The following is a 114,380-nucleotide window of genomic DNA, read 5'->3' on the forward strand; positions in this document are numbered from 1 at the left end:
CATGCGGTGCTCGCTCGCACGACGATCGCGTGAACCACCGCATCCTCCGTGGTTACGTTGCTGGGCTAACCGCTCGACGCATCGCCTTCCTCCGGCACCGCGGCCGATTCGGCGCGCAGATGCCGATGTTGGTGCACGGGCGCATGGCCGGTGCGCAAGGCGGCGGCCTGCAGTCCTTCGAGGTAGAGGCGCTGAGTCTCCTCCGACGGCTGCGCCCCCAGGCCTTTGCTCAACGCCTCCCAGCAGCGCCGGTACATGCGCACCACCTCCGCCAGTTCGCCTGCTTTCAGATAACAGCTCATCAGCCGGCGATAGAGCGATTCGTTCAACGGATCCTGTTCCAGCGCGGCACGGCAGACGTCCACCGACTGGCCGAAGCGCGCGTGCTCTTCGAGGTGTTCAGACCATGCCGCCACCAGCCGTTCGAACCTCGTTTCCAGGCGCAGGCGCAGCGACAGCATCCAGGATTCTTCCGATTCGCGCGCGAGGAAGTGCCCGCCATAGAGCGCAAGCGCGGCGCGCGCTTTGGGCTCGGCGTCCTTCTTCTGAACATTCTCCTCCAGGCTGTGCAGCGCTTCGTTGGCCAGGCGCTCGAAGTGCCACGTGTCCACCCAGCAGACCCGGTCGTTCAGGCTGAGCTTGCCGTCGTGCTGAAGGATCGCGGCATGACAGCGCAGTTGCCGGCGCAGGCGGTGCACGGTGATGGTGAGATTGCGAACGCCCAGATCGCCTTCGGAATCCGGCCACAGACATTCCCACAAGCGGCTCGCTGCGACTTCCCGGCCACCGAGCGCGATCAGCGCTTTGAGCAAGCCGAACGGCCGCTGCTGACCTTTGCCATTGGAGCAAACCGGCTGCCCGTCGATCGCCACGCTAAAGCGCCCCAGCGTGTAGATGCGGATCGGCAACAGACGGTCCGCCCGCTCCACCTCGCCTTCGGGCGCGGAGCCCGCGCGATCGAATCGGCCGGACTTGTCCGGCGCACTGGAACAACCCTCTCGGCCAACGACCTCTGGCGCCGCGTACATGACCGCACCCTCCGCAATTCGCCCGTTGTTCGCGGAGGCGAGTTCGGGTGCTCACCCGCCAAGAAGGAGAGCCCCGGCCTCCGCGAACTTTAAGCGATTGTCGGAAGGCGGAGCTTGGTCGTCTCTATGCCGAAGGCGGTATAACCAAAGCTATAGCGAGCGGCAGACGGGAATCGGGATTTCAGCCCATCGGCCTGCCAGCGTGTCCGCGACGGAAGCGGCGGTATCCGGTCCACATCAAGCCTTCTGACCTGATGCTTCACCGAGGCGACCAAGTGCAGTCCGAGCGCGATGATCCGTGGTTGGCGAATCCCCCTCCTCCGGCAGACTTCAGGCCATCGCGCCGCGTGCGGGTCCTGCACCGGCGCTCCTGCTTCGATCGGGGTTACGCCACCAGTCTGAATCCAACCACGGAGAAGTGGTGATCGAACGTGAAGGCAAGCCGGATGCGCGCGCGCTTCATGAGGGTGAAGCTGGTTGCGTCAACGGCTGAGAGCTTGTGCAGGTCCTTGCGCCGGAAGTACTCCCAGGACTGCTCGAGGTCGCGAAGCTCGCAGGGAAGAATCCTGACGGTGCCGGGCCCGTAGATCGAATCTTTCCATGCCAGTGCCACGTCCCGGTTGGCGTTACGTTCGAGAAACGTGAATGTCTCGATGACTACGGGAACGGACGTATGCAGCCTGGCGGCAGATCCCTGTAACAGATCCCATTGTTCTCGCGCTTGCGCATGCAGCGGATCTCGTGATAGCGCAAGTGCGATCCATGCTCCGCTATCGACGAAAACCGCCTCTCGCTGGCGCATCAGGGCTCGTCGTGAACGCTGTCGTGCTCGACGGAAGTCCGCTTGGGCTCGCCGTCCCAGATGGCTACGGGGCCTGTAGTCTGCGGCTTGAGCACGACCTTGCGGATTGCTTCGCGAACAAGTTCTGCGATGCTGCGTCCCGACCGCGCCGCCGCTTCGCGCAGGGCAGCGAGCTCTTCCTTTCGCAGGTAAATCTGAGTCTTTTCCATGTATGTTACTTTATCCTCGTGAGTGACATACGTCAAGGATTCCGGTGTTCGAACCCGGGCGCGTAGGCATTACGGGACGTGAGGTCGGAGATGAACGACAAACCGGCGCACTCGCGCGCGCCATGAACCGCTACGGCCCGCCGGGACCTGCGGGGCACAGCAGGCAAAAGGCCTATAAATCGAGTCTGACCCTGAGGTCGCTCTTGACCCTGAGGTCGCTCAATTCGCCCGTTGTTCGCGGAGGCGAGTTCGGGTGCTCAACCGCCAAGAAGGAGAGCCCCGGCCTCCGCGAACTTTAAGCGAATTGTCGGAAGGCGGAGCTTGGTCGTCTCTATGCCGAAGGCGGTATAACCAAAGCTATAGCGAGCGGCAGACGGGAATCGGGATTTCAGCCCATCGGCCTACCAGCGTGTCCGCGACGGAAGCGGCGGCACCCGGTCCACATCAAGCCCTCTGACCTGACGCTTCACCAAGGCGACCAAGTGCAGTCCGAGCGCGATGATCCGTGGTTGGCGAATCCCCCTCCGGCAGACTTCAGGCCATCGCGCCGCGTGCGGGTCCTGCACCGGCGCTCCTGCTTAGATCGGGGTTACGCCAACAGTCTGAATCCGACCACGGAGAAGTGGTGATCGAACGTGAAGGCAAGCCGGATGCACGCGCGCTCCATGAGGGTGAAGCTGGTTGCGGCGCGACTGCGCCACATCGCGAGCACGAAGTGGGGAAAGCGGCGTTTCCTCGCGATGGAAACGTTGCTCGACCCGCTTCCCGAGGAGGCAGCCGTTTGAGATCGGATCAGGCTACCGCCAACAAGAGTGCGAAAGACTCTTGACACAACTCCAGGGCGGGTAGGCATCATGGGACGTGAAGTGCGGGCACGAAGAAACACCGGCGCGCGCCCTGAACGGCTGCGCCCTCTTGCACGCAGGCGGCTAATGGGTGACCTTTCAGTGCTCTGACGAGGAAGATCTTGCACTATGGCCGGCCAGAATCATTGACCACTATGTAAGCAGCTGGCACTGTAAAACGGCCATTTCCAGGGGATGTGGAAAGTCTTTCGTTTGTGTCATCCGCGGCACGCGTTCGTACACGGTAGTAGACTTTCGTATCTCCGTTTACACCGCGTAGCTGATGCCACTCATTGTCACCAGGGGTCCACACACCGAAGCATTCTGGTGCAACCGTTGTCGACACTGTCCGCCAACCACTAGTTACAACGTTTTGCGTGAATGCCTCGTTGCTAGCCAATTCGACTGTGAACTTAACGTTGCACGGAGCAGGGTTGGCGCTTGAAGGGACGTAATTCAATGCCCAACCCTGAGGATCGAAAACATAGCGAGGGCCTGTCCATACTTGGAAAGTTGGTGCTACCCCATCTTCTCGTCGCAGGTAATCCACTTCTGGATGGATTATTCCGTCAATTGTTACATCGTCTGACTCGTCGTTATCGTTGACGTCAATTACGGCGTCGCCGCCGTTTTCACCCCCAGACGTGACCGGACAGAAGTTGGCATTGTCTGTTGCTGGGTCCCCCGTTGTCGGGTCCCCATCGATACACTCCTCTGGCACCAGAAACATGCCGGCTCTAGCCCACGCGCTGAGCAGCTTGTTCGTGGTATGTGCCCCATTGTGGCGAAAGCCGGGCGGCCCCCCGGGTTGACCGGCATTAGCCCACTGCCAAGTCATCTGTAACATAAAGTCCTGAAGAAACCGATAGAGGTCCTTATCGCAGGTGGTGGGCTGAGAATCCACAAATTGCCTGCAGGTTCCGAGGCCAGTCGGCCAGAATTGCCAAAGCGCTCGGTTCAATCTGACCCAGAACTGCGCGGTTCCCGATGGGAGACACTTGCTCCGCATGCCTTGGCGCGCAAGCCACAGCGCTCCGGCAGCGATTTGTCCATCAGCATAGTCGCCCATGGCGCGCAAGCGGTGTTCCGGGAAACGATCTTCCGGCAAGCTTGCCAATCTCGGCATGCCACTGCCCTCGTCATGGAAGTTGACACAGTTTCTGCTATTTTCGCTTTGACCTTGGTTTTTCCAGGACCATCCTCCAACGCATGGCGAAGATGCGTATCCGTTGGCCCACGCATCCGCGAAGTCGTGGAAGTAAACGTCAGCGACATTACTTACCGTAATGTCGCACGAGGGACCACACCAATCTGCTGGTCTCCTGTATTGAAGCCGCCTTGCGGCCAAATGAGCAAACTCGTGCGCGATGATGGTAGCGTCCTGACCATCGTTTAGCCCAAGATTTGGTGCGTCCGGACAAGCCTGGTGCGTGAAACCAGGATAAGTTGCGAAACGGAGCCGTGAGGTATCGTAGTCGGCGAAACTGTACGGGTTCCCCACATCGACACTTACGTTTATCGGAGCCTCAGGAAACGTAGGAAAGGAGCCAGCTGCCACTACAAGTCGCCAGAATCTGTGCAAGTGAGCAAAGACGTTAATCTGCCGGAACGCAGCGTTACCACCATCGGAGCATACCGCTCGTGGAGCGTTATTCAACGGAGCTTGATCAAAGTTCGCGAGTGAGATAGTGCTCCCTCTCGCATCGGCCGATACCGCCACTTCCTGGTCATCGAACGCTCCGTCTTCAAAGCGATCGAGGCGATTGAATACGCCGTCTATATCGTCGTTGAGTTCAAGAGTGTACGTGCCAGAACTTGATGGATCGACCTCGAACCTGGCTGCGTGCGTGCCGGTGCCGGCGTCTCGGCGCCATATGTTTCCGATTGCTGACACTTGCTCAACCTGAGGAAGCAGTTGCAGGAGTTGGCCTGTGTCTGCGTCTACCCACGCCAGCCAGGTGACGCGCTCGGGTTTTGATGCGGCATCCGGAACAAAGTGTGCCGTCAGCAGTGTTCGGTACGCGAAACGCAGTCCCGGAACCAGACTACCGCTGGAAGTTCTTCCTCTCCCGTACGGTAGCAATACCAGTCTGAGATCCTTAGGTGTTGTGACTGGCGCCTGCACACCTGGTAGCCTTAGCAGCACTTCAATACCGCGATCAACGGCCGACTCGGGTGTCAAACTTTGCTTGTTGGTGATACGGAACTGGTTTAGGACCACACCATGAACGACTGTTACGGTCTCGCCTTCCCAAAGCCTAGCGACGATTCCGACTTGGTCAATCGCCACTCCTTTGACGACCTGCAAGAAATAGTATTCGACCAACTGGCGTTCGATATCTGCTTTGAACTGCGCAAAGCTCATTCCATCACCCAGCTGAAACACTCGCTCCGCTTCTGGAGACGCCGCGCCCTTGCGCATGGCATCGCAGACGGCGTGAAAGCGCTTGTACTTGTCCTCGTCTACCTCCATGCAAGTCACATCGGCTAAATCGGAGAGGCTTGCTGGTCGAGGCTTCGCTCCCTTTTTTGTACGCGTGACGATCTCCGAGAGTTCCCGCTGAAAGCCCATGGCTTGAAGAACGGGTGCCACAACGTCTGTGAATACTTGTTCGGACGTGAACTCACCAGCCACTTTGGGCTTGAGCGATACAAAGAAACTGTCTCCGTCAAATGCTGGATAGAAAGCCTTTGCTGCGGCGGGCAGTAGTGCCGGTTTCAAGTTCAGAGTTGTCGACAGGGGAATCGGCTCCGGGAGAATGGTAGGTGGTGTTATACCAGCCGCCTCGAGCGCGCCGTTCTGCAACGTCAGGCCTACTACGATCAGTATCGTGCCCATGATCGGCCTAGTGGACAGAAGACGCCAATGATGTACCTCTCGCTTGATTCTCACGGGCTTGCCTGTTCCAAGATGCTTGAACGTTGAACCGCCACCGTGCTCACTCTGGCAACCGGTACGCGCTCCACGCATTTTGTTTCCTTCTCGTCTGTAAACTGCGCCCGGGTGACAAGTACCGACACGCTATGGGCACGAACAGTAACAAGTGTAGGTAGGACAGACGTGCTTGCAAGGCGCGATGCAGTGAGATGGATCGAGTTCTTCCAGGATCTTTATCAACCGCCACCGTTCGGGTCTGGATCTAACGTTCTCTGCGTAGAGAAGATTTCCGTTCTTATCGACATATATCGCTATGTATGCTTGGCACTGCAGATACCCAATCTCTGCGTATCTTTCACCTTCAGAAGGAGCGCAGGCTGCGGGGGTTTCGACGGGCATGGTGCCGTGGGCATTTACGTCGCTTACTCTTAGAAAGGAGGCGCAGCCGATTGCGGCCAGCAACAATATTGTTCGAGCACACCAAACCCCGACCGAATCTCCAATAAATGCGGGTGCAGACTTCTCGTGGGGAAAGGATGGCGTGCGAAAGATGCCCAGCAAGAGCTTGATCATGTGACTCCTCCTTGTGGTGGTGCGGTATCGGTAATCGGTCATATTTGGCTAGAAGGGTCTAAGACACAAACCGCTCCTTGTACTTCGAGCCTGCCGGCCCTGTAAGTCATGTCACAGTCTCAGTACAAGAGATAGGAACAGCTGCCTTTGGGGTACGAATCGGGGTGCTGCCAAATTGCTTTCTTGGTATCTGGCATTCCGATCGCCCAAGTTGCGGCCGTCTATCGTGATGACGCCTGACCTTCTAGGAAGGTAGTAGGACACCTGAGCGTCTACGGTAGTAAACCGTTCGTCTCCCTGAAATGGGCTACCAAACGAGTCGATGAAGATCCCTTCTTGCTTGTAGTGGGACACATAACCTCTGATTACCACCCTACCGCCTACGAAAATGTTCATTCCGATAGGAATACGAGTGCTGCGCAACTCAAGGAATTCTTCTGCGCCCTGAAATCCGGGAGCTCGCTTATAGTGTTCGCGATAGACTTCTGCGGAGAGGGCAACATGTGGCCCGATCGTGGCGTATGCATAGACTCGGCCCGTTTTCTCAGTCCAGTCGCCGTCTTCAGCTAGGTTTGCAATCGGATCGATGAGGACCCATTGGATGTCTCGTTCTGCCACCTCGCCGCCGAGATAGATTGCATTGCTCAGTTTGTAATCTGTTCCAATTCCCTTTCTGGTCGACGTTGAGCCATTGGGTTCGTCAAAAAACTGATTGAATCCGGCGATCTGTGTGGGCTCTAGAGTCTGATTGGTAGGAAGAATGCGATTCATGGTTTCGAAAACGGCCGCCCGAATCGTCAAGCTGTTCAAGGGACTGAAGATGGCCCCCAGTTTGGGGCTGGTCTTGCTTCGTTCTACTAATGGGTCTTCAAACTGGTCAGCACTGAGTCCAGCGGTCAACAGAAACCCTGGCGAGACATGCACGTTGAAGTAGGCGTAACCGTTGCTTTGTGTCTGCAACGTGTCTGCAGTCAGAAATCCTCCGAAGTTCACGTTGTTGTGACCTCGAACATATCCTCCGCCTAGCGTTGCCCCAATGGGTCCGAACCTGACTATCGACTGTGCCTCCGCGAGCGAGTTGTCGGTATGCTCAAGAATGGTAATCAGCCCGGGGAACTCAAAATCGACCAAGGAGTCGTTATGTATGAACGAAAGAACCACATCGTTTCCTACGCCAAAACCGTAGCGGGCGCTCAACCGATCGATACTGTTCTTAACTTTTGCTCGCTCCGGACGAAAGTTGCTTGGATCGAACCGTAGCACCAGGTCTCCGCGCTCGAAGTCGGAGTTACGAAGTTCGACTTGCAGGTTGAGAGATTGCGAGGGAGAAATCTGCAAAAATGCGTTTGAAATACGTCTTTGATAGTCGTTGTTTGGACGGAAGCCCTCTGTCTCGTAGTAAAACCTCCCGATGCTTAGTGATGCATGGTCTAGCAAAGCGGAGATCCCGGCTTCATCAGCGTAGGTATCTTGTGTTCCGTCAAGAACACGGATTCGAGCGGCCATCCCATGTTGTATAAAGAGATCGGTGAATTCGAAAGTGCCAGGTTCTTGTGAGATTGCACCCCTAGAAATGAACAATCGATCTTCGCTGAGCTGCGGTTGTATAGGCTCTGCGCTCAGTAACTGTCGAACTTGAGCTTGGAGAAGTTCGCTGACGCGGGCAATGTCGTGTCTCGGCAAAGTTGCGTAGGTGTCAGAAAGGAAGCGATGCGCTGAAAAGTTGCCTGGCTCCGCGGTCAACGATCTTGCTGCTTCTGCGATAGCAAGTTGATCAAAGCCTAAGGCCCGGTAAAGTCTTGCCAGACTAAGACTTCGAGTCGCGATGTCTTCTTCCAAGAGTAGTGTCGATCTGTAAATTGCTCGGTGGTCGTTAAGACGGATCGATTGTTGAAGGTTAGAGAGGGCTTGGGTTGGTTGATTCGCGACGAGGGCAAGGATTGCCTGGTAGAACCACGGCGTCGGATCGTTGGGGTCGAGTTGCTTGGCGAGGTCGAACTGCGTCGCGGCGAGCTGATCGCGCTCCCTGGTGTTCTCCTCGTAGTAAGCCTTGCCGACGTAGCTTCTGAGTAGCGAATTGGTCGGATCGAGGGCCACCGCGATCTCGAGCTGTTCGCGGCCGGGGACGAGCTGGCCCTGGCGGATGATCGCGAGTCCCAGCCCCAATCTTGGGAGCGGAGCGGTCGAGTCGCGTTCGATGGCTTTCAGGAAATCGGCTTGCGCCTCCTTGACGTTGATCTGTGCCAGATGCACGAAGCCGAGCACCGTGTGGGCGCGCTCTTCGTTCGAATTGGCTTCGACCGCGCGTCGCGCGGCCTTTTCGGCGTCGCCCGTGCGGCCCAGCGACATGAACATTTCCGCCAGGCGAGCCTGCGTCAGCGAGCTGTCCGGTGAGAGTTCAGCCGCCCGCCGGACGCTCTTCGTTGCGTCCTCCAGCTTGAACTGCGCCTGCTGGGCGTAGGAGAGCGCCAGCCAGGCGCGCGAGGAAGCGGGCGAGATCTGCACGGCGTTCTGCGCCGCCGAGAGCGCGCCGTCCTTGTCGCCCTTGACGACGCTGATCACCGCGCGGATCGCCAGCGCGTCGCCGCTTGCCGGCGTCTCTGCGAGTGCCATTGAAATTTCGCTCTCCGCTTCCTCCACCCGCCCGAGGCGCAGGAGGTGCTCGGCGCGCTGGGCGAAGCACACCTGGCGGATCGCGCCCGCCGGCAGTTGCGCGCACTCTTCGGCGCTCGGCACGGCGATGCCGGCGTCGCTCAGCGGCGGGTAGTAGAGCGCCCATTGCACCGCGTCGGCCGGTCTGACGAGCAGGCGGATCGCCGGCGGCTCGGCCGCGCTGGCGGAGAGCACCTGTCCGCTTGCCAATACCTGCTCTTCGAGCTGGGCGGTCGCCTGCGCGCGGACCTTGCCTTCGAACACCGCCAGCTCGGTCACCTCGCAGCGCAACGCCACCAGAAACTCCGTGCCCTCGACCGCGGCGTTCACGTGCGGCGTGCGGATGCGGAATTTCTTCGGAAAGCGCGTGATGACATAGCCCGCGCCGCAGCCCTGGGTCAGCGCATCCGGCGCGACCGCGGTGTGTTCCTGGAAGAATTCAAGCAGCGTCTCTTCCGCGGTGTGGCTGAAGAGGATCTCGCTGTTCTGGTCGAGCCGGATCAGGTTTTCCGGCTGGAGAAAGACCGCGGCGCGGCTCGCGCGCGCCGCACGCAACCGGTCGCCTTCGCAGACCGGTGTGTCGAGACGGCTGATGCGGGTCCAGGACAGCGCGCCGGCGCGCTGCGCTTCGACCGTGCCTTGCACGGAAACGACGCGGCCGATGACGGGCGTGCAGCCGCCTTCCTCATCTGCTGCCAGACCGGAAGGGCTCTTCGTTATTGTTGTTATGGTTATGACGACAAGCAGCAGGGGGAACTTGCGTTCCCGGGACCTCCCCTGCAGCTCGAACCGCTTCGACCGAACCATTCCTGCCCACCCCCCGAGGGCCGCGGAACACGTCGAGCCGTGTTCGATTGCTCTTTTCATGTATAGACGCGAAATGCTTTCAGCGCAAGTCTTTTCGAATACGCCTGTCATGACCCAGTCGCGCGAAGGTGGTGGAAGTTAAGAAATGTGAACGGAAGTGCCCCCTTCCGTCCTTCCCTCGGTTGAGCGCTTCCCGATCGAGGGGGCAGGAGGTTGAAACATCAGTCAGGGATAATGACGCCGTCGCGCACGGCGCCGGGGCGCGCCAGGACGTCGAGCAGGAATTCGGCGGCTTTGTCGCCCGGAAACTCCGTTCGGACTTCCCGCAACAACGAGCCAGCACGCTGGAGTTCCGAAGCGTGGATCGCCCGGGCGATTTGCGAGAACTGCGCACAAAGGCGCGCCGTCTCCGGCGTGACCTTCAGACTCAGTCCAATCAGTTCGTACACGTGCAGCGCGCGGACCTTGCCGCGCAACCGGAACCAGCCCAGGTCTCGAACCTGGAATCGGTCCAGGCCGTCGATCAGCGGGTGCGAGACCAGAATGCGCGTGCCGAGTTTCTTGTTCAGTTCCTGCAACCGGTTGGACACGTTGACCGCATCGCCCACTGCCCGGTACTCGTAGCGCTCGTGCCCCCCGATGGCGCCGAGGCTGACCGGGCCGAGGTGCGCGCCGAAGCGCGTCTGCAACCCGCCTTTCGCCGCCGTGCGGCTGAACTCGGTGGTCGCCTCCAGCATCTCCAGCAACGCGTGGCAGGCAGCACTCCGGGTGTGCGGCGCGCGCAGAGGCCATAGCGCGAGCATCGCATCGCCGACGATGTCGGAGACGAAGCCGTCGGTCTCGGCGACGGGGCGGAACAGCCGCTCGAAATAGCGGTTGAGCAGTTGCGCCAGCTCGTGCGGCGCCATGCTCTCGGCCAGCGTCGTGAACTGCGCCGCATCGGTCGCCACGCTGATGCACTCCAGGGACTGCCGCTGCGCGAGCGCGTTCTCCGCGTTGCGCTCGAAGGCTTCGACAAACCCGCGCGGCACGAACTTGACGAACAGCGAACGGATGCGCTCCTGTTGCCGGCGTGCTTCGCGGTAGCGGAACGCCAGACCCGATCCCAGACCCAGCACCAGGGTGCTCGCCAGCGGAACCGCGAGCGGAAACCACAGTCTTGCGTGGGCAAAGGCGAGGAACGCGAGCCCCGCATAGGCCGCGGCGGCGGCAAGGGCCAGCGCGAGAGCCAGCGCCGTGCCGGCGGAATAGGCGGCCACGCAGACCAGCAGCGCGAGCGCCAGGGGAGCCCCGATACGCAGCCCATGCGAAGCCACGCGCAGGTCCGACCGCTCCAGCAGGTTGCCGATCGCGGTAGCCAGGATCTCCACCCCGCTGTGACCGACCTGCCCCGGCGCGGTGAACGCGGTCGGGAAGTGCTCGACCTGTTCGACGGCTTCGTCTTCGTGGTATCCCACGACGATGACCTTGTCTCGCGCCCAGGCCGACAGCTCGGGCGCGCTCAGTGCCAGCACGTCCGAGAAATCACGGGTGGGAATACGGCCGGGCCGGCCATAGAAATTGGTGTGACGGGTGGGCGGTCCGGCGTAAATGGCGAGCATGCTGCGCATCAGCTCGGCGGCGTGGTCGGCGCCTGGGTCTGTACGGTCCAGAACGGCATGAAGGTTTGCCTGTGCCGCCGTGTCGCGCGCCAAACCCGCGCGCAACAGCAGGGCGGTGGTCTCCAGATTGCCGCTTTTTATATCCCGGGCGGAGGGGGGCAGGTCCGCGCCCAGCCGCGGCGCGGCCTCCACCAGCAGTCTTCGAAAGCGGTCGTAGGCCGGCAACGCGTAGGCGAGGGCCGCGAGCGCCGGCAGCGTGACGGTGGGCCAGCCGTCGTTCACGAACACGTGAAACCGGTCGTAGCGGTCCACACCGGTCACCGGCAGCGGGGCGGGCGCCATGCCGAGCACGGCTTCCTCGATCAGGGGCGAAAGCGGCGCGGGTGCGAGCGTGTCGCCGTGCCCGGGCTCCAGCTTGCCCGCGATCAGCACCCGTGCGCTCTCGCGCGCCGCGCACGCGAGCCGCCGGTCCTCCTCGGCGAGCACGTCCTCGGTCTCGCCGTGAATCGGGAGCGCACGGCGACTGCGGAACAGGACGTCGAACACGATGACGCGCGCGCCGGCCGCGGAGAGCCGTTCGATCAGGACCGCGTGCAGGCAGCGCGGCCAGCGCGCCGGCAGGGCGGGCAGCGGTGCGTACCCGTACCGTGGCGTGCCGATCGACAGCCCGCGGCAACGATGAAAGCGGGCAGGATCCTCGGGAAGAAAGATCTCGCGCGCGGAACGGCGATTTATCGCCACGATCGCAACGCCCGCCGGTGGCCCGATCTCGCCGCGCGCGCTGAACAGCCAGCGCAGCGCGAACCGTTCCTCGACCCCGCGCCCGGCTTCGAGGTAACCGAGCCCCGCCGCCAGCGCGCCGATCGCGGCGCCTGCGACAAGGCCGGCGCGCCACGGCAGGCCGGGGGAGCGGGACGGCTCGAGCGATGGAACACGCACCGCGTGCGCTCCAGCGGGCAAGAGGTCAGGCCGCGCGCTGACGATCGGCCATCAGGCGGCGTGCGATGAGGTAGATGAGGTAGAGCGCGAACTGCGGGTTCGACGCGTAGATGCGCCGCACCTGCTCGGCGTCGAGCGAGAACACGTCTGCCTCCGTCACGCACTGGGCAGTGCTGGTGCGCCGGTGATCGGGCGAGAAGATCGCCACTTCGCCGAACAGGTCGCCCGCATGCATCTCCCGCTGCAATTCGACTAGGCTCACCGTACCGCGCTGCAGATAGAACAACTGTTCGCCCGGATCGCCTATTCTGAATACGATGCTGTCCTTCTTGAAGTGGCGGTGGTGCATGTGCGGCAGCAGCCAGTCCAGGTTGAATCGGCCGTGTTCCGCGTCGCGCAGTTGCTGCGGCGACACCACTCCGTAGCGCACGGCGATCAGCACCGCCTCGGTGCGCGACTGCACGTCGAGCGCCTTGAAGATGGCGTTGACGTGCAGCTTCACCACGCCCACCGAGATGCCGAGCTGCCTGGCGATCGCTTCGTTCGACTTGCCTTGGGCGAGCAGAGACAGCACTTCGGTCTGCCTGGGAGTGAGTCCAAGGTCGGCGAGCGTGGGCGCTTCGGCCGGGGCGGCGGTTTCCGTCAGCACCGGCCGATAGGCTGCTCCCTCCAGCACCAGTCGGAGCACCGCCTGCATCATGCTGTGGGAGTAGTTTTTCGGCAGGTAGCCGGTGGCGCCGGCGCGCAGTACCTGGTCCATGACCCGCGCGTCGCCGGGGTTGGCCACGGCGACGATCGGAGCCACCCGGAAGGTGGATGCGCACTGGGCGATCGCGGCGGGAGCACGGTCGGCGAGGCTGTCGACGTCGATGAGCACCAGACCCACGTCGACCTGCGGCAGAACCAGGGGATCGGTGCCGTCGATCGCGACGGTGGTGACCTGGGCTTGTGGGACCACCTCGCCGATCATCCGCTCGAGCGCCTCCCCGAGCAGCCCGGGCGGCACCGCCAGCAGCACTCTCATCTGTCATCCCTCATGACAGGAGAAGGGAGTGTGTTAGCACGGCGCCCGGCGCCGCGCAAGCGCAAAAAAACCGGCCCTGGTGACAGGGCCGGCGAACGGCGCGAGCCGCGCCGCCAGGAGAGATCGCGTGCTCTAGCGAGCGCTCAGAGTCTGCGAAGACGCGCCCTTGTAGGTGACCGCCAGATTCGGCGTGCCGCGGCCGTATTCGTTGATCAGCCCATCACCCGAACGGCTGGCGATGCCTTTGGACGTGCCGTGCGCGCCGCCGGACTTGGGGTTGCGGCCGGTCGCCTCCACCGTCAGCCAGCCGGTCTTGACCGGCCCGCCCGGCGCGAACGTCGCGCTCGAGCGCCCGAGGATCTGGTTGACGTCCGGCGCGCCGCCGCGCACGTCTCCGGCGAACACGGCAGCGCTGGACAGACCGGTCAGCAGCAACGCCGCCACGCTCACTGCCCGGACCCGGTGCGAGTAGCGATCCAAACCCAGATTGATCGATTTCATGATTGCCTCCACTCAGTGCGTCCAAGAAAACCGGAAAGAAGCGTTGGCTGTCCATCCGGCCTGGCACAGCGCTCGATGGCGTGCTGCCGACATCTTGCATTGCGTCCCGGCCTGAACCCGAAAACACAACTTCGCTTCGTGCCTGGAACGAACCCTAGGCGCGCACGGGCGAGGATTGAATCAGTCAAAGGGCATATGACCTGGGTTATAGAAGGGTGAGGCGTGAGGACAGAGGGGCGAGGCAATTGGCGGCAGGCGGGAGGGGTACGCGGCGACTACCCCCTTGCGGCGGCCAGGCGCTCGTAGTCGAAGGGCGCGGCGGTTTCGAGCATTACCCGCTCCGGGATGCGCCGGGCTTCGGCCAGCCGACGCTCTGCGGGTGATTTCAACTGCGCTTCCATGTACGCGCCGAGGTAACGCCCGCGCTCGACGATCGCCGCGCCGATGCGCAGGCGCTGTTCTTCGAAGGCGCGCAGGGCGGCGCGGCAATCGTCGTTGCCGGTGAGCGCGTCGACCAGCGCCAGGGCGTCGCCGGCCGCTTTGGGCACGCCCATCGCGACGTGCGGCCGAGCGACGAACGCGGCGTCGCCGAGGATGACCGCGCGTCCGAACACCAGCCGCGGCAGCTCAAGATCGACGATGGGCTGGAAGAACACCACCCGCGCGCGCTCGACCGCTTCGGCGAACTGCGGCGCCAGCACGCGCTGCGCGAGTTGCGTCATCTCCTTGCGTACCTGCACGCGGATCAGCGACGGCGGGATGCCGTTCGGATGGTGGCGGCCGGTATCGTCGGTATGCAGATCGACCAGCGCTTCGTTGTCCGGCACGGGGTGGTACCAGACGACGTTGTACTGCCGCTGGCCGGGCGCGACGCCGTGCTCCGGCCCGGGCACCGGATAGCCGATGCCCTGCTCGCCCGGCGCCACGCAGACTGCATACCGGTCGAAGAGCGTGGCGTGCGTGGCGGGCGACAAGGCGTGTTCGTCGGTGAGGCAGCGCCAGGCGATGTAGCCCGCGTAGTACGGTTTGATGTCGGGGGCGAGCTGCATGCGCACCGCCGAGCGCAGGCCGTCGGCGCCGATCAGCAGATCCGCCTCGATGTGCTGGCCATCGGAAAAGTGTCCGACCACCGTGTCGGCCCTCTGCTCGACGCGCTCGAAGGTCATGCCGGCGTGGTAGCGCTGCGGGGGGAACACTTCCTTGAGCGCTTCGTACAGCCTGCGCCACGACGTCATGACCTGCGGAAACGGGCGCTCGGCGAGGATCCGGCCGGCGCGATCCAGGGCGATGCGCGCGGGCAGCAGCACGCCGAGCGATTCTTCGGTAGCCTCGACGCCGGCGGCGCGAAAGCCTTCGATCAGGCCGGGAAGGATCGTGATGCCGGCACCGCGCCCCTCGAGCACACCGCTGGTGCGCTCGTAGATGTCGACTTGCCATCCGGCGCGGTGCAGAAGGTTGCCCGCGAGCAGTCCGGCGAGCGAGCCGCCGACGATCAACGCTCGGCGGGGCCGTGAGGTATTGGCGGGCATTGAAGGTCCTCAGGCGCCCATCCGGGCCTTTCCCCGCAAAGGGGGCAAGGAGACCCCGAGACACCCGCTTCCTCCCTCCAGCGTGGGGGAGGACCGAGGTGGGGGCGGCTGGAAAGAACTGCTCCCCTCACTCCACACGGTCCGTGCGCAGCCCCGACTGCTTTTCCATCAGCTTGATGGTCGACAGGTAGTCGTCTTCGCCGTAGCCTTCGCCGACTGCAGCCTGCATCATCTGCCGCGTGACGGCGGTGAGCGGCATCGGCACACCGGTCGCCCGCGCAGCGGCGAGAATCAGGTCGAGATCCTTGAGGATCAGCCGCGTGGTCATGGTAGGACTGAAATCGCGCGCCTTCATCAGCGCGACCTTCGCCTTGAGCCAGGGCGAGGCGAGGGTGCTCTGGCCGATGGTGTCGAGCATGACAGACCAGCGGAGTCCCGCCTTGCGTCCCAGCGCAAAGGCTTCCGCCATGCCCTGCGCGAGATTGACGACCAGCGCATTGATCACCAGCTTCATGTAGCGCGCCTCTTCGCCTTCGCCGAGGTAGACCTGCACTTTGCTGAAGGTCTCGACCACCGGCTTGACCGTGTTCCAGGCCGGCGCCGGACCGGAGACCAGTGCGGTCACTTCTCCTTTCTGAGCGGAAGCCGCGTTGCCGGAAATGGGAATGCGCAGATACGCCACGCCGCGACGCTGCGCCTCCTCGGCGACGGCGCTGGAGGCTTCGGGCGAAACGGTGCTGGTGTCCGCGAAAATCCCGCCGCGCCGGAGGCTGGCAAGCACCCCCTGCGGGCCGAGCGCGACTGCGCCGAGCGCGGCATCGTCCGGGATCGAAGAAAAGACGATGTCCGAGGCGGCCGCGCATTGCGCGATGCTGGTCGCTTCCTGCGCGCCTTGCGCCACGAGCTTGCCGCGATTGGTCGCGGTGCGCGAAAACACCGCAACGGGATAGCCGGCCTTCAGAACGAATCCCGCCATCGGTACGCCCATCCGGCCCGCCCCGATCCACCCGATGCGTGGCAACGTCGCCATGTGATTCTTCCTCCTTCAGTCCAGGACGCTTCAGGCCCCGAGATAGTAACTGCGGACCAGATCGCTGCTTTGCAGCTCGGCCAGATTCCGGCCCTCGAATGCGATCTCGCCGTGCACGATGATGTAGCCGCGCTCGGCCACCCGGCTCGCTTCGATGAAGTTCTGTTCCGCCATCAGGACCGTGAGGCCGAAGCGCCGCTTCAGATCGCCGATCATCTCGATGGTCTGTCTGACCAGCATCGGCGACAGGCCCACGGAAGGTTCGTCGACGAGCAGCACGCGCGGCGCCGCCATGATGGCGCGCGCGATCGCCAGCATCTGCTGCTGGCCGCCGCTCAGGCTGCCGGCGGTCTGTCCCGCGCGTTCGCGCAGCACCGGAAAGGCTTCGTAGCACAGCGCCAGATTGCGTGCCATCGCGCCGCGCGCCGCGTGCCGGTAGGCCGCCAGTTGCAGATTCTCCGCGACCGTCAGTTTTGGAAACAGCCGCCGCCCCTCGGGCACCAGGACTACGCCGAGCGCGACGATCTCCTGCGGCTTCTTCCCTGTCAGCTCGATGCGCGTGCCGTCCGATTCGAGGACGATCGAGCCCTCCTGCGCCGGGATCAAACCCATCACGCACTTCATCAGCGTACTCTTGCCGTTGCCATTGGTGCCGAGCAAGGCCACGGTCTCGCCATGGCGCACTTGCAGCGACACGCCGCGCAGCACCCCGACCGCGCCGTATCCGGCGCTGAGCTTGTCGATCGTCAGGCTAGGCACCGAGATAGATCCTTTGCACGTCGGGGTTCCTGACGATCTCCGCGGGGGGCGCCTGCGCCACGATGCGCCCGGCGTCCAGGCACACCACCCGCAGGGAGAAGCGCATGATCGCCCGCATGATGTGCTCGATCATGATCACGGTCATGCCTTGCGCGCTCAGCCCCGAGATCAGATCGAGCATCTCGTCGACTTCCAGCGCCGACAGGCCGGCCATGACCTCATCCAGAATCAGCAGCCGCGGTCGAGTGGCCATCGCGCGTGCCAGCTCCAGCTTGCGCAGCTCGATCTGGCTCAGCGTGCCCGCGGGAACATGGGCCTTCTCGGCGAGCCGCACGCGCTCTAGCGTCTGCAGCGCTTCGTCCGCGACTCTCGCGGGATGCAACGCGTGCCGGTGGCCGGTGTATTCCAGCGCCACCGCCACGTTCTCCGCCACGCTCATGCTGGAGAACGGCCGCGGGATCTGGAAACTGCGCGCGATGCCAAGCCGGGTACGGCGGTGCGCCGGCAGCCGAGTGACGTCCACGCCGTCGAAATGGATCGCGCCGCGGTCGCAGCGCAACGCCCCGGCGATGCAGTTGATGAGCGTGGTCTTACCCGATCCGTTCGGTCCGATGATGCCCAGGCGCTCGTTGCGCCGAACCGTGAGGCTGACCTCGGACAGCGCGACGAAACCACCGAAGCGTTTCGACAGGTCTTGCACCGCCAGCAGCGGCTCGCTCATCGTGCCAGCTTCCCGGAGAACCGCTGCAACAGACCGAGGATGCCGTGTGGCGCGACCACCACGAAAGTCACCAGCAGCGCGCCGACCAGCAGCACGTTCAGCTCCGAAGATACCGTCACGGTGATGATCTGCTGCGCGCTTCCCAGCAGGACCGCGCCGATCACCGGCCCGATCCAGCTCCCCGTGCCGCCGATGATCGGCATGGCGAGCGCGCAGACGGCGTAGTTGAGGCTGAACGCGGAGGTCGGCTCGATGAAGTTCATGTACAGCGGGAACGGCGCGCCGGCTATGCCCATCAGCGCGCCGGAGGTCACCGCCGCGAGCAGCTTGAGCTTGAGCGTCGGCACGCCCACCGACTCCGCCGCTTCTTCGTTGTCGCGAATGGCGCGCAGTCCGCGCCCCAGCCACGAGCGTTCGACGTAGCGCGCGAGGGCGACCGCGAGCAGGGCGAGCAGCGTCATTACGAAGAACAGGAACTGCGTGTACGAACCGAAGAAGCCGGGCGCAGCCGGTTGCAGCACCGTGGCGCCTCTGGCGCCGCCCACAAACGCCCAGTTGAGGACAATGGTCTCGCAGATGAGCGCGAGCGCCACGGTGGCGATCGAGAAGAAGATTCCGCGCAGTCGCATCGTCAGCGCTCCGACCAGCAACCCGAGAAGGCCGCCGCCGAGCGCCCCCGCCGCGATCTGGACAACGAGCGGCGCATCGAGGGTCTTGATGAGCACCAGGGCGGTATACGCTCCCGTGGCGAAGAAGGCGCCGGAGCCGAAGTTCACGTAACCTGCGCAGCCGCCGAGGATGTTCCACGCCGTGGCCAGCACGACGAACTGCAATACCACGTACGCAGCGAAGAAGAAATATTCGTTGCCGATGAGGCGGGTGGCGAGCAGCGCGGCGGACAGGACCGCGGCGGCACCGATCGAAAAACGCATCCAGCCCCTCATCGCGGTTCAGCGCCCGAACAGGCCGGCGGGGCGCACGGCCAGCACCAGCAGGAGGATTCCGAACGCCGCCGCCGGAGCCCACGATGGACCGAGAGAGGTGAGCACGATGCTCTCGGCGATGCCGAGAATCAGCCCCGCCGCGAGCGTGCCTCGCATGCTGCCGAGGCCGGCCAGCACGGCGACGCAGAAGGTGCGGCCGATGTAAAGACGTCCGAGCCCCGGCTCGACCGGCCCCACGACGATCATCAGCGCGCCGGCCGGAGCGCAGGTCGCCATTGCGATGCCGAACGCCCATTGCTTGATGCGCACGGGATCGGCTCCCATCAGGGCGAGCGCGACCTGATCCTGAGCGACAGCCCGGATGGCGCGCCCGGTGAAGGTGCGCGAAAGATAGAGCGAGAGCGCCGCGGTGAGCACCAGCGCAAGGCAGAACGCGACCAGCATGCGCAGTGGAATCCGGTACTCGCCAACGGCCAGGGCCTTGCCGATGTAGGGCGCATCGACCATGCGCTGGTCCACGCCAAAGGTCAGGATCAACGCGACCTCGACGATGAAACCGATCCCGAAGAGAAAGGCGAGGCCGCGCAGCCCTGCGTCGGCGCCGCGCCTTTCGAACGCCGCGTGATAGACGCGGTAGACGACAACGCCCAGCGCAAAGAACAGCGGGATCAGAGCGGCACCCGCGACCAGCGGATCGGCGCCGTAGGTGCCGAGCAGGTAGACGGCATAGGCACCGAGAATCAGAAAGGCGGGATGCGCGATGTGCGGCACGTCGAGCAACCCGAACGCCACCGAAAGGCCGACGCTGACCGCGGCGTAGAAGCAGCCGAGCAGCACGCCTGCGACGATCGCCTCGACCAGCAGTTCGGTCACGGCGCGCGGCCCGCAGTCCGGACTAGCGGCGCGCCTGGGCGAACGGAATGACCTCGCCCGTCTCGAAGGCTTCCGGCGCGACGATGACCTGTTTGCCGGGCCTGCGGAACTGCTCAAGGTCGCGGTCCACGATGCCCCTGAACTGCACGTAGACGATGCGCGGCTTCGCCCATTCGCCGGTAGGTCCGTAGCGGATCGGGCCGACGATGGTCTTGATCTCGTTCTCCCGCAGGTATTTCGCCAGAACCGTATGGTCCAGGCTGCGGGTGGCGGTGACCGCCTGCTCGAGCAACTGCCCGATCGCGTAGTCGTAAGGCGGCAGATAGAAGCCGAGCGGATCGACGTTGACCTGCCTTGCGCGCGCCTGATAGCGCGCGAGGAAGTCGCGCACGCCGGGGAAATCCATCGTCTTCTCCGGCGCCCAGGTGTTGTAGTTCACCACGCCGTTGAGCTGCGAACCCAGCGCTTCCATGATGGAGGCGTATTGCAGGCCGACCATTCCCCCGCCGAAGAGCTTCACGCTGTCGCCCAGGCCCAGCTCGTTGACCGCGCGGATGATGGCGGTGGAGTCCGACGGATAGGACGCGACGAACACGACCTCCGGCTTCTTCGCGCGGATCGCGCGGATCGTCGAGGAGAAATCGATGGTGTTCGGCGGATAGTTCGCGTCGTAGATCGGCTGCAATCCGTAGTCCTTCAGCCCGCGGCGGATGCCGCCGGCGAGGTTCTGGGCGAACTCGGCGTCGGCCGCCAGGATCGCGATCGTTCTGGCGCCGAGTTTGCGGCACAGCTCCAGAAAGGGCGCCGCCGAATCGCGGGCCGACGCCCACGGCTGGTTGTTGAAGTACTTGTCGTGGCGGATCTGCGCGTTGACGTCGAGCGCGAAGTTGCCGATCAGCAGCCGGTCGCGCTGCTTCACGAGCGGCATGATCGGGGCGGTGGGATTGGTGGCGTAGGGCGCGACCAGCAGGTCGACCTTGTCGACGTCGAGCAGCTTGGTATAGATGCCGGGCGTGAGCGCGGGGTTGCTCTGGTCGTCGTAGACCACGAGCTCGACGGGGCGGCCGAGCAGGCCGCCGCGCGCGTTGACGTCGTCGCGCCAGATCTGGAGCGCCAGCAGGCCCGACTTGCCCGCACTGCTGAGCGGGCCGGTCTGGGCGATCGAGAAGCCGACGCGGACGGGCTTCTTGTTCTGCGCCTGGACCGCCGCCGCAACGCAGGCCAGCATCACGCACGCACCGATCGAAGCGGCCCGTGCGAGTGCGCGGCGCACCGACTTCGCTATCTCAAGAAAAGAGCGAACCACAAAGGATGACCGGTGATCTCTTGTTGACTGTTCCTGGCAGTAACGCTTCTGATAAAGGTAGCCAAGGTTCAAAAAGCCGAGAGAACCATCCCGACTTCTTTGTGTTTCTTCGTGCCTTGGTGGTTTCTTCCCGCTCCCTGATGCAACCTCGTTGGTCCGAAAGCGATTGTCAGTCGAGCCTGGCCCAGCCGGGTTCGTCGCGGTCCAGCAGTCGCTTGAGCGCCTCGAAGTGCAGGATGGACTGCCGGCGTTCGCCGCCGATCTGCTTCGACACGGTTGCCGCCATCTGCTCCGAGACCCGCTTGAATTTTCCTCCGGTCGACTGGGCGAGCACCTGCACCATGCAGGAGCGCTCCAGGTAGTACAGATCGTCGAAAGCGTAGGCGACGTTGTCGCCGCACACGATGACGCCGTGGTGCTGCATGAGCACGACGTCCTTGTCGCCGAGCGCCTGGCAGATCCGGTCGCCCTCCTCGTTGGTGAGCGCGATGCCGCCGTATCCGCGGTCGTAGCCGATGCGTCCGTGGAAGCGCATCGCGTTCTGGTTGGCGTGGACGTCGAGCTCCATGTCCTCCAGCAGCGTGAGCGCGGTCGCGAACGGCATGTGGGTGTGCAGCACGCATTTCCTGCGCTTGCCCAGATGGATGCGGCCGTGGATGAAGAACGCCGTGGGCTCGACGCCATGGCGGCCCTCGACGGCGGCGCCCTTCTCGTCGACGACCACGAGATCGCCCGGCGTGATCTCGGACCAGTGCAATCCCTGCGGGTTGATGAGAAAGAGGTGCGGCTCGCCCGGCACCTCCAGGCTGAAATGGTTGCACACGCCTTCGTTGAGCCCCATCCGCGCGGCCGAGCGCAGCGCAGCAGTGAGATCGATGCGAGCCTGCACGACCGGGTCGAAGCGTTTCATCGGAGTGGGCCTCCAGGCAATGGGGAATGCGCGAGCCGCTATGGTAATGGTCCGCACGCGAGTCGCCAAACGCTACCGCGCCCGGGAGCCGGCCCGCGGCCGGCACCAAACGCTCACCGCGGAAGAGGCGGTGAGCCTTTGATCTAGCCGGGGCGCAGCCGCAGGGCGGCGTTGATCTTTTCCGCCGCCAGCTTGAGGACCGGCAGGACGTTGCGGGTCATTTCGGTCGGGGTGGTGCGCGATGCGTGCCCGCTGACGTTCATGGCGGCGATTACGCGCCCGTTGCGCCCGAGCAAGGGCACAGAAATCGAGATCAGTCCGTCCTCCAGCTCCTGATTCACCAGGGACCAGCCCTTGCGATGCTCGTCACGGATGATCTGTTCCAGTTTCTTGCGGTCAGTGACGGTTCGGCTGGTATAGGCCTTGATCTGGCTGCGGTCCAGCACATCGCGCAGCGTCTCGGGCGGGAGGTCGCCGAGCAGTACGCGGCCCATCGAGGTGCACCATGCCGGCAGGCGGCTGCCGATCGACAGGCTGATCGTCATGATCTTCTTCGTCGGCACGCGCAGGATGTAGACGATTTCGGTGCCGTCGAGCACGGAGGCAGAACACGACTCGTGTACTTGGTTGACGACCTCTTCCATGAAGGGTTCGGCCAGGTGCCACAGCGGCGTGGTCGACAGATAGGAGTAGCCGAGGTCCAGAATCTTCGGCGTCAGGAAGAACCGGCGCTCGTCGCAACCGACGTAGCCGAGTGCTTGCAGGGTCAGCAGAATGCGCCGCGCGCCGGCGCGCGTGAGGTTCGCGCGCGCGGCCACTTCGGTCAGCGTCAGGCGCCCCGAGTCTTCTCCGAACGCACGGATGACCGAGAGGCCACGGGCGAAGGATGCAACGAACTGGTCCGTCTGCCGGCCGCCGTCGCGCTCGCCCGCTTTGCGTCGTGCCACAGAGTCCTGTTGTGTCCGTCTCACTGCAGCTCCCGATTACGCCAGTTGCCGGGCGCTCGAATCCGCGCTCTGGCCCGTGTTCCCCGACTTGCGGAACCTTCGACTGGCCGCCGCCGCGCGGGTATTGACAGGGCCGGACGGGCGGGAGTAGTTTGTTCGCTATAAAAACAAATGTTCGCTATGCGAACATTGTTCCAGTTTCAGCCCAGCAATGCAATGGGTTGAACGGCGGGTTCCCCTCGGGTCCGTTGCGCCGCGGCAAGCAAATTCTCGCCGCCGGCCCGCCATTCTCCATTGCGCGCGGCCGAAATCCAGTCCAGCGAGGAGGAAACAAGATGACCGCCTATCACACGGTGTTCGGTTCCCTGAACAACTACGAGAAAGGGACCATCGAGATCATCAACGACAACCCCAAGTATTACGTCTTTTCCAATGTCTTCGAGGTCGCGTCGAAGGCCAGGCCCTACGAGAAGATCGCGGTGGCCAGGAACCTCGAGTACGTGATCGAGGCGATCCGGGCCGAGGGCACTTCGCCGTGGATGGCCTGCGCGCACGACGAGTTCTGTGTGGTGATGGACGGCGAGGTCAGGGTCGAGTACGTTAAGCTCGACGACCCCGACTCGGTCGCTCCCGCCAACAAGGACGGGACGGTGCTGGTCGAGGGCGAGCCCAAGGGTCGAAAGATGGGCACGATCAAGCTGAAGCGGGGTCACCAGGCGCTCCTTCCGAAAGGCGCCGCCTATCGCTTCGTCGCCAGCCGCCCGAGCGTGATGATTCAGCAGACGATCAAGGGCGACCTCACGGTCGAGAAGTGGGCGGAGATCTGCTACCACTGAGAGCGAGGCTGAAGGCGTGGCGATCGAGGCAGTGAAGGCGCCTTTCCAGACGCCAGCCAGCCGTCGTCAGACAAGAGCCTGGAGAACGAACATGAACGCACCTGCAGAGATCAGACTTCCCGAGAAGATCGCGGGATACAAGACTTTCACCCTCGGCCAGTTCACCTTTGCGCGCGACGAGTACTTCGTCACCATCACCTGGCCCGCGAAAGGGCAGCGCATGTCGCACACCATCAGTGCCGACGCGTTCCTTCGCGCCATCATGCGCGACGTGGCTTGGGGCTTCTTCTATGGCCTGGTGAACTTCGACGCCGTATTCGGCACGCGCAACCTGTATGGAAAGGTCGAGCTGTTCGCCGGCCGCTACAACGAGGCGATGCACAAGAACGGCCTGTCCTACGTCGAGACTTTCGACTCTCCGGTGGCGATGGCCAAGTTCAAGGAGATCCTGGCCGACTGGGTCAACGCCGGCTTCGACCCCTTCGCCGCACCGGCGGAAACCGGCAACACCGCGTTCGGCGAAAAGAACGGCAACAACCTCGATGCCATCAACCGCTTTCGCGTCGCCACCAAGCGCATGCCGGGCCTGGAGGGCGACTCGCCGCTGCGCGACGACGCCAACGGCTTTCCGGTCAACCGCGCCTTTGCCGACGTCCCGCAGGACGAGCCGGAGATTCGCGCAGAACCCGGATTCGAGAAGGAACTGCACGCCTTCAATCTGTTCAAGTATCTGTCCCGCTCGGATGTGACCTGGAATCCCTCGGTGACGTCGGTATGCCGCAACAGCCTGTTCTGCCCGACTACCGAGGAATACATCCTGCCCATCATTCACGGCAACGACCGGGTCGAGTGGTTCGTGCAGCTCTCCGACGAGATCACATGGGAGATCAGTGATCGTGAAACCGGGCGTCCGCGCGCTCGATTGGTGATGAAACCGGGCGACGTGGCGGCGATGCCGGCCGACATCCGGCATCAGGGCTTTTCCAAGAAGCGCTCCATGCTGCTGGTGTGGGAGAACGCCACCCCGGATCTGCCCAAGCGCTACGAGCGCGGCGAGCTCAAGCCGTACCCGGTGGACTTCTGAGGTGCGTTCACCACCAAGGCGCCAGGGCACCAAGAAAGCAGACGACTTGAACCACGGAGGACACGGGGAACACGGAGGAAAACCACGGCCGGATAGGCCTGCATCTTCTTCGTGTCTTCGTGCGTTGTCTTTCGCTCTTCGGTTCCGACCTTCTTGGTGCCTTGGTGTCGCGGCGGTGCGCACGGCCCTCTGAGTTTCCATGAACGCAGTTCAGAACAAGCTGTTCATCGACGGCGAGTTCGTCGAGTCGGAATCGCGCGCACGCATTCCGGTGCTCAATCCGCACGATAACTCGCTGATCACCGAGGTCGCCGAAGCGCGGCAGGCGGACATCGACCGTGCGGTTGACGCGGCGCGCAAGGCGTTCCCGGCGTGGGCCCGGCTGGCGGCGGCGGACCGCGGCCGCTTGTTGCTCAAGCTGGCCGACGCGATCGAAGCCAACGCCGACGAGCTGGCACGGCTGGAATCGATCGACACCGGGCATCCGCTGCGCGACACGCGCGGGCTCGACGTGGTGCGCACCGCGGTCACCTTCCGCTACTTCGGCGGCATGGCCGACAAGTTTCAGGGCAGCGTGGTGCCGGTCGAGCAGGGGTTCCTCAATTACGTGCTGCGCCAGCCCGTGGGCGTAGTCGGCCAGATCGTGCCGTGGAACTTTCCGCTGATGTTCACCAGCTGGAAGATGGGACCGGCACTGGCAGCCGGCAACACCGTCGTGCTCAAGCCGGCCGAGCTGACCCCGCTGTCGACCCTGAGGGTCGCACAACTGGCCAGAGAAGTCGGCTTTCCGAAAGGCGTGATCAACATCGTGCCCGGATACGGCGCCACGGCGGGGCAGTATCTCGCCGAGCATCCGGGCGTGGACAAGATCTCGTTTACCGGTTCCACGGCGACCGGACGCAAGATCGTCCAGGCTTCCGCCGGAAACCTCAAACGGGTTCAGCTCGAGCTGGGCGGCAAAGGCGCCAACATCGTCTTCGACGACGCCAATCTCGTCGCCGCGGTCAACGGGTCGGCTTTCGCCATCTTCCACAACCAGGGCCAGGCCTGCATCGCCGGGTCGCGCCTGATCCTGCACGACAAGATCGCGGACGCCTTCCTCGATCGGTTCCTCGCGCTGGCGCGCTCGATCAGGCTGGGTAACCCCCTGGAGCCCGATACGGAGATGGGTCCGCTTACCTCCCAGCAGCACCGCGATCGCGTGCTTTCGTACGTCCAGGTCGCAAAGGAACAGGGCGGCGAGATCCTGCTTGGCGGAAAACCGCCGGAGCGCGCTGACCTCTCGCGCGGCTGCTACGTGGAACCGACGGTGGTCCGGGCCAAACCGAGCGATCGGGTTTCGCAGGAAGAGGTGTTCGGACCCTTCGTGACCGTCACGACGTTCCGCGACGAGGACGAGATGATGGCGATCGCCAACGGCACCGAATACGGGCTCGGCGGCGGGCTGTGGACCAGCAACCTGCAGCGCGCGCACCGTGTGGCGGCCGCGATGCGCACCGGGATGGTGTGGATCAACTGCTACAAGCGCGTGAATCCGGGCTCGCCTTTCGGCGGGGTGGGGCAGTCCGGCTACGGACGTGAAATGGGCTTCGAGGCGATGCACGAGTACACCGAGGCCAAGTCCGTGTGGGTCAACGTGGACGCGCAGATCCCGCCGTATTACCCGCGGGGTTGAGATGCGGCTTCACACGGAGGCATGCGTAGAGCCTTCGAGCGCGAAGCGTGAAGACGCGACGAGTAGCTGTCCTGACTTCGGAAGGAGAGGCGAACGATGGCTTTGACACGCGAAACCATGACCGACGAGCAGCGCAAGTCGGTCGCCCTGGAATATCTGAAGGCCTTCGACAACGGCGGCGTGACTTCCACCGGCGGCAGTATCCTGGATCTCTTCGCCGACGATGCGCAGGTGTATTTCCCGAAGTGGGGTCTGGCGACCGGCAAGGATCAGATCGGGAAGCTGTTCGGCGACGTCGGGGGCACGATCAAGTCGATCGTGCACCACTATGCGAGCTTCAACTGGATCTTCTCCGGATCGGACGTGATCGTCTGCGAGGGCGAAAGCCACGGCGAGCACCGCGACGGCCCATGGCGTGCCGGCGTGCCCGAATGGGGTGCGGGCAGATGGTGCGACGTATTCGAGATCCGCGACTGGAAGATCCAGCGCGTGTTCATCTATCTGGACCCCGACTACGCCGGGAAGGACACTGCGCGCTATCCCTGGCTGGCGGGCCGCTGATCCAATGCGCTAGCGCGAACCGGTGCCATGATCAACAAGATCGTCGAATCGGTGCAGGCGGCGGTGGCCGGCATCCACGATGGCGCGACCGTCATGATCGGCGGTTTCGGGCCGGCCGGGCAGCCGGCGGAGCTGATCGACGCATTGATCGCACAAGGCGCGCGAGACCTGACCATCGTCAACAACAACGCCGGTAACGGCGAGACGGGGGTCGCGGCGCTGCTCAAGGCACGGCGGGTGCGCAAGATCATCTGTTCCTTCCCGCGCCAGAGCGACTCCTACGTGTTCGATGCCCTTTACCGAGCCGGAGAGATCGAGCTGGAGCTCGTCCCGCAGGGCAATCTCGCCGAGCGCATTCGCGCGGCGGGCGCGGGTATCGGCGCGTTCTACACGCCCACCGCCTACGGCACCGATCTGGCCAAGGGCAAGGAAACGCGCCAGATCGAAGGCCGCTGGTACGTCCTGGAGCATCCCATCCATGCCGATTTCGCGCTGGTGAAGGCCGCCCGCGCCGATCGCTGGGGCAACCTCGTCTACCGCAAGACGGCGCGCAACTTCGGCCCGATCATGGCCGCGGCGGCCAGATGCACGATCGTGCAGGTCGACGAAATCGTCGAGCTGGGCGACCTCGACCCCGAAGCCATTGTCACGCCAGGTATCTTCGTCAAGCGGGTGGTTTGCATCCCGCGCCGGGCGAGCGCCAGCCCAGTGCAGGCGGCCGCCTAGGAGGAGAGGAAGGGCGATCATGAACCGATTGAACCGGGATCAGATGGCGGCGCGCGTGGCGCAGGACATTCCCGACGGCGCGGTGGTCAACCTCGGCATCGGCCTGCCGACCCTGGTCGCCAACCACTTGCCCGACGACCGCGAGATCGTGCTGCACAGCGAGAACGGCGTGCTCGGGATGGGACCGGCCCCCCCTCCCGGCGAAGAGGACTACGATCTGATCAACGCGGGCAAGCAGCCGGTGACCTTGCTCAAGGGCGGATCGTTCTTTCACCACGCCGATTCGTTCGCGATGATGCGCGGCGGCCATCTCGACATCTGCGTGCTGGGCGCGTTCCAGGTCTCGGTGCGCGGCGACCTTGCCAACTGGCACACCGGTGGGCCGGACGCCATTCCTGCGGTCGGCGGCGCGATGGATCTGGCGATCGGTGCCAAGCAGGTCTACGTGATGATGGAGCACCACACCAAGAGCGGGGCCTCCAAGATCGTCGAGCGCTGCACGTATCCAGTGACCGGCCTGGCATGCGTCAACCGGATCTACACGGACCTGGCCGTACTCGACGTCACGGCCGACGGCCTGCTGGTGCGCGAAATCGTGCCGGGACTGTCTTTCGAAGAACTGGTGCGGCTGAGCGGCGTTGCGCTGCTTCGCGCCGCAGAGCGGGCCTGCGCGTGAAACCCTTCGTCTACCAGGGGCAGCCTTCGCGCGTGGTGTTCGGCGCCGGCGCGCTCGATCGCCTGGCCGAGGAAGTCGCGCGCCTCGGGGCGCGGCGCGCGCTCGTGCTCTCGACGCCCGAGCAACGGGCTTCGGCCGAGGACGTGGTCGTGCGCCTCGGCGGCCGTGCGGCTGGCGTGTTCGACCGGGCAGTCATGCACGTGCCGATCGAGACCGCCGAGGCGGCGCGCGCGGCAGCGGCCGAGCTCGGCGCTGACTGCTGCGTGGCGATCGGCGGCGGCTCGACGATCGGACTCGGCAAAGCGATCGCGCTGACTTCCTCGCTGCCGATTGTCGCGGTACCGACCACCTTCGCCGGTTCCGAGATGACGCCGATCTACGGCATCACGGCGCAGGGGCAGAAAAGAACCGGTCGCGATCCGCGCGTGCTGCCGCGAGTGGTCATCTACGACCCGGCGCTCACGCTCACCCTTCCGGCCGCGATCGCGGGTCCGAGCGGCCTGAACGCAATCGCTCACTGTGTCGAGGCGCTCTACGCGCAGGACGCGAACCCCGTTGCGTCGTTGATGGCGGAAGAGGGCATCCGTGCGCTGGCGGTGAGCCTGCCGGCGGTTGTGCGCGAGGCCGGCAACCTCGAAGCGAGAAGCGACGCCCTGTACGGCGCTTGGCTCGCCGGCACCTGTCTGGGCCAGGTCGGCATGGCGCTGCATCACAAGCTGTGCCACACGCTCGGCGGAACGTTCGACCTGCCGCACGCGCAGACGCATACCGTCATCCTGCCCCACGCGGTTCACTACAACCGCGACGCCGCGCCCGAAGCGATGGCGCGTATAGCCCGGGCGCTGGGCGCGGAGGATCCGGCCGGAGCGCTGTGGGAGCTGGCGAGAGCGATCGGCGCGCCACTCGCCCTCAAGGACATCGGCATGCCGCGCGCAGGACTGGAGAAGGCGGCGCGGCTCGCGACGCAGAACCCGTACTACAACCCGCGCCCGATCCGCTACGAAGACATTCTCGCGCTGCTCGAGAACGCTTTCGACGGCGTCAAACCGGGCGCGCGGTCGATGGCTGCAACAGCTTGAACAATCGCAGGACAACAACGACAGAGGAGGACAGCAATGGCTCGCAATAGCACGAACATCAGGTTCGAATCCGCGGCCGCCGGCCGTCGCGATTTTCTGCGGTTCGCCGGAGGTGCCGCGCTCGCCGCGGGCGCCCTGAGTTTCGGCGTCAGCGGCTGCGCCAGGAAGGGGCAGACGATCAAGATCGGCTACGTGTCGCCGCAAACCGGCCCGCTCGCGGCGTTCGGTGAAGCCGACAATTACGTGATCGGCGGCGTGCGCGAGGCGATCAAGGAGGGGATCCGGATCGCGGACACGAGCTATCCGATCGAGATCCTGGTCAAGGACAGCCAGTCCAATCCCAATCGCGCGGCCGAAGTGGCAGGCGACCTGATTCTGAAAGACAAGGTCGACCTGATGGTGGTGGCCTCCACTCCGGAGACGACCAACCCGGTTTCCGATCAATGCGAGCTGAACGAAGTTCCCTGCATCTCGACGGTGGCGCCGTGGCAGCCTTGGTTCTTCACCCGCGGCGGCAAGCCCGATCAGGGGTTCAACTGGACCTACCACTTCTTCTGGGGGCTGGAAGACATCATCGCTGTATTCACCAACATGTGGCTGTCCATCCCGACCAACAAGAAGGTGGGCGGTCTGTTCCCCAACGACGGCGACGGCAACGCCTGGGGCGACCCCAACATCGGGTTCCCGAAACCGCTCAAGGACAAAGGCTTCACGCTGCTCGATCCGGGCCGTTATCAGAACTTGACCGCCGACTTCAGCGCGCAGATCTCGGCGTTCAAGAACGGCAACTGCGAGATCATCACCGGCGTGGTCATCCCCCCCGACTTCAAGACCTTCTGGACGCAGGCACGCCAGCAGGGCTTCAAGCCCAAGATCGCCTCGGTCGGCAAGGCCCTGCTGTTTCCCGCCGCGGTGGAGGCGATCGGAGAGATCGCGGACGGATTGTCCACCGAAGTGTGGTGGAGTCCATCGCATCCGTTCAAATCTTCGCTCACCGGTATGAGCGCGCAGCAGCTCGCCGAAGGTTACGAGACCTCGACCAACAAACAGTGGACGCAGCCGATCGGCTTCATCCACGCGCTCTTCGAGGTGGCGGTCGACACGCTCAAGCGTACCCAGGACGTCAAGAGCAAGGCGTCCATTCGCGACGCGCTGGTTGCAACCAGGCTCGACACGATCGTCGGCCCGATCTCCTGGAGCGGCGGTCCGGTCAGGAACGTGGCCAAGACGCCGCTGGTCGGCGGCCAGTGGGTCAAGGGGCAGAAACACATGTTCGATCTGGTGATCGTCAACAACCAGACCGCGCCTTCCATTCCCACCGGCGGGCAACTGAAGCCGATCGTCTAGCCGACTCGACGACCCTCTCCTGCGCGCCCGGAGGAGAGGGCGTCACGAACCCGAACGCAGAGATTCGCAGCATGGGGCCCCTGCTCGCGCTCGAAAACGTGTCGAAGAGCTTCGGCGCACTCAAGGTGACGGACAAAGTGAGCTTTTCGCTCGGGGAACGCGAGGCGCTGGGCATTCTCGGTCCGAACGGCGCCGGCAAGACCACGCTGTTCAATCTGATCAGCGGGGACCTCAAGCCCGATGCCGGCCGCATCTGGCTCGATGAACGCGACATCACGGCGCTGCCGCCGCACCGTCGTTGCCGCTCCGGCATCGGTCGTTCCTACCAGATTCCGCACCCGTTCTCGGGAATGACGGTGTTCGAGAATCTGCTGGTCGCGGCGGTGTTCGGGGGAAAGAGCGACGAGGATCGGGCGAGCGGCTGGTGCGTCGAAATCCTGCGCCGCACCGGTCTGGCGAAGAAGGCGAACCAGCTGGCAGGCTCGCTTACTTTGCTCGATCGCAAGCGCCTGGAACTGGCACGCGCACTGGCGACCAGGCCGCGCGTGCTGCTGCTGGACGAGATCGCCGGCGGCCTGACCGAGCACGAGGCGAAGGCACTGGTCGAAACCATCCTGGAGATCCGGAGCCGGGGCGTGGCGATCATCTGGATCGAGCACGTGGTGCACGCTTTGCTCGCCTGCGTCTCGCGGCTGATCGTGATCAACTTCGGCCAGCTGATCGCACAGGGCGACCCCAGGGAAGTCATGGCCAGTTCCGAAGTGCAGCGCGTCTACATGGGAATCGAAGCTTGATTCAGCCCCGGAAAACCCGGAAAAGCGAGACACGAAGGCACGAAGAAAGACGAGGCACGACAAGGCGGAACATTTCGTTAAGGTCAGAAATCGTTTCCATCAGCCGTACACTCATGGCATGTGTGTGACGAGTTTCACTCGAATCTCTTCGTGTCTTCGCGCCAACGTGTTTCGCTCTTGTCTTTTCGCGAAGCCGTGATGCTCACGACACACAACCTGGCGGCGTACTACGGCGACTTCCAGGCGCTGTTCGGTGTCGACGTCGAGGTCCGGCAGGGCGAGGTCGTCGCGATCATCGGTGCCAATGGCGCGGGCAAGTCGACCTTGCTCAAGGCCATCACCGGGCTGATCGGCACCGAAGCCGAAGCGGTGCGATTCGAAGGGCGGCCGATCGGTGGAATGCCCGCGCACCGCATCGTGCAACTGGGCATTGCCATGGTGCCGGAAGGCCGCCGCCTGTTTCCCAGCCTGTCGGTGGAGGAGAACCTGCTGCTCGGCGCGTATCGCGCCCGCCCGGGGCCATGGAATCTGGCGCGAGTCTACGAGCTGTTTCCGATGCTCGCAGAGCGGCGGCACATGCCGAGCACCGCCTTGTCGGGAGGGCAGCAGCAGATGGTCGCGATCGGACGCGCACTGATGTCCAACCCGCGGCTGCTCATCTGCGACGAGATGTCGCTGGGCCTGGCGCCGATCGTGATCAAGGACATCTACGATGCGTTGCCGGCGCTCACCGCGCAGGGCATCACGCTCATCATCGTCGAGCAGGACGTGGGGCTCGCGATGCGCGTGTCGGACCGACTCTATTGCATGCAGGAAGGACGCGTGTCGCTGTCGGGCCGTTCGAGCGAAGTGACCCGCGATCAGGTGTCCGCAGCGTATTTCGGGGTCTAGCCGGCCGCCGCCGGCGGTGAGAGCGTAGATGCGAAGGTCGCAGAGGAAAAGCAAGAGAAGACGCGGAGAAAACATGAAACCGGAAAGTATTTCTCCTGCCAGCGGGTCACGACATTCTCGATAGTCGCGGAATTTCATGCTCGGCTGGGTTGACACGATCATTCAAGGCATCCTGCTCGGTGGGCTCTACGCGCTGTTCGCCATGGGACTGTCGCTGATCTTCGGCGTCATGCGCCTGGTGAACATCGCGCACGGCGACCTGATCGTGCTGGCGGCCTATCTCGCGCTGGTGACCGCGGACAGCACCGGACTTTCGCCCCTTGCCGCCCTCGCGGTGTGCGTGCCGGCCATGTTCATGCTCGGCTATGTCCTGCAGCGCGGGTTGCTCAACTTCACGCTCGGCACGGACATCTTGCCGCCGCTGCTGGTGACCTTCGGCCTGTCGATCATCATCCAGAACGCGCTGCTCGAAACCTTTTCCGCCGATCCGCGCTCGCTCAAGCTCGGCGGCTTCGAAACCGGAAGCTTTCATCTGGGCGCGGACATCGCCGTGGGCTATTTCCCGCTGCTCGTACTGGCGGTCGCCATTGTCCTGACGGCGCTGCTGGAGCTGGCGTTCGGCCGCACCGCCCTGGGGCGCGCGTTTCGCGCGACTTCCGATGACCCTGAAGCGGTGCAGCTCATGGGGGTGAACGACCGTCACGTCTACGCGCTCGCTACCGGAATCGCGCTGGCGATCGTTGCAGTGGCGGCGGTCTTCTATGGAATCCGCACGACATTCGCTCCGACCGACGGACCGGACCGGCTGCTCTTCGCGTTCGAAGCGGTGATCATCGGCGGGCTTGGATCCTTCTGGGGAACGCTGGTCGGCGGCATCGTGCTGGGCATGGCGCAGGCGATCGGCTTCCGCATCGATCCCGGCTGGGGGGTGCTGGCCGGGCATCTGGCGTTTCTGGCGGTGCTGCTGTTCAAGCCCGGCGGCTTGTTTCCCAAGACCCGCTGACGCGAACGTAAAAGCACGTACAGGCAGAGGTATCCATTGCACGCCGTGACATACAGGGTGGAGCGGGCGACAAAGGCGAGCCGGGTCGGCGCGATCGCCGCCGGCATCGGCCTGCTGGTTCTGATCTCGCTGCCGGGCTGGGGCGAATCGAGCTGGATGCGGGTCATCGTCGAGTTCGCCTGTCTGCTCACGCTCGCGCAAATGTGGAATCTGCTTGCCGGCTATGGCGGCGTGGTGTCGATCGGCCAGCAGGGCTTCTTCGGGCTCGGTGCTTACGCGCTGTTCGTGCTGGCCGACGATCTCGGCATCAACCCTTTCCTTTGCGTGCCGCTCGCGGGAGCCTTCGCCGCGCTCATGGCCGTGCCGACGGCAAAGATCGTGTTCCGCCTCTCGGGGGGGTATTTCGCGGTGGGAACCTGGGTGGTGGCTGAAGTGTATCGACTGTTGATCGCCAACGCGTCATGGCTTGGCGGCGGCTCGGGGAAAAGCCTCGCCGCGGTGCGGGAGTTCTCGAAGGCGCTGCGCGAGTCCACGACGTATTGGATCGCGCTCGCCGTGGCCGCGGGTTCGGTGGGGCTGGTCTATCTGCTGCTGCGTTCGCGCCACGGCCTCGCGCTGACTTCGATTCGCGACAGCGAGCGGGCTTCGGAAAGCCAGGGCATCGACGTCGCCGGTACCAAGTTCTGGGTGTACATCGCCTCCGCAGCCGGTTGTGGACTGGCAGGGGCGCTGTATTTTTTGAACATCGTGCGCATTTCGCCGGACGCGGCCTTCAACGTCGGCTGGACTGCCTACATCATCTTCATCGTGGTGATCGGCGGGATCGGTACGATCGAAGGGCCGATCCTGGGCACGCTGATCTTTTTTCTCCTGCGTGGCGCGCTCGCCGACTACGGCAGCGTGTACCTCATCGTTCTCGGGGTAGTGGCCGTCGTGGTGATGGTCAGGTTTCCGCGCGGGCTGTGGGGCTACGTGCAGGAGCGTTTCGATCTGCGCTTCTTCCCGGTGCAGAGACGGGTGAAGTTCGACTGACATTCGAGCAACGGAAGAAAACCGATGAGCGATGTGTTCATTTGCGATGCGGTACGTACGCCCTTCGGGCGTTACGGAGGTGCGCTCTCCGGCGTGCGCACCGACGACCTGGCGGCAATGCCAATCCGGGCCCTGATGGAGCGCAATGCGCGCGTGGATTGGAGCGCGCTGGACGACGTGGTCTACGGGTGTGCCAATCAGGCCGGCGAGGACAATCGCAACGTGGCCAGGATGGCGGCCCTGCTGGCCGGGCTGCCACTGGAAGTGCCGGGGATGACGGTGAACCGCCTGTGCGGCTCGAGCATGGAGGCGGTGGGCACCGCAGCGCGTGCAATCCGCTGCGGGGAAGCGGAACTGATGATCGCGGGCGGGGTGGAGAGCATGTCGCGCGCGCCGTTCGTCATGCCCAAGGCCGAAACCGCGTTCTCGCGCAGCAACGCGGTTTATGACACCACGATCGGCTGGCGTTTCGTCAACCCGGAAATGAAGAAACGCTACGGCGTGGACAGCATGCCGGAGACCGCCGAGAACGTGGCGGCCGAGTTCAAGATCTCGCGCGCCGATCAGGACGCATTCGCGCTGCGCAGCCAGCAGCGCTACGCCGCCGCACGCAAGGCCGGGTTCTTCGCTTCCGAGATCGTGCCCGTGACCATCCCCCAGAAGAAGGGCGATCCGGTGGTGGTGCGCGAGGACGAGCATCCGAGAGAAACGTCCCTCGAAGCGCTCGCAAGGCTCAAGGGCGTGGTCAAGGAGGACGGGACCGTCACCGCGGGCAATGCGTCGGGCGTGAACGACGGGGCCTGCGCGCTGCTGCTGGCCTCCGAGAGGGCGGCCAATGCCCACGGGTTGAAGCCGAAGGCCAGGGTCCTGGCCATGACCGCCGCGGGGGTCGCGCCGCGCATCATGGGCATCGGTCCCGCGCCGGCAGCAAGAAAGCTGCTCGAACGCACCGGCATCGCCTTGGAGGCAGTGGACGTGATCGAGCTGAACGAGGCCTTCGCCGCACAGGTGCTGGCGGTGCTTCGTCAACTGGGCATAGCCGACGACGCGCCGCGCGTCAACCCCAACGGCGGCGCGATCGCGATCGGTCATCCGCTGGGCGCGAGCGGCGCCCGGCTGATCGCCACCGCGACGTATCAGCTCGCGCGCACCGGCGGTCGCTACGCGCTGTGCACGATGTGCATCGGCGTCGGACAGGGGATCGCCGTGATGATCGAGCGGGTGTAAGTGGTCAATCAACGTGTGACGCAAGGAGGAGAAATCATGTCTCGAAAACAGAGGACCAAGAAGACAGCGGTCGAAGCGCGCCGCAAGTTCCTGAAGGTCGCCGGCGCCGGCGGCGCGGCCGCGGCGTTCGGTGTGGTGACGTTGTCCGGCCGGCAGGTACAGGCGGCCTCGTTCGACGGCGAATACGACATCGTGGTCTGCGGTGGTGGCGGGGGAGGGCTGCCCTCCGCGCTGTTCTCCCGCTGGCTCGGCAACAAGGTGCTGGTGCTTGAAAAGGCCGGGACCCTCGGCGGTACGTCGTTCAAGGCGGCCTATTGGTACTGGGTGCCGAACAACATGGCCATGCGCAAGGCGGGAATGGAGGACTCCAAAACCGATTTTCTCAGGTACGTGGCACGATTGAGCGCTCCACAGACCTTCAATCCCGATGCGCCCCGTTACGGATTGTCGGAATGGGAATACTCGATGTGCGAAGCGATCTGGGACAGTGCCGCGGACGCCGCCGAGCTGCTGGCGGAGAAGGGTGCGCTGCCCTACCGGCATGTTGCGCCCGTGCCCGACTACTTCGCGGAAATGGGCTACAAGGGCAATACGGGGCGCGTGCTGTTTCCGAAAGACGGCTCGGCTTCGATGTCCGACGGCGGACGCGTGGCTACGCGCACGCTCAGCGCGGCCTGCCGGCGTGACGGTGTGGACATCAAGACCGGTCATCGCGTGCAGCGCGTGATCCGCAACGACAAGGGCGAGGTCATCGGCGTCGAGGCGGGCGTCGAGGGCGGTGGCGTATTTCGGGCGCGCGCCCGCAAGGCCGTCATCTTTGCCACTGGCGGCTTCACCCACGATCCGGAGCTGCGCAAGAACTTCCTGAGCATCCCCGTCTACGGCGGTTGCGCCGCAATGACCAATGAAGGGGATTTCGTGCGGATCTCGAGCACGCTCGGCGTGCAGCTGCGCAACATGAACTACGCCTGGATGTGCCCGATCTCGCTCGACAAGGCGATCGCGCGCGACCCATCCCTCAGCGGCATGTTCTCGGTTGCGGGCGATTCGATGATCTTCGTCGACAAGCGCGGCAGGCGCGTTGTCAATGAAAAGCTGCAGTACAACGAGCTGGCCCAGAAATTCTTCGAATGGGACGGAGCCAAAGCGGAATTTCCCTACTTGGTCCTGATCTCCATCTGGGATCAGCGCTCACAGGACCACTCCGCCAGTCCGGAATACGGGCGGCTGATCGTGCCGCCGGGCACCGACGACCGCCACGTGATCAAGGGCAACACGCTCGAGGAGCTGAGCGCCGGAATCGATGCGCGAATGCAAAGGTATGCCCCGTACATCGGCGGCATGCGCATCAGCGCGGATTTCGTGTCCAACCTGAAAGCGAGCATCGCGCGCTTCAACGAGTTCGCCAGGACCGGCAAGGATCTCGACTTCGGGCGGGGCGACCGGCCGGTCGAGCAGCTGTTCAATGGCCCGGTCAAGGAAGAGCCGGGTCGCAAGAATCCCACGATGTGGCCGATCAGCGATCAGGGACCGTATTACGCGGCGCTGTGCACGGGCGGCACCCTGGACACCAAGGGTGGACCGAAAACCAATGCCAATGGGCAGGTGCTCGATGTCAACGACAAACCCATTCCCGGCTTGTATGGCGTGGGTAACTGCGTGGCATCGGCATCGGGCCGCGCCTACTGGGCGGGGGGCGCGACGCTGGGACCGATCATTGCCTTCGCCTACCGCGCCGCCAGCACCGCGAACAAGGAACCGCTCAAGGTCTGACAGGGCGGAAATCCGGAGGCGCGGGCGAATGCCCGCGCCTTTAGTGGGGCGTGGCGACACCATCAACGCAGGGAACGAAAGGCACTATGTTTATGAGGTACAAGTCTGTGCGATGCGCTGGAGTGGCCGCGACGCTGGTTTGCAGCGTCACCCTCGGCACACCTTCGTTTTCCGCCGAAGATCTGGCTGCGGGACGCGATCTGGCGATCAGCCACTGCAGCCAGTGCCACACATTCGGCAAGGGAGAGCCCCACGGGCAGGGGCCCAGTTTGTTCGGGTTGATCGGGCGTGAGGCTGCGGCGATACCGGGATATCGGTTTTCGGAGGGCTATGTGGCAGCGATGAAGGGCAAAGTGTGGGACGCCGCCTTGCTCGACCTCTGGCTCGCGGACACCCTGGCGCTCGCGCCGGGCACCCAGATGATTTACTGGCAGGACGATCCGGAAAAGCGCCATGCGATGATTCGCTATCTCGAATCGCTTCGCTGAGGGGGTGCGTCGATGAGCCCGCGCGCTCTGGATATCATCCGAACCGAACACCGCTCGCTGGCGGCGGTGCTGCACGCACTGCAGTATCTGGCGCGCGGCATCGAGGAGCACGGCGCCGCCCCGGACTACGCCCTCCTGCGCTTGATGGTGGACTACATCGAGTCCTTCCATCAGCGCTTTCATCACCCCAAGGAAGACGAGCATCTGTTCAAGGCCATCCGCAGCCGAACGCACGACGGCGATACGCTTCTGGCGGAGCTCGAAGCCCAGCACGCGGAGGGCGACGGCTGGCTGCAGAACCTGCGCGAGGCGGTGAACCAGTTGCAGGCCTCGGGAGGCCGGGCCACCGCGGAGTTCGCACGTGCCGTCGACGTGTACGCCGACTTCCATTGGAGGCACATGCGCCGGGAGGAGGACGAAGTCATGCCGCTGGCCGAACGCGTGCTGAGTGCCGCGGACTGGACGCAGATCGACGCCGCATTCACCAGCAACGACGATCCGATGTTCGGAGCCGCGCCGCAGGAAAAGTACGCGGCACTGTTCAAACTGATCCTCAGCCAGGCGCCACCGCCGGTGGGTTATGGCGGCAAGGGCTGACGCGACGTCAGTGAAGGTCGAGACACGAAATATCACCACGAAGCACCAAGGCACAAAGGAGCACGAAGAAATCTTGTTCGGGTGTTCCGGTGGCGTAACGGCCTCCAAAGTCCTGCCGATACAGATGAACCGCATCGGAAAGACACGACGTTCAAGTTCTCTTTTCGTTTGTGCCGTGGTGTCTTCGTGGTGAATTCTTGTGGTTGATTGGGAGTGATCAATGAGCGACATGACCGAAGCCAATCTCACCGATGCCGTGCTCGCCAGGCTCGAAGGGGCGGGCGATGCGCGCTTCAAGCAGATCATGACGAGCCTCATCAGGCATCTGCACGCCTTCGTGCGCGAAGTCGAGCTGACCGAAGCGGAGTGGGTCGCCGGCATCCAGTTCCTCACGGCCACCGGGCAGAAGTGCGACGACAAGCGTCAGGAGTACATCCTGCTCTCGGACACACTGGGCGTATCGATGCTGGTGGATGCGATCAATCATCGCAAACCCGGCGGCGCCACGGAATCCACTGTGCTGGGCCCGTTCTATGTCCCGGGTGCCCCGGAGATGCCGCTGGGTGCCGACATCGCACGGGGCGTGGAAGGCGAGCCGACCTATTTTTCCGGCTGCGTGCGCAGTCCCGACGGAAGGCCGATCGCCGGCGCGATGCTGGACATCTGGTCGACCGACGGCGAGGGATGGTACGACGTGCAGAAACCCGGCGCGGCGCTGCGCGCGCGGGCCCGCATCCGGAGCGATCCGCAGGGGCGGTATGCGTTCTGGACCGTCAAGCCGGTGAGCTATCCCATTCCGACCGACGGCCCGGTGGGCAGGATGCTGCTGAAGATGGGGCGCCATCCCTACCGGCCGGCGCACACGCACATGATCGTGTCCGCACCCGGCTACGAGCCGGTGACCACGCATGTGTTTGTCGAAGGCGACCCCTATCTGCAATCCGACGCCGTGTTCGCGGTGAAGGAGTCGCTCGTCGTACCTTTCGTGCGGCATGAGCCCGGCGTGGCGCCGGACGGCAGGCGCATGGACAGGACCTATTACACGGTGAGCTACGACTTCGGCCTCGCGCCGGTCTAATGATGGAAGACAGGATCCGATCCGGGCTTATTCTTAGTCCAGTCCGATGAACGATTGGCGCGAAGCGGCCCATGCGCCCGCAACAGGCACGCCGCTATGCCGTCTGGAAGAGGTGCCCGACGGCGGTGGCCACGAGGTCAGCTTCGGAGGAGGGCCGGAGCCCTTCCGCATCCTGCTGCTGCGGCTCGGCGAAGATGTGTTCGCCTATCACAATCGCTGCCCGCACTTCTCGCTGCCGCTGAACTACGAGCCGCAGGTGTTTCATGTCTACGACCGCGAATACCTGATGTGCGCCCACCACACGGCGTTGTTCAAGGTCGCGAGCGGGGAGTGCTTCGACGGCCCGTGCGCCGGTCAGCGGCTGACCGCCATTCCGGTGCGTATCGAGGAAGGAATGGTCAGCGTCGCCTGACTTCAACCTGAAGAAGCTCCTCTGCCTCGTCGCCTGGCTTTGCAGCAGGCGCCTCGGCATCCGCTCCGTCTTATGGCTTCGGCACACTCGCTGCGCGAATGTGAGTCTCCACCCAAAGAAGGCGCGGATGCTCGTAATTCTGAGGAATCAATTCTCCAAGAGACTTCTGAGCATCCACGCCGTCTTTTCATGGACCTGCATGCGCTGGGTGAGCAGATCGGCGGTGGGTTCGTCGGAGGCCTTTTCCACGATCGGGAAGATCTCGCGCGCGGTGCGAACGACTGCCTCCTGGCCCTTGACCAGCGTGCGGATCATTTCCTCCGCCGAGGGCACGCCTTCGACTTCCTTGATCGAGCTGAGCTTCGAGTAGGCGGCATACGAACCCGGCGCGGGGAAACCCAACGCACGGATCCGCTCCGCGATCAGGTCGACCGCCGCCGCCAGCTCGGTGTACTGCTGCTCGAACATCAGGTGCAGCGTGTTGAACATCGGGCCGGTGACGTTCCAGTGGAAGTTGTGCGTCTGCAGGTAAAGCGTGTAGGTGTCGGCCAGCAGCTTGGACAGACCCTGCGCGATCTGCGCGCGGTCCTTCTCGCCGATACCGATGTCGATGTTCTGCGAAACACCGCGCGAAGCATTTGCCTTGGTGTCCATTCTCGGTTCTCCTTTCTTCGAGACATCTACGGATTCAATCCAGTACCGTGTCCAGAATCATCATCAATACGAAGCCACAGATCAAGCCGATGGAGGACTCGCGCTCGTGGCCCATGCGGTGCGACTCCGGAATGACCTCGTGGCTGACGACGAAGATCATCGCGCCGGCGGCGAATCCAAGCCCCCAGGGCAGGATCGCTTCCGAGGCGCCGAGCATGCCCGCGCCGAGCGCACCGCCGAGCGGTTCCAGCACTCCGGTGGCGGCCGCCGCCGCCGCGGCGAACGGGGCCGGGTAACCGACGCTGGCCAGCGCAAGCGCCACCACGAGCCCTTCCGGAATGTTCTGTGCCGCGATGCCGAGCGCGAGCGCGACCCCGTTGGCAACGTTGCCGCCGCCGAACCCCACCCCGACGGCCAGGCCCTCGGGAAAGTTATGCAGCGCGACAGCCGCTACGAACAGCCAGATGCGCTTGAGTTCCGTCGCCCTCGCCCTTTCTGCACCTTTCAGGAAGTGTTCGTGCGGCAAGAAGCGGTCGAGCAGGAGCATCGCCAGTGCGCCGAGCAGGATACCGCCCGCCACCAAGCCGACGCCCGCACCGCGGCTTCCGGCCAGCTCCGTTCCGGCCTCGATGCCGGGCAGGATCAGGGAAAAGGCCGAGGCAGCGAGCATCACGCCGGCGCCGAACCCGAGCATCGTGTCCTGCGCGCGGCTCGACACCCGGCGTACCAACAGCACCGGAACCGCGCCCAGCGCAGTGGTCGCGGCCGTCACCGCTGTGGCGACCAGCGCCGGCACGAGCGCCGGATTCGCGGCAATCCAGCGCAGCAGCGCCGAGATCGCCTCGGCAGTCAGCGCGACGAGTCCAGCCGCCAGGATCAGGAAGCCCGCGATGCGCCGCGCACCCGGCGTCGGCCGCCCGGCGAGCCGGCGTCCCGCGTGGATCAAGGCTGCAGTCATGTGCGGTCCTCCATTCGGCCCGACCTGTGCCGGGCCACGCGGACAAGATAGGGGCGCAAGCCCAATCGATCCAATGAGAAAAATCTGACATACCGATCGCAATCGGCGATCAAAGGCCCACGTTGCTCGCCGAGTCCGTGCGCGGCCCGAAGCGGCTGCGGGAGATGCGGAGGCGGCCCAGGGCCGAGCGGGATTCAGCGCCGGCGCTGTGCGGCGAAGTCCGCCGGGCGGCAGACCGCGTCAGTCGTAGCGGATGTATCGGTAGCGCTCGTCTTCGTTCGGCGTGCCTTCGAGCGGTCCGCCTTCCTGGCCGGGCTGCCACTGGATCACTTCCTCGATCTTCGTGGCCAGCGCGAAGTCCTTGTCGGTCACGCCTTTGGCACTGTGCGTGGACAGTTTCACGACGACGGAGGAGTAGGACACCTCGAGGTCCGGATGGTGCCAAGCCGCCTCGGCCAGATGACCGATGGCGTTGACCACCATCAACGTTGCCTTCCAGCCGGCCGTGTGAAATCTTCTGCAGATGCAGCCTTCGGCGTGCGTCCAGTGCCGCAGGCTGCCCGTGAGGCGTTGCCTGATTTCCTGTTCGCCGTAAACCCTTTCCATCGCATCCCTCCGCCGCCGGCGTTTGATCGGTGTCTCGCCGCAGGCATTGTAGCTGCGCGGCGAACGGCGGGTGGGTTTCGCGTTCCGCTTCGGAGGGTGGAGGAAGCTGGAGCGTCTGGCGCCAGAAGGCGCCGGCTACGCTCGAGCAGATCGCCACCGCGGCCCGGCCCGTTTTCTTCCTTGCGCAAGCCGGGGTCAAGCGCGATTTCAAGCAACGCCGCCCGTGCGCGAGGCTTGGCGCGCGCCTTCGATTTGAGTCTGCATATCGTCAAGCGGCACGTGGCGAACATCCTCAACAAACTCGACCTGTCCTCGCGCGCAGGCGGCGGCCTGGCTGCACGCGCGTCGCTGATCGCAGCGTGCTTGCCTTACGAACCCGGTTCCACGCGCAGCCAGATTGTCACCGGGCCGTCGTTGGTCAGCGTAACCTGCATAGGGGCGCCAAATTGGCCGCCGGCAACCGGCGAGTGCAGCTTGCGCGCCCGCGCCAGCAGATAGTCGAACAGCACCCGGCCTTCCTCGGGCGGTGCGGCCGCAGTGAAGCTCGGGCGATTGCCCTTGCGGGTGTCGGCGGCCAGGGTGAACTGCGGTACCAGGAGCAGTGCGCCGCCGACCTGCACGAGGCTCAAGTTCATCTTTCCTTGCGCGTCGCCGAACACGCGGAGGTTAAGCAGCCGTTCCAGCAACCGGTCGGCCTGCGCGCGAGCGTCGCCGCGCTCGGCACACACGAGGACCATGAGTCCCGGCCCGATTTCGCCTACGGTTCGCCCATCGACTTCCACGCGCGCCTGCGTGACACGCTGTAGCAGTCCGATCACCTGGCTCGACCTCCCTGCTGTGGCTCATGATGCCATTGTGACTGTCCGTGCCGTTGCTCCCAGGATCGGCGGCCGAAGCCGGGCAGAACCGGCCGCGGCGCGCGATCGCCGCGCATCCGCGCTTTACCACATCGCGGGACCCACGATGCTCGCAAGGCTGATGCCGACCGCAGGCCGGTTTGTCCAGCTCGGTGCAAAAGCTCTCGGCGGTGCGCCGGACGCGGCGGGCCCATTTCGACTGGACGTGGGTCCCGACGATTCCTTGCGCCGCGGCCATTGCGGCGCTCACTTACTTCGTCGGCGGCTTCGTTCCCTGACGACTGCCCGCGCGCGCCTCGCGCACGGGGTCGGGGGCTTCGCTGGTGTGTCGGGGCTCCTGTGCCCAGAACCGCTCCATCGCAACGAAGGTGTAGGAAGCCGACCAGCCGATCAGCAGCAGGCCGATCAAGGTCTCGGAGCCGGCGATCAACTGCAACGGGCCGGCCGGCGTGATGTCGCCGAACCCGAGCGACGTGAAGGTCTCCGCCGAGAAATAGAGGCTGTCGAGAAAGCCCACTTGGGCCACGCCCTTGAACGCGCCGATCGACAGCCCGTTCACGAACCCGAGGTAGGTGAGCGCATACAACAGCACCTGCGCCGCGTGCGAGAAGAACGTTGCGACGATCACCAGAATGAGTTTCGCTCGTGGCGCGATGCGCACAGCCGGAAGCGCAGTGGACAGCGCGCGCAATACCTCGTAGTGGACGACGGTAGCAACCAGGAGAAGAATCACACAGGCGGCGGCGGCAAGAAACATGGGTCCTCCTCATAGAATACGCATCGGGCGCGGGCTCGAGGTATGGGCCCGAAGAAACTGATGGCCGTCAGTTCGGGTGGACGTCAGCGACCAATTGTGCACGATCGGTGCGCGCCGACGGGAGGAACTCATGGCAAAGCAATCGGACAGGACCGCGGTGGCTACGCTCGCGGGAGGCTGCTTCTGGTGCCTCGAAGCGGTGTACGACCGGCTCGAAGGCGTGATCAGCGTGGAATCGGGATACATGGGTGGTCACACCCCAAACCCTACTTACAAGACGGTGTGCGACGGGGACACCGGGCACGCCGAAGTCGTGCGCATTACCTATGATCCGGCAGTGATCCCGTATCGGGCTTTGCTGGAAGTGTTCTTCTCCATCCACGACCCGACCACCCTCAACCGCCAAGGCAACGACGTGGGCACCCAGTATCGCTCCGCCATTTTCTATCATTCGCCCGAACAGAAGGCCGAAGCCGAGCGGATGATCCGTCAGCTCGCCGAACAAAAGGCCTTTCCCGACCCGATCGTGACCGAAGTCGTGCCCGCGACCGAGTTCTACATGGCCGAGGGTTATCACCAGGAATATTTCGAGAACAACCCGAACCAGCCCTATTGCCAGTTCGTGGTCGCGCCCAAGGTCGCCAAGTTCCGCCAGAAATGGGCGAGCCGGCTGAAGCGCAACGCCTGAACGCTGGCGCGCCGTGGCCTTGATTCCCGGCGCAGGCGGCATCCGGTTCATAATGGAGCCACTCGGCCGAGCCCGGCCGGGTCTACCTGGAGTCAAGTCTTGAAGCGGGATCCATCTGCCGCGGGCGATCGATCTGCCGCGCTCGAAGCCTCCGGCGGTATCGAGGGGCGGCTGCGCCGCTTGGAAGAGATCAACCGCAGCCTGGAGCATGAGGTCGTGCAGCACCGCAAGGCGGCGGAACTGGCGCGCGGCCAGTCGGAGATGCTCATCCAGTCGCTGAATTTTCTGGCGGCCGAATCCAATCTCGACAAGTTTCTGGGCCACGTGCTGAAGGTCACGGTGCAGCAACTGCGCGGGGTGGGCGGCACGCTCTGGTTCCCGGATCCTGTCACCGGTACCACCCGACTGCACCTCGAATATGTCGACTCGCGCATCATTCCGGCCTCCGAATCCCATCATCCCGCGGTTTCGCATCCGCTACCCGTTGGTGGCCGTCCGGTGTCGACCTTTCCCACCGATCGCGCGGAAACCTATGTGCTCTGGCGGGAAGTGTCGGGCATGCCGGAGGAGAACCGCGCCTACATCCAGTCGCTTGGCGTGCGGACACTGCTGACCGTGCCGATGCTGCTGGGGATGGAGACGGTCGGCTGGATCTGCGTGCGCAGCAGCGATCCCGATCCCACCGAGCTTGAGCGCAAGACCTATCTGGCCGAGGCGCTCGCGGGTCAGGCCACGCTCGCGGTGCAGATGGCGCGGCTGCACGAGCAGGCGCGCCAGGCCGCGGTGCTGGAGGAGCGCAACCGCATCGCCCGCGACATCCACGACACGCTCGCCCAAGGATTAACCGGCGTCATCGTGAACCTGGAGGCCGCCAGCCGCAATCTGAAGAAGCACAACATGGATGTCGCGCTCGAGCATATCGAGCACGCGCGCAGCCTGGCCCAAGCCGGTCTGGGCGAAGCCCGTCTTTCTGTCAGGGCGTTGCGCCCGGACGCGCTGCAACAAGCCGATCTCGCGCATGCGCTGCAGTCGCTGACGCGCGACGTCCAGACCAGCGGAACGCTGAGCGCACGCTTCGCGATGATCGGCGAGAAGGCATCCCTGCCGGGAGACGTGGAGAGCGAACTGCTCAGGATCGCGCAGGAAGCCGTGACAAACGTGCTCAAGCATGCGCGTGCACGACAGGTCGAGCTGAAGCTGTCGTTCGGCGCGGATGCGGTGAGCCTGACCATCGCCGACGACGGCGTCGGTTTCAATGCGACGGCCCATCACGACGGCTTCGGCCTGCTGGGCATGCGCGAGCGGGCGGAACGCATTGGCGCGCGATTGCTGGTCGGCAGCCGCAGCGGGCAGGGCACGCGCGTGGAAGCCGTGTGGTCGAGGAGCAACCTGCGCGATGCGTGAACCCGAACGATCGGGCACGCCCCTGATGGAGCGCAAGTCGGATCCGCGCAAGATCAGGGTCTTGATCGCCGACGATCATGCCCTGGTACGGCGCGGGTTCGCCGCGATCATCAATATGGAAGACGACGTGGCTGTCGTGGGCGAGGCGGCCGACGGCGAGGAGGTGGTGGAACTTTGGCGGCAGTTGCAGCCGGACGTCGTGCTGATGGACCTGCGCATGCCGAAGCTGGAGGGCGTCGAGGCCATCAAGCGCATCCGCGCGCAGGATCCCGCCGCGGCGATCATCGTGCTGACCACTTTCGACCACGACGAGGACATCTACGCCGGGCTGCGGGCCGGCGCGAAGGCCTATCTGCTGAAGGATGCCCAGCCCGAAGAGCTGTTCCGCTGTATCCGGGCGGTCCGGGCCGGCGAGGCATACCTCCAGCCCAAGGTGGCGGCGAAACTGGCGCAGCGCGTCCAGGAGGAGCCGTTGACCGAGCGGGAAGTCCAGATTCTGAAGCTGCTGGCGGAGGGAAAGAGCAATCGCGCCATCGGGCAGGCGCTGTTCATCACCGAAAGCACCGTAAAAAGCCATCTCAAGAGTCTGTTCGTCAAGCTCGACGTCACGAGCCGCGCCGAGGCGATCGCGCTCGCCGCCAAGCGCGGATTGGTCAAGTTCTAGGACTCAACGCATCGCCGCCTTTCGACTCACCCGAAAGGGGCAGACGCAGCTCCCACGAAGGGAGCCGGGGAATTCGTTCGTCCGCCGGATGTACCGCTCGCGCGGCGGAATCAAAATCGGGGCCAGCATCGAGGTCCTTCCGCCAAAGAGCGAGACCGCAGGCCCGCGCCCTTGCGGCGCATGTTCAAGCGTCATGACCAAAAAAGTCGCGTATTCCGTGCCGAGACGGACCCGCCGCCGAAGCATCGCTTGTGCCGGGGGCGTGGACTGCCCATGTCGGTGACTTCCTGGTTGCGACTGTCCGCGGCGGTCGATGCGCTCAATCGCCGCGTGGGCCGCTACGTGAGCTGGCTGATCCTGGGCATGACGGCGATCAGCGCCCTGAACGCGCTGTCCCGAAAGTTGCTGAACTACAGCTCGAACGCGTTCCTGGAAGTCCAGTGGTACTTGTTCGCGGCGGTGTTCATGCTGGCCGCCGGCTACACGCTGCTCAGCAACGAGCACGTGCGGGTGGACATCCTGAACACCCGGTTGCGCCTTCGCGCGCGACTGTGGATCGAAATCATCGGAACGGTCTTCTTTCTCTGGCCGTTCACGCTCCTGATCCTGTGGTACGGATGGCCCTACTTCGTGCTCTCCTACAGAACCGGCGAGTGGTCCCTCAACGCCGGTGGCCTCATCATTTGGCCGGTGAAGCTGCTCATTCCGCTCGGCTTCCTGCTGCTCTTCCTGCAGGGCGTTTCCCAGTTCATCAAGCTGGCCGCTGCCCTGCGCGGCCGGTCCGATCCGCGGCCGCTGCTGGAGCGGCACAGCCCGCTCGACGACGAGGTCAGGGCGATGTTTGGCGATCAGCGAGATGGCGGGAGCGCTCGGTGACCGGCTGGCTCGTGGAGAACATCGGGCCGCTGATGTTCGCCGGCCTGGTGGTGTTCCTGCTGCTTGGGTATCCCGTGGCATTCGCGCTGTCCGCGGTCGGCTTGCTGTTCGGGTTCATCGGCGTAGAGCTCGGCCTGCTGCACGCGGAGCTTTTGCAGGCGCTGCCACAGCGCATATACGGGATCATGCAGAACGATACGCTGCTCGCGATCCCGTTCTTCACCTTCATGGGGCTGATTCTGGAACGCAGCCGGATGGCCGAGGATCTGCTCGACACGCTCGGCCAGCTCTTCGGCCCCATGCGCGGCGGTCTGGCGTACGCGGTGGTCTTCGTCGGCGGCCTGCTCGCGGCCACCACCGGCGTGGTTGCGGCTTCGGTGATCGCCATGGGCCTGATTTCTCTGCCGATCATGCTGCGCTACGGCTACGACAAGCGCCTGGCCACAGGGGCGATCGCCGCGTCTGGGACGCTGGCGCAGATCATTCCTCCTTCGCTGGTGCTGATCGTCATGGCGGACCAGCTTGGCAGGTCGATCGGCGATCTGTACCGGGGCGCACTGGTTCCGGGGCTGACGCTGATGGGCCTGTACGCGGTCTATGTATTCTTCGTGAGCCTGTTTCGTCCCGCTCACGCACCGGCTCTGCCGGCAGCCGCGCGAACGCTGCGCGGAGCACAGCTTGGTCGCCGAATCGCAGTTTCGCTTGTGCCTCCCGTCGTGCTGATCTTTCTGGTGCTGGGGACGATCTTCATCGGGGTGGCAACGCCGACCGAGGGCGGGGCCATGGGCGCCTGCGGCGCGCTTGCGCTGGCCGCCGCCAAAAGGCGGCTGACGTTGAGTGTCCTGCGCCAGTCGATGGACACCACTGCCAAGCTGTCCTGCTTCGTGATGTTCATCCTGATCGGCTCGACCGTGTTCGGCCTGGTGTTTCGCGGCGTCGACGGCGACCTGTGGGTGGAACACCTGCTCACCGGCTTGCCCGGCGGTGTGGTCGGGTTTCTGGTCGCGGTCAACGTGCTGGTATTCCTGCTGGCCTTCTTCCTCGACTACTTCGAGCTTGCGTTCATCGTCGTGCCCCTGCTCGCGCCGGTAGCGGAGAAACTGGGCATCGATCTGGTCTGGTTCGGGGTGCTGCTCAGCGTGAACATGCAGACCTCGTTTCTGCACCCGCCGTTCGGCTTCGCCCTCTTCTACTTGCGCAGCGTGGCTCCGCAGGAGGTGCGCACCGGGCACATCTATTGGGGCGCCGTGCCGTTCGTGTGCATCCAGCTCTTCATGGTGGGGCTGTTGATCGCGTTTCCGCACCTCGCGACCGTCGGGCACCGCGAGCTCGATGCGAGCACGCAGATCAGACTGGAGGCACCGGTGAGCAACGAATTCGATTCGGCCCCAATGATCTTCGAGGTGCGCCCCGAGGACCTGGAGAACTATTGGGGCACCCCCAATGACGGGCCACGACGGTGATGGATAGGCGATCGTTCGTGAACCGAGCTTGCGCTGGGCTTGCCGTGGCAGGCGCCTGCCCTGCGGCGCCGGTGGCCGCACAGACGGAGCCGGCGGTGCGCTGGCGCATGGCGTCGAGCTTCCCGAAGAGCCTGGACAACATCTTCGGAGCTGCCGAAACCCTGACCGAGCGGGTACGGCTGCTCACCAACGGGCGTTTCGAGATCCGGGTGTTCGCTGCGGGCGAGCTGGTTCCCGGGTTCCAGGTGCTCGATGCCTGCCAGCAGGGGACGGTCGAATGCGGGCAAACTCAGGGCTTCTATTACATCGGCAAGAACAGGGCGTTCGCCTTCGACAGTGCGCTGCCCTTCGGGCTGAACTCGCGCATGCAGAACGCCTGGCTCTACTACGGCGGAGGGCTCGAGCTGGTGCGCGAACTGTATCGCGAGCACAACACCATGATCTTCCCAGCCGGCAATACCGGAGTGCAGATGGGCGGGTGGTGGCGCGAGCAGCTCGGCAGCGTGGCGGATTTGCGCGGCAGGAAGGTGCGCATTCCGGGTATCGCTGGAGAAATCATGGCACGCCTCGACGCCGTCCCGCAGACCATTCCTGGCAGCGACATCTATCCGGCGCTCGAGAAGGGCGCCATCGACGCTGCGGAGTGGGTGGGCCCCTACGACGACGAGAAGCTCGGTTTCTATCGCGTCGCGCCGCATTACTACTTTCCCGGCTGGTGGGAAGGGTGCTCGTGCATCTCCTTCATCGTGAACCTGTCCGAGTGGAACAAGCTGCCGCCCGCCTATCGCGAGGCATTCGCCACCGCCGCCGCCGAGGCCAACGTACGCATGGTCGCGGCCTACGACGCAAGAAATCCGCCAGCGCTCGCGCGACTGGTGCAGCGCGGCGTGAAGCTGCACCCCTATCCGAAAGACGTGATGGCCGCCGCGTTCAAGGCGGCAAGCGACCTGTACGAGGAAGAGGCCGCGGCCAATCCGGTGTTCCGCCGTTTCTATCAGTCATGGAAGACGTTTCGTTATGCGCAGTACCAGTGGTACCGGATCGCGGAAGCGCCCTTCAGCAATTTCATGGCGGGGCAGCGGCTGCCGTTCAGGTGAGGAGGTTCGGTGCGATGTCCGCCATCGGGAATTCCGGCTCGTTCGAACGGGTGTGCAGCCGTGTGCACGAGTGCGCGGGCAAGGATGGGTGAACGCACAGCAGCGCTGTCCGGGTCACGGGCAGCGGACGCACGTTCCGCTCTGGATTGGCCCATGCAGGACCACGGGCCGTTTTGAAAGTGCAACTCGAAAGGGGGTTCAACAGCCATGCCTAAACTGAGCATCAATGGACAAAGCCACTTCACCGATTCGCCGCCGGACACGCCGCTGCTCTGGGTGCTGCGCGAAGACCTGGGGCTGACGGGAACCAAGTACGGCTGTGGAATCGCCGTTTGCGGGGCCTGCACGGTCCACGTCAACGGCCAGGCAGTGCGCTCCTGCGTGGTCAAGGTCGGCGACGTCGAGGGCGCGGTCATCACCACGATAGAAGGCTTGCACCCCGCGGACCAGCATCCCGTGCAGCAGGCCTGGATCGAACACCAGGTCCCGCAGTGCGGTTATTGCCAGTCCGGGCAGATCATGCAGGCGGCCGCGCTGCTGGCGGTCAATCCCAACCCCACGAACGAGGAGATCGTGGCGCACATGAACGGCAACCTGTGCCGCTGCGCGACCTATCCGCGCATCGTGGGCGCCGTGCGCCGCGCCGCAGAGATCATGAAGGAGGGCCGGAAGAATGTCTGACGTCAATACTCAGAACAACCACGAAATCACCCGCAGGGAATTTCTGGTCCGCTCCGCGGTGATCGCGGGCAGCGGTTTCCTCAGCATCGGCCTGCCCGGTTTCCTCGCTCCGAGGGACGCCGAGGCCGCGATCGCCACGCAGTCGTTTACGCCGTCGATCTGGTTCACCATCACACCGGACGGCAAGACCACGATGCACATCATCAAGGCCGAGATGGGTCAGCACATCGGCACCGCGCTGGCGCAGATCATCGCCGAGGAACTGGAAGTGAAGTGGGAGGACGTGCGGCTGGACACGCCGCTGGAAAGCGTCGAGAACTTCGCGGTCTTTGGCCTCGCGTACACGGTCAACAGCGGCAGCGTGACCACGGAGTTCGACCGCCTGTCGCGCGCCGGCGCTGCAGGGCGCATCGCGCTGGTCGAGGCCGGTGCGAGATTGCTCGGCGTGCCGCCGTCCGGATGCTACGCGGCGATGAGCCGGGTCTTCGACAAGGCGAGCGGGCGATCGGTCGGATACGGAGAGATCCTGCAGAAGGTCAAAATCGATCGCAAATTCTCCTACCCGGAAGAGTTCAAGAAGATTGCCCTGAAGCCGCGCGGACAGTACAAGGTGATCGGCAAGTCCATCCCCGCGCTCGACATCCCGGCCAAGACCAACGGGCAAGCGAAGTATGGCATCGACGTGCGCCTGCCGGGCATGTGCTACGGCGCGCTGATGATCCCTCGCACCCGCTATGCGTCCAAGGTGCTCAGCATCGACGAGCGCGAAGCGAAGAAGATCCCGGGCTTCATCAAGGCGGTCAGGATTGACGACTCGATGGGCAAGTGCACCGGATGGACGGTCGCGCTGGCCGAATCCTTCCCGGCCGCGGTGAAGGCGACCAAGGCGCTCAAGGTCAACGTCGATCCTGGGCCTTACGGCAACTTGAGTCTGTCCGACATCATGGAAGAGTTCTCGGAGATGTCGAAGAACAACGAGGCTTCTGCGGCCTGGGTGCTGGAGGGCGACGTGGACAAGGCGCTCGCTCAGGCGCAAAAGGTGCTGGAGATGGAATACAGCACCGACATGGTATGTCACGCGACGATGGAGCCGATCAGCGCCACGGTGCACCAGTCCGCCGATGGGGCGTGGCACGTCTACACCGGTACGCAGAGCACTTCGTTCGCGCGCATGACTTTGACCGCGTATCTGTCGAAAGTGCTGAACAAGAAGGCGGAGGAGATCAAGGTCTACGTTCACCAGTACGTGCTCGGCGGCGGGTTCGGAGGAAAACAGGATTACGACGACATTCTCGCCGCGGCGTACTGCGCAAAAGAGGTCGGACGGCCCGTGAAGCTCATCCAGACGCGCGAGTCGCAGTTCGCCACCAGTTTCCCGCGCACGCCGACTTACCACCGGCTGCGGGCCGGCCTCAGGGACGGCCAGCTCGTTGCGATGAACCACGACATCGTGTGCGGATGGATGGGGCCGCGCTTTGCAGTCGGCAAGAAATACGGGTCCGACTGGCTGCAACTCGATTCCTGGGACGAGAAGAAACAGGACATCGATCAGTGGTCCATCGGTGGCAGCGATCACTGGTACTACGTGCCCAATCACCGCGTGCGTGCTTGGAACAGCGATCGCACCACGTGGGCGGTACAAGCCTCGGCGCTGCGCACCGTTTCCAACTCGTACAACATGTTCGTGGTCGAGTCGTTCATGGACGAAGTGGCGCACGCACTCGGGCGCGATCCGCTCGAGTTCCGCCTGTCGCTGTTGAACGGCAAGGGCGGCAATCGCGGTATCCCCAACGCGGGCTATCCGACGGGCACCGGATCCGACTATTACATGGATCAGTTGTGGATCTCGTTACCCTGGACCAAGGAGGGCAGCTGGATTCCGTACGAGTCCGCTACGGTCGGCGGGGCGCTGCGGCTGGCGAACTGCCTGCGGGTCGCGGCGGGCAAGGTCGGCTGGGGCCGGCGCCTGCCGCCCAACACGGGGCTGGGCCTCGCGGTGTCCTCCGCCGAAGAGCGGCAAAGCCCGACCTGGGTGGCCGGCGCGGCCGAGGTCGCGGTCGATCCAAAAACCGGCAAGTACCGCATCAACAAGCTCAGCATCGCAATGGACATGGGCACGTGCATCAATCCGCTCAACGCCACCGCCCAGATCCAGGGCGCGGCACTATGGGGTGCGAGTCAGGTCATGTCGGAGCGTCTGACCTACAAGAACGGCGCGATCGAGCAGACCAACTTCCACGAGTACCAGACGATCCGCCTCGCGGATGTGCCCGAGATCGATGTCGAGATCATCCAGAGCGGGCATCATCCGAGCGGGGTGGGCGAGCCGGCCTCGACGGTCGTGGCGCCCGCGGTGGCCAATGCCATCTTCAATGCCGTGGGAGCGCGCGTGCGCCATATGCCGATCACGCCTGCCGCGGTGCTGGAGGCGATGAAGCGCAAAGCCTGATTCGGCGCAACGGCGGACAGGGTCTCGCGACCGAAAGGTCGCCAGACCCTGTCAATGACGATTGAGAATCGCGGATGGCATGGCGGGGCTCGCGCGTGCGATTGCCGTCTGCCTTCCGGGAGCGGGACATGTCTGACGACATTCTGAGCCTGACGGCCGCCGAACTCGTAGAGCATTACCGCCAGCGGCGCCTGTCTCCGGTGGAAGTCGTGCGAGCGGCGCTGCAGCGCATTGCCGCTCTGAATCCGATCTACAACGCGTTCGTGCTGGTGGACGAAGCGCGGGCCCTGAAGGATGCACGTGAATCGGAAGCGCGCTGGATGCGCGGCGCGCCGGCCGGTCTGGTGGACGGCGTGCCGGCCACGGTCAAGGACCTGATCGTCACGCAGGGCTGGCCGACCTTGCGCGGTTCGCGCACCATCGATCCGAAGCAAGAATGGAACGAGGATGGCCCGCCGGTGGCGCGAATGCGGGAGCAGGGGGCGGTTTTCCTGGGCAAGACCACGACGCCCGAGTTCGGATGGAAGGGCGTGACCGACAGCCCGCTTACCGGGGTCACCCTCAACCCCTGGGATGCCAGACTCACCCCGGGAGGAAGCAGCGGAGGCGCGGCGGTCGCCGCGGCTTTCGGAATGGGTGTTCTGCATATTGCCACCGACGGAGGCGGCTCGATCCGGATCCCGGCCGGATTCTGCGGATTGTTCGGATTCAAGCCGACCTTCGGGATCGTGCCAGTGCATCCACACTCGCCAGCGCTGACGCTTTGGCATCAGGGGCCGATCTCGCGCACGGTGGCCGACGCCGCGCTGATGCTCACCGTTATCGCGCGTCCTGATCCGCGCGACTGGTACCAGGCGCCGGCGCTCGATATCGACTACCGCAAGGATCCGGACGCCGGTGTCAGGGGCCGCCTGCGAATCGCGTACAGCCGGGCTCTCGGTTACGCCCGGGTCGATCCGGAGGTCGCAATGCTGGTCGAGCGGGGCGTGCGCGTTTTCGAGTCACTGGGCGCGATCGTGGAAGAAATCGACCTTGCGCTCCAGGACCCGATTTCGATCATGCGCCCGCTGTGGTCGGTGGCTCTGGCCATGGCCGTTGCGCCAATGACACCCGAGCAGCGTGCGCTGGTTGATCCGCCGCTGCTGGAACTGGCCGAGCCGGGGATGCGCCTGAGCGCGCTGGAGTACCGGCAGCTGGAGCGCGAGCGCGAGACATTTGCGCGCCGCATGTGCATGCTGCACCAAACCCACGACCTGCTGATCACGCCGCAACTCGCCGTCACCGCCTTCGAGGCCGGTCACGAAGTGCCGCCGGGCTCGGGCTGCAAACGCTGGTGGGAGTGGTCGCCATTTACCTATCCATTCAATCTGTCGCAGCAGCCGGCGGCGACCGTTCCGTGCGGGTTCACCCGTGCTGGCCTGCCGGTGGCGATGCAACTGATCGGCAACAAGTTTTCCGATGCAGTCGTCCTGCACGCCGCCCGCGCCTTCGAGGCGGTGCAGCCTTTCGTCATGCCGAAGATCGACGCCGCGCCCAATAGCCAGCAACTCGCGGCCGCGTCCAGCGTGCACATTCGCTAAAACACAGGCTAAGAGAAGGACGGCTTGCGGTTCAGACCCGACCGCTCAGGAGTGCGGCGAGCTGAGATTATGTCTGCGCATTTTCTCCCACAGGCTCTTGCGGGAGATTCCGAGCGCCTTCGCCGTATCGGCGATCCGTCCGTGATGTTCCTGCAGGGCCGAACTGATGAACGCCCGTTCGCAGCTCGCCAGGAAGCCGTCGAGCGCAGTTTGCCGGTGTGGGTCGGCCTGAGCAGCCTTGTCCTCGATCAGTTCGACCGACAGGATCGGGGTCGAGCTGATGATGCAGGCGCGCTCGATGACGTTTTTCAGTTCGCGGACATTGCCCGGCCATCTGCGACGCAGCAGTTCGGCCTGCGCCAGCGGGTGAATGAGCTTTCGCGGCTCTTTCTGCTGATCGCAGCTTTCCGCGACGAAGCGCGCAGCGAGCCACAGGATATCCTCCGGCCTTTCGCGCAGCGGCGGGATGTTCAGATGAACCAGATTGATGCGGTAGAAGAGATCTTCGCGGAACCGGCCGCGTTGGACTTCAGAAGGCAGATCCTTGTTGGTCGCGCAGATTACCCGGAATTTCGTTTCGACTTCGCTCTCGCCTCCAAGGCGCTTGATTCGCCGTTCCTGAAGAGCTCGTAGCAACTTGACCTGCATTGTGGCCGGTAGGTCGCCGATCTCGTCGAGAAACAACGTTCCGCCGTCGGCCTGCTCGAAAAACCCGCGCTTCATCCTGTCGGCGCCGGTGAAGGCGCCGCGCTCGAAACCGAAGAATTCCGACTCGACCAGGGTTTCCGGCAGCGCGCCGCAGTTGACCGCGATGAACGGCCTGTTTTCTCTTCCTTCGACCACGCAGGCCACCGAGTGGATGTGACGCGCGAGCACTTCCTTGCCGACGCCCGACTCCCCGGTGATCAGAATGCTCGGAGCGCGCGTGGCGATGCGATCGAGCTTTTCGCAGACCTTGCGGGCGGCAGCGGAAACGCCCAGCACGGTTTCGTGGGCAACAGGCGATACTTCCGCCCGCGCGCCGGTGATTGCGCGCACCTTTTCCACCAGCGCGCCGATGTCGAACGGCTTGGTCACGAAGTCGGCGGCGCCGAGCTTCAACAGCTCCACGGCCCTTTCCACTGTCGCGAATGCGGTGATGAAAACGAAAGGCGGCACCAGCGGCTGGTCGCGAATCACTTGGCGGAACACGTCTTCCCCGGGAATGTCCGGAAGGCGCAGGTCGCTGATGACCGCGGCGTAGCGATTGAGCGAGATCGAGCGCAGGGCTGCGGCTCCGGTCGAACACCAGTCGACTTCGAAGCCCTCCAGCCCGAAGCGATCCGACAGGGACTCGCCCATGATCGGATCGTCTTCAATCAGACAAAGCCGGGCTCCTGGCATCGGTTTGAGTCTTGACCGGCAACAGCACCTCAAAAAGCGTATACCCCGGCGCGCTCGAAGTCGATATCGTTCCGCCCAGCTGCGTCACGATCTGATAGCTGACCCACAGCCCCAGGCCGAATGTTCTCCCCGAACCGGTCTTTGCGTCTGGCTGGTAAGGTTCGAACAGCCGCCCGAGCGCGTCCATGGGAATGTGCTGTCCCGAGTTGCAAATCCGGATCGACAGGCGCGCCTCGTCCAACGAAACCTCCACACCGACCTTCCCTTCGTGTTCCACTGCCTTGGCTGCATTGAGCAGGAGATTCAGGCCGAGCTGGCGCACCAGATGCGCGGGAAGCGGAACGGATTCGTTCACCCGCACTTCCCAGGAGAGATGGACTTGCTTGGCGGCGAGTTGAGGCGCAATCAGTGTCTTCAGGTCCTGCCAATCGGCGCCATGCATGGCCGGCGAGTCGATTTTCGCCTCCAGCAGAAGGGCGCCGACCGTAGCTCGAATCTGCGCCAGCCCCCTTCTCAGCAGGCCGAGGGTTTTTTCGGTGAAGGCGTCGACGTTGCCATGCCGCGACAACGTGTCTACCGCGTTGAGCATCCCGCCAAGGGGGTTGTTGATCTCATGTGCAATTCCAGCCGATACCCGTCCCACCGCCGCGAGTCGCTCGGCGACCACTACTTGATGTTCGAGCGCCTCCTTTTCCGCCAGTTGGTTGAGCATGTCGCGGAACTGTCCGGCAAGCTGGCCGATTTCGTCGGAGCCTTTGGGCTCGACGTTGGCCGCGAGCGCTTGCGGAGGTTCGCGCCCCACTTTTGCCATCACGTCGGCCAGTCGCGACAGCGGTTTCGCCATGCGATTGCCCCATATCCACCCGAGCGGCACAAGGATGAGCAAACCCGGCACGCTGATCGCCGCGACTTCCAGAAGCACAAGCGCGACACGGTCATAGAGCCGCTGCGCGTCGTAGGACAGCAGCACGAAACCCAGTGCGCTGCCGTCCTCAGAGATCACCCGCATCGCGCCGGTGGCGTCCTCATCGGAGAAGTACCCCGGAAAATCGAACTGGAACTCCGATTCGTTGCCGGACACGCCTTGCAAAGCGAGCACCATCTCCCTTGGGAGCGAAGCTCGGTCCATGCCGAAGGGGAACTTTTTGGGGCTCGATGAAGCGTAAACCCGTTGCCGCGTATCCAGGACGACAATGTCGCGCAGCGGACTGGACAGGTCCTTCGTGGCAACCGGCGCCCGTACGATCTCGAAGGCTCTCCATAGATCATCCTTGACCAGCGGTTCGCGCACGGTCCAGCTCAGCGTTTTGGCCAGACTGTTGGCGCTGGACTGCATGTCGCGCTTCGCGTCCGCCAGGGCGCGGGTGAGCAATGCCGCGGTCAGCACAATTTCCGTCATCAAAATGACAGCGGTCAGGGCGAGCGGGATCTTGAACCGGTAGCTGAGGTTGGCGAACAATTTCGCTCCTAGAGCAGGTCCCCGACCAGTCTCAGATTGGCTTCGACGCTGGCGAAAAGTTTGTGGGTGCCTCTTTCGAAACCATCGAGGTTCAGCTGCTGTAGCAGGGCGCTCCCGGCCGGGTCATCGTGCATCGACACGAAAGCCCCTTGCAGCGACTGGAAGTCCCTTTCCGGCAGGCTGCGTCGCGCCACGATCGGAGGGAATCCATACTCCCTCGACTTCCATGCGACACGCGTTCCTTCCGTGGTTTTCGGAATCTGTTTGCGCATCGTGTCCCACACATACCCGTCGACCGACCCTCCGTGCGCCAAGCCCAGCGCCACCGCATCCACCACCCGGCGATGCGAGAAGGTAAAGAAACTCTTCAGGAAGAAACGATTGGGAGTCTCCTTGGCGTGGTGCAATTCGACCCTTGGTACGAGGCACCCCGAGTTCGATTGCGGATCGCTGAAGGCGTAGATATGTCCCCGCAAATCGCTAATGTGCCGCGTGCGGGTGTCTTCGCTCTGGACGATGAGGTAGGAGCGGTACAGCGGCTTGCCTTCGTACACCGGCACACACAGCAGGCGCAAATGGGACAGGTTCATCAAGTACGGCGGGCTGCACACCCAGGCGGCATCCAACTGGCCGGAAAGCAGAAGATCGGTGATTTCCTGGTAGGAACGGCGCCGGGCGAAACCGACCTTGCGTTCCAGCCGTTCCTCGAGGTACTTCTGCCAGACAGACAGAAGCGAGAGGTGGTCGTCCAGAAAGACCGGCGTGGTGCCGATCCTGATTTCCTCGCGTGGCGCCGACTGGCGATCGGCCAAGGCCGTGCCTGGCGCTGATACCAGAGCAAGCGCACCGGCGAGAAATTTTCTGCGGCCGGTAGCGTTACCATTCGGGAACATTACGCTGCTCCTCCTTTCCGGCGCAGTTACCGCCCGGTAATCAATCTGTCCTGCTCGGCGCGCCGACGCGCCGCACCAAACGCTTCTAAACAAACACGTACGCGACTGGCACGTGATTTGCCCACGCGAGCGCGAAGCCCCGCCCCAACAAGATTAGCGATTTTCCTGCCGAGGAGGAGTCATGTCCGCACAACTCAGCCGCCGCAGTTTCCTCAAGCTTGGAGCCGGCGCCGTCGCCTCAGGCACGGTTGCCACGGTCGCCACTGGCGCAAACGCCGCGCCGACCGATACCAGCAAGACCATCCTTCCCTATCCTCGAAAAGTCGTGGGAGTGGCGAACAGGATGGCGGTAAACACGCCGGTCGCGTTCAGCTATCCCGACGCGGCCTCGCCCTGCGCCGTGGTCAAACTCGGCAAATCCGTTCCGGGCGGCGTGGGCCCGGAGGCCGACATCGTTGCCTACAGCACGCTGTGCACACACATGGGCTGCCCGGTCAGCTATGACGCTGCGAATCGGGTTTTCAAATGCGGGTGCCATTACAGCATCTTCGACGCCGAGAAGGATGGGCAGATGGTCTGCGGGCAGGCGACCGAGAATCTTCCGCGCGTCGCGCTCGAGTACGACGAAACGACCGGGCGCATCAGTGCGGTGGGAATGGAAGGACTGATCTACGGACGGCAGGCAAACGTGCTCTGACGGATTACAGGAGGAAACGATGGCTCTTCGCAAGGACCGTATCGCACTGCCGCCAATCAACGCGCGGCGTACGAACATGACCTGCCACTTCTGTATCGTGGGCTGCGGTTATCACGTCTACAAGTGGCCCGAGGGACAAGAGGGTGGGAGGGCGCCGAACCAGAATGCGCTCGCGCTGGACTTTCGCCGACAGCTCCCGCCGCTGCAGGTGGTCATGACCCCCGCCATGACCAATGTCATCACCGACGAGGACGGCCGCCGCTACAACATCATGATCATCCCCGACCGGAACTGCGCGGTGAACCAGGGCCTTCCGTCGACGCGCGGCGGCATGCTCGCTCACTACATGTATACACCGACCGGAGTGGGTCAGCACCGCCTCAAGGAGCCGCGTATCTTCACAGGCGACCAGTGGCTCGATACCACTTGGGACAAGGCGCTCGCCATCTACGCCGGCGTCACGAAGAAGATACTGGACAACGACGGCCCCGATGGCCTGGTGTTCAACTGTTTCGACCACGGCGGCGCGGGCGGCGGCTTCGAGAACACCTGGGGCACGGGCAAGCTCATGTTCACCGCGCTCCAGACACCCATGGTGCGCATCCACAACCGCCCGGCCTACAACTCCGAATGTCACGCCACGCGCGACATGGGCATTGGCGAGTTGAACAACGCCTACGAGGACGCCGAAGTCGCAGACGTCCTGTTCGGCATCGGCGCGAACCAGTACGAGACCCAGACCAATTACTTCCTAGCCCACTGGCTGCCGAACCTACAGGGCGCCACGGTCGACAAGAAGAAGAACTGGTTTCCGGGCGAGAGCGTCGGTCCGGGGAAGATTGTCTTCGTCGATCCCCGTCGCACGCCGACTGTCGCGGTGGCCGAGCAGGCCGCCGGCAAGGAGAACGTGCTGCACCTGGACATCCAGCCCGGTACGGATATCGCGCTTTTCAACGGCTTGTTCACGCACGTCGTCGAACAGGGCTGGATCGACAAGGACTTTATCACCAAACACACCGTTGGCTTCGACGAAGCAGTGAAAGCCAACCGTATGAGCCTCGATGAATGCTCGCGGATCACCGGTGTTCCCGTCGCCAAACTCAGGCAAGCGGCCGAGTGGGCATACAAGCCCAAGGGGCCCGGGCAGATGAAGCGCACCATGCACGGCTACGAGAAGGGGATCATCTGGGGCAACGACAACTACTTGATCCAGTCGTCACTGGTCGATCTGGTCCTTGCCACCCACAATGTTGGACGGCGTGGCACCGGCGTCGTGCGCATGGGCGGCCATCAGGAGGGCTATGCGCGTCCACCCTATCCTGGGGACAGGAAGATCTACGTCGATCAGGAGATCATCCAGGGCCGCGGGCAGATGCTCACCAGCTGGGGCTGCAACAATTTCCAGACTACGCTCAACGCCGAGGAATACCGCGAGGTGATCCACCGCCGTAGCAACATCGTGAAAGAGGCGATGGCAAAGGCGCGCGGCGCGACCACGGAGCAACTGGTGGATGCGATCTACGAAGCGACCAGGAACGGCGGCCTCTACGTCGTGCAGATCGATCTCTACCCGGTGATGTTCGGGGACGCGGCACACATGCAGCTTCCGGCCGCGCATCCGGGCGAAATGAACCTCACCTCGATGAACGGCGAGCGGCGCCTGCGTTTGTCGGAGCGTTTCATGGATCCGCCCGGCAGTGCGAGGCCCGATTGCCTCATTGCCGCCGACATCGCCAACAGCCTGAAGCGTCTCTATGAGGCGGAGGGAAACGCCGAAATGGCGAAGCGCTTTTCCGGATTCGAGTGGAAAACGGAAGAGGACGTCTTCAACGACGGCTTCCGGCGTGCCGGTCGGCCAGGGGCTGGACCGATCGACAGCCAAGGCGGGAATACGGGCTATCTGGCCACCTACGAGTTGCTGCGTAAGGCGGGCAACAACGGCGTCCAGCTCCCCATCAAAGAGTTTAGAGAGGGCAGGCTCATCGGCACCGAGATGCTCTATACCGACAACAAGTTCGACACGGCCGATGGCAAGGCAAAGTTCCTGCCCGCTCCCTGGCCGGGGCTGCCCAAGCCGGTGCAGGCGCAGAAGGACAAGCATCGCTTCTGGATCAACAACGGACGGGTCAACGAGGTGTGGCAGACCGGTTACCACAACAAGTACGACCACTTCGTGCGCGATCGCTACCCAATGGCGATCATCGAGATGAACCCGAAGGATGCGCAATCGCTCGGGATCAGTTCCGGCGATATCGTCGAGGTGTACAACGACTACGGTTCGACGTATGCCATGGCCTATCTCGAGCGCGACATCAAGACCGATCAGACCTTTATGCAGTTCGGCTGGTACAACGGGGTGGTGGGCGACGTTGTGACCGAGTGGACCGACCGCAACATCGTTCCCTATTACAAGGGTACATGGGCGAGCATCCGCCGGATCGGCGCGATGGAAGACTACGAGCGCACGGTGAGTTTCAAGAGCCGGCGTTACGGCTGAACAGCCGCGCGGTCCCCGGCTTCGGGCGTGGCACCGCAGGCTCGTGGCAGTCTTCCCCGAGCCTGCGTTGACCCTCTGAACCGAGACTGTCCGAAAGCGTCCCGTGAAAATCGACGAACTGCCGCTCGAAACGCTGCCTCTGTCGCGAGGGCGGAATCTTGTGTCGCCGCGCGACGCGGGAAGACGGGCTTTCGGCTTTACCGGGCAATCGGGCAATGGAAAGACGAGCTTGCTCGAAAAGGTCATTGAGCACCTCATCCTGGATGGCTTCACCATTTCCGCCATAAAGCACGCCCATCATGGCTTCGATATCGACAAGCCGGGCAAGGACTCCTATCGAATGCGGGAGGCCGGATGTAACGAAGTCATGCTGGTGGGTGACCAGCGCTGGGTGCTGATGCGCGAATTTCGCCGGCAACCGGAGCCCGATCTCGGCATGCTGCTTTCGCGCATGGAACCGGTCGATCTCGTTCTGGTGGAGGGGTTTCGCGACTCTCCGATCCCCAAGATCGAGGTATTCCGTTCGAGTCTCGGCAAAGCGCCGCTTTGGCCGAACAATGCGACGATCGTCGCGGTGGCAAGCGACGAAAGCCTGGATATCGACCTGCCGCTTCTGGATCTGAACGACCCGCGCCAGATCGCCGACTTCGTCAGAAGGTACGTCCTGGCCTGATCGCACGTGGGCGCCGCGCTACGCCCGCGCCTGCCCTCTTGCCAGATTTCAACGTTTCAAGTATCGTTGAAACGTGGACAGCATGGAAGCGGCCCGCGCCTTGTCCGCGCTCGGGCATGAAACCCGTCTCGCTATCTTTCGGATCCTGGTTCAGGCCGGGCCGTCGGGCGTGGCTGCGGGCGACATCGCGCGCGAACTGGACCTTGCGCCCAACGCGTTGTCCTTCCACCTCAAGGACCTCGCGCACGCCGGGCTGATCGCGGCGCGCCAGGAGGGGCGCTACCTGATCTACTCGGCGAACTTCCAGTCGATGAACGCCGTGGTGTCCTATCTGATGGAGAACTGTTGCGGCGGAACCTCGTGCGACAAGCCGGCCGCCGCCGCACAACCAAAGAATCGAAGGAGCAAACGATGAAACGCATGCACGTGCACGTCGCAGTGTCGGATCTGGATGCCAGCGTCGGGTTCTACTCGAAGCTGTTCGGCGCGCAGCCCTCGGTACTCAAGCCCGACTACGCCAAGTGGACGCTGGAGGACCCGCGGGTCAACTTCGCGATCTCCTCCCGCGGTCTCAAGCCCGGTCTCGACCACCTCGGCATCCAGGTCGAGTCCGACAACGAACTGACCGAACTGCACGACCGGCTCGAGGCGGCGGGCCAGGCGATCTTCTCGCAGGAAAACACCACTTGCTGCTATGCGCGCTCGGACAAGCACTGGGTAACCGACCCGCAAGGCATTGCCTGGGAGGCTTTCCACACGCTGGAGGGCGCCCCGACTTACGGAGCCGAGCGCAAGCCGGGCGCGGAGCAGGGTGCGTGCTGCGCCCCAGCGCCGCAGACGGTGAGGGTCGCGGGGCGGCGCGAGCCCGCGGCTGCGCTTGCAGGCGCAGCGGACAGTCGCTGTTGCTGAAGGGAGCCGTGGCCGACCGCACGTTCAACGTCCTGTTTCTGTGCACGGGCAACTCGGCGCGCAGCATCATGGCGGAGGCGCTGTTGAACCGCTCCGGCCAGGGCCGGTTTCGCGCGTTCAGTGCCGGCAGCCATCCTGCGGGGCGGGTGAACCCCCTGGTGGCCGAGTTCCTTCGACTGCAGCACCTCCCGGTAGAGGGCGCGCGCAGCAAATCGTGGGATGAATTCGCGGTGCCCGGTGCCCCGATGCTCCACTGCGTGATCACAGTGTGCGACGAGGCGGCCGGGGAAGCGTGTCCGGTATGGCCAGGGCAGCCCGTTACCGCGCATTGGAGTGTGCCCGACCCGGCTCGTTTCATGGAGCAACCGGAGCAGGCGCGCAAGGTGATCCGGGAAGCATTCGACACGCTGCAGCGCCGCGTTCAGCTCTTGGTCGCCCTGCCGGTGGAAAGCCTGGACCGGCTCGCCCTCCAAGGCGCGTTGCGCGAGATCGGGCGCGCGCGCTGAGCTGCCACCTCGCTGGCTGGATCCCTCGGCCGGTCATGCCCCGGGTGGTCAGCACCGGTCCCGGACCTCGGGCAGCACCGCGATGCAGGAGGTCATCCCGGGGATCCGGCGGGCGCACCCCGAAGCCGGCTTCCGAGCCGCATGGAGCCATGCGCTTGCCGCACCGATGCGGCGTTTCAAGGAACCAGCCGCGGCACCTCCGGTTCTAAGGGCCACGGCGCCGGACGCACAAGGTTCGCTCGAAGTAAGCGCTTGTTCGAAGCGCCGAGTCCCGGGCGGAAGGTGAGGGGTCCCCCGGCCCTGTGCGATTTCGTATCTGGACAGCGGCAGCCGACGGACTATGCTTGTCGATCTCGTCCTGCGCTCGCCGGTCCGCGCGCCGGGATCGTCTGAACAATCCGTTGATACAACAGGAGCCAACCGTGCCAACTCTCAACGTGAACGGAAAGCAGGTCAATGTCGACGTCGAACCCGAGATGCCGCTGTTGTGGGTGTTGCGGGACGAGCTGGGATTGACCGGAACGAAATACGGGTGCGGGATCGCGTTGTGCGGTGCCTGTACTGTGCACCTCGATGGGCAGCCCGTGCGCTCGTGCGTCATACCGGTGTCCGCGGCCGCCGGCAAGAAGGTGACGACCATCGAAGGGCTGTCCAAAGACGGGTCCCACCCGGTTCAGAGGGCCTGGGTACAGCTTCAGGTGCCGCAATGCGGCTATTGCCAGAGCGGCATGATCATGGCGGCGGCGGCGCTGCTCAAGGAGAAGAAGAAACCGACCGACGCGGACATCGCGGCCGCGGTGACCAATATCTGCCGGTGCGGAACCTACCCGCGCGTGCGTGACGCCATTCACCTTGCCGCCCGCTCGGCGTAACAGGAGGTTGCCATGACGACTCGACAAGCTTTCGCGCAAGGCCGTCGCGAGTTTCTCATCAAGAGCGCCGCGTTCACCGGAGCGCTCACGATCGGATTCAGGCTGCCAGGCGCAGCCATGGCCGCCGACGGCGCGGCGCCCGAGGTCACCCACTGGATCGTGATCCAGCCCGATGACACCGTGATCATCCGCATCGCCCGCTCCGAGCTGGGGCAGGGCACCTTCACCGGGCTTGCGCAACTGGTCGCCGAAGAACTCGAATGCGACTGGAGCAAGGTGCGTCCCGAGTATGCGGACGTGAACGAGCACGTGCGCCGCAACCGCATCTTCAAGGACATGTCCACCGGCGGCAGCCGCGGCATCCGCGACTCGCAGGAGTACGTGCGCAAGGCCGGCGCGGCCGCGCGCGAGATGCTGGTGGCGGCGGCCGCCCAGCAGTGGGGCGTGGCGGCTTCCGAGTGCAAGGTGGCCAACAGCGTCATCACGCATCCCTCGGGCAAGCGCACCACCTTCGGCAAGGTCGCCGCGGTGGCTTCGAAGCTCGAAGTTCCGGCCGATCCGAAGCTGAAGGACCCGAAAGACTGGAAGGTGATCGGCACCTCCCCGGCGCGTTTCGACATCCCCGACAAGACCACCGGCAAACAGGTCTATGCGGCAGACGTGCGCCTGCCAGGCCTGTTGCACGCGGCCATCGTTCAATGTCCGGTGTTCGGCGGCAAGCTCAAAAGCTACGACGAATCCAAGGTCACAGGCATGCGCGGCGTCAAGCGCGTGGTGGCCGGCGATGACTGGGTGGCGGTGGTGGCGGACAACTGGTGGCGCGCCGACCGTGCGCTCAAGGCGTTGCCGGTGCAATGGGACGTGGGTGAAAACGCCAACGTCTCCAGCGAATCGATCAAGGCATTCCTGCGCACCGGTATCGACGCCGAGGACGTGCCGGTGGCGCGCAAGGACGGCGACGTGGCCGGCGCATTCGCCGGCGCGGCCAAGGTGCTCGAAGCGGAGTACTACACGCCGTATCTGAACCACGCGACGATGGAGCCGCAGACCGCCACCGCGCTGTACCGGGAAGACCGGCTGGACGTGTGGGTCGGCACGCAAAACGGTGAAGCGAGTATTGCGGCGGCATCCGAGACCGCCGGCATTCCGCTGGAAAACGTCTACGTGCACAAGATGCACGCGGGCGGCGGCTTCGGCCGGCGTGGACCGCACCAAGAATACACCAAGCAGGCGGTCAAGATCGCGATGGCGCTGCCGGGTACGCCGGTGCGCCTGCAGTGGTCGCGCGAGGAGGACATGCGCCAAGGACGCTACCGTCCGGTGGGCATCATCAAGCTGCGTGGGGCGCTGGACACACGCGGCAACTGGATCGCCTGGCATGTGCGGCAGGCCGACCAGTCGATCATCGTCACCGTACGGCCGGCCATGATCAAGGACGGCGTGGATCCGATCAATACTCGCTGTTTCGCGGACAACCCCTACGCGGTGCCCAACTTCCTCAACGAGTACGCGATGCGCAATCCTCACGTGCCGCCGGGGTTCTGGCGTGCGGTGGCGCATACCAACAATCCGTTGGCACGCGAGTGCTTCATCGACGAGCTGGCGGTGGCAGCGGGCAAGGATCCGTACCAGTTCCGGCGGCCTTTGCTGCAAGGCACGAAGGACCTGGCCGTGCTGGATGCGGTAGCCAAGGCCGCCAACTGGGACCGGCCGCCCGCGAAGGGCGTGCATCGCGGCATCGCGGTGGTCGATTCCTACGGCAGCTTCACCGCCTCGGTGGTCGAGATCGCGATGAACGGCAACGCCATCGACGTGCAGCGCGTGATCGTGGCGATCGACTGCGGCTATGTGTGCCACCGCGACGCGGTGATCGCGCAGGTCGAGGGGGGCGTGGTCTGGGGCTTGAGCTCCGCGATGTACGAGGAAATCACGATCCAGGACGGGCGGGTGGTGCAGAGCAATTTCTCGGACTATCCGGTGCTGCGGCTGGCCGAAACTCCGCCGAAGATCGAGGCCGTGCTCGTGCCTTCGGGCGGCTTCTGGGGCGGGGTGGGCGAACCGCCGATCGGCGCCGTCATCCCCGCGTTGTGCAACGCGATCCATGCCGCCACCGGCAAGCGCGTGCGCTCGCTGCCGCTCAGGCATCACGGGTTCAGCTACGCCACGTAAGACACTGAGTGCGTGAAGTGGTGACTGTGCAGGGCCTTGAGAGGTGAAAGCGAAGGGTACTTTCGGCAGTCACGACTCTCACGGTTTTACCCGCCGGCGCGCCTTGGGCGCGCTGGCGGCTGGCGCTACTGTGCTGTTGGTGCGCCCGCTGGCTGCCACACCCGAGGCTTTGCAGACCGCGCTGCGCGAAACGTTCGGCGACCGCGCCATTCTTCCGGGCAAGGTGACGCTGGAGCTGCCCAAGCTGGCCGAGAGCGGAAACGTGGTACCGGTCACGATCAGCGTGGACAGTCCGATGACCGAGCGCGACCACGTGAAGAGCATTCACCTCTTTGCCGAAAGGAACCATCTGCCCCGGATCTTCGAGGCCCGGCTGGGTCCTTCCAACGGCCGGGCCCGCGTGGCCTCCCGTATCCGCCTCGTGACCTCCCAGCGTGTCGTCGCGGCGGCCGTCATGAGCGACGAGAGCGTCTGGTCGGCGGCGTTCGACATTGAAGTGACCGTGTCGAGCTGCGGATGAGCAAGCTGGGAGCGGCGCGCGTGCGCGTGCCGGAACGCGCGAGCCGGGGCGAGGTCATCGAGATCCGCGCCATGGTCGAGCATCCGATGGAGTCGGGCTTTCGCGTCGACAATGTCGGACGCACGATCCCGCGGCACATCGTGGAGTCGTTCACCTGCACTTACAACGGTCGGGAAATCTTCCGGGTGCGACTGCATCCGGCGGTGTCGACCAATCCCTATTTCCTTTTCCACGCGGTCGCGACCGAGTCGGGGCAACTGGTATTCACCTGGACCGACGATCAGGGCGGCCGGGTGACGCATGCGGTGGACATCGAGGTCGCGTAGCTGTCACCGGCTGCGCGAGAAAAAAAGTCCGCGTCATCGCGGACTTTTTTCAGGCGCTGAAGACCTGCGGCTCAGTCGTGCTTCTTCCAGCCCTTCTTCTTGCCTCGGGCATGGCCCGGAGGGCCACCCGCCGGCTCGCGCACGACCACTGTCTCCTTGACGACGACGGTCTGGGTCTTGGCGGACTTGTCGGTGGTGCTCGAGCCGATGGCCGCGCCGGTTGCGCCGCCAATCGCACCGCCGATGATCGCCCCGTCCCGCCCGCCGATCGCAGAGCCGACCGCCGCGCCGGCGCCGCCGCCGATGGCGCCTCCGACCACCGCTCCCTTGTCGATCTCTCCCGCGAGGACAGAGGCCGACAGACCCAGTCCGAGCACTGCGCTTACCAGCAATTGCCGTTTCATCGTTGTCCTCTCTAACGTGACTGACCGCGCAGGATGTCGATGCAAGAGATGTGCCGGTGATCGGTGCGCACCAAGTCACCGGGCAGGCGTGAAGAATTCCCGATTGTCGCCCGGAGGCGACGCGAAGAACACGACGCAGTACGCCTTCTGCCGTCCGATCTTCAGGCATTGGCAAAGGTCTCCCGGCCGGGGTGGGAGGGGCGACTCAGGGCTTGATGAAGAACGAGCCGGTCTCCGAAGCATCGCGGTTCACGGCCTCGACCTTCGTTGAGGCAAATGCCCAGAGATCATCGCTCTGGATCCCCAGGTAGATGGGCTCGGCGTTGTCGCGATGGATATTGATCTTGGCGTTGTAGACGACGCGGGTCGTGCCGTGCTTGTCCCGGATGTGATAGCGGTTCACCAGATAGCGCCCGCCCCCCAGGCTCTTGCCGGTCAGGTAACAGCGAATCTGCTCGATGTGCCCGCCGGACACCGCCAGGCCCTTCAGTTGTTCGAGCGTTGCCGCGGTTCTCTCGACGAAATCCAGCGTGTCGTGGCGGCCCGGCCCGGGCTTGCCGTGGTCACCGGTTTCGAAGTCGCCCAGCAGAATCTGACCCGGCAGCGCCTTCTCGATCATGCGTGAAAGGTCGATGGTCACCTGCCCGACGATGTAGCTGAATGTGGTCGGGTTCAGCCCGTCCACTTGATGGAACTCGTAGTGCTCGCCGATGTGGAACGCCGCGCGCAGGCGCGGCACCCAGGCGCTGCTCGCCTTGCGCTGCGCGATCGCGTTATCGGCCAGGATCATCATCATGAGCTTGTATAACGCCACGTTGCCGGCCGGACCCGGTTCCCGGTTCCAGATGTAGAATCCGTCGCCGGTAGTGGTGCGAGCGAAGTTCACGTGAATGTCCTTCGACAGCAGCTGCTGGTAGGCGGAATTCACCGAGTAGGACAGACTGTTCAGCATCGCCATCTGATCGAGCGGCGGTTGCAGCGAGAACTCCACCGCGTCGAGCAGCATGACCGCTCTGCCGCGCACCAGCGACGCACTGTAGCGCCGTACCAGCTCGCTGATCAGCGCAGGCGGCACGTCGACGCCGATGCGAAAACCGACCGGCACTGAACGCGGCTGCGCGCCGAGCGCCTTGCAGGCGCGGTCGAAGCGATCGGGTTCCAGATACTTCGAGCCCGACAGCAGGTCGTTGACGAACGCAACCGCATTTTCCACGCCGGCGGGGTTGTGCCCCGTGCCGTGAATCGCTTCCGGAATGGCGTAGTGGCGCACCGCCAGGAACTGCAGCGCGCGATCGCCCTGAGTCCAGGCCAGCACCAGGTTGTCTCCCAGACCCCACATCGCGAACAGGGCGTCGTCGATGTCCGAGAGCGCGCTGCGCAGCCCCGGTGCCAGAACCGACAGGCCGCCTCCCGTGTCGCTCATAGCGCTGAGCCAGCTTGCTCTTCTCATCGTTCGTCCTCGAAGGCCGTGGAATAGCCGGGCGCGAGAGCGCACCGCTTCCTGGAGCATGCGCACCGGCAAAGAACCCGGTTCGCATGCCGCCGGTCAGCCATCCACAGCAAGTCGAATGCCGGATGGGAGTGCGCGCGCGAAAGCCACGTCGCCGGTGTTCGACGACAGCACCGGCCAACGGGCGCTGTTCAGGACTCGAGTCTTGCCTCGAGCGTGATCCTGGCGTTCAGCAGCTTGGAGACCGGGCATCCCGTTTTGGCCCTGTCAGCGGCCGTCTCGAACGCCTGGCGGTCCGCGCCGGGTACCTTTGCCGTCAGAGCCAGGTGAACGGCGGTGATGGAGAACCCGCCGTCGCTCTTCTCCAGCGTCACGGCTGCGGTCGTGCGAATGCTCTGCGCCACCAGGCCCGCTTCGCCGAGCTGGGCGGAAAGCGCCATCGAGAAGCAACCGGCATGCGCCGCCGCGATCAGCTCTTCCGGGTTCGTTCCGCGTTCGTTCTCGAAGCGCGTCCCGAATCCATACGGCGCGTTCGACAGCACGCCGCTTTCGGTCGATAGAGTTCCCTTGCCGTCTTTCAGGCCGCCTTGCCAGACGGCCGACCCAGTCCTTTTCATGATCGCTCCTTCGGTCGTGAGGCCACGCGATGCCGCGGCTGCGCGCATGCCGGCCCTCCCCCCGATTATGCACGGACCGTTGCCAGCGCACTGCGCGAGGCGCAAGATTAGCGGGCGGATTGTGGGCGAGCACGCCGCAGCGGCCGTGTCGGTTGCTGCGCCGCGCTAACCGCGCTGCGACAGGGTGAATGCAAGAAGAGGCGAGCGCGGCGGCCGCACGATGAATCGGGGCCGCCGGCGGATCTCGGTCTCGACGAACCATTTCGCGCGCGGCCAAGTCCAAAATTCACGGGGAAACGGAACGGGTTCATGCGGGTGCGTGCCGGGTGCTCGTCGAACTTTCCGTCGGCAACGCGAACCACTGTCTGCGCGATCGATTTGCCAAGATCGTCCATGGTCCGATGTGCCGGGGTGCGTCAGTTGCTCTCTCCGGATTGGCAACCGCTCGGCGTGATGTACTGAGGAGGAAAGACAATGAAAGTGCTTCGTTTTTTGGATTCTTCGGGCGATCGATCGATCTACTTCGACGACAGCGAGGCGATGGCCCAGGCTCGCGCCGAGGCGCAACGCCTGTTCGAGACGAGCCTTGCGGCGGGCGCGGTGGCGTTCAGCGTGAACCGCGGCGAGGGCAAACCCGATCGCAAGCTGACCCAGTTTTCGCAGGTCGAAGACGAGACCGTCCTCGTTCCGCGGATCGTCGGTGGGTAAGTACACGCCTTTCGCCGCCGCCGGGGTTCCGCGCGACGTGCGACCCGGTGTGAACACAGTGCTGGGCAGCGGTGCTGGATAGCTCGATGGAAGCACTCGCACCCCGTCTTTCCGCCGAGGTTCGCGCAAGGCAGTTGCTGCTGCGTTGTCTCACGCCCGAGCAGCGGGACGAATTCGAGCGTCAAGGCTGCTTCACGGTTCAGGTGCCTGGGTGGGGCCGCTTTCGCGTGTTGCCCCGGACGATGTTCAACGTCCAGGATACGGAGAGCGGCATTCTCTACTGCGCGGCACCGGAAGGCTTGCTGCCGCTTTCCGATCAGCTGCTGGCTCAGAAGCTCGTGCTGGAGAACGATCCGGAGCGGTTCTTCCGCGTGGCGCGGCGCAGGCGCGAAGAAGACTAGGCGCAAGGGCGGCGGAGGGAGCGGCCTGGCCGCCGTGCGTTGTGCAGGGGAGCTGAACTTGCAGCTCGCCGCGGTGGGGCTGTTGCCATCGAAAGTTCGACCGGCCACCCGTGCAGGCCGGGTGGCGGCTCTATCTATCTCAGGAAACTGTCAGGATTCCCGAGGATCGTGGTAGCACTCGCGCAGCATGAGCGCTAGCGGGTGTACACTTTTTTGGTATCGATCCGAAGCGCATCGAAATGACTGTGCGAGTGCTTTCGACTTCTTTCGTTTCCGCCCTCGTTGCGGTGGGCGTCTGGCTCGCCGCTACGATCGCGGCCGCCTGTGTGGAAGGAGATCTTCGGGGCGAGGCTGTCACCCTCGAACGCGAGGTCGGAGCGACCGCCCCGGGGCAAACGGCCTCCATGAACATTCTCGGCATGGGTTATTTCCACGCAGCGGAGATCGTCAAGCGTGGGGGCAGCAGCGACGATACCCTGGTGACGCTGGAGCTGGACGGCCAACCGATGATTACCGCTTCCTTCGCCACGCTGAAGAACCAATGGAACCAGCTCAGCAACCGCTACATGGTGGTCGACGTCCGGGCCACGGGCGACGGCGAGGCGATGACCATCTGGTACTCGCCTGAGCTGCGGTTCAGGACTTTCGCGTCTTTGCGAGTCGAGGTGAACGAGAAGGGGGTCGATTCGCTGCGCATGCGCGCGGTCATGAACAAGCCCGCGCCGCATGAACACCCGTCCGGGCAGCTGACCCTCGCACTGCCCGCCTTCGAGTAACGGCGAGCCAAGGCGAAGGGCGCCTGGCGGCGGGGAAGCGATCAGCCCAGGGCAGCGAGGCGGCCTTTTTGCTGCTGCCGTCGCGCGCGATGCGCGCTCCCTGTTGCCCGCCATCGGTTGCCGCCTCGCTCATTGCTTGTAGGGCTCGACGGAAGTCGCCTGCATCGAGTAAGCGATACTGACGTCGGATGATCCGTCCACCAGATAGAGCGATTTCTTGATGGCGCCGGTGGCCATGCGGCCGGTGACCCAGATTGGCGCGAACAGGGAGACGTTGGCCACGGGCTTGTCCGATTTCACGTGCACGATCTGATTGGGCGGGGGAGGCGGGGTATGGATGCAGGCGCCGACCCAGGGCACCAGAAGGAACTCGGTAATCTCCTTTCCGGAGAATTCCAGGGGCAGAAGATAGCCCGGCAGCCGCACGAGCTGGCCGTTGAGCGATGGTTCCGGCGACTGCGCCCGCAGTTGCGATTCCGCGGCGAGCTGCGCGCGTTTGGCCAGCAGCCCTTCCACGTCGATTCCGGCTTCCTTGAGCTTGCGCGTGGCCGCTTCCGCGTCCTGCTGCTCGATCGCTCCGACCTTTTCGCCGCGCGCCAGCCGGTCGCGGACCTCGGCGATGTCGTGCAGCTGCAGCACCTGATGACGCGTGAGTCGTGCGAACGGATGATCGGGCGAGATCTTCGGCACCAGATCCTTCCATTGCAGCTCGCGGGGCGCGCCCGCGAGGACGGAACAGGCGATCAGGGAGAGAAGCACGGTCAGGAAAACGCGCGCGTGGTCGTTCATGGACATCGCGTGTGCTGGGCTAGATCCGAATGGTCATTCCGTCGGCGAGCGAGTAACGGTAGATCCGGTAGGCGGGAAGCAGACCGATCACCAGTCCCGCCATCGCGACGACAATCATAAGACCGAACTCATGGGTCGAGGGTGGGCCCACGGTGAGGAACAGGCCCAGCCGCGACTCCAGCCAGGGGCGGCCGGCGAGCAGTGCGAGATACAGGGCCGCCAGGCCGACCGCGATCCCCAGCAAAGTCAGGAAGGCGGCTTCCCCCAGCATCAGGCCGAAGACGTGCGCCGGTCGAGCGCCCACCGAGCGCAGGATCGCCATCTCGCGCCGACGCTCAGCAAGGCTGGTGAGCAGCGCGACCAGCATCCCGGCAAGCCCCACGACCAGGACCAGCGCAGAGACCGCGAACAGCGTCTTCTCGATGGCGCCCGCAATCTCCCAAATCTCCTGCAGCGTGACGCCGGGCAGAATGGCGGTGAGCGGCTCACCGGGATATTCGTTGATCACCCGCTGCATCGCCAGCGCGGCCGGCCGCGACTTCAACCCCACCAGGAACGCGCTGATCGTGTGCGCGCTGCCGACGCCGGCCCGATGCTCGTTTGGCGCGCCCTGCAACAGCTCGGCGAGCGCATCGGCGGCCTCTTGCTCCTTTGCGTGCAAGGCATCGAGCCCATCGAGCGTGACGTGAACGGTGCGGTCGACCGGCGTACCGGTGCGCGCGAGCACCCCCACGATCTCGAAGGGCTGTTCCTCGTGCAGCGAGAAGCTGACCTCGCCCGCGCCATGGGCGATCACGAGCCTGTCGCCCACCTTGTAGTTCAGCTTCTCGGCCACCTCGGCGCCCAGCACGGCGTCGTGCGTCTTCTCGAAAACCCGTCCACTGGCCAGTTCCAGGCGCCTGCCGCGCGAGAAGCGGTAGTGCGCGAAATAGTCCGCGGTCGTTCCCAGTACGCGGAATCCCCGGTGCGAGTCGCCCAGGGACAGTGGAATGGTCCAGGCGACTTCCCGCCGCTGCGCGATGGCGCGGTAACTCGCCCAGCGCAGGTTGTTGGTGGGATTGCCAATGCGAAACACCGAGTACAGCAGCAGATGCGCGGGACTCGTGCGCGCTCCTACGATCAGGTCGGTGCCCGAGATCGTGGCGGCGAAGCCCTCCCTGGACTCGGTGCGGATGCGCTCCACGCCGAGTAGCAGCATCACGGCCAGGGCGATCGACAACACAGTCAGCCCCGCAGTCGCCGTGCGGTTGCGCAGGCTTTTCAGGGCGAGTGCAAAGATCATGGGGACGACCGGCTGCTATGCCGCCAGGCGTCCAGCGGCGCGGTTGATCTGGGCGAACTCGATCACGCGGTCGAAGCGCGGCGCGAGCGCCGCGTCGTGGCTGACGAAAATCAGTGCAGCCCGCTCGCGGGCGCACTCGCCGAACAGCAGGTCCAGAAACGCCGCACGCCGGTCCGCATCGAGCGAAGAAGTCGGCTCGTCGGCGATCACCAGCTCGGGCGCTCCGATCAGCGCCCTGGCGGCGGCTACTCGCTGCTGTTGACCGACGCTGAGTTTGGTGACCGGCCGCCGCAACAGCTCCGTCCCCATGTCCAGGCGATCGAGCAGGCGCAGCGCTTCGGCGCGCACGCTGCCGGCCTCCCCGATCGCGCGCGCCGCTCGCCTCCGCGAGAAGCCGCACGGAAGGCACACGTTCTCGATGACGGACAGATAGGGGATCAGGTTGAAGAGCTGGAAAATGAAGCCGATGTGGTCGGCGCGGAACCGGTCGCGCGCGGGCCCGGAAAGACGTCCGATGTCCTGCCCGAGCACGCGCACGCTGCCTTCGCGCGGCGTCGCGACTCCGGCGATCAGGCTGAGCAGCGTGGATTTGCCGCTGCCGCTGGGCCCGCGCAGGAACACCCGTTCTCCCGCCGCCACCCTCAGCCGCTCGATGTCCACGACCGGCGGCGCATCACCCGACCAGGCGAAGCGCAGGTCCGCGATGTCGACCACGGTTTCGGCCCCGACCCTCGCGACGGACATCTCAATATTCCCGATGCGTCATGCTGTATCGGCGAAGCGCCCTGCGGTTTCGTTCCGGGCCTGGGTGCGAAGTCAGCGAGCGGAGACCGCGAAGTCGAGCTTTGCCCGCACACGGTTGCCGTCGGAGACGAGATCCGTGACTGACAGCCGGTTGACCACCACGTCGTAACCCTGGCCCGCCAGCACCTTCTGAACCCCTTCGCGCAGATTGATGTCGATGGCCCGCGGCAGCGCCTGGGTCAGGAGCGCTTGCAGCATCGGCTTGTAGAGCGGATTGGACACTTCGTCGATGCGCAAGTCTTTCAGGCCCAGGCGTTCGCCCGAAAAGTAGGGCTGCCCGGAGAGCGTCACGTCGAAGGCATCGCTCACTCCGGAGCACTGACCGCCGACCTCGATCCCGAGACGACCCGTAAGCCGGCTGGTCAGACTGATCCGACCGCGCGAGATCGCGATGCTGGGCGCGGTCAGGTAGGCGTATTGGCACCGCGTGCCGGCCACGAGATGATAGCGGCCCGCGTCCACGAACAACTGCTGCATCAGCGTCTTCTCGATAGCGGTGTTCTCGATGACGATTTCGGCTGCGGCTCCTGTTCCCGACACCCAGAACAACGCGCCCAACAAGCCGCGCAACCGATCCGGCCCCCGCCCGCGCCTGTGCATCGTTCAGACGTCAACCTTCGTACTTGAACGACAGCAACACCCGGGTACGGTAGGCAACGACGCGCCCGCCGTCGACTTTCATGTCCATCTTGACCACTTCCGCGATGCGCAGGTCGCGCAGCGACTTGGCGGCGGTGTCCACGGCGTTCATCGCCGCGTCTTCCCAGGACTTGGTGCTCGTGCCCACGACTTCGATGATTCGATAGACCGCTTCGCCCGACTTGTCTTTTGCCATGACGCTCTCCTCCTCGCTTTCGGTGAGTCCTGCCGTTTCAGAAAGGCCCGCTTCCGTCACCCAGTCGGTCAATGGTACGCCGAGGCGGGCGGACTTGTATGCGCCCGGACCGTGTCGACGATTCGAGGCGATTTCACTCGAACGGCGGCGGGGCGACGAAGCCCTGATGTTCGCGCTCGAGGAATTTGGCCGCCGCAATGCAGCTCAGGTCTGCATACTGCGGCCCGACGATCTGGACCCCGACCGGCAGGCCATCCGCGGTGAACCCTGCGGGCGCGACCGTAGAGGGCAAATACGCCAGCCCGGAATAACCGGCCCAGAACATCTGGGTCGTCGAAGGCTGCGGCTTGCCGTTCACCGTGATCATCCGCTCCCAGCGCTCGCCCTTCTGGTTGTGCGGGAAGGCGGCGCTGGCCGCCGCGGGACACAGCAGCAAGTCCCACTCGCGGAAGAACTCCGCCCATTTTTGCCGCAGCAGCGCGCGCTTCTCGTTCCAGTGATGCCATTCGCGATGCGTCATGGTGTTCGCGCGGGCCATCCACGCTGGATAGCTGTCGTCGTCCGGCGCGAGGGTCGCGGCCAACGTCTTGTGACGATCGAACTGCTCTTCGGTCAGCGCGGCGCAGGTTGCGCTGCGCAGCAGGTAGATGAACACCCGATGCGCTTCCTCCAGGTCGATGTCTGGCCGGGCCCTTTCGCTCACTTTGGCGCCGGCCCGCGCGAAGCAGTCCGCCGCAGCCGCCACCTGTGCCTGCACCGAATCGTCGACCTCGGCGGTGGCGGCGTTGGTGAGCAGCGCGATCCTGAGCTGTCGGATCGCGGCCTTCGGCTTGGCGAGCGCGACGCGGATGCCGCGCGCCTCCAGCTCGTCCGGCTGGGCCAGGATACGAAGGGCGATTTCCAGGTCCTGCGCGCTGCGCGCGAGCGGCCCGATGACCATCATGTCGCGCGTGGCGAGGTTCGGCGGGAGGTTGTGTCCGCGGATCGGGCACAGCTCGAACGTGGGCTTGTGGCCGAACACCCCGCAATAGTGCGCCGGATTGCGGATCGAGGCGGCGATGTCGCTGCCCAGCTCGAGGCCGGTCAGTCCGGCGGCCAGCGCCGCCGCGGCGCCGCCGGAAGAACCACCCGGCGTGCGCGCGGGATCCCACGGGTTGCTCGTCGTGCCGTAGACCGGATTGAAGCTTTGCCAGTCGGCCAGCATCAACGGCACGTTGGTCTTGCCGAAGATCACCGCGCCCGCGCCCAGCAGCCGGTGCACCGCGAGCGCGTGGCGCTTTGCCACGTTGCCGGTCATGTCCGGGCGGCCCCAGCAGGTGACCAGGCCCTCGACGTCGAAGGATTCCTTGACCGTCATGGGCACGCCGTGCAATGGCCCCCACCAGTCGTTCCTGGCGGCCGCGCGATCGGCTTTGCGCGCGCGTTCGCGAGCGCGCTTTTCGTCGAGCACCACGATGGCGTTGATCTTCGGATTGAGCCGCGCGACGCGTTCCAGATAGCGCTCGAGCAGCTCCACGCAACCGATCTTCTTGCGGCGAATCAGCGCCGCCAGTCTGGTCGCCGGCAGGAATGGAATCGACGCATTCATGAGCAGACCCTGAAGAACTTTGAACCACGGACACGGAGGGCGCGTAGGAGAAGCGGGAGCAAACGAGACAATGATGACCTGGCGATGAGGCTTCGTCGGCACGGCCTGCTTGCTGTACTCGCTGTATACGTTTCCTTCCTGCTCTTGTCCGTGTCCTCCGTGCTTCGATTCAAGTTGCGTTCACTTCGCGATGGGGGCGCTGCCGCCGGCCTTCAACGGCAAGGCGAGCGGGCCGAACGGTGTACCGGTTTCGAGCGAGCCGGACAGGCTGTAGGGCGTCTTATCGCCGCGCAGCAGCGCCAGCACGCCCGTGCCGAGCACGCGTGGCGAGAAGGTAAGCGGAAGGTAGATGGTCGCCGACTGCCCGGGGGCGAGCTTCATGTTGTTGGAGAAGCTGCTTCGTCCCACTTCGGCTTCGCCCAGCGAGACGCTGAGGGCAACCTTGGAAAGGTCGATCGCGAACTGGTTCGTGTTCCTCAGCGTGATTCTGGCGTTGGCCTTGACCTGATCGAGGCTCATGCGGGTCACGTCGAAGGAGACCAGGGAAATGTCTGGCACCGCCGGGATCGGCAGCTCGCCGCTCTCGGACAGCGGCAGATCGATGCGTCCCAGCACCGGGGCGTTCACGGAGAGCGTGAGGTCGGCGCGGTAGGGAATGACCGAGCCGGGGCGCACCCCGCCAAGCGTTCTCGCGAGCGAGGCGAACTGCAGGGAGGCAGGCAGCGCGATCACTTGTGATCGGCGCGCCGGAACCGATTCACGCGGCTGGGCGCTGCCTTGAACGACGGTGCGCCCGCCACTGCTGATCGAATAGGACAGACCGGCGAGCGGCAGGCCCACGGCATAGGGATTCGATACCTCGACGTCGAAAACGAAGTCCACCTTCTCCAGAGTCAGATCGCGCAGGTTCGCGCCCACCACGCGGGCGCTCGGCTTGGGGGCGGTTTCGACCGCGGTCTGAATGGTCTCGCAGCCCGGGATCAGGACCGCGAGGAGGGCCAACAGGTTCGCTCCGGCAAGACGGTTCATGGCGGCGGGGCCAGGATGGAGGATGCCTGCATCGTAGCGCAACGGTGCATTTGCCCTTTCAGGTCAGTGCGCCCGTACCAGTTTGCGGATGCTGCGCAGGGGACGCGGGCGCTCCAGTTCCGGATAGAGCTGCGGCCAGGCGGTGTAAGAGACTTCGCCCACGTACAGGTCGCCGCGTGAATCGATGGCCAGGCCGTGGGGGGCGATAAACTGGTCGGCGCGCAGGCCGGCGACCGGAGTACCGAGGCGGGCCAGCAGTTTCCCTTCGTGCGTCACGATGCTGATGCGCGGACCGAGATTGGGCACATCCCGGTTGACCGCAAGGCCCGGCCCCAGCTCGCCGATGTAACACAGCGGGCGGCGCTGCGCTTCGACGTACAGCGCGCACGGCCGGTGCAGGTTGTTCCATTGCGCCTCGTATTTTCCGTCGCCGTTGAATACCTGCACGCGGTGGTTCTCGCGGTCGGCGACGTAGACCCAGCCGTCGGCGTCGCAACCGATGTTGTGCGGAAGGTTGAACTGGCCGGGGTCCGTGCCCGGTTCGCCCCAGGAGAGCAGCAGCTTGCCGTCGGGAGAGAACTTGTGGACCCGCGCGTTACCGTAGCCGTCCGAGATGTAGATATCTCCGCGCGGCGAAAGCGCGGTATGCGTGCAGCGATGGAACGGCTCGCCGCTCATGTAGGCCGACGGCTTGCCGGGAATGCCGATCTGCAGCAACACCTTGCCTTCCGGCGTGCACTTGCGCACGGTGTGATCGCCGTCGTCGGTGCAGTACAGCGTCTCGTCCGGTCCGATGTGCAGGCCATGCGCGCGGCTGAACAAGCCTTCGCCCCATGAGCGAAGGAAGTTGCCGTCGCGGTCCAGGACGATCATCGGGTGCTCCCCGCGGTTGAAGAGATAGACCCGGTCCCTGGAGTCCACCGCTACGGCGGCGACGTCGGGCATGCTCCAGCCGTCGGGGAGTTTTGCCCAGTCTTCCACCACCCGATAGCGGAATTCGCCGCTGCCAAGAATGGTATGCATGGTTCCCGTCTGCTCCTCTGGTCTGCTCCGGGCCGGCAAGACCGATGCTTTCATGTGCATCGGGTGGCATTCATGTTGCGCAGTCCCACACGGTTCTGCACTGCAAAACCGCTGGCTCGGGGCAGTTGCATTATTGCCCCGATTGCGAGGCAAGTTGCAGTTCCTTGAAATTCCAACGAATAGAACCTGTGCTTGACAAGGCCTCAGGCACGCTCGGATGATGCCACTCCCCGCCAGCACAAAGGCAGTCAAAGACAAGGGTTGAAGCTTGGGGGGAGGAGACGTGCCGGCCGGCGATGAGTCGCCGGCCGGCACATGCTTTTTGGGGAGAGCAAAACAACATGACCGCGCAGCGCTGGCGCCGCAGGCCGGAGGGCTCCACGTGGGGCGACTTCGGCCCCGACGACCAACTCGGACGGCTGAACCTGCTGACGCCGGAAAAGGTGCGCCAGGGGATCGCGGAAGTCCGGGAAGGGCTGACCTTCTGCCTCAGCCTGCCGCTTGACTATCCAGGCGGCAACGTCCTCAATCCTCGCCGCTTCCCGCCCGTGCTCCGGCCGACGCTGCGCAACGGCAGGCCGAACATGGTCTACATCGTGCAGCGCGACAACCCGGACGCGACGGACGTGATCAATGACGACGCCGCGATCCTTCACCTGCAGTATTCGACCCAATGGGACAGTCTTGCCCACGTTGGGCAACTGTTCGATGCCGACGGCGACGGAACGCCCGAGCCGGTGTTCTACAACGGCTTTCGCGCCGGCAGGGACATCGTCGGACCCAGCAACCCGGATGACGCGGGTGCGATCGGCAACGTGCCCGCCAAGCAGACCACTGCGGTGCATGCGCTGGGCGTGGAGAACATGGCGGTGAAGTGCGTGCAGGGACGCGCCGTCATGATCGACCTGTACGCCCATTTCGGCCGCGCGCGGGTCGCCGTGGGCTACGACCAGCTCGTGCGTATCCTCGAGCAGGACAAAGTCGTCGTCGAACCAGGCGACATGGTTTGTCTGCATACCGGCTTCGGTCAGCTCATCCTGGAGATGAACCGCCAGCCCGACGCGCGGGTGCTGGAGGACTCCTGCGCCGCGCTGGACGGCCGCGACGGAAGGCTATTGCAGTGGATCACCGATTGCGGACTGTGCGCGCTCATCGCGGACAACTACGCGGTCGAAGCGCACCCCGCGACCAGTCACCCGGGTCGCTGTGCAACCTTGCCGCTGCACGAGCACTGCTTGTTCAAGCTCGGCGTCAATCTGGGCGAGTTGTGGTACCTCACCGAGCTTGCGAACTGGTTGCGGCCGCGCGGGCGCTCGCGCTTTTTGCTCACCGCACCGCCGCTGCGTCTCCCCGGGGCGGTCGGTTCGCCCGCAACGCCGGTTGCCACCGTGTAGCCGAGCAGAAACCAGGCGCTCGCAGCGCCTTCTTGATCGAAAGGGGATTTCGATGCCCGGACGCGCTTCACCTCTGAGTTCAGTGCAGAAAGCCTGCCGGATTCTCAGTGTGCTCGCGGATACTCCGCGCCGCAGGCTGACCGAGATCGCCACTCACGCCTCGTTGAACAAGGTCACCACGCTGCGCATCCTCGACGTTCTGGTGAAGGAGAGCTTCGTGCGGCGCGACGAAGTGACCAAGACCTACTCGCTCGGGGATCAGGCGCTGGTTCTCGCCGCCGCGGCCCGCGACAGCGACGACGTACGCGCCAGGGCACGTCCCGCCCTGGTGCGGCTCGCGCGCCTGTCGGAGGACACGGTCATCCTCTCGGTGCGTCACGCCGCGGAATCGGTGTGCATCGACCGCGAGACCGGGAGCTTTCCGATCCGCGCGGCGTACATCGACGTCGGCGCACGCCGTCCGCTCGGCGTGGGGGCGGGCGCGCTGGCGCTGCTGGCCTGGCTCTCGGACGAGGAAATCGATGCCCTGCTACCGCAGGTGGCGCCGCGGCTCGCCGCCTATCCGAGGTTTTCGCTCGCTTCGATCCGCGCGTCGATCGAGCGCGCGCGTGCGCAGGGCTATACGCTGGTGCTCGACCAGATCGTGGACCGGATGGGTGCCGTCGGCGTGCCGGTCCTCGGGCTGGACGGCCGACCCATCGCCGCCCTCTCGATCGCAGCCCTGTCCGAGCGGATCTCTTCACGCGTGCCGGAGCTGGTCGCGGCCCTGAAGGAAGAGGCCGCGCGCATCGCCGACCCGCGCCTGCCGGTCCCGCGCGGGGAAGTGATGGCGGCATAGATGCTCCGAGCGGTTCGCCGCTGGTGACTCGTACAGGGCACCGGCTGCTCCTCGCCGAATCATGGGCTGGATCACTGGGGTCGGCGCGACTCCTTTCGGCAAGCACCCGGGGCGTTCGACGCTCGACCTGATGAGCGAGGCGGCGAGCCTTGCACTGGATGACGCGGGGCTCGAACGCGGCGACATCGACGGCCTGATCTGCGGCTATTCCACCACGCTGCCCCATCTGATGCTCTCCACGCTGTTCGCCGAGCACTTCGGGCTCTCGCCGCGCTACGCGCACGCCGTGCAGCTCGGTGGGGCCACGGGATTTGCGATGGCGATGGCCGCTCATCTCTTGACGCAGAGCGGTGCCGCCAAGCGCATCCTGGTGGTGGCCGGGGAGAATCGCCTGACCGGCCAGAGTCGCGAGGCGGCGGTCCAGGCCCTGGCGCAGGTCGGGCACGCGAGCTACGAGGTGCCGCTGGGAGCGACCGTTCCCGCCTACTACGCGCTGGTGGCTTCGCGCTACATGCACGAATACGGTCTCGGGGAAGACGATCTCGCCGAGCTGGCGGTGCTGATGCGCGCGCACGCGGCCACGCATCCGGGCGCACATTTTCGCGAGCCGATCACCGTCGGCGACGTGCTCCGATCCAGGCCGGTGGCAAGCCCGCTCAAGCTGCTGGACTGCTGTCCGGTCTCCGACGGCGGCGCCGCTTTCGTGATCTGCGCGCAGCGCGCCCCTCACGCCGTGAAGATCATCGGCGCCGCCCAGGCGCACACCCATCAGCACGTGAGCGCCTTGGCCAGCGTCACGCGGTTCGGTGCGGCGGAGTCGGCCGGCAGGGCGCTGCGCGAGGCCGGCGCCACGCTCGGCCAGATCGACTATGCCGCGATCTACGACAGCTTCACCATCACTCTGGCAATACTGCTGGAAGAGATCGGGCTCGCGCCGCGAGGGCAATCCGGACGGCTCGCGCGCGAAGGCCATTTCTCGCGCGCGGGCCAGGTACCGCTCAATACCCACGGCGGGCTGCTGTCCTACGGACACTGCGGCGTGGGCGGAGCGATGGCGCATCTGGTGGAGGCGCACCGACAGCTCACCGGCAGGGCGGGCGAGCGTCAGTGCGGCGAGCGGCGGCTCGCGCTGCTCCACGGCGACGGTGGGGTGCTGTCTTCGCATGTCAGCTTGGTGTTGAGCGCCGAATGAACGCGCAGCCCGGAGTGCTCGACTGGATCCGCGGCGAGTCCGGCATCGCCTACCAGCGCTGCGCACGTTGCCGCGCCGTCTGGTATTTCCAGAGAGATTTCTGCCCGCGCTGCGGTGCCCGTGAAACGGCGCGCCTTCAGGCGTCCGGCCGCGGCGTGGTGTACACGATCACGCTCGTGCACCGGGCGCCGCGCGAAGCGCTGCGCGCGCGCACGCCCTATGCGATCGTGCTGGTCGACGCGGAAGAAGGCTTCCGCATGATGGCGCTGGGCGACGCTTCGCTCGCCATCGGCCGGCGGGTGCATGCGCGCTTCCGGCAATTCGGTGACGCACTGGTCCCGTACTTCGAGGCACTCGAGGAATGACCCCGGGGAGAAAGATCGACTTTCGTGCCGGCGGTGCTCGGTATTGCGGGCCATGCCCGAGCGGGAGGCCATGCGCGTGACTTTGCCCGACAAACTGCGTGCTGCGCTGGATCCGAAGTCGGTGGCGATCGTTGGCGCCTCGGACAACGAGAACAAGATCGGCGGGGCGCGCGGACTCGTTAGCGGCGCAGCCGCCCGGCTGCGGGGAGCGCGCCCGCGCCCGCCGCAACAGTACGGCGCTGGCGCCCGCGATCCGCAGGGGAGCCCATGACCTCTTCCGACAAACTGCGTGCTGCGCTGGATCCGAAGTCGGTGGCGATCGTTGGCGCCTCGGACAACGAGAACAAGATCGGCGGGCGCCCGCTTCTCTATCTGCGCAAGCAGGGCTTTCGCGGCCGGCTGTATCCCATCAATCCCAACCGCAAGGAAGTGCAGGGGTTGAAAGCCTATCCGGACCTGTGGGCCGTGCCGCAGACGCCGGAGGTGGCCATCATCGCGGTGGCGGACGAAGCGGCGGTCGACGCCGTCGAGACCTGCGCGCAAGCGGGCGTCTCGGTGGCCATCGTCATGAGTTCCGGGTTCGGCGAGACCGGTACGCCCGATGGCAAGGCGAAGGAGGCGCGCATGCGCGAGGCCGCGCGCGCCGCCGGAATGCGGTTGATCGGCCCCAATACCCAAGGACTGGCCAACTTCGGCACCAGCGCGATCCTGTCCTTTTCGACCATGTTCATCGAGCTGCCGCCACAGGACGGCCCGATCGCGATCGTCAGCCAGTCGGGCGCGATGAGCGTGGTGCCCTACGGCCTGCTCCGCGCGCGAGGGCTCGGCGTGAGACACGCCCACGCCACCGGCAACGACGCGGAGGTCAGCGCCGGAGAGCTGGCCGCGCTGGTAGCGGAAGACTCGGAAGTCAAGCTGCTGTTGCTGTACCTGGAAAGCGTCGCGGACAGCGCGCCGCTCGTTCGGCTGGCACACGTGGCCAGGTCCCGTTCGCTGCCAGTGGTTGCCCTGAAGGCCGGACGCACGGCCGCGGGGCAGGAAGCGGCGCGCTCTCATACGGGTGCGCTGGCCAACGAGGATCGCATCGTCGACGCCTTTCTGGAGCGCCATGGGATCTGGCGTGCGCAGAACACCCAGGACCTCGTGCGTGCGGCGGAGGTCTATCTCAAGGGCTGGCGGCCGCGCGGCAAGAAAGTGGTGGTGATCAGCAATTCGGGCGCGGTGTGCGTGATGGGAGCGGATGCGGCGACCCAGACCGGGCTACAGATCGCCGCGCTGTCGGACGACACGCGCGCGCAGCTGAAGAAGATACTTCCCGGCTTCGCGACGGTCGCCAATCCGATCGACATCACCGCGGCCCTGCTGACCAACAGCCGCCTGTTCTCCGACATCCTGCCGGTCGTTGCCAAGGACCCGTCTGCCGACGCGGTGGTGATCGGCATTCCGGTGGCGGGGCAAGGTTACGACATCGATGCCTTCGCGCGCGATACCGGCGCGTTTGCGCGCGAGACGGGCAAGCCGGTGGTCGCCGCCATCACCCAGGCCTCGATTGCCAGGCGTTTCCGCGAGGAGAAGGTGCCGGTTTTCGAGACCGAGGCCGAAGCGATCGCCGCGCTCGCCCAGTTTCTGAATCACGCGGAACTCATGCGCAACGCGCCCCGCGCCGACAGCGCGCCCGCGCACCGGACCCTGCCCGCGGCTTCGATCATGCTCGATGAAGCGCAAAGCCTGGCGCTCGCCGGGCGCTTCGGAATCCCTGTCGTGGAGCACCGGCTGTGCGCGACTGCGCAGCAAGCGCTGCATGCCTTCGCTAGGCTCGGCGCACCCGTCGCGGTCAAGGGTTGCTCGAGGGACGTGGTGCACAAGTCGGAAATGGGTCTCGTGCACCTGGGGCTGACCAACCAGAAGGGGGTCAGGCGCGCCTTCGAAGCGGTCAGGCACGCACTCCTGCAGCGCGGTTGCGCCTTCGACGGCGTTATCGTGGCGCGCATGGCACGCGGGCGTCGCGAGCTGATGGTCGGCGCGCGGCGCGATCCGGCCTTTGGGCCGGTCGTGATCGTCGGGGACGGCGGAAAGTACGTGGAAGTCATGCCCGACGCGCGGGTGTTGCTGTGGCCGTTCGACGAGGAAGCGGTGCTCAGGGCGCTGACCCGGCTGCGCATCGCGCCACTGTTCGCCGGGGTGCGCGGCGAGCCCGCGCTCGACGCGGCGGCCGTGGTGCAGGTGGTCATGGCGGCGGGACGCTTGATCGCGGACCCTGCGGTGGGTGTTGCCAGCATGGACCTCAATCCGCTGATCGTGGGCGCACAAGGCGAGGGATGCCGGGTGGCGGACGCGGTGGTCTACGTGGACGAGAGGCGGAGGCGCGAGGCCGGAGGGGGGCAGTGAGGTGGAGCCTTCGGCGGCAATGCAAGCGACCCGTCAGGAAACGACCAGCGCTTCGCTTCCGGCCGCGAATCGCAGCCAAAGAACACGTCGCCGATCGGCGACGGTAGTGCTGCGCGCCTCGGCTTGCGGGCGGCTGCAGCCAGCCTGGCGTCGGTGCGAACGCAGCTCGGATTGCCCGCGCACCTCGCTTGCTTGGCTGCGCCCGATCGCGCTTCGAGCAGTGCTTGGCTGAAGCGGCCGGCCACGCCCGCCGCGAGCGCGGTTCGAGCTCGCAGGCCGGAGCCGTCAGAGCGCTTGCGCCAGCCCATAGATTCCGAAGCCCGCGATCGCGGCCGCCGAGGCGAGATTCGCGGCTCGTATCGCCGCGGGCTGCAGCAGCAGGTGCAGGCCCGCCCCGAGGAAGGCATAGGCGAGCTGGGCGGGCAGGCTGCCGAGGAAGATGAAAACGGCATAGCGCGGCACGTCTTCCCAGTGGTGCGTCAGGGGCAACTGCCCGGCGAACGACAGGAAGAGCAGGATGGTGAGGGGGTTGGCGAGGGTCAAAGCGTAGGTCGTGGAGAATCCGACCGCGCGCGAGGCGTAACGGGCCTTGTCGTGGCGCGCGGGGGGACGTGTCCAGGCGGTCCAGGCGAGCCGTGCTCCGAGCGCGAGCAGCAAAACCGAGCCGGTGCCGGCCAGCATGCCGCGATGGGCCGATAGCCACCCTTCGAGGCGCGCACCAAACGCGAGCGCAATCACCGCGTAGGTGAAGTCGGCGATGGCCACACCGAGCGCGCAATCCGCGGCCTTGCGCCAGCCGTGTTTCAGCCCGACGTGCATGACGTAGAGCGCGAGCGGGCCGACGGCCGCGCCCACGGCCAGCCCGAACAGAAAGGCGCGAATCTCTGCCAGTTCGCTCATCACGATTCCGTGGTGCTCATTGTGCCCGCGCGCAGGCGCAAAGCATCGATTTTCCCTCTACAAAGTGGTTGACAACGTTCTATGTGCTGTGCATTCTCTGCACCGCATGCGTAGCATGACAGCACGACGAGCCATATATCGCGACCTTTCATGGGAGATTTGAAGATGGCAACTGCCAAGAAGAAAGCGAAGAAGCCTGCGAAGAAGGCGGCGAAGAAGGCCCCGAAGAAGACCAAGAAACCCGCCAAGAAAGCCCCGGCAAAGAAAACCGCGAAGAAAGCGGCCAAGAAGAAATCCGGTGCGAAGCGCAAGCCCAACGCGGCCTTCATGAAGCCGATGACACCCGACGCGACGCTCGGCGCAGTGATCGGCAACAGCCCCATGCCTCGCACCGAGGTGACCAAGAAGCTGTGGGCTTACATCAAGCGTAACGGCCTGCAGGACACCAAGAACAAGCGCATGATCAACGCCGACGACAAGCTGCAGGAAGTCTTCGGCGGCAAGAAGCAGGTCTCGATGTTCGAGATGACCAAGCTGGTCGCCAGGCACTTGAAGTAGACGACAGCACGAGCATTCCCGCGGCCGGCGGCGAGCGCGTCGCTGCCGGCCCCATCCCTCCAGGGCCAGCTCCCGGCCCCGCGTTATCTGGCGCCGCCTCACGGTGCATACCGCGCGTCGAATCCCTCCCCGCGCCCGCAGCTAGGGTTCTTTTCGCATCCCCTGCGCCTGCCACACCGAACGTGTTGACACGACTTCGTTCGCGCGCGTGTAATGAGGCCCGACCGATCTGGATTCACCCGTTTCGAGGCGAACGCAGAGGTCTTCACGGCGGGCGAGGCATGCCGTGAAAGCACGGACGCATCTCAAAGGAGGAGGCCATGATCCGTAATGCTCATTGGGCGGCGACGATCGTCGCCGCCACACTCGGCATCTGCGCGAGTTCCGCCCACGCGCAAGCCGCAGCCGAGTGGACTACGTACGGCGGGGACAGCGCGCAGACCCGCTACAGCGCGCTGTCGCAGATCAATGTGGGCAACGTTCACAAGCTCAAGGTCGCCTGGGTCATGCAGCTCGGTACGCTGGAGGCCCAGGAATCCACGCCGCTGGTTATCGGCGACACGATGTATGTCACCACGTCTCACGGGCCGCGCTACGTCTATGCGCTGGACGTGAGGACCGGTGCGATCCGCTGGAAATACGAACCCGAGATCCCGGGCGACTATCAGCAGTTCGCTTGCTGTGGCGTGGTGAACCGCGGTGCCGCCTATGCCGGCGGGCGCTTGTTCGTCACACGTCTCGACGGGCACCTCGTCGCGCTCGACGCCCGGACCGGCAGGGAATTATGGGACGTGAAGGTGGTGGACTATACCCAGGGCTCGGCGATCACCTCGCCGCCGACCCTCGCGAAGGATCTGGTGATCACCGGTTTCGCCGGCGGAGAGTACGGAGTCCGCGGTGCGATCACGGCGTACCGGCAGGCGACCGGCGAACTGGTCTGGCGTACGTATACCGTGCCCGGACCGGGCGAGCCGGGAAACGAGACCTGGAAGGACGATTCGTGGAAGCGTGGAGGCGGCTCGGTCTGGCTGCCGGGTTCTTATGATCCGAAGCTCGATCTGCTCTACTTCGGCACCAGCAATCCCGGGCCGTGGGGTGCGTCGGTGCGCGGGCCGGACTCCAGCGACTATGGCCAGTACACCAACCTCTACACCGCAGCCACCCTGGCGCTCGATGCGGACACGGGGAGGATCGTCTGGTATTACCAGACCACGCCCTACGACGCCTGGGACTACGACGGCGTGAACGAAGCGGTGCTGGCGGACGTGACGATCGGGGGACGGAAGATCGCCGCGGCACTGAAGGCGGATCGCAACGGCTTCTTCTACGTGCTGGAGCGCGCCACCGGCAAGCTCGTTTCCGCCGAGCCTTTCGTCCACGTCAATTGGGCCAGAGGCATCGACAAGGCGACCGGACGGCCGATCGAAAACCCGGAAATGCGGCCCAAGCTCGACCAATGGGCGCGCGGCATCTGTCCGAATCTGTTCGGAGGAAAGAACTGGGAGCCGATGTCCTACAGTCTTCAGACGGGCCTGGTCTACATCCCGACCTTCAACCTGTGTATGGACATGGTGGGCAAGACCGAGGAATACCAGCGCGGGAGGTTCTATCTCGCTTCCGAGTTCGAACTGGGCAAGGCCGGGCCCGGAGGATTCCTCTCCGAAATGATCGCCTGGGACCCGGCCAATCAGAAGAAGGTCTGGGGCATCAAGGAAGAGCTGCCTTACATGGGCGGAGCGCTGTCGACCGCCGGGGGTCTGGTCTTCTACGGCAACATCAACGGCTGGTTCAAGGCGGTGGACGCGAAGAGCGGCAAGGAACTCTGGAAATTCAACTGCGGTTCGGGCATCAGCCAGGGACCCGTCACCTTTCAAGTTGGCGGCAAGCAGTACGTGGCGGTCGTATCCGGGCGGCTGAAGACGCCGCCGTCCTTCCTGGGTCCGATCGGAGAAAAGGTCTTCGCGGCGAGCCCGGAAGGCGGCGCGGTGTTCGTCTTCGAGCTGGGAAGCTGACGGTTCCGAACGCAATCGCAGCGGCCGGGATGGCGCGCAAGCCCCATCCCCTGTCGCGTGCCATCGCTCCATGAGCGTGCGGCCCGCGAAACCGGCCGTTGCCGCCGCACTGTTGTCGGTCGCCCTCGGCGCGCCCTGCGCCGCGCCAACGGCGCTGAAGAATCCGTTCGAGGGCGACGAGCAACGCGTCGAGGAAGGCAGGAGCCTGTTCAACCAGTATTGTTCGCACTGTCACGCGCCCAACGCGCAGACCGGCGAACGCGTGCGCGACGTGCGCCGCATGAAGATCCGCTACGGCGAGCGGATGACCGAAGTATTCTGGAAGACGGTGCAGGAAGGACGGGTTGACCGCGGCATGCCGGCCTGGCAGGGTGCGCTCCCCGAAGAAACGTTGTGGAGCATTTACACGTTTATCCAGTCGGTGCAGAAAGAACGCTGAGAGCGATGCCCGGAATGAAGGGAGGGCGCACATGGTGAACTGGATCCGCGACCTGTCGGCGAAGGAGCGCAAGACGCTGCTGGCCGCCTATGGCGGGTGGTCGGTCGATGCCTTCGACTTCATGATCTACACCTTCGTCATTCCCACGCTGATCGCGGCGTGGGGCATGACGAGAGGCGAGGCGGGCATGATCGCCACCTCGGCGCTGCTCGCTTCCGCGGTCGGCGGCTGGGCCGCGGGGGCGCTGGCGGACCGCGTCGGGCGCGTGCGCATGCTGCAGATCACGATCGCCTGGTTCGCGCTGTTCACGTTTCTGTGCGGTTTCACGCACTCGTTCGAGCAGCTGCTGATCGTGCGCACGCTGCAGGGCCTGGGCTTCGGTGGCGAATGGGCGGTCGGCTCGGTCATCATCGGCGAAATCATTCGCGCCGAGCACCGCGGCAAGGCGGTGGGCACCGTGCAGAGCGGCTGGGCGATCGGCTGGGGTGGAGCCGCTTTGCTGTTCACCGTCTTCTTCTCGGTTCTGCCCGAGGAGTTGGCGTGGCGCGTGCTGTTCTGGGTCGGACTGCTTCCGGCGCTGCTGATCCTCTATATCCGCCGCAACGTCGCCGAGCCCGAGGTGTTCGAAGCCACGCGCAGCCACAGGGAGGCGCGGGGCGGCAGCTTCCTCGAGATTTTTTCCGCGCGCCTGCTGCCGACGACTGTGCTTGCCAGCCTGGTGGCCACCGGGATGCAGGGCGGCTACTACGCGATTACGACCTGGTTGCCGACCTATCTCAAGACGGTACGCGGACTCTCGGTGCTCGACACGGGCGGCTATCTCATCGTGGTCATCGCCGGCGCGCTGGCCGGTTACCTGGTCGCGGCCTGGCTGTCCGATCGCATCGGACGGCGCAACACGTTTTTCCTGTTCGCCGTGTGCTCGGCCGCCAGCGCGGTGATCTACACCCTGCTGCCGATCAGCGACGCGCTGATGCTCGTGCTGGGATTTCCGCTGGGCTTCTTCGTGTCCGGCAATTTCAGCGGTGTGGGTGCCTTTTTCACCGAGCTCTTCCCCAGCCGCTGCCGCGGGTCGGGGCAGGGGTTCTGCTACAACTTCGGGCGCGGCATCGGGGCGCTGTTCCCGGCCCTGGTCGGTTTCCTCAGCGCGAAACTGGGTCTGGGTGCGGCGATCGGGCTTTTCGCGGGGGCGGCCTACGTGCTCGTGATCCTGGCGGTGGCTCTGCTGCCGGAGACCCGGGGGAAGACCCTGGCGGTGTACGACTGAGAAACCCGTCATTGACGCTGCGGGCGATCCCAGCATAATCCCGCCTGCGCGGCGAACATCCCTCTCGACTGCGCCACTGACTTGACCGACGCCAACGATCATCGCCCCGCGCCTCCGGTGAGCCTCGTCAGCGAGGCCGCGGCGGCGGAGGCCGCCCGGTTGCCGGCCATTCGCCGCGCGGCGTTCGCTGTGACCCTGGCGGCCGCCAGCTTGCTGCTGGCGGTTGCGAGCGGCCTGGATTTCCGCTGGGCGCTGGCGGACTGGCTCATCGTCCACGGCGTGCTCGAATGCCTGATTCTGATCGTCGCCGGGCACATCGTCAGCGCCAGCTTCGGCCTGTGGCTGACCAGCCGCGAGCCCAAATGGTTGCTGCTCGCCTGCGGGTTCGCACTCGCGATCGTGCTCAACTTCGGGCACGTGCTGCTCTACAGCGGCATCGTCGTTCCCGATCCGGATCCGTTCAGCAACCGCTTCATCTGGGTGCACGAAGCGATGGCGTGCCTGGCGATGCTCAGCGCCGCGTGGGTGGTTTCGGAACAGAAGATCTCGGCCCGGGTGACCGCGCTGCTGGCGGCGCTGCTGGTGCTGGCGTTTGCGGGGCTCGTCCTGTTGCACGAGCAAACTTCGAGATTGATCGAAGCCTCGTGGATGCAGCGCGGCAACAACTTCGTGAACATGCTGTTGTGCCTGGTGGCCGTGCTGCACATCGGCTCGCGCGTGCTTTCCGGGGATCGCACCCCGGGCCTGGTCGTGGTGGGTGCCGCCATCGCGCTCGAGGCGATCGCCCAGGGTTCGTTCGTGTTCACCCGGCAGGTGTCCGACGCCTACACGACGCTGGGACATCTGTACAAGCTCGTCGCCTTCGGGTTGCTCTATTACGGGCTCTTCTTCACCAACTTCCTGCGGCCCTACGAGCTGATCCGCAAGACCGAAACGCTGTTTCGCACGCTGGTCGAGCGTTCACCGGCGGGGATCACGCTGAGCAGAAAGGGCAGGATCGTGCATGCGAACCGCGCCTTCCTGCGCATGTTCGGCTTTCCGGACCTCGACGCGGCGAAACAGGTGCGCCTCTGGGAGCTGGACAGCGACGAAGCGAATCCGGCGGCCAGGGACGGGCCGCCGGCCGTGCCCGAGGCGGGATCGTTCATGCGGCGCGCGCTGCGCTACGATGGCAGCGTGATCCACGTGCGGGTCGAGCACGAAATCGTCGACCTGCCGGGCGGGCGCGCGACGCTGGGCTATTTCGTCGACCTCTCCGACGCCGTCAACGCCCAGCACCAGTTGCAGCGTCTGGCCAACTACGATCCGCTCACCGGGCTGCCCAACAGAGCGCTGCTGCTCGACCGTCTCGAGCAGGCGATTCGCATCGGCATGCGCTCCGGGGAGCTGGTCGCCGTGCTCTTCATCGACCTGGACCAGTTCAAGGAAGTCAACGACACCCTCGGCCACGCCACGGGCGACGAACTGCTCAAACTGGTCGCGCAGCGGCTGAAGGACGCCTGCCGGAGGGAGGACACGCTAGGGCGGCTGGGGGGGGACGAGTTCCTGGTGATCGCGCAACGCGTGCCTGCGCCCGAGTCGATCTCGGTGCTGGCCAACAAGCTGATCAGCGCGCTGGACAGGCCCTTCGAACTGCAGGGGCGGGAGATCTACGTGGGCGGCAGCATCGGGATCTCGCTGTTTCCGCGCGATGCGACCGATGCGGGCACGATGATCAAGAACGCCGATGTCGCGATGTATCAGGCCAAGCGTGGCCGCGAGACGCGCGTGTGCTTCTATTCGGAACAGATGAACGCGCGCGCGATGGAGCGGCTGGAGATCGGCGCGGAGCTGCGGCGCGCGCTCGAGCGCGAGGAATTCGAGCTGTTCTATCAGCCCAAGATCGACCTGGCGGCGGGCCGCGTGGTGGGCGTGGAGGCGCTCCTGCGCTGGCGCAGCCCGACGCGCGGCCTGGTGGCGCCGGAGAGCTTCGTTCCCGTACTGGAGGAAACCGGCCTGATCGCCCCGGTCGGCCGCTTCGTGCTGGCCAGGGCCTGCCATCAGGGCATGGAGTGGCGCTCGGCCGGGCTCGGGCGCATCGCCGTGGCCGTCAATCTGTCGCCGGCGCAGTTTCGCGGGGGCAAGCTCGCCGAGGACATCGAGTTCGCACTGCAGGCCTCGGGCCTGCCCTACGAGGACCTGGAGGTCGAGATCACCGAAAGCCTGCTGTTCGAGGACCTCGAGCAGGCGCGAAGCATTCTGCAACGACTCACCGGCAAGGGCGTGCGCGTCGCGCTGGACGATTTCGGCACCGGCTACTCTTCGCTCTCCTCGCTGGATTCGCTGCCGGTGCAGTGCATCAAGGTGGATCGCGCCTTCACGCAGGCGCTCAGACCCGACAAGATCACCATCGTCGCGGCGATCATCAACGTGGCCCACACGCTCGGCATGCGGGTCGTCGCCGAAGGCGTGGAAACCGAATCCCAGCGCGAGCTTCTCCGCGCCCTGGGATGCAACGAGATCCAGGGCAGCCTGGTCGCCGGGCCGATGTCGAACGTGGAACTCGTCGCGTGGCTCAAGAGCCATCGCACCCCGCACCTGGTGGCCCTCAGGGACGAGAAGGGCTGAGCATCCAGGCGAATCCGCCGCACCGAAGCTTCGCTGGTGCGCCGCTCAAGGCAGCTTCAGGTACTTCACCCGATATCCGGTCCGTTTCTCCAGAGCCTCGAGGTCCATTCGCGCGTAGTCCTCGGGGGCGCTGACCTCGCGGATGCCGAAGCGCGCCATGTCCTCCACCGAGAGGTAATAGAAGCCCGCCACGCCGTAGATCTCGTTGCCGATGCGGGTGATGTATTCGTCAACATCGATGCGGTCGAAGAAGGCCTCCTGCCTGAAGATGGCGCCGGTGAGGTAATCGACGTTGACCTGGCGCGCGCGCACGAGCTCCTCCGCCTCGCGCCCCGCAGGCAGCTTGCGCGCCTTTATCGCCCGCTCGCTGATCGCGTGCAACTCGTCGAGCAGCCCGGGCTGCTTCGCGCTGCCGTGCCAGGCCACCACCGAGCCGGGAAGGATGGTCTTGCGCCTGCCCGCCGGAAAGACGTAATTGGCGCACGACGACAGGCACACGCCGTCGACCGTGACGTCGAGTTGACGTTCCAGCACGAAGTCGCCGACGTCCATTCCGGCGACGATCTCGCCGCCCGCGGAATCGACGATCAGCGTGTCGACGGACCTGCCGGCCGTCAGCTTTTTGAGCGCCTGCAGCCCGCCTTCGGTCAGCTCGCCTCGATAGATTGCGGCGTTGCCGTTCAGCTCGACGCGGACCTCGCCGGCTACATGAACGCGCTGCGCCAGACCGGTTTCGGCCCCACGCGGCGGGGCGCCGCAGCCCGCGATCGCGATCAGCGCCAGCCAGCAGAACCTGCGCATCGCAGAAGACCTTTGGAAGACCGTCGCGATGGTAAGCGGCGCCGCGCGTGATCGGCAAGCGACCCGCTACAATCACCCCTTTTGCGATGGAAGTCGAAGTGCCTCTCGTGCGTCCCTTTGCCGGCTTGCGCCCCGCGCCGGCGTACGCGGCCGAAGTCGCGGCACCGCCCTACGACGTCTTGACGAGCGAAGAGGCGCGAGTGAGGGCGTCCGGCAAGCCGTGGAGCTTTCTGCGCGTGTCCCGGGCCGAGATCGATCTCGCGCCGGGTACCGACCCGCACGCACCCGAGGTCTACGCCAAGGCGGCAGAGAACTTCCAGCGCATGCTCAGCGCCGGGGTGCTTCAGCGTGATCCGGTGCCGTGCTTCTATGCCTACCGCCTGATCATGGGTTCTCACTCGCAGACCGGGATCGTCGTCGCCGCGTCGATCGCCGCGTACGCGGCCGACCGCATCCGCAAGCACGAGTTGACCCGGCCCGACAAGGAAGACGACCGGGTGCGCCAGATCGAGGCACTGAATGCCCAGACCGGTCCGGTGCTGCTGGCACACCCGCCGCGCCCCGAGCTGGAGCGCACGCTGACGCAGGTCAGCGCGCAGGCCCCGGTGATCGACGTGGCCGCGGACACGGGCGTGCGCCACAGCCTGTGGGTGATCGACGACCACGACGCGATAGCCGAAATCGTCCGCATCTTCGAGGCCATGCCGGCGCTCTATATCGCCGACGGGCACCACCGCTCGGCGGCTGCAGCCAGGGTCGCGGCTGCGCGGCGTCGCGCCAACCCCGGACACACCGGAGAAGAGAGCTACAACTTCTTTCTGGCGGTCGCGTTTGCGCACCATCGGATGCGGATTCTTCCCTATCACCGCGTGGTGAGGGATCTGAACGGCATGGGCCATGAGGCGTTCCTCGCGCGCCTGCGGGAGCGTTTCGAAGTGCAGCCCAGTGGCGAGCCGGTCGCGCCGCAACGGCGCGGCGAGTTCGGTCTGTATCTCGCACGATCCTGGCATCGGCTGTCCATGAGGCCCCAATGGATGCCGGCGGATGATCCGGTCGCCCGCCTGGACGTGAGCCTGCTCGCGGATCATGTGCTCGGCCCGCTGCTGGGCATCCACGATGCGCGCCGGGACGAGCGCATCGACTTCGTCGGCGGCATCCGCGGCCTGCAGGAGCTGGAGCGGCGGGTGGACAGCGGCGAGATGGCCTGCGCCTTCTCCCTGAATGCCACGCGCATGGAAGACCTGATGGCGGTGGCGGATGCCCACCGCATCATGCCGCCGAAATCCACGTGGTTCGAGCCCAAGCTCGCCGACGGGCTGGTTTCCCACCTGCTCGATTGAACGCAACCGCGTAGCGGCGGCTAGCCGGCCGGCGGGCACGGCCTGTGCCGCGCAGTAAACTGGCTCCGATGATGGGTGCGCCCAAAGCCCGGATCTGTGAGCGGAAGGTGAACTATGTCGCGATCCGATCTCTCCAACAGTGCAAACGTCCGCGATGCCGATGTCGCGCTCTCGCGCGAGCAGGTCGCAGAAGTGCTGGTCTATCTCAAGCGGCGCGACAAGACGACTTCTACGTAAGCTAGCCGGAAACGACGATGGATTCGATCGCCGAGCGCCAATACAGCCTGAGCGCTTCCGAAGTCGAGGCGTTTCGTCGCGATGGGTTCCTGATCGCGCGCCGGCTCGCGTCGCGCCAGACCTGCGAGGCGCTGCTGGCGGTGGCGCGCGAGCAGCTCGAGCAGGGCGTCCAGCCCCTGGAGTACGAAGCTGACCTGGGCTACCCGGGCGCCCCCGCGTCGCGCGAAGCCGAGGGCGGCCGCACGGTGCGGCGGCTCCTGCAGGCGTATTCGCGCGATCCACTGTTTCGCCAGTGGGCCACTTCGCCGCCGCTTTCGGGGCGTCTGATGCAACTGCTCGGAGCACGAGTGATGCTGGTCCCGGCGCATCACAATTGCGTCATGACCAAGCACCCGCGATTCGGCAGCCTCACCGGCTGGCACCAGGACATCCGCTACTGGTCCTTCGAGCGTCCGGAGCTGGTCTCGGTCTGGCTCGCGCTCGGCGAGGAGCACGAAGCCAACGGCTGTCTCTGGGTGGTGCCCGGCTCGCATGCGCTGCAGCTGCCGCGCAGTCGCTTCGACGACGCGCTCTTCCTGCGCGAGAATCTGGCGGAGAACCGCGCGCTCATCGCCGGGCGCACACCGGTCGAGCTGCAGGCGGGCGACGTGCTCTTCTTTCACTGCCGTTTGCTTCACTGCGCCGGGCGCAACGAGACCGAACAGGTCAAGTTCTCGGTTGTCTTCACCTACCGGACTGCGGGCAATCTGCCGCTGAGCGGCACGCGCTCGGCGTCGCTGCCGTCCATTCCGGTCGGCTGATTCGGAACGCAGGAAGCCCCCTGAGCATGGAGGCGGATTGCGGCGCGTGATGGCCGGATCCATCGTTACGAGCGGGAGCGCTGAAATTGCGCCAATCAGTCATCGGCTTGTCTGCGGCCGCGTGCAGACCGGGTCGCGCGCGCCCATGGCGTATCCGGGGCGCGCGGGTTCTCGCCGCGCTGCTCGCAGCGGCGGCGATCCGGGCGGCGGCACAAAGCGTGGAGTACCGCGTCGAGATCGACGCACCCGAGCCGCTCGCCGAGCTGTTGCGTGCGAACCTGGACCTCGTGCGCTGGAGCGGGCGCGCGGATGTCAGCGAAGATCAGCTCAAGCTGCTCGTCAAGTCCGCCCCGCGGCAAGCGCGCGACCTGCTTGCCACTGAAGGGTACTTCTCGCCGCTGGTGTCGGTAGAACTGGCGCGGCAGCAAGCGGCCTGGGTCGCGCGCCTGAAGGTGGAACCCGGTGAACCCGCACGCGTGATTTCGGTGGACTTTAGGGTGAGCGGAGCGATCGATTCCGACCCGCATCGCGAGGAGCGAATTGCAGCCGCGCGCCAGGCGTTCGGCATTGAGCGCGGCCGGATCTTCCGGCAGGCGCACTGGGAGGCAGGCAAGGAGCGTGCGCTGCACAGCCTGCAGCGGCGCCTGTACGCGGCGGCCGCCATGGCGCACAGTCGCGCCGACATCGACCCACGCACGCGCGAAGCCCGCCTGCAGGTCGCGATCGACAGCGGCCCGCCGTTCGCGTTCGGAGCCCTGGAAATCCGCGGCCTGCAGCGCTATGCGCCGTCGATCGTGCATAACCTGAGTCCGATCCGCGCCGGCGATCCCTACGACGAGGAAGAACTGCTGAAGTTCCAGCGGCGTTTGCTCGGCAGCGGCTATTTCGCGAGCGCTGTGGTCAGCGCGGGCAACGATCCTGCGCAAGCGGCCGCGGCGCCGGTGTACGTCACCCTCGTGGAATCGGCGGCGCGGCGGCTGGAACTGGGCGCGGGATTCAGCACCGACCGCGGCGCGCGCTTTCAGGCCGGGTATACCGATCACAACGCGCTGGGCCGGGCCTGGCGTTTCAATTCGGTGCTGAAGCTCGATCGGGTCAGTCAGCAGGCGGCGGGCGGCCTGACCCTTCCGCGGGACGAGAAGGGCTGGCGCAACGGCTTCGAGGGCAAGGTCAACCATCAGGACATCCAGGGCGAGGAACGGCTCGACTGGAGCGTGGCTGCGGCCCGTACCTATTCGATCGAGACCCGCGAGTCGCAGCTCGCGCTGGAGTATCTGAGCGAAAAGCAGGTACTGGAGAGCGGCGAAGAAGACTATCGGAAGGCGCTGTACCTGAGCCGGAGCTGGAGCTGGAGCGCGCTGGACGATGCGCTCGCGCCCCGGCAGGGCTACACGCTGCGGCTTGCCGGCGGCGCCGCCGGGCAAGCCGCGCTTTCCGACCAGAACTTCGCCCGCCTGCAGGTCAAGGGCACCTACCTTCAACCGGTGCGCGGCTTCGGTACGCTCTTGGTGCGGCTCGAACTCGGTTATGTCGCGGCCGATTCCCGCGCCGGCATCCCGTCGGCCTATCTGTTCCGCACCGGCGGCGATACGACGGTGCGCGGCTACGCCTTCGAAAGCCTGGGGGTGCAGGAGAACGGGGCGGTCACCGGGGGCCGCTACCTGGGCGTGGGCAGCGTTGAATACATCCAGTGGATCGCGCCCCGCTGGGGACTGGCCGCGTTCTACGACGCGGGCAACGCGACCGACGAGCTTTCCGGGTTCCGCGCGGCCGCGGGCTACGGCGCGGGCGTGCGCTGGAGCAGCCCGGTTGGCACGCTGAGCCTGGACCTCGCCTACGGCGAGCGCAGCGAGCAGTATCGGGTGCACTTCAACGTCGGGCTGGTGTTCTGATGGGTTTGCGCCGACTGGCCTGGTGGACGTTGGGCGGCCTCGCGCTGCTCGCGGCGCTCGCGCTCGCGGCGCTGTTCTACGCGAGCCACAGCGAAACAATGCTGCGCTGGGGGATCGCACGCTACGCATCCCGGTTGCCGTGCGCACTTTCGCTGGAAGGCTTGCGCGGCACGCTGAACGGACCGCTGCGTGCGCAGCGCGTGGCCTGCGAAAGCGCCGACTTGCGCGTGGAAGCCCGTGACGTGCTGCTGCAATGGGCGCCATGGCAGCTCGCGCGCCATCGACTGGAGATCTCGCGCCTGCAAGCGGCCTCGGTCGTCTATACCGACAAGAAGCCCGGCGGAGGGCTCGATCCCCCGACGCGCCTCGCGCTGCCGCTGGCCGTGCGCCTGGACTCTCTGGAAGTCGACCGCTTCGCGATCGCGCGCGGCGCCAAACCGATCGAGGTCGGAAGCGTTGCCGTTTCGGTTGAAAGCGACACGACGGGGCTGCGCGTGCGGCGGCTTCGGCTGGCCGGTGCCTGGGGCAGCGGAGAGGGCGAGGCGACCCTCGGCGCCCAGGCCCCGCTGCCGCTGCAGGCGCGCATGCGCGTTGAAGGCGTCCTCGCCGAGGGTTGGCCGATCGAAGCGCACCTGCAGCTTTCCGGACCGCTTGCGCAGCCGGTCGCCAGAATTGAGGGTTTCGTTCGGGGGATGCCCTTATCGGCGCGCATGCAGCTCGAGCCGTTCACCGAGGATCCCGTACGCTCGATCGGCGTGCGCAGCACGGCGTTCGACCTGGCCGCATTCGACCCGCGGTTGCCGGTCACCGCGCTGCGGGTCGAACTCGACGCCGCGGCGCAGCGCCTCGAAGCGCTGGAAGGTGAACTGAGGGTGGTCAACCCAGAACCGGGACCGCTCGACCGCAAGCGCCTGCCGCTCGAGCGCCTGCATTCGCGCCTGCGCCTCACCGCGCACTCGTTCGAGTTGCAGGAAGCGAGTTTCGGTTTCGGGGCCGGCGGCGAGGCGGTGGGATACGCGGGGCTTTACGATGGCGTGTTGCGGCTCGACGTGGGCGTGCGGCGGCTGGATTTGAGACGCTTGCACAGCAGTCTGCGTGCGACGCGGCTCGAAGGCAGGCTGCGCGCGCAGGGCGGGCGCGAATGGCAGCAAGTCAGCGGCCGGCTGCGCGAGAAAGGCGTGGCAATGGAGGGCGAGGCGCGGATCGCGAACGATCGCGTCGAGATCGCCCGGCTGCTGGTTCGCGCTGGCGGGGCACAGGCCGCCGTCTCCGGGCAGGTGGAACTCGACACCCGGCTCGCGTTCTCGCTGCGCGGGGCGCTGCGCCGTTTCGATCCTGGCCGTTTCGGCGACTTTCCGAAGGCCGACCTCAACGGTTTTCTGCAGGCACGCGGTGCACTGCGCCCGCAATGGCAGGCACAGGTGCAGTACCGGCTGGCGCGCAGCCGGTACCTGGGCCAGGCGCTCGGCGGCGAAGGCACGCTGAACTTGACGCCTCGCCGGATCAGCAACGCCGAGCTGCGCTTCGCGCTCGGCCCGAATGTCCTCGTGCTGCGCGGCAGCTTCGGCGCACCCGCAGACGCGCTGCGCTTCGACGTTCGGGCGCCTCGGCTCGAGGCGCTCGGCCTGGGCTTCGCGGGTGCGCTGAGCGCAGCCGGCACGGTGGCGGGCACCGCGTCGCGGCCCTCGCTCGAGGCCCGTGTCGAGGCCAGCAACATCGTCTACAACGGCTATCGTGTCGCGCGTTGGAGCGCGCAGGGGCGCCTCGAACAGGGCGAGGATCCTCGCCTCGAGCTGCGCTCCCGGCTGGCGCGGGCCGCGCGCGGCGACTTGAAACTCGCCACGCTGGAACTGACAGCCGATGGAACGCTGTCATCCCACGCCATCGAACTGAAGGTCGAAGGCCACGCGCTGGAAGCGTTTGCGCGACTCCAAGGCGCCTGGAGCCAGGAGCACAGCCGGTGGAGCGGGGTGCTGGAGCGCCTGGAGAACGCCGGCGACTACGCGTTGCGCATGAGGCGGCCGGCGCCTTTGCGCGTCGCGCGGCACTTCTTGGAGCTGGGCGCGACCCAGATGCAATTCCAGCAGACCGAGATCGCGCTGGGCGAGACCGTGTACCGCAATGGCGAGCTGTCCACCAGCGGCTCGGTGGCCGGCGTAAGGCTTTCTCGCCTGCTCGCGCTGCTCCCGCACCCGCCCGCGGTGCAGTCCACGCTCACCCTGGGTGCGCGCTGGTCGCTGCGGGCTGGGGAGAAAGTCGACGCGACGCTGGAGATCGCGCGCGAAGGCGGCGACCTCCTCGTGCCCGGAGAGGAGCCGCTCGCGCTCGGCCTTGAGGAGGCGCGGCTCGTGCTGCGTGCCGTGGCGAATCGTCTGGACGCGGATCTGACGTTGCGGGGCGCTGCCGTCCAGGCGCGGGCACAGGCGCAGACCATGCTCGAGCGCCGCGGCGCACGCTGGGGCGTGCCGGGCAGCGCGCCGCTCAAGCTGAACGCGAGCGCGCAATTGCGCTCGATCGGCACACTGGCCCCCCTGGTCGGCGCAGCGGTGAGCGCGGCCGGTTCGCTCTCCGTGCGGCTCGAAGCCGACGGCACGGTGGCGCAACCCGGCTTGCGCGGCACGGTCGCCGGCGAAGATCTCGCGGTCGAGCACGTCGCGGGCGGGATCTTTCTGCGCGACGGCGTGTTGCGCGCGCACCTGGCTGACGGAGTCCTGACGCTGGGCGAGCTGCGCCTGCGCGGCGGCGAGGGAACGTTCTCCGCGCGGGGAGAGCTGGCCGCGCGCGGCGACGCGACGCAGATCGGCGTGGAGTGGTCGGCCCGCAAGCTCGCGATCGTGCAGCATCCCGATTTGCGGCTCACCGTCTCCGGCGCCGGCACGCTCAAGGCGGACGAAGGGCGCATCGCGCTGGCGGGCGCGCTCACCGCGGACCGGGGGCGGGTCGAGCTGCGCAGCGAAGCCGCTCCGGGTCTCGGGGGCGATGTTGTCGTGGCCGGGCGCGAGCAACCCGAGTCGGTGACCGCGCGGCTGCTCCCGTCGGAACTCGATCTGGCGCTCGACCTGGGTCCGGATTTCAGGGTAGCGGGCCGCGGCCTTGACGCACAGCTCGCGGGCACTGTGCGCTTGACCGGCGCGAGCGGCGCTGCGCTTGCCGCGCGCGGCGAGATACGGACCGTGCGCGGCACTTACGCCGCTTACGGCCAGAAGCTCAGCATCGAACAGGGCCTGTTCCACTTCTCCGGGCCGGTCGGCAATCCCGCGCTGCAGATCCGGGCGCTGCGCAAGGACCAGCCGGTGCAGGCCGGTGTCGAGGTGACCGGTACGGCGCGCACTCCGCTCGTGCGCCTGATCTCCAATCCGGAAGTGCCGGATCCGGAAAAGCTTGCCTGGCTGGTGCTCGGTCGTCGGGTCGAGTCCGGCAACACCGCCGACGCCCAGACCCTTCAGGCCTCGGCCGTGGCGCTGGCGGCCGGGCTGGGAACGGCGCCGTTGCAGCGGCAACTGGCGCGCGTGGTCGGGCTCGACGAGCTGCGGCTCGCTGCGGGCAGCGAGGGCACACAGGGCGGAGTGGTTGCGGTGGGCAAACGCATCACCGAACGCGTCTACATGAGCTATGAGCGCAGCCTGGGCACGGCGCTCGGCACTCTGCGCACCAGCTATCAGCTCTCCAAGCGCTGGTCGCTGCGCGCCGAGAGCGGCCAGACCGACGCCGTGGACCTCTTCTTCACGATTTCCTTCCACTGACCGGCCGCCGGCGTGGTGTCATGCGGTCGCGATCAAGCTCGCGAGCCTGGGCAATGGCCGGGCTGCGAAAAGCACCGAAGCCCGCGTCCTCAACGGACGCAGGATCGACGCCCTCCCGGAGCGGTTCCGCGTCGTCTTCGTTCAGCGCGCGGTCGAGGAGCTGAGGGTCGGGGAGACGGCCTCCTCCGGCCTCGGCATCCCCGAGGCGACGGTGCGCACGCGCTTGTTTCGCGCCGGAAGCCGGCGCAACACGGCGCGCACCTCGACAAGCCGCATTGAAACCGAAGAGGATGTGGTTGGCAGGCGGTGTCTGGCACCGGGATAGAATGTTTTCAGCACCGACTTGGAGGCAGGCATGCCCCTCATCGAATGGAGCGACAGCCTGGCGGTCGATCGAGGGGTGATCGACGACACGCACCGGGAATTCGTCGCGCTGCTCAACGCGCTCGCGGAAGCCGACGAGAACGGTGCCTTGGAGGCGCTCGACGCGTTTCTGGCGCACTCCGAGGCGCACTTCGGACAGGAGAGCCGCTGGATGGAAGAACTGGCCTACGGCGCGGCCCAGTGCCATCGCGACGAACACGAAACCGTGCTGGTGATCGCGCGCGAAGTGCGGCGGCGCGTCGCGGCCGGCGAAGGCGGCACGGACCTGGTCCGGTTTCTGGCTGCGGCGGTCGCCCAGTGGTTCGAGAACCACGCCGCCTCGATGGATACCGTGCTCGCCCTGTACATGAAGGAGCACGGCTACACGCCGCTTCCCGGATAAGACGCTGCCGCCGGCAGTCGCGCGTTGTGCGGGCCGCGCCGGGGTCCCCGACTTCCACGAGCCCTCAGACCTGATCGGGCGTGGGAAGTGCGATGCGATCTAGAGCAGCTCGATCACTCTTTCAGGCGGGCGAGCCAGTACCGCCTTGTCGCCTTTGACGACGATCGGCCGCTCGATGAGGATGGGGTCCCTGACCAGGGCATCGAGCCATTGCTCATCGCTTAACTGCTTGCCGGCATACTTCCGCTTGTAGACGTCCTCGCCTTTGCGCACGATCTGCTCGGGTTTCAGACCGAGCTTGTTCAGAACGCTCTTCAGCTCCGCCTTGGTCGGTGGGGTCTGCAGGTATTCGATGATTTCCGGTTCGATGCCTCTGTCGCGCAGCAAGGCGAGCGCGCCGCGGCTCTTCCCGCAACGCGGGTTGTGGAAGATGGTGATCTGTGCCTTCGGCATAAGTCGGACTGCGTCATGACAGCGCGCGGCTCACGACCTCGGTCGTGTCCCTGGACAGAGCGGGCGCATTCAGGATGCGCTCGAGCGCTGCGCGGGCGTGCCGTTGCCGTCCGAGGTCGAATTTTCTCCAGCGGTCGAACGCGCGGGCAAGACGGGCCGCCACCTGCGGATTGATCGGATCGAGCGCGATCACCTGCTCGGCCATGAACGCGTAGCCGGCGCCGTCGGCCGCGTGGAAACGCACGTGGTTGGTGCCGAACGAGCGGATCAGCGCGTAGACCTTGTTGGGGTTCTTCCGGTCGAACGCCGGATGCTCTGTGAGGCGGCGGACTCTGTCCAGCGTCTCGGGAAGCCGCGAGCCGGCCTGCACCGCCAGCCACTTGTCGACCACCAGCGGCTCCTCCTTCCACTTCGCGTAGAAGCGCTCCAGCGCGCCCTCGCGTTCTTCGCATTCGGTGTTGGCGAGCGCGGCGAGCGCGGCCATCACGTCGGTCATGTTGTCCGAGTGGTCGAACTGCCTGAGGCACAGCGCGCGGACCGCCTGGTCGGGCTCTTCCATGAGATAGGAGAGGCAAAGGTTGCGCAAGGCACGCAGTCCGGCGCTTTTCGGATCCGGACTGTAGGGCCCGGCCACCGCGAACGCCTCGTAGGCGAGAAGCAGCTCGCCTTTCAGGCGCCGAGCGATGGCCCGGCGCAGCGCATTGCGCGCCCGATGCAGGGTGTCGGGATCGACCTCGTCCATCTGCTCGGCGAGATAGCCTTCCGAGGGCAATGCGAGGGCCTCGGCGGCAAAGGCCGGATCGCGCCCGGCCTCGGCCAGCACGCGCTCGAATGCCTGGAAGAATCCGTCCGGAAACTGCGGCTCGATTCCGCCATGCAGGCTGGCGCAGGCGCGCAGGATGATGTTGGCCGCGAGACGCTGTCCAGCTTCCCAGCGGTTGAAGGCGTCGGAGTCGTGCGCCATCAGGTGCGTGAGCGCGCGCTCGTCGTAGTCGTACTTCACGATCACCGGGGCGGAAAAGCCACGCAGCAGGGAAGGAACCGGCGCCTGCGGCATGTCGAGGAAAACGAAGCGCTGTTCGCTCTCTCTCAGCGAAAGCACCCGGGTCGTTCCCGCCGGCTTGCTCTCCCCCTCCAGGCGCAGCGGGAGGTCGTTGCCGTCCTCACCGACCAGTCCCAGCGCAAACGGAATGTGAAACGGCAGATCGGGCGCCGTCGCCGTCGGTCTGGACTGCTTGACGGTCAGCACGTAGCGCCGAGCGAGCGGGTCGTGGCTCGAGGTCACGTCGAGCACCGGCGTGCCGGCGTAGTCGTACCAGCGCTTGAATTGCGTGAGATCCACGCCGGAGGCGTCCTGCATCGCCTGGACGAAGTCGTCGGTAGTGACCGCCTGGCCGTCGTGCCGCTGAAAATACAGATCCATGCCCTTGCGGAAGTTCCCCGGTCCCAGCAGCGTGTGGATCATGCGCACGACTTCCGCACCCTTTTCGTAGACGGTCGCGGTGTAGAAGTTGCTGATCTCCATGTAGGACTGCGGGCGCACCGGATGGGCCATCGGACCCGCGTCCTCGGGAAACTGCACCGCGCGCAGCGAGCGCACCTCCTGGATGCGCTGTACCGGCCGCGAGTAGCGATCAGCGCCATATTCCTGGTCGCGAAACACGGTGAGACCCTCCTTCAGCGACAGCTGAAACCAGTCGCGGCAGGTCACCCGGTTGCCGGTCCAGTTGTGGAAGTACTCGTGCGCGACCACGCGGTCCAGGAACATGAAGTCGGCGTCGGTGGCGATGTCCGGCCGCGCCAGCACGTACTTCGTGTTGAAGATGTTCAGCCCCTTGTTCTCCATCGCACCCATGTTGAAGTCGCCGACGGCGACGATCATGTAGTGATCGAGATCCACCTCCAGGCCGAACACGTCTTCGTCCCATTTCATGGCGCTCTTGAGCGCCTGCATCGCGAAACCGCACTGATCGAGCTTGCCCGGCTCGACGAAGATGTAGAGCCTGACCTTGCGCCCGGACGCAGTGGTGAAGCTGTCCTCGAGCTTGTCCAGCCGGGCCGCCACCATGGCGAACAGATAGCAGGGCTTGGGGAAGGGATCTTCCCAGCGTGCCCAGTGCCGGCCTGAGCGCTCTTCGCCACGCGCGACCGGGTTGCCGTTCGACAGCAGCACCGGATAGCGTGCCTTGTCGGCGTGGATCGTGGTGCGGTAGCGCGTCATCACGTCCGGCCGGTCCACAAAGTAGGTGATGCGCCTGAACCCTTGCGCTTCGCACTGCGTGAAATAGCCGTCCTTCGACGCGTACAAGCCCATCAACCGCGTGTTGTCCTTCGGCCGGATGCGCACCGTGGTGGAAAGGGTGAAGCGATCGGGGACGTCGCCAATCGTCAGGTGCTCGGCATTCAACTCGAAGCGGCCGGCTTCCAGCGCCCGGCCGTCGATCGCGATCGACTCGAGCACCAGGTCCTCCCCGTCGAGCACGAGCGCTCCTGCGCGAGCCGCCGCTCTTGGATTTCTCTCCACGGCGAGCGTGGCCGACACCCGCGCGAAATCTTCGCGCAGGTCGATGTCCAGGTCGATCGAGGGAATCAGGAACGCCGGCGGCGTGTAGTCCTTGAGATAGACGATACGGGCGGAAGGCGTGAGCATGTCCATCGCGTCAACTTGCGTTTGTCCGCATTTTGACGCGATTTTACCCAAGCGGTTCGGGCCAGCCGATCGCTGCAAGCGGAAGGTGAGGCGAGAAGCGAGGTAAAAGGAGGGACAAAGCGCAAGACCGGCAACGAGCAACCGGCAACCAAACGCACCCCGGGATGCGGCGCGTCCCGGGGTGCAGACGGTCCCGGTCAGGCGCGGCCGAAGCGACCGAGATCCAGCACCGCGCTGAGCGGCGCGGGTCCGGCTTTGCCGATCTGGCTCGAGCGACCCTGAACGTTCGAGACGTCGGAGATCGCCCGCAGCGAAATGGTCTTGCCCGCAACCGCGGTCGCCGAAGCACGGCCCTGCACATTCGACACTTCGTCGATTGCACCGCTGGTCACCGATTGCGCCGCATGCCCGGCGGAGGCGAAAGCCGCGAACGCCGCGGCAGCGATGATGGAAGAAAACCTCGTCGTCATGTCAGATCTCCTTGTGGTCAGGTGATGCGCCGCGAAATACGGCGACGGGAGTTGGTCGGATTCACCGGTCGGTCATTACACGCGGGGCGAGGACCCTAAAGGATCCGATCGTGAATCCGGTCGCGCACGTTGCACGTACGCGCGCGCGGACCTGTACTGCGAGGAGGGACATTTCGATCGGCGGAGCAATGTTGAAAGGTCTTGGGCCGGTTCTCCGACCAAGCGGCCGGAGGCCGGGTGCGTTTGCGCGCGGCTCTTCGCCCGCATGGCATAGGGATGGGCAGGAACGGCCGGAGCGGTTCGCACACTCCCCAAGGAAGCGCGGCAGGACTACACTTCATCGCGGGGCCCTGGTAGAGCCAGACAACACGGACCGGGAAGGCGCCATGAATCAATCCACGCTCGCCGAGCAGAAGCGCTCCGATGAACACGCCGCTCTGCGGCACATCGTCGAAGGCACTTCCGCCGTGACGGGCGAGCAGTTCTTCACCGAGCTGGTGCGCAACCTCGCGGCCGCACTCGGCGTGTGCGGCGCCTGGGTCACCGAATATCTTGCGCGCGAGCGCCGTCTGCGCGCCTTTGCTTTCCTCATCAACGGCCAGTGGCGTCCCGGCTACGAGTATCCGCTGGACGGTACGCCATGCGCCCCGGTGATCGAGGGGGGCGAACTGGTGCACTTTCCCGACCGGATCGTCGAGCTGTTTCCAGAAGACCATGGCCTGGCCAGGATCGGCGCCGTGAGCTACATGGCCATGCCACTGTTCGACACCAACGGGACCGTGATGGGACACCTCGGCGTGCTGGACAACAAGCCCATGCCCCGCAGCACGTTGAACGAAGGCCTGCTGCGGATTTTCGCCGCGCGCGCCACCGCCGAGGTGCGACGCATGCGCGCCGAAGCCAGCCTTCGCGAAAGCAGGGACAAGCTGAGCCGGCTGGTCGCGAGCGCCATGGACGCCATCATCGAGATCGATCAGGATCTCGTCATCACCCTGGCCAATCCGGCCGCGGAGAAGATCTTCCGCTGTAAGGCGCAGGAGATGGCAGGCCGGCCGCTCGCCGAATTCCTCTCCGATGCCGGCCGCGAGAAGCTCAAGACCCTGGTGCACGAGCTCGCATTGCACGCGCAGGGCCGCCGCTACCTCTGGATCCCCGGTGGGCTGAGCATGCACCCCTGCGACGGTGGCGAAGAGTTCCCCGCGGAAGCCACGCTTTCCTGCTCCGAGGCGCAGGGCAGGCTCTTCTACACGCTCATCCTGAGGGACGTCAACGAGCGCATTGCCGCCGAGCACAAGATCCGCAGCCTGACCGACGAAGCGGCCTATCTGCGCGAGGAACTGCGTTCGCTGAAGGGCTTCGAGGAGATCGTCGGCCGCAGCGAGGCGCTGCTGCGCGCGCTGCACGATGTGCAGCAGGTGGCGCCCACGGATTCGACCGTGCTCATCCTGGGCGAGACCGGAACCGGAAAGGAGCTCTTCGCGCGCGCCGTTCACGCAGCCAGTCCTCGCGCCGAGCATGCGCTGATCACCGTGAACTGTGCCGCGATTCCGGCGCAGCTGATGGAGAGCGAATTCTTCGGGCACGAGCGCGGAGCCTTTACCGGCGCGACCGCGCGGCGCGAGGGCCGCTTTGCGCTCGCGGACCGGGGAACGATCTTCCTCGACGAGATCGGTGAGCTGTCGCTCGAACTGCAGGCCAAGCTGCTCAGGGTGCTGCAAGAAGGCGAGTTCGAGCCGGTTGGCAGTTCGCGGACCCGAAAGGTCGACGTGCGGGTGCTCGCGGCCACGAACCGGGATCTGCTGCAACTGGTCAAGGAAGGCAGGTTCCGCGAAGACCTGTACTACCGGCTCAATGTCTTTCCGATCCGCATCCCGCCGTTGCGCGAGCGCGCTGAGGACATTGTCCTGCTCGCCAGCGCATTCGCGGCCCGCTTCGCCAAACGCATGGGGCGGGCGATTCTGCCGCTGACGCCGGATCAGGCGCGGCGGCTGTGCGCCTACCAGTGGCCCGGCAACGTGCGCGAGCTGCACAACGTCATCGAGCGTGCGGTCATCACGTCGCGCGACGGAAGTCTGAACCTCGACCGTGCCTTGCCGGAGGTCGCTGCGGTCGTTGCCCGCCCGGGCGAATCGCCGACCGAAGATGGCCGCGTCTACACGATGCAGGAACTGGAGGCGCTCGAGCGCGAGAACATCCGGCGCGCCCTGGAAACCTGCGATTGGCGCATCGCTGGAGACCGCGGCGCCGCCCGGTTGCTCGGCATCAATCCCTCCACGCTCGCCTCGAGAGTCAAGGCGCTCGGCATCGAGCGGCCGCGCTGACTGCATCGCCTCGCGAGATCTCACGGGTGGACTCGCGAGATCTCGCAATCCACGAAGTTTCGCGACGCGTTCGAAGCGCCCCGCATACCTTCAAGTATCTGTCCACAAAGCACAAGTCTCTCTCGCCGGGCTCTGGCCCGACTGCTGCTAACCCGCCTCGCATCGCCGCCGCGGCGCCCGCTGCAATTCATTAATTCATTTCGCGGGTCAGTGTGCCGGCTCGACGCGGCTTCGTCCGCGCGCCGTAGCCACTCCGGCTACGCAGCACGGCGAGAAGAAAGGGGGTGACGCAATGAGTGCAGCCAACGCCATGCAGACGTTTCTCGACGAGCACGAGATCCAGCCCGAGTTCGCCTCGGCCGCTGTGGTCTACGTGCCCGAGTCTCACGAGCCTCAGGCCCGGGAGATCGAAGCCTGGGCCCGCCACGCTTCCCGCTCGAGCGGCTTCGGCGCGCCCGAAGCCTTAGACGATGCGCTGGAGGGTGGTGCGGACGAGTCGCTGGTCGAGATTCTGTATCGGGTCGCGGCAAACCTCGTGCGCTGAGTGCACGGGCGGTCGCCAGCGGTTCTCTTTCTTTTTCCTTGCAGAGAAGGGACAAAGACATGAAGCGAGTATTGGTGTTTGGCTACGGCGTGGCCAGCTACGCCGTGTTCTTTCTGACGTTCCTGTACGCCTGCGGATGGGTCGGCAACCTGTTCGTCCCGAAGGCGCTGGATGGCGAGCCGACTGTGTCGTTCGTTCAGGCGTTGCTGACCAACGTAATGCTGCTTGGCGTGTTCGCGCTCCAGCACAGCGTCATGGCGCGGCCGGCGTTCAAACGCTGGTGGACGAAGGTGATCCCCGAAGCGGCCGAACGGAGCACATACGTGCTGTTCTCGAGCCTCGCGCTGATCCTTCTGTTCTGGGGATGGCAGCCGATGGGCGGCGTGGTGTGGGACCTCCAGGATCCGCTCTGGCGCGCGATCGCGTATTCGCTGTTTGGCTTCGGCTGGGGTCTCGTCCTGGTGACCACGTTCCTCATCAATCACTTCGACCTGTTCGGGCTGCGCCAGGCGTGGCTCTACCTGCGCGGCCGGCAGTACACGCCGCTGCGCTTCGTCACACCGGGTCCGTACCGACTGGTCCGGCATCCCCTCTACGTGGGCTGGCTGTTCGCCTTCTGGGCTACGCCCACGATGACGGCGGCGCACTTGCTGTTCGCGATCGGCACCACGGCCTACATCCTGATCGCGATCCAGCTTGAAGAGCGGGATCTGGTCGCGGCCCACGGCGAGGATTACGAGAACTACCGCCGGCGCGTGCCGATGCTCCTGCCGCGCCTGTTCGGAAGGGGCGGGCGAAGCCCTGCGCAAGCGTAGGGCTCCTTCGGCTCGCGCGGCGCAACGGCCGCACAGGCGCAGGATGTTCCGACGTCGCGCGTGACCGAATTGCTCACAACACGATCGAGGAGCACAGACATGAGAGAAGCCATTCGTCACGCGTTGTACCTCAACACCGGCAGCGTTCTCAAGGTGTGCAACGGCAACAGACTGCGCGTCGAGGTCACGGAAGGGCAGGCCTGGATTACCCAGGAGGGCGACCTGCGCGATCACGTGCTTCAGGCAGGGCAGAGTTGGCGCATCGACCGCGACGGTTTGACGCTGATCCAGGCGTTGATGCCGTCGCGTCTGGCACTGCTCGCGGTCCGTGATCGCGATCGTCCGGAACCGAAAGCCACCTTCTCGCTGGTGCTGTCAGGTGCGATCTGAAACGAATTCGCCCTGACAAGCGAGCAATGCTCACAGAAAGGCCGCATGCGCGGCCTTTCTTGTTTGTGGTCCTGCGTTGTTCTGCAGGACGCGAGATCCCGCGCATGCCATCACGAGATCTCGCGAATCGCGAAATTTCCCGAGACGCGAGCCCTATGCCGAATATTTAAGTCCTTGTACACAAACGGGAACGCTCGATTCCCGGGACTTGGCACGCGACGCGCTAATAGCGTCGCGCCGAATTGAAAACGCTCCAGCTGAGCGCGCAATCCGGTGAATAGAAGCCAGTCGTTCAGTTCCTGAGGAGATGGTTGATGACCACACAGCAAGCGATGAAAGCCGATGACCGCGTCAACGGTATCGACGTGGACCGGTTGCAGGGCACGATCGAGGCCATCAAGGCCGCGCCCGCGCTCGCCCGATTCACGTTTCGGGCCGCCAACCGCTGGATGAAAGGCGGACACAGCCGCACCAGCATTCAGGGGTTCTGGGGCGCAGGTGCCTACAACGAGCGGGAAAGTTTCGTGATCGACAGCGCCGAACCCGGCCTGATCCTGGGCGGGGACGAGGCGCCCAACCCGTTCGAGTACATCCTGCACGCACTGCTGGCCTGCCTGACCACGACGTTCGTCTATCACGCCGCCCTGCGCGGGGTGCGCGTCCAAGCCGTCGAGTCGCGGATCGAGGGTGACCTGGATCTGCACGGATTCCTCGGTTTGCGCGAAGACATCCCACGAGGTTTCCACGAGATCCGCGCGACGCTTCGCGTCAGGGCGGATTGCGCGGAGCCGAAGCTGCGCGAACTCGTGCAACTCGCGCAGCAACGCTCGCCAGTGTTCGAAATGATGACATCGGCCGTTCGTTTATCGCTGACCTGCGAGGTCATGTAACCCGAGAATCAGGAGTTTCCCCTCTTCGAGTTCACTGACAGGAGACACAAACGATGAAAGTCCTAAGAGTTGTTTCAATCGCCATCCTCGGCATGACCGCCTCCGTCGCGCTCGCCGGAACCAGTGCGCCGGTGGAACGCCTGGGGCGCAGCTCGCAGATCCAGGGCGGTGGCATCGCCGTCAAAGCCGTCGCGGCCGACCCCTCCGCCGTCTACGGCCGCGGCTCGCCGGCGATGGCGATGCAGGAGGGCAAGCAACGCGTGATCGCTGCGCAGCGCAGTGCCGGCGACGTGCTCGGCCGTGCCTGATCGCAAGACATCCTCGACAACCATTCTTCCCGTAACGAAAGGAACCAGACATGAACGCTCTGAGAATCGCAAGCGGTATTCTGCTCGCCACTGCGGCCTCGGCCGCCTTTGCCGTCGCGCCCGCGCCGGGCGCGCTCGATCCCAAGACCGGAGAGGTGGTCGGCTTCGTGCAGACCCCCTGGTCGGTCGCCAACTACGGCCTCATGCCGACGCCGAAGCAGATGGCGGGGTTTCAGGCGCGGCCGTGGGCTGTTGAACGCTCCGCCTATTATGTGGGCGACATGCAGGTCGCCCGCGGACGGCAAAGCGGCGCGGATCGGGGGCGTCTTTGACCCAACGAAAGCGGACCGGAACAGGGCCGGCGATGGCTGGCAGAAAGCGCTGCCGCTGCTCTGGTTGCCCGGCCTGCGCGGGCGCGACGCGGCAACCGCCGTCGCGTCCGCTGCCGAACCGGCAGTCGCCGGGAACCGGCCTTTACCACGCGAAAGCCGTGCCGTCTGAGGACGGCGCGGCTTTTTTCAGTGAGTGGCGAGAAGCGCGAGGGCTCAGGCGTGAGAGAAGCCTGCAAGGCGCGAGGATCTCTGCTTCCGAGTTCGCCTCACCTCTTCCCTCAGAGGGTCGCGGCCTGCTTCCTCTGCGCGTTTACCGTTCCGTCGTCCATCTCGCGCTGAAGCGGGTCGCGCGCCACAGCCAGGCCAGAGAGAAGAAGAACAGGGTGAACACGAGCGCGCCGTTCCATTCGAGCGCATTTCCGACGCGATCCTGTGCCTGATCGTCGATGGTGAAGAAGGGTGAAAAGCCGTTGATGAGTCCCATCAACAACAGCAGCAGGCATAGCACCAGCGGAACGCGATCAAATCGGCGTTTCAGGGGCAGCCAGCCGGACTCTGCCAGCCGGTAGAGGTGACCGGCGCAAATGACCATGCACAGGCAAGTCGCCCCGAAATAGACGATCACGCCGTAACGCCGCATCCAGCGGTACACCTCCCCCTCAGTGCCCAGGAAGGTAGCGTAGATCGCGAGAAATACCCCGGCGAGCAGTCCAAGCCAGGGCAGCGCGCGCAGCGACCGGTCCGGGCCAACTCCCAGGTTTCTCAGCCAGGCCGTGCACAGCAGCCAGGTCAGCGTCTGCAGGGCAGCGGCCGGGAGCACGAACACGCGAAACACATGGTTGGGCAGTTGGTGGCGTGCGGCCCGGCTGATCGAAACACACCCCTCGATCAGGGGGTTGCAGGCCGGGACGAGTTCCAGCCGGATGGAGAGGTTGAGCGCCAGGAGGGTGGCGAGGGCGGGCAGACCGCCTGCAATCAGCGGTAGCAGCCAGAGCGCATGGGAACGATCGCGGCGCAGATGCACACAGTGCATGGTAGCGCATCGGTTTCGCGATGCGAGCGCCCAGGTTCTGAAGAGCCGAGTTCACCCCCGAGGCGAGTGGACTGGGAGTGCTTACTATCGGCTCCTCGGTAAGCTACGTGTATCTCTCAACTTTGCATTCCAAGTACTTATTTTTCTTGGCCGTTTGCGGCCGCTGAGGTATTCTTCACAAATTGGTCAGAGCGACCCCCGGCCGGCGGGCCTTGAGGGCTCGCTTCCCTTGTGCGTGCGGGCGAGAGCGTTTCGACGAATGGCTTCGTTTCAGGACATCGGCAGTGTGATCCCGGTCAGCCGGCGCGTGTTGCTCATCGTCTGGCCTTTCATCGCCATCGTTGTGCTGCTCGTCTGGCTCGCCGCGGAATCGATGAGCATCATGATCGCGATCCGATCCTACTCGGAGGGCGAAAGCCTCTGGTCGAAATCGCAGAAGATCGCGGTCTTCCACCTGCTGCGCTACGCGGAGTCGCGCGACGACGCCGACTTCCAGAAATACCGCGAAGCGATTGTGGTGCCGCTGGGTGACCGCAAGGCCCGCGAGGAGCTGGAAAAACCGCATCCGGACTATGCGGTGGCCTGGCAGGGACTGATCGAAGGCCGTACGCATCCGGGCGACATCCCGCATGTCATCAAGCTCTTCCGGCGCTTCCGCAACTTCGAGCAGATTGCCAGGGTCATCGGGATCTGGGAGCAGGGTGACCGCCTGATCGACGAGCTGATCGGAGCCGCAGAAGACCTGCGTCGTCACGTGCGCTCCGGCGCGACTGCGGAAGGGTTGCGCCCGGTCATCGAGCGCATCTTCGACATCGACACGCGCCTCACGCCGCTTGAGGACCAGTTCACCAAGACGTTCGGCGATGTCGCCCGTCAGACCCAGTTCCTGCTCCTACTCGTCAACTTTACGACCGCAGGCGTGCTCGTACCGTTGGGGATCCTCCTGTCGTACCGGACGGTGCGGCGGCGCGAGGAGGCCGAGCGTGCGCTCAAGATCAGCGAAGAGCGTTTCAACCTGGCGGTGACCGGCAGCAACGACGGCCTGTGGGACTGGAACATGCTCACCGGAGAAACCTATTACTCGCCGCGCTTCCAGCAGCTGCTGGGCTACGGCGCCTCGCAGATGGAGAACAA

The 114,380-nt window shown here is 65.1% G+C and carries 108 protein-coding genes and 1 pseudogene; 66 read left to right on the plus strand and 43 right to left on the minus strand.

Annotated features, from left to right (window positions below; genetic code table 11):
- Window positions 1-65: 65 nt before the first annotated feature.
- The 17 genes from VNM24_15025 to VNM24_15105 form a co-directional block, all read right to left on the minus strand.
- Window positions 66-1,028, minus strand: coding sequence for a bacterial transcriptional activator domain-containing protein (locus VNM24_15025; GenBank protein HWQ39893.1), 963 nt, complete (start codon window positions 1,026-1,028; stop codon window positions 66-68).
- A gap of 385 nt (window positions 1,029-1,413) precedes the next feature.
- Entirely contained in the window at window positions 1,414-1,830 is a 417-nt protein-coding gene (locus VNM24_15030; protein HWQ39894.1) for a PIN domain-containing protein, read from the minus strand.
- Window positions 1,830-2,039 (minus strand): ribbon-helix-helix protein, CopG family, encoded by a 210-nt coding sequence (locus VNM24_15035; protein HWQ39895.1) that lies wholly within the window; start codon window positions 2,037-2,039, stop codon window positions 1,830-1,832. The genes VNM24_15030 and VNM24_15035 overlap by 1 nt, the downstream gene beginning before the upstream one ends.
- 972 nt (window positions 2,040-3,011) lie before the next feature.
- On the minus strand, window positions 3,012-5,723 hold the full coding sequence (locus VNM24_15040) for a hypothetical protein (GenBank protein HWQ39896.1): 2,712 nt from the start codon (window positions 5,721-5,723) through the stop codon (window positions 3,012-3,014).
- 723 nt (window positions 5,724-6,446) lie between these two features.
- Window positions 6,447-9,794: a tetratricopeptide repeat protein gene (locus tag VNM24_15045; protein HWQ39897.1), complete on the minus strand. Its 3,348-nt coding sequence runs from the start codon at window positions 9,792-9,794 to the stop codon at window positions 6,447-6,449.
- 221 nt (window positions 9,795-10,015) lie between these two features.
- Window positions 10,016-12,334, minus strand: a complete 2,319-nt coding sequence (locus VNM24_15050; protein HWQ39898.1) for an adenylate/guanylate cyclase domain-containing protein — start codon at window positions 12,332-12,334, stop codon at window positions 10,016-10,018.
- Window positions 12,335-12,359: 25 nt separating this feature from the next.
- Window positions 12,360-13,358 carry a LuxR C-terminal-related transcriptional regulator gene (locus VNM24_15055; protein ID HWQ39899.1) on the minus strand — a complete coding sequence of 333 codons (999 nt, stop codon included), beginning with the start codon at window positions 13,356-13,358 and terminating at the stop codon, window positions 12,360-12,362.
- A 132-nt stretch (window positions 13,359-13,490) separates the two neighbouring features.
- Window positions 13,491-13,859 carry a hypothetical protein gene (locus VNM24_15060; protein ID HWQ39900.1) on the minus strand — a complete coding sequence of 123 codons (369 nt, stop codon included), beginning with the start codon at window positions 13,857-13,859 and terminating at the stop codon, window positions 13,491-13,493.
- 275 nt (window positions 13,860-14,134) lie between these two features.
- Window positions 14,135-15,388, minus strand: coding sequence for an FAD-dependent monooxygenase (locus VNM24_15065; protein ID HWQ39901.1), 1,254 nt, complete (start codon window positions 15,386-15,388; stop codon window positions 14,135-14,137).
- Between the two features lie 127 nt (window positions 15,389-15,515).
- The gene (locus VNM24_15070; protein ID HWQ39902.1) at window positions 15,516-16,418 is read right to left on the minus strand and encodes an NAD(P)-dependent oxidoreductase; all 903 of its coding nucleotides are present in this window, start codon (window positions 16,416-16,418) and stop codon (window positions 15,516-15,518) included.
- Between the two features lie 30 nt (window positions 16,419-16,448).
- Complete coding sequence (locus tag VNM24_15075) at window positions 16,449-17,177, minus strand: ABC transporter ATP-binding protein (GenBank protein ID HWQ39903.1); 729 nt, start codon at window positions 17,175-17,177, stop codon at window positions 16,449-16,451.
- On the minus strand, window positions 17,170-17,898 hold the full coding sequence (locus VNM24_15080) for an ABC transporter ATP-binding protein (GenBank protein HWQ39904.1): 729 nt from the start codon (window positions 17,896-17,898) through the stop codon (window positions 17,170-17,172). The genes VNM24_15075 and VNM24_15080 overlap by 8 nt, the downstream gene beginning before the upstream one ends.
- The gene (locus VNM24_15085) at window positions 17,895-18,830 is read right to left on the minus strand and encodes a branched-chain amino acid ABC transporter permease (protein HWQ39905.1); all 936 of its coding nucleotides are present in this window, start codon (window positions 18,828-18,830) and stop codon (window positions 17,895-17,897) included. The genes VNM24_15080 and VNM24_15085 overlap by 4 nt, the downstream gene beginning before the upstream one ends.
- Window positions 18,831-18,848: 18 nt before the next feature.
- On the minus strand, window positions 18,849-19,715 hold the full coding sequence (locus VNM24_15090; GenBank protein HWQ39906.1) for a branched-chain amino acid ABC transporter permease: 867 nt from the start codon (window positions 19,713-19,715) through the stop codon (window positions 18,849-18,851).
- Window positions 19,716-19,737: 22 nt separating this feature from the next.
- Window positions 19,738-20,988, minus strand: coding sequence for an amino acid ABC transporter substrate-binding protein (locus VNM24_15095; GenBank protein ID HWQ39907.1), 1,251 nt, complete (start codon window positions 20,986-20,988; stop codon window positions 19,738-19,740).
- Between the two features lie 202 nt (window positions 20,989-21,190).
- A complete protein-coding gene (locus VNM24_15100) occupies window positions 21,191-21,931 on the minus strand; it encodes an aldolase (protein ID HWQ39908.1) in 741 nt (246 codons plus the stop codon).
- 143 nt (window positions 21,932-22,074) lie between these two features.
- Window positions 22,075-22,902, minus strand: coding sequence for an IclR family transcriptional regulator (locus VNM24_15105; protein ID HWQ39909.1), 828 nt, complete (start codon window positions 22,900-22,902; stop codon window positions 22,075-22,077).
- Between the two features lie 311 nt (window positions 22,903-23,213).
- On the opposite strand from VNM24_15105, the gene VNM24_15110 reads away from it, so the two are divergent.
- The 18 genes from VNM24_15110 to VNM24_15195 all read left to right on the plus strand — a co-directional run bounded on the left by VNM24_15110 (window position 23,214) and on the right by VNM24_15195 (window position 40,157).
- Window positions 23,214-23,714 carry a hydroxyquinol 1,2-dioxygenase gene (locus VNM24_15110; GenBank protein ID HWQ39910.1) on the plus strand — a complete coding sequence of 167 codons (501 nt, stop codon included), beginning with the start codon at window positions 23,214-23,216 and terminating at the stop codon, window positions 23,712-23,714.
- A 91-nt stretch (window positions 23,715-23,805) separates the two neighbouring features.
- Window positions 23,806-24,798, plus strand: a complete 993-nt coding sequence (locus VNM24_15115) for a hydroxyquinol 1,2-dioxygenase (protein ID HWQ39911.1) — start codon at window positions 23,806-23,808, stop codon at window positions 24,796-24,798.
- Window positions 24,799-24,997: 199 nt separating this feature from the next.
- A complete protein-coding gene (locus VNM24_15120) occupies window positions 24,998-26,473 on the plus strand; it encodes an aldehyde dehydrogenase family protein (GenBank protein HWQ39912.1) in 1,476 nt (491 codons plus the stop codon).
- Between the two features lie 96 nt (window positions 26,474-26,569).
- Window positions 26,570-27,034: a nuclear transport factor 2 family protein gene (locus tag VNM24_15125; GenBank protein ID HWQ39913.1), complete on the plus strand. Its 465-nt coding sequence runs from the start codon at window positions 26,570-26,572 to the stop codon at window positions 27,032-27,034.
- Between the two features lie 27 nt (window positions 27,035-27,061).
- Window positions 27,062-27,760: a 3-oxoacid CoA-transferase subunit A gene (locus tag VNM24_15130; protein ID HWQ39914.1), complete on the plus strand. Its 699-nt coding sequence runs from the start codon at window positions 27,062-27,064 to the stop codon at window positions 27,758-27,760.
- Between the two features lie 19 nt (window positions 27,761-27,779).
- Window positions 27,780-28,436, plus strand: coding sequence for a 3-oxoacid CoA-transferase subunit B (locus VNM24_15135; protein HWQ39915.1), 657 nt, complete (start codon window positions 27,780-27,782; stop codon window positions 28,434-28,436).
- Window positions 28,433-29,515 (plus strand): maleylacetate reductase, encoded by a 1,083-nt coding sequence (locus VNM24_15140; protein ID HWQ39916.1) that lies wholly within the window; start codon window positions 28,433-28,435, stop codon window positions 29,513-29,515. Before VNM24_15135 ends, VNM24_15140 begins: the two co-directional genes overlap by 4 nt.
- Before the next feature lie 36 nt (window positions 29,516-29,551).
- Window positions 29,552-30,862, plus strand: coding sequence for an ABC transporter substrate-binding protein (locus VNM24_15145; GenBank protein ID HWQ39917.1), 1,311 nt, complete (start codon window positions 29,552-29,554; stop codon window positions 30,860-30,862).
- 71 nt (window positions 30,863-30,933) lie between these two features.
- A complete protein-coding gene (locus VNM24_15150; protein ID HWQ39918.1) occupies window positions 30,934-31,656 on the plus strand; it encodes an ABC transporter ATP-binding protein in 723 nt (240 codons plus the stop codon).
- A 198-nt stretch (window positions 31,657-31,854) separates the two neighbouring features.
- Complete coding sequence (locus VNM24_15155; protein ID HWQ39919.1) at window positions 31,855-32,547, plus strand: ABC transporter ATP-binding protein; 693 nt, start codon at window positions 31,855-31,857, stop codon at window positions 32,545-32,547.
- Window positions 32,548-32,683: 136 nt separating this feature from the next.
- Entirely contained in the window at window positions 32,684-33,550 is an 867-nt protein-coding gene (locus VNM24_15160; GenBank protein HWQ39920.1) for a branched-chain amino acid ABC transporter permease, read from the plus strand.
- A gap of 45 nt (window positions 33,551-33,595) precedes the next feature.
- On the plus strand, window positions 33,596-34,582 hold the full coding sequence (locus tag VNM24_15165) for a branched-chain amino acid ABC transporter permease (protein ID HWQ39921.1): 987 nt from the start codon (window positions 33,596-33,598) through the stop codon (window positions 34,580-34,582).
- Between the two features lie 24 nt (window positions 34,583-34,606).
- Window positions 34,607-35,809, plus strand: a complete 1,203-nt coding sequence (gene pcaF / locus VNM24_15170) for a 3-oxoadipyl-CoA thiolase (GenBank protein HWQ39922.1) — start codon at window positions 34,607-34,609, stop codon at window positions 35,807-35,809.
- A gap of 36 nt (window positions 35,810-35,845) precedes the next feature.
- On the plus strand, window positions 35,846-37,582 hold the full coding sequence (locus VNM24_15175; protein ID HWQ39923.1) for an FAD-dependent oxidoreductase: 1,737 nt from the start codon (window positions 35,846-35,848) through the stop codon (window positions 37,580-37,582).
- Window positions 37,583-37,674: 92 nt separating this feature from the next.
- A complete protein-coding gene (locus VNM24_15180; GenBank protein HWQ39924.1) occupies window positions 37,675-38,070 on the plus strand; it encodes a cytochrome C in 396 nt (131 codons plus the stop codon).
- 12 nt (window positions 38,071-38,082) lie between these two features.
- Window positions 38,083-38,667, plus strand: coding sequence for a hemerythrin domain-containing protein (locus tag VNM24_15185; GenBank protein ID HWQ39925.1), 585 nt, complete (start codon window positions 38,083-38,085; stop codon window positions 38,665-38,667).
- A 220-nt stretch (window positions 38,668-38,887) separates the two neighbouring features.
- Entirely contained in the window at window positions 38,888-39,745 is an 858-nt protein-coding gene (locus tag VNM24_15190) for an intradiol ring-cleavage dioxygenase (protein ID HWQ39926.1), read from the plus strand.
- A 46-nt stretch (window positions 39,746-39,791) separates the two neighbouring features.
- On the plus strand, window positions 39,792-40,157 hold the full coding sequence (locus VNM24_15195) for a Rieske (2Fe-2S) protein (GenBank protein HWQ39927.1): 366 nt from the start codon (window positions 39,792-39,794) through the stop codon (window positions 40,155-40,157).
- A gap of 147 nt (window positions 40,158-40,304) precedes the next feature.
- Here VNM24_15195 and VNM24_15200 read toward each other — a convergent pair whose 3' ends face one another.
- The 5 genes from VNM24_15200 to VNM24_15220 all read right to left on the minus strand — a co-directional run bounded on the left by VNM24_15200 (window position 40,305) and on the right by VNM24_15220 (window position 43,989).
- Window positions 40,305-40,811 (minus strand): Dps family protein, encoded by a 507-nt coding sequence (locus tag VNM24_15200; GenBank protein ID HWQ39928.1) that lies wholly within the window; start codon window positions 40,809-40,811, stop codon window positions 40,305-40,307.
- A 34-nt stretch (window positions 40,812-40,845) separates the two neighbouring features.
- Entirely contained in the window at window positions 40,846-41,769 is a 924-nt protein-coding gene (locus VNM24_15205) for a ZIP family metal transporter (GenBank protein ID HWQ39929.1), read from the minus strand.
- A gap of 240 nt (window positions 41,770-42,009) precedes the next feature.
- Window positions 42,010-42,375, minus strand: coding sequence for a 4a-hydroxytetrahydrobiopterin dehydratase (locus VNM24_15210; protein ID HWQ39930.1), 366 nt, complete (start codon window positions 42,373-42,375; stop codon window positions 42,010-42,012).
- A 368-nt stretch (window positions 42,376-42,743) separates the two neighbouring features.
- Window positions 42,744-43,193, minus strand: a complete 450-nt coding sequence (gene dtd / locus VNM24_15215; GenBank protein ID HWQ39931.1) for a D-aminoacyl-tRNA deacylase — start codon at window positions 43,191-43,193, stop codon at window positions 42,744-42,746.
- 289 nt (window positions 43,194-43,482) lie between these two features.
- Window positions 43,483-43,989: a potassium channel family protein gene (locus VNM24_15220; GenBank protein HWQ39932.1), complete on the minus strand. Its 507-nt coding sequence runs from the start codon at window positions 43,987-43,989 to the stop codon at window positions 43,483-43,485.
- Window positions 43,990-44,119: 130 nt separating this feature from the next.
- Here VNM24_15220 and msrA point away from each other — a divergent pair, with 130 nt between their 5' ends.
- From msrA to VNM24_15265, 9 genes are all read left to right on the plus strand, one after another.
- Window positions 44,120-44,677 (plus strand): peptide-methionine (S)-S-oxide reductase MsrA, encoded by a 558-nt coding sequence (msrA, locus tag VNM24_15225; GenBank protein HWQ39933.1) that lies wholly within the window; start codon window positions 44,120-44,122, stop codon window positions 44,675-44,677.
- Between the two features lie 99 nt (window positions 44,678-44,776).
- A complete protein-coding gene (locus tag VNM24_15230; protein HWQ39934.1) occupies window positions 44,777-46,081 on the plus strand; it encodes a GAF domain-containing sensor histidine kinase in 1,305 nt (434 codons plus the stop codon).
- The gene (locus tag VNM24_15235; GenBank protein HWQ39935.1) at window positions 46,074-46,745 is read left to right on the plus strand and encodes a response regulator transcription factor; all 672 of its coding nucleotides are present in this window, start codon (window positions 46,074-46,076) and stop codon (window positions 46,743-46,745) included. The genes VNM24_15230 and VNM24_15235 overlap by 8 nt, the downstream gene beginning before the upstream one ends.
- 273 nt (window positions 46,746-47,018) lie before the next feature.
- Entirely contained in the window at window positions 47,019-47,621 is a 603-nt protein-coding gene (locus VNM24_15240) for a TRAP transporter small permease subunit (protein HWQ39936.1), read from the plus strand.
- A complete protein-coding gene (locus VNM24_15245; protein ID HWQ39937.1) occupies window positions 47,618-49,084 on the plus strand; it encodes a TRAP transporter large permease subunit in 1,467 nt (488 codons plus the stop codon). Before VNM24_15240 ends, VNM24_15245 begins: the two co-directional genes overlap by 4 nt.
- Complete coding sequence (gene dctP, locus VNM24_15250; GenBank protein ID HWQ39938.1) at window positions 49,084-50,181, plus strand: TRAP transporter substrate-binding protein DctP; 1,098 nt, start codon at window positions 49,084-49,086, stop codon at window positions 50,179-50,181. Before VNM24_15245 ends, dctP begins: the two co-directional genes overlap by 1 nt.
- A gap of 207 nt (window positions 50,182-50,388) precedes the next feature.
- A complete protein-coding gene (locus VNM24_15255; GenBank protein HWQ39939.1) occupies window positions 50,389-50,862 on the plus strand; it encodes a (2Fe-2S)-binding protein in 474 nt (157 codons plus the stop codon).
- Window positions 50,855-53,311, plus strand: coding sequence for a molybdopterin cofactor-binding domain-containing protein (locus VNM24_15260; GenBank protein ID HWQ39940.1), 2,457 nt, complete (start codon window positions 50,855-50,857; stop codon window positions 53,309-53,311). Before VNM24_15255 ends, VNM24_15260 begins: the two co-directional genes overlap by 8 nt.
- 128 nt (window positions 53,312-53,439) lie before the next feature.
- The gene (locus VNM24_15265; protein HWQ39941.1) at window positions 53,440-54,891 is read left to right on the plus strand and encodes an amidase; all 1,452 of its coding nucleotides are present in this window, start codon (window positions 53,440-53,442) and stop codon (window positions 54,889-54,891) included.
- A 45-nt stretch (window positions 54,892-54,936) separates the two neighbouring features.
- On the opposite strand, the gene VNM24_15270 is transcribed toward VNM24_15265, so the two are convergent.
- From VNM24_15270 to VNM24_15280, 3 genes are read right to left on the minus strand one after another with little or no spacing between them, the layout of a single operon-like run.
- Window positions 54,937-56,232 carry a sigma-54 dependent transcriptional regulator gene (locus VNM24_15270; protein ID HWQ39942.1) on the minus strand — a complete coding sequence of 432 codons (1,296 nt, stop codon included), beginning with the start codon at window positions 56,230-56,232 and terminating at the stop codon, window positions 54,937-54,939.
- A 13-nt stretch (window positions 56,233-56,245) separates the two neighbouring features.
- Complete coding sequence (locus VNM24_15275; protein HWQ39943.1) at window positions 56,246-57,733, minus strand: HAMP domain-containing sensor histidine kinase; 1,488 nt, start codon at window positions 57,731-57,733, stop codon at window positions 56,246-56,248.
- Window positions 57,734-57,741: 8 nt separating this feature from the next.
- Window positions 57,742-58,545, minus strand: coding sequence for a PhnD/SsuA/transferrin family substrate-binding protein (locus VNM24_15280; GenBank protein HWQ39944.1), 804 nt, complete (start codon window positions 58,543-58,545; stop codon window positions 57,742-57,744).
- A 262-nt stretch (window positions 58,546-58,807) separates the two neighbouring features.
- On the opposite strand from VNM24_15280, the gene VNM24_15285 reads away from it, so the two are divergent.
- From VNM24_15285 to soxZ, 10 genes are all read left to right on the plus strand, one after another.
- Window positions 58,808-59,323: an arsenate reductase (azurin) small subunit gene (locus VNM24_15285; GenBank protein ID HWQ39945.1), complete on the plus strand. Its 516-nt coding sequence runs from the start codon at window positions 58,808-58,810 to the stop codon at window positions 59,321-59,323.
- Window positions 59,324-59,342: 19 nt separating this feature from the next.
- Window positions 59,343-61,820: an arsenate reductase (azurin) large subunit gene (locus VNM24_15290; GenBank protein HWQ39946.1), complete on the plus strand. Its 2,478-nt coding sequence runs from the start codon at window positions 59,343-59,345 to the stop codon at window positions 61,818-61,820.
- 103 nt (window positions 61,821-61,923) lie between these two features.
- Window positions 61,924-62,493 carry a molybdopterin-guanine dinucleotide biosynthesis protein B gene (gene mobB / locus VNM24_15295; protein ID HWQ39947.1) on the plus strand — a complete coding sequence of 190 codons (570 nt, stop codon included), beginning with the start codon at window positions 61,924-61,926 and terminating at the stop codon, window positions 62,491-62,493.
- 73 nt (window positions 62,494-62,566) lie between these two features.
- Complete coding sequence (locus VNM24_15300) at window positions 62,567-62,908, plus strand: metalloregulator ArsR/SmtB family transcription factor (GenBank protein ID HWQ39948.1); 342 nt, start codon at window positions 62,567-62,569, stop codon at window positions 62,906-62,908.
- Window positions 62,905-63,402 (plus strand): ArsI/CadI family heavy metal resistance metalloenzyme, encoded by a 498-nt coding sequence (locus VNM24_15305; GenBank protein ID HWQ39949.1) that lies wholly within the window; start codon window positions 62,905-62,907, stop codon window positions 63,400-63,402. The genes VNM24_15300 and VNM24_15305 overlap by 4 nt, the downstream gene beginning before the upstream one ends.
- 8 nt (window positions 63,403-63,410) lie before the next feature.
- Window positions 63,411-63,908 carry an arsenate reductase ArsC gene (locus tag VNM24_15310; protein ID HWQ39950.1) on the plus strand — a complete coding sequence of 166 codons (498 nt, stop codon included), beginning with the start codon at window positions 63,411-63,413 and terminating at the stop codon, window positions 63,906-63,908.
- Window positions 63,909-64,330: 422 nt separating this feature from the next.
- Complete coding sequence (locus VNM24_15315; protein ID HWQ39951.1) at window positions 64,331-64,780, plus strand: (2Fe-2S)-binding protein; 450 nt, start codon at window positions 64,331-64,333, stop codon at window positions 64,778-64,780.
- A gap of 12 nt (window positions 64,781-64,792) precedes the next feature.
- Window positions 64,793-66,949: a molybdopterin cofactor-binding domain-containing protein gene (locus VNM24_15320; GenBank protein ID HWQ39952.1), complete on the plus strand. Its 2,157-nt coding sequence runs from the start codon at window positions 64,793-64,795 to the stop codon at window positions 66,947-66,949.
- A 43-nt stretch (window positions 66,950-66,992) separates the two neighbouring features.
- Window positions 66,993-67,469, plus strand: coding sequence for a thiosulfate oxidation carrier protein SoxY (locus tag VNM24_15325; protein HWQ39953.1), 477 nt, complete (start codon window positions 66,993-66,995; stop codon window positions 67,467-67,469).
- Window positions 67,466-67,795, plus strand: coding sequence for a thiosulfate oxidation carrier complex protein SoxZ (gene soxZ, locus VNM24_15330; GenBank protein ID HWQ39954.1), 330 nt, complete (start codon window positions 67,466-67,468; stop codon window positions 67,793-67,795). Before VNM24_15325 ends, soxZ begins: the two co-directional genes overlap by 4 nt.
- A gap of 71 nt (window positions 67,796-67,866) precedes the next feature.
- Here the strand turns inward: soxZ and VNM24_15335 are convergent, their stop codons facing one another.
- The 3 genes from VNM24_15335 to VNM24_15345 form a co-directional block, all read right to left on the minus strand.
- Window positions 67,867-68,199, minus strand: coding sequence for a glycine zipper domain-containing protein (locus VNM24_15335; GenBank protein HWQ39955.1), 333 nt, complete (start codon window positions 68,197-68,199; stop codon window positions 67,867-67,869).
- 205 nt (window positions 68,200-68,404) lie between these two features.
- Complete coding sequence (locus VNM24_15340; GenBank protein HWQ39956.1) at window positions 68,405-69,649, minus strand: hypothetical protein; 1,245 nt, start codon at window positions 69,647-69,649, stop codon at window positions 68,405-68,407.
- A gap of 191 nt (window positions 69,650-69,840) precedes the next feature.
- Window positions 69,841-70,266 (minus strand): OsmC family protein, encoded by a 426-nt coding sequence (locus tag VNM24_15345; protein ID HWQ39957.1) that lies wholly within the window; start codon window positions 70,264-70,266, stop codon window positions 69,841-69,843.
- 474 nt (window positions 70,267-70,740) lie between these two features.
- Between VNM24_15345 and VNM24_15350 the strand changes: the two genes are divergently transcribed.
- The 3 genes from VNM24_15350 to VNM24_15360 all read left to right on the plus strand — a co-directional run bounded on the left by VNM24_15350 (window position 70,741) and on the right by VNM24_15360 (window position 72,151).
- Window positions 70,741-70,974 (plus strand): hypothetical protein, encoded by a 234-nt coding sequence (locus VNM24_15350; protein HWQ39958.1) that lies wholly within the window; start codon window positions 70,741-70,743, stop codon window positions 70,972-70,974.
- An 86-nt stretch (window positions 70,975-71,060) separates the two neighbouring features.
- Window positions 71,061-71,375 carry a hypothetical protein gene (locus VNM24_15355; GenBank protein HWQ39959.1) on the plus strand — a complete coding sequence of 105 codons (315 nt, stop codon included), beginning with the start codon at window positions 71,061-71,063 and terminating at the stop codon, window positions 71,373-71,375.
- A 239-nt stretch (window positions 71,376-71,614) separates the two neighbouring features.
- On the plus strand, window positions 71,615-72,151 hold the full coding sequence (locus VNM24_15360; protein ID HWQ39960.1) for a hypothetical protein: 537 nt from the start codon (window positions 71,615-71,617) through the stop codon (window positions 72,149-72,151).
- A 129-nt stretch (window positions 72,152-72,280) separates the two neighbouring features.
- Here VNM24_15360 and VNM24_15365 read toward each other — a convergent pair whose 3' ends face one another.
- From VNM24_15365 to VNM24_15400, 8 genes are all read right to left on the minus strand, one after another.
- Window positions 72,281-72,946 (minus strand): DUF3299 domain-containing protein, encoded by a 666-nt coding sequence (locus tag VNM24_15365; protein ID HWQ39961.1) that lies wholly within the window; start codon window positions 72,944-72,946, stop codon window positions 72,281-72,283.
- A 13-nt stretch (window positions 72,947-72,959) separates the two neighbouring features.
- A complete protein-coding gene (locus VNM24_15370) occupies window positions 72,960-74,222 on the minus strand; it encodes an ABC transporter permease (protein ID HWQ39962.1) in 1,263 nt (420 codons plus the stop codon).
- A 15-nt stretch (window positions 74,223-74,237) separates the two neighbouring features.
- On the minus strand, window positions 74,238-74,966 hold the full coding sequence (locus VNM24_15375; protein HWQ39963.1) for an ABC transporter ATP-binding protein: 729 nt from the start codon (window positions 74,964-74,966) through the stop codon (window positions 74,238-74,240).
- A gap of 72 nt (window positions 74,967-75,038) precedes the next feature.
- On the minus strand, window positions 75,039-75,626 hold the full coding sequence (locus tag VNM24_15380; protein ID HWQ39964.1) for a hypothetical protein: 588 nt from the start codon (window positions 75,624-75,626) through the stop codon (window positions 75,039-75,041).
- 10 nt (window positions 75,627-75,636) lie between these two features.
- Entirely contained in the window at window positions 75,637-75,861 is a 225-nt protein-coding gene (locus VNM24_15385; GenBank protein HWQ39965.1) for a dodecin family protein, read from the minus strand.
- Window positions 75,862-75,994: 133 nt separating this feature from the next.
- Window positions 75,995-77,449, minus strand: a complete 1,455-nt coding sequence (locus VNM24_15390) for an amidase (GenBank protein ID HWQ39966.1) — start codon at window positions 77,447-77,449, stop codon at window positions 75,995-75,997.
- Window positions 77,450-77,629: 180 nt separating this feature from the next.
- Window positions 77,630-78,451, minus strand: coding sequence for an LEA type 2 family protein (locus VNM24_15395; protein HWQ39967.1), 822 nt, complete (start codon window positions 78,449-78,451; stop codon window positions 77,630-77,632).
- 90 nt (window positions 78,452-78,541) lie between these two features.
- Complete coding sequence (locus VNM24_15400; protein HWQ39968.1) at window positions 78,542-79,501, minus strand: peptidyl-alpha-hydroxyglycine alpha-amidating lyase family protein; 960 nt, start codon at window positions 79,499-79,501, stop codon at window positions 78,542-78,544.
- 341 nt (window positions 79,502-79,842) lie between these two features.
- On the opposite strand from VNM24_15400, the gene VNM24_15405 reads away from it, so the two are divergent.
- The 6 genes from VNM24_15405 (at window position 79,843) to VNM24_15430 (ending at window position 85,678) form a co-directional block, all read left to right on the plus strand.
- Window positions 79,843-80,895: a cyclase family protein gene (locus VNM24_15405; protein HWQ39969.1), complete on the plus strand. Its 1,053-nt coding sequence runs from the start codon at window positions 79,843-79,845 to the stop codon at window positions 80,893-80,895.
- A gap of 52 nt (window positions 80,896-80,947) precedes the next feature.
- Entirely contained in the window at window positions 80,948-81,733 is a 786-nt protein-coding gene (locus VNM24_15410; GenBank protein ID HWQ39970.1) for an IclR family transcriptional regulator C-terminal domain-containing protein, read from the plus strand.
- A gap of 61 nt (window positions 81,734-81,794) precedes the next feature.
- Window positions 81,795-82,925 carry a thiolase family protein gene (locus VNM24_15415; protein HWQ39971.1) on the plus strand — a complete coding sequence of 377 codons (1,131 nt, stop codon included), beginning with the start codon at window positions 81,795-81,797 and terminating at the stop codon, window positions 82,923-82,925.
- Window positions 82,922-83,290 carry an OB-fold domain-containing protein gene (locus VNM24_15420; protein ID HWQ39972.1) on the plus strand — a complete coding sequence of 123 codons (369 nt, stop codon included), beginning with the start codon at window positions 82,922-82,924 and terminating at the stop codon, window positions 83,288-83,290. Before VNM24_15415 ends, VNM24_15420 begins: the two co-directional genes overlap by 4 nt.
- A 52-nt stretch (window positions 83,291-83,342) precedes the next feature.
- On the plus strand, window positions 83,343-83,561 hold the full coding sequence (locus VNM24_15425; GenBank protein HWQ39973.1) for a hypothetical protein: 219 nt from the start codon (window positions 83,343-83,345) through the stop codon (window positions 83,559-83,561).
- Window positions 83,558-85,678, plus strand: coding sequence for an acetate--CoA ligase family protein (locus VNM24_15430; GenBank protein HWQ39974.1), 2,121 nt, complete (start codon window positions 83,558-83,560; stop codon window positions 85,676-85,678). The genes VNM24_15425 and VNM24_15430 overlap by 4 nt, the downstream gene beginning before the upstream one ends.
- A 285-nt stretch (window positions 85,679-85,963) precedes the next feature.
- Here VNM24_15430 and VNM24_15435 read toward each other — a convergent pair whose 3' ends face one another.
- On the minus strand, window positions 85,964-86,578 hold the full coding sequence (locus VNM24_15435) for a LysE family transporter (GenBank protein ID HWQ39975.1): 615 nt from the start codon (window positions 86,576-86,578) through the stop codon (window positions 85,964-85,966).
- The gene (locus VNM24_15440) at window positions 86,578-86,961 is read right to left on the minus strand and encodes a hypothetical protein (GenBank protein HWQ39976.1); all 384 of its coding nucleotides are present in this window, start codon (window positions 86,959-86,961) and stop codon (window positions 86,578-86,580) included. The genes VNM24_15435 and VNM24_15440 overlap by 1 nt, the downstream gene beginning before the upstream one ends.
- On the opposite strand from VNM24_15440, the gene VNM24_15445 reads away from it, so the two are divergent.
- The 5 genes from VNM24_15445 (at window position 86,960) to VNM24_15465 (ending at window position 93,461) form a co-directional block, all read left to right on the plus strand.
- Window positions 86,960-87,136, plus strand: coding sequence for an SWIB/MDM2 domain-containing protein (locus VNM24_15445; protein HWQ39977.1), 177 nt, complete (start codon window positions 86,960-86,962; stop codon window positions 87,134-87,136). The genes VNM24_15440 and VNM24_15445 overlap by 2 nt on opposite strands.
- A 320-nt stretch (window positions 87,137-87,456) precedes the next feature.
- Complete coding sequence (locus VNM24_15450; GenBank protein ID HWQ39978.1) at window positions 87,457-89,148, plus strand: PQQ-dependent dehydrogenase, methanol/ethanol family; 1,692 nt, start codon at window positions 87,457-87,459, stop codon at window positions 89,146-89,148.
- Between the two features lie 70 nt (window positions 89,149-89,218).
- Window positions 89,219-89,587, plus strand: a complete 369-nt coding sequence (locus tag VNM24_15455; protein HWQ39979.1) for a c-type cytochrome — start codon at window positions 89,219-89,221, stop codon at window positions 89,585-89,587.
- Between the two features lie 31 nt (window positions 89,588-89,618).
- On the plus strand, window positions 89,619-90,854 hold the full coding sequence (locus VNM24_15460; GenBank protein ID HWQ39980.1) for an MFS transporter: 1,236 nt from the start codon (window positions 89,619-89,621) through the stop codon (window positions 90,852-90,854).
- Window positions 90,855-90,935: 81 nt separating this feature from the next.
- A complete protein-coding gene (locus VNM24_15465) occupies window positions 90,936-93,461 on the plus strand; it encodes an EAL domain-containing protein (protein HWQ39981.1) in 2,526 nt (841 codons plus the stop codon).
- A 45-nt stretch (window positions 93,462-93,506) separates the two neighbouring features.
- Here the strand turns inward: VNM24_15465 and VNM24_15470 are convergent, their stop codons facing one another.
- Window positions 93,507-94,262 carry a hypothetical protein gene (locus tag VNM24_15470; protein HWQ39982.1) on the minus strand — a complete coding sequence of 252 codons (756 nt, stop codon included), beginning with the start codon at window positions 94,260-94,262 and terminating at the stop codon, window positions 93,507-93,509.
- Window positions 94,263-94,348: 86 nt separating this feature from the next.
- Here VNM24_15470 and VNM24_15475 point away from each other — a divergent pair, with 86 nt between their 5' ends.
- From VNM24_15475 to VNM24_15505, 7 genes and pseudogenes are all read left to right on the plus strand, one after another.
- Window positions 94,349-95,602, plus strand: coding sequence for a DUF1015 family protein (locus VNM24_15475; GenBank protein HWQ39983.1), 1,254 nt, complete (start codon window positions 94,349-94,351; stop codon window positions 95,600-95,602).
- A 114-nt stretch (window positions 95,603-95,716) separates the two neighbouring features.
- Window positions 95,717-95,839 (plus strand): hypothetical protein, encoded by a 123-nt coding sequence (locus VNM24_15480; GenBank protein HWQ39984.1) that lies wholly within the window; start codon window positions 95,717-95,719, stop codon window positions 95,837-95,839.
- Between the two features lie 17 nt (window positions 95,840-95,856).
- A complete protein-coding gene (locus tag VNM24_15485) occupies window positions 95,857-96,639 on the plus strand; it encodes a phytanoyl-CoA dioxygenase family protein (protein ID HWQ39985.1) in 783 nt (260 codons plus the stop codon).
- Window positions 96,640-96,725: 86 nt separating this feature from the next.
- Window positions 96,726-98,531, plus strand: coding sequence for an autotransporter assembly complex family protein (locus VNM24_15490; protein ID HWQ39986.1), 1,806 nt, complete (start codon window positions 96,726-96,728; stop codon window positions 98,529-98,531).
- On the plus strand, window positions 98,531-102,274 hold the full coding sequence (locus tag VNM24_15495; GenBank protein HWQ39987.1) for a translocation/assembly module TamB domain-containing protein: 3,744 nt from the start codon (window positions 98,531-98,533) through the stop codon (window positions 102,272-102,274). The genes VNM24_15490 and VNM24_15495 overlap by 1 nt, the downstream gene beginning before the upstream one ends.
- 73 nt (window positions 102,275-102,347) lie before the next feature.
- Window positions 102,348-102,509 (plus strand): annotated as a pseudogene (locus VNM24_15500) (sigma factor-like helix-turn-helix DNA-binding protein).
- A gap of 120 nt (window positions 102,510-102,629) precedes the next feature.
- Window positions 102,630-103,040, plus strand: a complete 411-nt coding sequence (locus VNM24_15505; GenBank protein HWQ39988.1) for a hemerythrin domain-containing protein — start codon at window positions 102,630-102,632, stop codon at window positions 103,038-103,040.
- 99 nt (window positions 103,041-103,139) lie between these two features.
- Here VNM24_15505 and arsC read toward each other — a convergent pair whose 3' ends face one another.
- The 3 genes from arsC to VNM24_15520 form a co-directional block, all read right to left on the minus strand.
- Complete coding sequence (gene arsC, locus VNM24_15510) at window positions 103,140-103,493, minus strand: arsenate reductase (glutaredoxin) (protein ID HWQ39989.1); 354 nt, start codon at window positions 103,491-103,493, stop codon at window positions 103,140-103,142.
- Window positions 103,494-103,506: 13 nt separating this feature from the next.
- Complete coding sequence (pepN, locus tag VNM24_15515) at window positions 103,507-106,149, minus strand: aminopeptidase N (GenBank protein ID HWQ39990.1); 2,643 nt, start codon at window positions 106,147-106,149, stop codon at window positions 103,507-103,509.
- Between the two features lie 191 nt (window positions 106,150-106,340).
- Window positions 106,341-106,613, minus strand: coding sequence for a hypothetical protein (locus VNM24_15520; GenBank protein HWQ39991.1), 273 nt, complete (start codon window positions 106,611-106,613; stop codon window positions 106,341-106,343).
- Between the two features lie 386 nt (window positions 106,614-106,999).
- Here VNM24_15520 and VNM24_15525 point away from each other — a divergent pair, with 386 nt between their 5' ends.
- The 7 genes from VNM24_15525 (at window position 107,000) to VNM24_15555 (ending at window position 112,213) form a co-directional block, all read left to right on the plus strand.
- On the plus strand, window positions 107,000-108,934 hold the full coding sequence (locus VNM24_15525; GenBank protein HWQ39992.1) for a sigma 54-interacting transcriptional regulator: 1,935 nt from the start codon (window positions 107,000-107,002) through the stop codon (window positions 108,932-108,934).
- Window positions 108,935-109,226: 292 nt separating this feature from the next.
- Complete coding sequence (locus VNM24_15530) at window positions 109,227-109,478, plus strand: hypothetical protein (GenBank protein HWQ39993.1); 252 nt, start codon at window positions 109,227-109,229, stop codon at window positions 109,476-109,478.
- Between the two features lie 59 nt (window positions 109,479-109,537).
- On the plus strand, window positions 109,538-110,293 hold the full coding sequence (locus VNM24_15535; protein ID HWQ39994.1) for an isoprenylcysteine carboxylmethyltransferase family protein: 756 nt from the start codon (window positions 109,538-109,540) through the stop codon (window positions 110,291-110,293).
- Between the two features lie 99 nt (window positions 110,294-110,392).
- Window positions 110,393-110,683 (plus strand): DUF2917 domain-containing protein, encoded by a 291-nt coding sequence (locus VNM24_15540; protein HWQ39995.1) that lies wholly within the window; start codon window positions 110,393-110,395, stop codon window positions 110,681-110,683.
- A gap of 314 nt (window positions 110,684-110,997) precedes the next feature.
- A complete protein-coding gene (locus VNM24_15545; protein ID HWQ39996.1) occupies window positions 110,998-111,573 on the plus strand; it encodes an OsmC family protein in 576 nt (191 codons plus the stop codon).
- A gap of 53 nt (window positions 111,574-111,626) precedes the next feature.
- Window positions 111,627-111,881, plus strand: a complete 255-nt coding sequence (locus VNM24_15550; GenBank protein ID HWQ39997.1) for a hypothetical protein — start codon at window positions 111,627-111,629, stop codon at window positions 111,879-111,881.
- Window positions 111,882-111,931: 50 nt separating this feature from the next.
- On the plus strand, window positions 111,932-112,213 hold the full coding sequence (locus VNM24_15555) for a hypothetical protein (protein HWQ39998.1): 282 nt from the start codon (window positions 111,932-111,934) through the stop codon (window positions 112,211-112,213).
- Window positions 112,214-112,523: 310 nt separating this feature from the next.
- Here VNM24_15555 and VNM24_15560 read toward each other — a convergent pair whose 3' ends face one another.
- Window positions 112,524-113,237 carry a hypothetical protein gene (locus VNM24_15560; GenBank protein ID HWQ39999.1) on the minus strand — a complete coding sequence of 238 codons (714 nt, stop codon included), beginning with the start codon at window positions 113,235-113,237 and terminating at the stop codon, window positions 112,524-112,526.
- A 268-nt stretch (window positions 113,238-113,505) separates the two neighbouring features.
- On the opposite strand from VNM24_15560, the gene VNM24_15565 reads away from it, so the two are divergent.
- On the plus strand, window positions 113,506-114,380 hold an 875-nt coding region (locus VNM24_15565), incomplete at its 3' end, for a GGDEF domain-containing protein (protein HWQ40000.1).

The organism is Burkholderiales bacterium (assembly GCA_035560005.1).
Taxonomy (GTDB): domain Bacteria; phylum Pseudomonadota; class Gammaproteobacteria; order Burkholderiales; family Eutrophovitaceae; genus DASRFY01.

What these genes read in the sequence shown, in the direction of transcription:
- VNM24_15025 (HWQ39893.1), bottom strand. Translation starts at nt 1,028, where the DNA reads ATGTACGCGGCGCCAGAGGTCGTTGGCCGAGAGGGTTGTTCCAGTGCG.
- VNM24_15030 (HWQ39894.1), bottom strand. Translation starts at nt 1,830, where the DNA reads ATGCGCCAGCGAGAGGCGGTTTTCGTCGATAGCGGAGCATGGATCGCA.
- VNM24_15035 (HWQ39895.1), bottom strand. Translation starts at nt 2,039, where the DNA reads ATGGAAAAGACTCAGATTTACCTGCGAAAGGAAGAGCTCGCTGCCCTG.
- VNM24_15040 (HWQ39896.1), bottom strand. Translation starts at nt 5,723, where the DNA reads ATGGGCACGATACTGATCGTAGTAGGCCTGACGTTGCAGAACGGCGCG.
- VNM24_15045 (HWQ39897.1), bottom strand. Translation starts at nt 9,794, where the DNA reads ATGGTTCGGTCGAAGCGGTTCGAGCTGCAGGGGAGGTCCCGGGAACGC.
- VNM24_15055 (HWQ39899.1), bottom strand. Translation starts at nt 13,358, where the DNA reads ATGAGAGTGCTGCTGGCGGTGCCGCCCGGGCTGCTCGGGGAGGCGCTC.
- VNM24_15060 (HWQ39900.1), bottom strand. Translation starts at nt 13,859, where the DNA reads ATGAAATCGATCAATCTGGGTTTGGATCGCTACTCGCACCGGGTCCGG.
- VNM24_15065 (HWQ39901.1), bottom strand. Translation starts at nt 15,388, where the DNA reads ATGCCCGCCAATACCTCACGGCCCCGCCGAGCGTTGATCGTCGGCGGC.
- VNM24_15070 (HWQ39902.1), bottom strand. Translation starts at nt 16,418, where the DNA reads ATGGCGACGTTGCCACGCATCGGGTGGATCGGGGCGGGCCGGATGGGC.
- VNM24_15080 (HWQ39904.1), bottom strand. Translation starts at nt 17,898, where the DNA reads ATGAGCGAGCCGCTGCTGGCGGTGCAAGACCTGTCGAAACGCTTCGGT.
- VNM24_15085 (HWQ39905.1), bottom strand. Translation starts at nt 18,830, where the DNA reads ATGCGTTTTTCGATCGGTGCCGCCGCGGTCCTGTCCGCCGCGCTGCTC.
- VNM24_15100 (HWQ39908.1), bottom strand. Translation starts at nt 21,931, where the DNA reads ATGAAACGCTTCGACCCGGTCGTGCAGGCTCGCATCGATCTCACTGCT.
- VNM24_15110 (HWQ39910.1), top strand. Translation starts at nt 23,214, where the DNA reads ATGACCGCCTATCACACGGTGTTCGGTTCCCTGAACAACTACGAGAAA.
- VNM24_15115 (HWQ39911.1), top strand. Translation starts at nt 23,806, where the DNA reads ATGAACGCACCTGCAGAGATCAGACTTCCCGAGAAGATCGCGGGATAC.
- VNM24_15120 (HWQ39912.1), top strand. Translation starts at nt 24,998, where the DNA reads ATGAACGCAGTTCAGAACAAGCTGTTCATCGACGGCGAGTTCGTCGAG.
- VNM24_15125 (HWQ39913.1), top strand. Translation starts at nt 26,570, where the DNA reads ATGGCTTTGACACGCGAAACCATGACCGACGAGCAGCGCAAGTCGGTC.
- VNM24_15130 (HWQ39914.1), top strand. Translation starts at nt 27,062, where the DNA reads ATGATCAACAAGATCGTCGAATCGGTGCAGGCGGCGGTGGCCGGCATC.
- VNM24_15135 (HWQ39915.1), top strand. Translation starts at nt 27,780, where the DNA reads ATGAACCGATTGAACCGGGATCAGATGGCGGCGCGCGTGGCGCAGGAC.
- VNM24_15145 (HWQ39917.1), top strand. Translation starts at nt 29,552, where the DNA reads ATGGCTCGCAATAGCACGAACATCAGGTTCGAATCCGCGGCCGCCGGC.
- VNM24_15150 (HWQ39918.1), top strand. Translation starts at nt 30,934, where the DNA reads ATGGGGCCCCTGCTCGCGCTCGAAAACGTGTCGAAGAGCTTCGGCGCA.
- VNM24_15155 (HWQ39919.1), top strand. Translation starts at nt 31,855, where the DNA reads ATGCTCACGACACACAACCTGGCGGCGTACTACGGCGACTTCCAGGCG.
- VNM24_15160 (HWQ39920.1), top strand. Translation starts at nt 32,684, where the DNA reads ATGCTCGGCTGGGTTGACACGATCATTCAAGGCATCCTGCTCGGTGGG.
- pcaF (HWQ39922.1), top strand. Translation starts at nt 34,607, where the DNA reads ATGAGCGATGTGTTCATTTGCGATGCGGTACGTACGCCCTTCGGGCGT.
- VNM24_15175 (HWQ39923.1), top strand. Translation starts at nt 35,846, where the DNA reads ATGTCTCGAAAACAGAGGACCAAGAAGACAGCGGTCGAAGCGCGCCGC.
- VNM24_15180 (HWQ39924.1), top strand. Translation starts at nt 37,675, where the DNA reads ATGAGGTACAAGTCTGTGCGATGCGCTGGAGTGGCCGCGACGCTGGTT.
- VNM24_15185 (HWQ39925.1), top strand. Translation starts at nt 38,083, where the DNA reads ATGAGCCCGCGCGCTCTGGATATCATCCGAACCGAACACCGCTCGCTG.
- VNM24_15190 (HWQ39926.1), top strand. Translation starts at nt 38,888, where the DNA reads ATGAGCGACATGACCGAAGCCAATCTCACCGATGCCGTGCTCGCCAGG.
- VNM24_15195 (HWQ39927.1), top strand. Translation starts at nt 39,792, where the DNA reads ATGAACGATTGGCGCGAAGCGGCCCATGCGCCCGCAACAGGCACGCCG.
- VNM24_15200 (HWQ39928.1), bottom strand. Translation starts at nt 40,811, where the DNA reads ATGGACACCAAGGCAAATGCTTCGCGCGGTGTTTCGCAGAACATCGAC.
- VNM24_15205 (HWQ39929.1), bottom strand. Translation starts at nt 41,769, where the DNA reads ATGACTGCAGCCTTGATCCACGCGGGACGCCGGCTCGCCGGGCGGCCG.
- VNM24_15210 (HWQ39930.1), bottom strand. Translation starts at nt 42,375, where the DNA reads ATGGAAAGGGTTTACGGCGAACAGGAAATCAGGCAACGCCTCACGGGC.
- VNM24_15220 (HWQ39932.1), bottom strand. Translation starts at nt 43,989, where the DNA reads ATGTTTCTTGCCGCCGCCGCCTGTGTGATTCTTCTCCTGGTTGCTACC.
- msrA (HWQ39933.1), top strand. Translation starts at nt 44,120, where the DNA reads ATGGCAAAGCAATCGGACAGGACCGCGGTGGCTACGCTCGCGGGAGGC.
- VNM24_15235 (HWQ39935.1), top strand. Translation starts at nt 46,074, where the DNA reads ATGCGTGAACCCGAACGATCGGGCACGCCCCTGATGGAGCGCAAGTCG.
- VNM24_15240 (HWQ39936.1), top strand. Translation starts at nt 47,019, where the DNA reads ATGTCGGTGACTTCCTGGTTGCGACTGTCCGCGGCGGTCGATGCGCTC.
- dctP (HWQ39938.1), top strand. Translation starts at nt 49,084, where the DNA reads ATGGATAGGCGATCGTTCGTGAACCGAGCTTGCGCTGGGCTTGCCGTG.
- VNM24_15255 (HWQ39939.1), top strand. Translation starts at nt 50,389, where the DNA reads ATGCCTAAACTGAGCATCAATGGACAAAGCCACTTCACCGATTCGCCG.
- VNM24_15260 (HWQ39940.1), top strand. Translation starts at nt 50,855, where the DNA reads ATGTCTGACGTCAATACTCAGAACAACCACGAAATCACCCGCAGGGAA.
- VNM24_15265 (HWQ39941.1), top strand. Translation starts at nt 53,440, where the DNA reads ATGTCTGACGACATTCTGAGCCTGACGGCCGCCGAACTCGTAGAGCAT.
- VNM24_15270 (HWQ39942.1), bottom strand. Translation starts at nt 56,232, where the DNA reads ATGGGCGAGTCCCTGTCGGATCGCTTCGGGCTGGAGGGCTTCGAAGTC.
- VNM24_15285 (HWQ39945.1), top strand. Translation starts at nt 58,808, where the DNA reads ATGTCCGCACAACTCAGCCGCCGCAGTTTCCTCAAGCTTGGAGCCGGC.
- VNM24_15290 (HWQ39946.1), top strand. Translation starts at nt 59,343, where the DNA reads ATGGCTCTTCGCAAGGACCGTATCGCACTGCCGCCAATCAACGCGCGG.
- VNM24_15305 (HWQ39949.1), top strand. Translation starts at nt 62,905, where the DNA reads ATGAAACGCATGCACGTGCACGTCGCAGTGTCGGATCTGGATGCCAGC.
- VNM24_15320 (HWQ39952.1), top strand. Translation starts at nt 64,793, where the DNA reads ATGACGACTCGACAAGCTTTCGCGCAAGGCCGTCGCGAGTTTCTCATC.
- soxZ (HWQ39954.1), top strand. Translation starts at nt 67,466, where the DNA reads ATGAGCAAGCTGGGAGCGGCGCGCGTGCGCGTGCCGGAACGCGCGAGC.
- VNM24_15335 (HWQ39955.1), bottom strand. Translation starts at nt 68,199, where the DNA reads ATGAAACGGCAATTGCTGGTAAGCGCAGTGCTCGGACTGGGTCTGTCG.
- VNM24_15340 (HWQ39956.1), bottom strand. Translation starts at nt 69,649, where the DNA reads ATGAGAAGAGCAAGCTGGCTCAGCGCTATGAGCGACACGGGAGGCGGC.
- VNM24_15345 (HWQ39957.1), bottom strand. Translation starts at nt 70,266, where the DNA reads ATGAAAAGGACTGGGTCGGCCGTCTGGCAAGGCGGCCTGAAAGACGGC.
- VNM24_15350 (HWQ39958.1), top strand. Translation starts at nt 70,741, where the DNA reads ATGAAAGTGCTTCGTTTTTTGGATTCTTCGGGCGATCGATCGATCTAC.
- VNM24_15355 (HWQ39959.1), top strand. Translation starts at nt 71,061, where the DNA reads ATGGAAGCACTCGCACCCCGTCTTTCCGCCGAGGTTCGCGCAAGGCAG.
- VNM24_15360 (HWQ39960.1), top strand. Translation starts at nt 71,615, where the DNA reads ATGACTGTGCGAGTGCTTTCGACTTCTTTCGTTTCCGCCCTCGTTGCG.
- VNM24_15365 (HWQ39961.1), bottom strand. Translation starts at nt 72,946, where the DNA reads ATGTCCATGAACGACCACGCGCGCGTTTTCCTGACCGTGCTTCTCTCC.
- VNM24_15370 (HWQ39962.1), bottom strand. Translation starts at nt 74,222, where the DNA reads ATGATCTTTGCACTCGCCCTGAAAAGCCTGCGCAACCGCACGGCGACT.
- VNM24_15375 (HWQ39963.1), bottom strand. Translation starts at nt 74,966, where the DNA reads ATGTCCGTCGCGAGGGTCGGGGCCGAAACCGTGGTCGACATCGCGGAC.
- VNM24_15380 (HWQ39964.1), bottom strand. Translation starts at nt 75,626, where the DNA reads ATGCACAGGCGCGGGCGGGGGCCGGATCGGTTGCGCGGCTTGTTGGGC.
- VNM24_15385 (HWQ39965.1), bottom strand. Translation starts at nt 75,861, where the DNA reads ATGGCAAAAGACAAGTCGGGCGAAGCGGTCTATCGAATCATCGAAGTC.
- VNM24_15390 (HWQ39966.1), bottom strand. Translation starts at nt 77,449, where the DNA reads ATGAATGCGTCGATTCCATTCCTGCCGGCGACCAGACTGGCGGCGCTG.
- VNM24_15400 (HWQ39968.1), bottom strand. Translation starts at nt 79,501, where the DNA reads ATGCATACCATTCTTGGCAGCGGCGAATTCCGCTATCGGGTGGTGGAA.
- VNM24_15405 (HWQ39969.1), top strand. Translation starts at nt 79,843, where the DNA reads ATGACCGCGCAGCGCTGGCGCCGCAGGCCGGAGGGCTCCACGTGGGGC.
- VNM24_15410 (HWQ39970.1), top strand. Translation starts at nt 80,948, where the DNA reads ATGCCCGGACGCGCTTCACCTCTGAGTTCAGTGCAGAAAGCCTGCCGG.
- VNM24_15415 (HWQ39971.1), top strand. Translation starts at nt 81,795, where the DNA reads ATGGGCTGGATCACTGGGGTCGGCGCGACTCCTTTCGGCAAGCACCCG.
- VNM24_15420 (HWQ39972.1), top strand. Translation starts at nt 82,922, where the DNA reads ATGAACGCGCAGCCCGGAGTGCTCGACTGGATCCGCGGCGAGTCCGGC.
- VNM24_15425 (HWQ39973.1), top strand. Translation starts at nt 83,343, where the DNA reads ATGCCCGAGCGGGAGGCCATGCGCGTGACTTTGCCCGACAAACTGCGT.
- VNM24_15430 (HWQ39974.1), top strand. Translation starts at nt 83,558, where the DNA reads ATGACCTCTTCCGACAAACTGCGTGCTGCGCTGGATCCGAAGTCGGTG.
- VNM24_15435 (HWQ39975.1), bottom strand. Translation starts at nt 86,578, where the DNA reads ATGAGCGAACTGGCAGAGATTCGCGCCTTTCTGTTCGGGCTGGCCGTG.
- VNM24_15445 (HWQ39977.1), top strand. Translation starts at nt 86,960, where the DNA reads ATGCCTCGCACCGAGGTGACCAAGAAGCTGTGGGCTTACATCAAGCGT.
- VNM24_15440 (HWQ39976.1), bottom strand. Translation starts at nt 86,961, where the DNA reads ATGGGGCTGTTGCCGATCACTGCGCCGAGCGTCGCGTCGGGTGTCATC.
- VNM24_15450 (HWQ39978.1), top strand. Translation starts at nt 87,457, where the DNA reads ATGATCCGTAATGCTCATTGGGCGGCGACGATCGTCGCCGCCACACTC.
- VNM24_15455 (HWQ39979.1), top strand. Translation starts at nt 89,219, where the DNA reads ATGAGCGTGCGGCCCGCGAAACCGGCCGTTGCCGCCGCACTGTTGTCG.
- VNM24_15460 (HWQ39980.1), top strand. Translation starts at nt 89,619, where the DNA reads ATGGTGAACTGGATCCGCGACCTGTCGGCGAAGGAGCGCAAGACGCTG.
- VNM24_15470 (HWQ39982.1), bottom strand. Translation starts at nt 94,262, where the DNA reads ATGCGCAGGTTCTGCTGGCTGGCGCTGATCGCGATCGCGGGCTGCGGC.
- VNM24_15475 (HWQ39983.1), top strand. Translation starts at nt 94,349, where the DNA reads ATGGAAGTCGAAGTGCCTCTCGTGCGTCCCTTTGCCGGCTTGCGCCCC.
- VNM24_15480 (HWQ39984.1), top strand. Translation starts at nt 95,717, where the DNA reads ATGTCGCGATCCGATCTCTCCAACAGTGCAAACGTCCGCGATGCCGAT.
- VNM24_15485 (HWQ39985.1), top strand. Translation starts at nt 95,857, where the DNA reads ATGGATTCGATCGCCGAGCGCCAATACAGCCTGAGCGCTTCCGAAGTC.
- VNM24_15495 (HWQ39987.1), top strand. Translation starts at nt 98,531, where the DNA reads ATGGGTTTGCGCCGACTGGCCTGGTGGACGTTGGGCGGCCTCGCGCTG.
- VNM24_15505 (HWQ39988.1), top strand. Translation starts at nt 102,630, where the DNA reads ATGCCCCTCATCGAATGGAGCGACAGCCTGGCGGTCGATCGAGGGGTG.
- arsC (HWQ39989.1), bottom strand. Translation starts at nt 103,493, where the DNA reads ATGCCGAAGGCACAGATCACCATCTTCCACAACCCGCGTTGCGGGAAG.
- pepN (HWQ39990.1), bottom strand. Translation starts at nt 106,149, where the DNA reads ATGGACATGCTCACGCCTTCCGCCCGTATCGTCTATCTCAAGGACTAC.
- VNM24_15520 (HWQ39991.1), bottom strand. Translation starts at nt 106,613, where the DNA reads ATGACGACGAGGTTTTCTTCCATCATCGCTGCCGCGGCGTTCGCGGCT.
- VNM24_15525 (HWQ39992.1), top strand. Translation starts at nt 107,000, where the DNA reads ATGAATCAATCCACGCTCGCCGAGCAGAAGCGCTCCGATGAACACGCC.
- VNM24_15530 (HWQ39993.1), top strand. Translation starts at nt 109,227, where the DNA reads ATGAGTGCAGCCAACGCCATGCAGACGTTTCTCGACGAGCACGAGATC.
- VNM24_15535 (HWQ39994.1), top strand. Translation starts at nt 109,538, where the DNA reads ATGAAGCGAGTATTGGTGTTTGGCTACGGCGTGGCCAGCTACGCCGTG.
- VNM24_15540 (HWQ39995.1), top strand. Translation starts at nt 110,393, where the DNA reads ATGAGAGAAGCCATTCGTCACGCGTTGTACCTCAACACCGGCAGCGTT.
- VNM24_15545 (HWQ39996.1), top strand. Translation starts at nt 110,998, where the DNA reads ATGACCACACAGCAAGCGATGAAAGCCGATGACCGCGTCAACGGTATC.
- VNM24_15550 (HWQ39997.1), top strand. Translation starts at nt 111,627, where the DNA reads ATGAAAGTCCTAAGAGTTGTTTCAATCGCCATCCTCGGCATGACCGCC.
- VNM24_15555 (HWQ39998.1), top strand. Translation starts at nt 111,932, where the DNA reads ATGAACGCTCTGAGAATCGCAAGCGGTATTCTGCTCGCCACTGCGGCC.